General features: G+C 52.1%; 102 protein-coding genes, 3 tRNA genes and 2 pseudogenes (2 of these 107 running past the window's edge). 48 read left to right on the top strand and 59 right to left on the bottom strand.

The genetic code is table 11. The annotated features are described in order from the left end of the window. The 4 genes from ACTRXD_RS19430 to ACTRXD_RS19415 all read right to left on the bottom strand — a co-directional run. Positions 1-447: the 5' portion of a TPM domain-containing protein gene (locus ACTRXD_RS19430; RefSeq protein ID WP_442433428.1), read on the bottom strand. Its footprint begins 288 nt before the window's first position; 447 of the gene's 735 nt are visible here — the first part of the coding sequence; the start codon lies at positions 445-447; the stop codon falls past the left edge of the window. Further along, on the bottom strand, positions 444-1,208 hold the full coding sequence (locus tag ACTRXD_RS19425) for a hypothetical protein (protein ID WP_442433427.1): 765 nt from the start codon (positions 1,206-1,208) through the stop codon (positions 444-446). The genes ACTRXD_RS19430 and ACTRXD_RS19425 overlap by 4 nt, the downstream gene beginning before the upstream one ends. Positions 1,209-1,266: 58 nt before the next feature. Next, positions 1,267-2,541 (bottom strand): FAD-dependent oxidoreductase, encoded by a 1,275-nt coding sequence (locus ACTRXD_RS19420; RefSeq protein ID WP_442433426.1) that lies wholly within the window; start codon positions 2,539-2,541, stop codon positions 1,267-1,269. A 117-nt stretch (positions 2,542-2,658) separates the two neighbouring features. After that, a complete protein-coding gene (locus tag ACTRXD_RS19415; protein ID WP_442433425.1) occupies positions 2,659-3,036 on the bottom strand; it encodes a hypothetical protein in 378 nt (125 codons plus the stop codon). A gap of 304 nt (positions 3,037-3,340) precedes the next feature. On the opposite strand from ACTRXD_RS19415, the gene ACTRXD_RS19410 reads away from it, so the two are divergent. From ACTRXD_RS19410 to ACTRXD_RS19400, 3 genes are all read left to right on the top strand, one after another. After that, positions 3,341-3,994: a hypothetical protein gene (locus tag ACTRXD_RS19410; protein ID WP_442433424.1), complete on the top strand. Its 654-nt coding sequence runs from the start codon at positions 3,341-3,343 to the stop codon at positions 3,992-3,994. Between the two features lie 226 nt (positions 3,995-4,220). Continuing rightward, positions 4,221-5,222 (top strand): HD domain-containing phosphohydrolase, encoded by a 1,002-nt coding sequence (locus ACTRXD_RS19405; protein WP_442433423.1) that lies wholly within the window; start codon positions 4,221-4,223, stop codon positions 5,220-5,222. 56 nt (positions 5,223-5,278) lie between these two features. Further along, the gene (locus tag ACTRXD_RS19400) at positions 5,279-7,660 is read left to right on the top strand and encodes a PAS domain S-box protein (protein WP_442433422.1); all 2,382 of its coding nucleotides are present in this window, start codon (positions 5,279-5,281) and stop codon (positions 7,658-7,660) included. 12 nt (positions 7,661-7,672) lie between these two features. Here ACTRXD_RS19400 and mtnA read toward each other — a convergent pair whose 3' ends face one another. After that, positions 7,673-8,713: an S-methyl-5-thioribose-1-phosphate isomerase gene (gene mtnA, locus ACTRXD_RS19395; RefSeq protein WP_442433421.1), complete on the bottom strand. Its 1,041-nt coding sequence runs from the start codon at positions 8,711-8,713 to the stop codon at positions 7,673-7,675. Between the two features lie 109 nt (positions 8,714-8,822). Continuing rightward, on the bottom strand, positions 8,823-12,182 hold the full coding sequence (locus tag ACTRXD_RS19390) for a YhdP family protein (RefSeq protein WP_442433420.1): 3,360 nt from the start codon (positions 12,180-12,182) through the stop codon (positions 8,823-8,825). A 392-nt stretch (positions 12,183-12,574) separates the two neighbouring features. Between ACTRXD_RS19390 and ACTRXD_RS19385 the strand changes: the two genes are divergently transcribed. The 7 genes from ACTRXD_RS19385 to pepN all read left to right on the top strand — a co-directional run bounded on the left by ACTRXD_RS19385 (position 12,575) and on the right by pepN (position 21,663). Beyond that, positions 12,575-13,540, top strand: coding sequence for a hypothetical protein (locus tag ACTRXD_RS19385; RefSeq protein WP_442433419.1), 966 nt, complete (start codon positions 12,575-12,577; stop codon positions 13,538-13,540). 8 nt (positions 13,541-13,548) lie between these two features. After that, positions 13,549-13,971, top strand: a complete 423-nt coding sequence (locus ACTRXD_RS19380) for a secondary thiamine-phosphate synthase enzyme YjbQ (RefSeq protein ID WP_442433418.1) — start codon at positions 13,549-13,551, stop codon at positions 13,969-13,971. 157 nt (positions 13,972-14,128) lie between these two features. Continuing rightward, the gene (locus ACTRXD_RS19375; protein ID WP_442433443.1) at positions 14,129-15,178 is read left to right on the top strand and encodes a S1C family serine protease; all 1,050 of its coding nucleotides are present in this window, start codon (positions 14,129-14,131) and stop codon (positions 15,176-15,178) included. A gap of 820 nt (positions 15,179-15,998) precedes the next feature. After that, positions 15,999-16,277, top strand: a complete 279-nt coding sequence (locus tag ACTRXD_RS19370; protein ID WP_442433417.1) for a type II toxin-antitoxin system RelE/ParE family toxin — start codon at positions 15,999-16,001, stop codon at positions 16,275-16,277. Positions 16,278-16,289: 12 nt separating this feature from the next. Beyond that, complete coding sequence (locus ACTRXD_RS19365) at positions 16,290-16,610, top strand: HigA family addiction module antitoxin (protein WP_442433416.1); 321 nt, start codon at positions 16,290-16,292, stop codon at positions 16,608-16,610. Between the two features lie 606 nt (positions 16,611-17,216). Then, positions 17,217-17,444, top strand: a complete 228-nt coding sequence (locus tag ACTRXD_RS19360) for an addiction module protein (protein WP_442433415.1) — start codon at positions 17,217-17,219, stop codon at positions 17,442-17,444. A gap of 1,561 nt (positions 17,445-19,005) precedes the next feature. Next, complete coding sequence (gene pepN / locus ACTRXD_RS19355) at positions 19,006-21,663, top strand: aminopeptidase N (protein ID WP_442433414.1); 2,658 nt, start codon at positions 19,006-19,008, stop codon at positions 21,661-21,663. A 78-nt stretch (positions 21,664-21,741) separates the two neighbouring features. Here the strand turns inward: pepN and ACTRXD_RS19350 are convergent, their stop codons facing one another. Further along, positions 21,742-21,969 (bottom strand): hypothetical protein, encoded by a 228-nt coding sequence (locus tag ACTRXD_RS19350; protein WP_442433413.1) that lies wholly within the window; start codon positions 21,967-21,969, stop codon positions 21,742-21,744. Positions 21,970-22,415: 446 nt separating this feature from the next. On the opposite strand from ACTRXD_RS19350, the gene ACTRXD_RS19345 reads away from it, so the two are divergent. The 10 genes from ACTRXD_RS19345 (at position 22,416) to ACTRXD_RS19300 (ending at position 34,980) form a co-directional block, all read left to right on the top strand. Continuing rightward, positions 22,416-22,658, top strand: a complete 243-nt coding sequence (locus tag ACTRXD_RS19345) for a hypothetical protein (protein ID WP_442433412.1) — start codon at positions 22,416-22,418, stop codon at positions 22,656-22,658. Then, complete coding sequence (locus tag ACTRXD_RS19340) at positions 22,655-22,873, top strand: DUF2283 domain-containing protein (protein WP_442433411.1); 219 nt, start codon at positions 22,655-22,657, stop codon at positions 22,871-22,873. Before ACTRXD_RS19345 ends, ACTRXD_RS19340 begins: the two co-directional genes overlap by 4 nt. A 395-nt stretch (positions 22,874-23,268) precedes the next feature. Continuing rightward, positions 23,269-23,697 carry a type II toxin-antitoxin system MqsA family antitoxin gene (locus tag ACTRXD_RS19335; RefSeq protein ID WP_442433410.1) on the top strand — a complete coding sequence of 143 codons (429 nt, stop codon included), beginning with the start codon at positions 23,269-23,271 and terminating at the stop codon, positions 23,695-23,697. A 1,008-nt stretch (positions 23,698-24,705) separates the two neighbouring features. After that, on the top strand, positions 24,706-27,516 hold the full coding sequence (locus tag ACTRXD_RS19330; protein WP_442433409.1) for a type I restriction endonuclease subunit R: 2,811 nt from the start codon (positions 24,706-24,708) through the stop codon (positions 27,514-27,516). 33 nt (positions 27,517-27,549) lie between these two features. Then, positions 27,550-29,214 carry a type I restriction-modification system subunit M gene (locus tag ACTRXD_RS19325; protein WP_442433408.1) on the top strand — a complete coding sequence of 555 codons (1,665 nt, stop codon included), beginning with the start codon at positions 27,550-27,552 and terminating at the stop codon, positions 29,212-29,214. Then, on the top strand, positions 29,211-30,818 hold the full coding sequence (locus ACTRXD_RS19320) for a restriction endonuclease subunit S (RefSeq protein WP_442433407.1): 1,608 nt from the start codon (positions 29,211-29,213) through the stop codon (positions 30,816-30,818). The genes ACTRXD_RS19325 and ACTRXD_RS19320 overlap by 4 nt, the downstream gene beginning before the upstream one ends. Continuing rightward, positions 30,815-32,614 carry a restriction system-associated AAA family ATPase gene (locus ACTRXD_RS19315; protein WP_442433406.1) on the top strand — a complete coding sequence of 600 codons (1,800 nt, stop codon included), beginning with the start codon at positions 30,815-30,817 and terminating at the stop codon, positions 32,612-32,614. The genes ACTRXD_RS19320 and ACTRXD_RS19315 overlap by 4 nt, the downstream gene beginning before the upstream one ends. Further along, on the top strand, positions 32,614-33,702 hold the full coding sequence (locus ACTRXD_RS19310) for an HNH endonuclease (protein WP_442433405.1): 1,089 nt from the start codon (positions 32,614-32,616) through the stop codon (positions 33,700-33,702). The genes ACTRXD_RS19315 and ACTRXD_RS19310 overlap by 1 nt, the downstream gene beginning before the upstream one ends. Positions 33,703-33,823: 121 nt before the next feature. Beyond that, positions 33,824-34,711, top strand: a complete 888-nt coding sequence (locus ACTRXD_RS19305; protein ID WP_442433404.1) for a restriction endonuclease — start codon at positions 33,824-33,826, stop codon at positions 34,709-34,711. Positions 34,712-34,788: 77 nt separating this feature from the next. Beyond that, positions 34,789-34,980, top strand: a complete 192-nt coding sequence (locus ACTRXD_RS19300; RefSeq protein WP_442433403.1) for a hypothetical protein — start codon at positions 34,789-34,791, stop codon at positions 34,978-34,980. Positions 34,981-35,008: 28 nt separating this feature from the next. On the opposite strand, the gene ACTRXD_RS19295 is transcribed toward ACTRXD_RS19300, so the two are convergent. Together ACTRXD_RS19295 and ACTRXD_RS19290 are read right to left on the bottom strand one after the other, a co-directional pair. Continuing rightward, entirely contained in the window at positions 35,009-35,395 is a 387-nt protein-coding gene (locus tag ACTRXD_RS19295; RefSeq protein ID WP_442433402.1) for a hypothetical protein, read from the bottom strand. 75 nt (positions 35,396-35,470) lie between these two features. Next, positions 35,471-36,406, bottom strand: coding sequence for a PGN_0703 family putative restriction endonuclease (locus tag ACTRXD_RS19290; protein WP_442433401.1), 936 nt, complete (start codon positions 36,404-36,406; stop codon positions 35,471-35,473). A gap of 652 nt (positions 36,407-37,058) precedes the next feature. Here ACTRXD_RS19290 and ACTRXD_RS19285 point away from each other — a divergent pair. From ACTRXD_RS19285 to ACTRXD_RS19245, 9 genes and pseudogenes are all read left to right on the top strand, one after another. Further along, positions 37,059-37,532, top strand: a complete 474-nt coding sequence (locus ACTRXD_RS19285) for a nucleoside deaminase (protein WP_442433400.1) — start codon at positions 37,059-37,061, stop codon at positions 37,530-37,532. Next, entirely contained in the window at positions 37,533-37,817 is a 285-nt protein-coding gene (locus tag ACTRXD_RS19280) for a hypothetical protein (protein ID WP_442433399.1), read from the top strand. It abuts the gene before it with no gap. Positions 37,818-37,864: 47 nt separating this feature from the next. Next, a pseudogene (locus ACTRXD_RS19275) lies at positions 37,865-38,014 on the top strand (type II toxin-antitoxin system HicA family toxin); the annotation flags it as partial. A gap of 11 nt (positions 38,015-38,025) precedes the next feature. Then, complete coding sequence (locus ACTRXD_RS19270) at positions 38,026-38,274, top strand: type II toxin-antitoxin system HicB family antitoxin (RefSeq protein WP_442433398.1); 249 nt, start codon at positions 38,026-38,028, stop codon at positions 38,272-38,274. Positions 38,275-38,510: 236 nt separating this feature from the next. Next, positions 38,511-38,720, top strand: coding sequence for an AbrB/MazE/SpoVT family DNA-binding domain-containing protein (locus ACTRXD_RS19265; RefSeq protein ID WP_442433397.1), 210 nt, complete (start codon positions 38,511-38,513; stop codon positions 38,718-38,720). Then, positions 38,717-39,190, top strand: coding sequence for a hypothetical protein (locus ACTRXD_RS19260; protein ID WP_442433396.1), 474 nt, complete (start codon positions 38,717-38,719; stop codon positions 39,188-39,190). The genes ACTRXD_RS19265 and ACTRXD_RS19260 overlap by 4 nt, the downstream gene beginning before the upstream one ends. Positions 39,191-39,464: 274 nt before the next feature. Beyond that, positions 39,465-39,698: a YgiT-type zinc finger protein gene (locus tag ACTRXD_RS19255; RefSeq protein ID WP_442433395.1), complete on the top strand. Its 234-nt coding sequence runs from the start codon at positions 39,465-39,467 to the stop codon at positions 39,696-39,698. Between the two features lie 63 nt (positions 39,699-39,761). Next, complete coding sequence (locus ACTRXD_RS19250) at positions 39,762-39,992, top strand: DUF4926 domain-containing protein (RefSeq protein ID WP_442433394.1); 231 nt, start codon at positions 39,762-39,764, stop codon at positions 39,990-39,992. Between the two features lie 128 nt (positions 39,993-40,120). Further along, positions 40,121-40,333: a type II toxin-antitoxin system HicB family antitoxin gene (locus tag ACTRXD_RS19245; protein WP_442433393.1), complete on the top strand. Its 213-nt coding sequence runs from the start codon at positions 40,121-40,123 to the stop codon at positions 40,331-40,333. A 433-nt stretch (positions 40,334-40,766) separates the two neighbouring features. On the opposite strand, the gene ACTRXD_RS19240 is transcribed toward ACTRXD_RS19245, so the two are convergent. From ACTRXD_RS19240 to ACTRXD_RS19225, 4 genes are all read right to left on the bottom strand, one after another. Next, positions 40,767-42,038 carry a Fic family protein gene (locus ACTRXD_RS19240; RefSeq protein ID WP_442433392.1) on the bottom strand — a complete coding sequence of 424 codons (1,272 nt, stop codon included), beginning with the start codon at positions 42,036-42,038 and terminating at the stop codon, positions 40,767-40,769. A gap of 277 nt (positions 42,039-42,315) precedes the next feature. After that, positions 42,316-43,254 carry a PGN_0703 family putative restriction endonuclease gene (locus ACTRXD_RS19235; RefSeq protein WP_442433391.1) on the bottom strand — a complete coding sequence of 313 codons (939 nt, stop codon included), beginning with the start codon at positions 43,252-43,254 and terminating at the stop codon, positions 42,316-42,318. Positions 43,255-43,872: 618 nt separating this feature from the next. Then, positions 43,873-44,265, bottom strand: a complete 393-nt coding sequence (locus ACTRXD_RS19230) for a DUF5615 family PIN-like protein (RefSeq protein ID WP_442433390.1) — start codon at positions 44,263-44,265, stop codon at positions 43,873-43,875. Further along, a complete protein-coding gene (locus ACTRXD_RS19225) occupies positions 44,262-44,516 on the bottom strand; it encodes a DUF433 domain-containing protein (RefSeq protein ID WP_442433389.1) in 255 nt (84 codons plus the stop codon). The genes ACTRXD_RS19230 and ACTRXD_RS19225 overlap by 4 nt, the downstream gene beginning before the upstream one ends. An 887-nt stretch (positions 44,517-45,403) precedes the next feature. On the opposite strand from ACTRXD_RS19225, the gene ACTRXD_RS19220 reads away from it, so the two are divergent. Continuing rightward, a complete protein-coding gene (locus tag ACTRXD_RS19220) occupies positions 45,404-46,762 on the top strand; it encodes a hypothetical protein (protein ID WP_442433388.1) in 1,359 nt (452 codons plus the stop codon). Positions 46,763-46,932: 170 nt separating this feature from the next. Here the strand turns inward: ACTRXD_RS19220 and ACTRXD_RS19215 are convergent, their stop codons facing one another. Together ACTRXD_RS19215 and ACTRXD_RS19210 are read right to left on the bottom strand one after the other, a co-directional pair. Further along, entirely contained in the window at positions 46,933-47,454 is a 522-nt protein-coding gene (locus ACTRXD_RS19215) for a DUF3341 domain-containing protein (protein ID WP_442433387.1), read from the bottom strand. Positions 47,455-47,488: 34 nt separating this feature from the next. Further along, the gene (locus ACTRXD_RS19210; protein WP_442433386.1) at positions 47,489-47,905 is read right to left on the bottom strand and encodes a BON domain-containing protein; all 417 of its coding nucleotides are present in this window, start codon (positions 47,903-47,905) and stop codon (positions 47,489-47,491) included. A 628-nt stretch (positions 47,906-48,533) separates the two neighbouring features. Here ACTRXD_RS19210 and ACTRXD_RS19205 point away from each other — a divergent pair. The 4 genes from ACTRXD_RS19205 (at position 48,534) to ACTRXD_RS19190 (ending at position 54,877) form a co-directional block, all read left to right on the top strand. Continuing rightward, entirely contained in the window at positions 48,534-49,688 is a 1,155-nt protein-coding gene (locus ACTRXD_RS19205; RefSeq protein WP_442433385.1) for a Kelch repeat-containing protein, read from the top strand. Between the two features lie 139 nt (positions 49,689-49,827). After that, complete coding sequence (locus ACTRXD_RS19200; RefSeq protein ID WP_312641696.1) at positions 49,828-50,106, top strand: peptidylprolyl isomerase; 279 nt, start codon at positions 49,828-49,830, stop codon at positions 50,104-50,106. Between the two features lie 388 nt (positions 50,107-50,494). Continuing rightward, complete coding sequence (locus tag ACTRXD_RS19195; protein ID WP_442433384.1) at positions 50,495-50,974, top strand: hypothetical protein; 480 nt, start codon at positions 50,495-50,497, stop codon at positions 50,972-50,974. A 753-nt stretch (positions 50,975-51,727) separates the two neighbouring features. Beyond that, entirely contained in the window at positions 51,728-54,877 is a 3,150-nt protein-coding gene (locus ACTRXD_RS19190; RefSeq protein ID WP_442433383.1) for a hypothetical protein, read from the top strand. A gap of 79 nt (positions 54,878-54,956) precedes the next feature. Here the strand turns inward: ACTRXD_RS19190 and clpB are convergent, their stop codons facing one another. Together clpB and ACTRXD_RS19180 are read right to left on the bottom strand one after the other, a co-directional pair. Continuing rightward, on the bottom strand, positions 54,957-57,557 hold the full coding sequence (gene clpB, locus ACTRXD_RS19185; RefSeq protein ID WP_442433382.1) for an ATP-dependent chaperone ClpB: 2,601 nt from the start codon (positions 57,555-57,557) through the stop codon (positions 54,957-54,959). Positions 57,558-57,742: 185 nt separating this feature from the next. Beyond that, positions 57,743-59,377: a hypothetical protein gene (locus ACTRXD_RS19180; protein WP_442433381.1), complete on the bottom strand. Its 1,635-nt coding sequence runs from the start codon at positions 59,375-59,377 to the stop codon at positions 57,743-57,745. A 72-nt stretch (positions 59,378-59,449) separates the two neighbouring features. Here ACTRXD_RS19180 and ACTRXD_RS19175 point away from each other — a divergent pair, with 72 nt between their 5' ends. After that, positions 59,450-61,696 carry a hypothetical protein gene (locus tag ACTRXD_RS19175; protein ID WP_442433380.1) on the top strand — a complete coding sequence of 749 codons (2,247 nt, stop codon included), beginning with the start codon at positions 59,450-59,452 and terminating at the stop codon, positions 61,694-61,696. Between the two features lie 106 nt (positions 61,697-61,802). On the opposite strand, the gene glnA is transcribed toward ACTRXD_RS19175, so the two are convergent. The 5 genes from glnA to ACTRXD_RS19150 all read right to left on the bottom strand — a co-directional run bounded on the left by glnA (position 61,803) and on the right by ACTRXD_RS19150 (position 67,729). Continuing rightward, positions 61,803-63,212 (bottom strand): type I glutamate--ammonia ligase, encoded by a 1,410-nt coding sequence (gene glnA, locus ACTRXD_RS19170; RefSeq protein WP_442433379.1) that lies wholly within the window; start codon positions 63,210-63,212, stop codon positions 61,803-61,805. A 141-nt stretch (positions 63,213-63,353) separates the two neighbouring features. Further along, positions 63,354-64,640, bottom strand: a complete 1,287-nt coding sequence (locus ACTRXD_RS19165) for an ammonium transporter (RefSeq protein WP_442433442.1) — start codon at positions 64,638-64,640, stop codon at positions 63,354-63,356. 71 nt (positions 64,641-64,711) lie between these two features. Continuing rightward, positions 64,712-65,050 carry a P-II family nitrogen regulator gene (locus tag ACTRXD_RS19160; RefSeq protein WP_312747972.1) on the bottom strand — a complete coding sequence of 113 codons (339 nt, stop codon included), beginning with the start codon at positions 65,048-65,050 and terminating at the stop codon, positions 64,712-64,714. A gap of 115 nt (positions 65,051-65,165) precedes the next feature. Further along, a complete protein-coding gene (locus ACTRXD_RS19155; protein ID WP_442433378.1) occupies positions 65,166-66,479 on the bottom strand; it encodes an ammonium transporter in 1,314 nt (437 codons plus the stop codon). Between the two features lie 26 nt (positions 66,480-66,505). Continuing rightward, positions 66,506-67,729, bottom strand: a complete 1,224-nt coding sequence (locus ACTRXD_RS19150) for an outer membrane beta-barrel protein (protein ID WP_442433377.1) — start codon at positions 67,727-67,729, stop codon at positions 66,506-66,508. Between the two features lie 535 nt (positions 67,730-68,264). On the opposite strand from ACTRXD_RS19150, the gene ACTRXD_RS19145 reads away from it, so the two are divergent. Continuing rightward, a complete protein-coding gene (locus ACTRXD_RS19145) occupies positions 68,265-69,194 on the top strand; it encodes a mechanosensitive ion channel family protein (RefSeq protein ID WP_442433376.1) in 930 nt (309 codons plus the stop codon). Positions 69,195-69,204: 10 nt separating this feature from the next. Here ACTRXD_RS19145 and ACTRXD_RS19140 read toward each other — a convergent pair whose 3' ends face one another. From ACTRXD_RS19140 to ACTRXD_RS19125, 4 genes are all read right to left on the bottom strand, one after another. After that, positions 69,205-69,627 (bottom strand): DUF423 domain-containing protein, encoded by a 423-nt coding sequence (locus tag ACTRXD_RS19140; RefSeq protein WP_442433375.1) that lies wholly within the window; start codon positions 69,625-69,627, stop codon positions 69,205-69,207. Between the two features lie 14 nt (positions 69,628-69,641). Next, the gene (locus ACTRXD_RS19135; protein ID WP_312641722.1) at positions 69,642-69,863 is read right to left on the bottom strand and encodes a DUF2061 domain-containing protein; all 222 of its coding nucleotides are present in this window, start codon (positions 69,861-69,863) and stop codon (positions 69,642-69,644) included. A 50-nt stretch (positions 69,864-69,913) separates the two neighbouring features. After that, entirely contained in the window at positions 69,914-70,423 is a 510-nt protein-coding gene (locus ACTRXD_RS19130) for an RrF2 family transcriptional regulator (protein WP_442433374.1), read from the bottom strand. A 187-nt stretch (positions 70,424-70,610) separates the two neighbouring features. After that, the gene (locus tag ACTRXD_RS19125; protein WP_442433373.1) at positions 70,611-72,266 is read right to left on the bottom strand and encodes an alpha-amylase family protein; all 1,656 of its coding nucleotides are present in this window, start codon (positions 72,264-72,266) and stop codon (positions 70,611-70,613) included. A gap of 271 nt (positions 72,267-72,537) precedes the next feature. Here ACTRXD_RS19125 and ACTRXD_RS19120 point away from each other — a divergent pair, with 271 nt between their 5' ends. From ACTRXD_RS19120 to ACTRXD_RS19110, 3 genes are read left to right on the top strand one after another with little or no spacing between them, the layout of a single operon-like run. Beyond that, positions 72,538-73,971: a tetratricopeptide repeat protein gene (locus tag ACTRXD_RS19120; RefSeq protein WP_442433372.1), complete on the top strand. Its 1,434-nt coding sequence runs from the start codon at positions 72,538-72,540 to the stop codon at positions 73,969-73,971. Beyond that, positions 73,968-74,669, top strand: a complete 702-nt coding sequence (locus ACTRXD_RS19115) for a hypothetical protein (protein ID WP_442433371.1) — start codon at positions 73,968-73,970, stop codon at positions 74,667-74,669. Before ACTRXD_RS19120 ends, ACTRXD_RS19115 begins: the two co-directional genes overlap by 4 nt. Further along, on the top strand, positions 74,666-75,358 hold the full coding sequence (locus ACTRXD_RS19110) for a FecR family protein (RefSeq protein WP_442433370.1): 693 nt from the start codon (positions 74,666-74,668) through the stop codon (positions 75,356-75,358). The genes ACTRXD_RS19115 and ACTRXD_RS19110 overlap by 4 nt, the downstream gene beginning before the upstream one ends. An 81-nt stretch (positions 75,359-75,439) precedes the next feature. On the opposite strand, the gene ACTRXD_RS19105 is transcribed toward ACTRXD_RS19110, so the two are convergent. The 3 genes from ACTRXD_RS19105 to ACTRXD_RS19095 are packed head-to-tail and all read right to left on the bottom strand — an operon-like array spanning position 75,440 to position 76,367. Then, positions 75,440-75,706, bottom strand: a complete 267-nt coding sequence (locus ACTRXD_RS19105) for a hypothetical protein (RefSeq protein WP_442433369.1) — start codon at positions 75,704-75,706, stop codon at positions 75,440-75,442. 9 nt (positions 75,707-75,715) lie between these two features. Next, positions 75,716-76,108, bottom strand: a complete 393-nt coding sequence (locus ACTRXD_RS19100; RefSeq protein ID WP_442433368.1) for a hypothetical protein — start codon at positions 76,106-76,108, stop codon at positions 75,716-75,718. Between the two features lie 10 nt (positions 76,109-76,118). Then, positions 76,119-76,367, bottom strand: coding sequence for a hypothetical protein (locus tag ACTRXD_RS19095; RefSeq protein WP_442433441.1), 249 nt, complete (start codon positions 76,365-76,367; stop codon positions 76,119-76,121). Between the two features lie 521 nt (positions 76,368-76,888). On the opposite strand from ACTRXD_RS19095, the gene ACTRXD_RS19090 reads away from it, so the two are divergent. Beyond that, a complete protein-coding gene (locus ACTRXD_RS19090; RefSeq protein ID WP_442433367.1) occupies positions 76,889-77,152 on the top strand; it encodes a hypothetical protein in 264 nt (87 codons plus the stop codon). Positions 77,153-77,309: 157 nt separating this feature from the next. Here ACTRXD_RS19090 and ACTRXD_RS19085 read toward each other — a convergent pair. The 7 genes from ACTRXD_RS19085 to ACTRXD_RS19055 all read right to left on the bottom strand — a co-directional run bounded on the left by ACTRXD_RS19085 (position 77,310) and on the right by ACTRXD_RS19055 (position 85,001). After that, positions 77,310-77,385 (bottom strand) — tRNA-Ala (locus ACTRXD_RS19085). 171 nt (positions 77,386-77,556) lie between these two features. Next, positions 77,557-78,177 (bottom strand): phosphoribosylglycinamide formyltransferase, encoded by a 621-nt coding sequence (purN, locus tag ACTRXD_RS19080; RefSeq protein ID WP_442433366.1) that lies wholly within the window; start codon positions 78,175-78,177, stop codon positions 77,557-77,559. Positions 78,178-78,189: 12 nt separating this feature from the next. Further along, positions 78,190-79,227 carry a phosphoribosylformylglycinamidine cyclo-ligase gene (gene purM / locus ACTRXD_RS19075; protein WP_442433365.1) on the bottom strand — a complete coding sequence of 346 codons (1,038 nt, stop codon included), beginning with the start codon at positions 79,225-79,227 and terminating at the stop codon, positions 78,190-78,192. Between the two features lie 10 nt (positions 79,228-79,237). Next, the gene (gene rlmD, locus ACTRXD_RS19070; protein WP_442433364.1) at positions 79,238-80,653 is read right to left on the bottom strand and encodes a 23S rRNA (uracil(1939)-C(5))-methyltransferase RlmD; all 1,416 of its coding nucleotides are present in this window, start codon (positions 80,651-80,653) and stop codon (positions 79,238-79,240) included. Continuing rightward, positions 80,628-82,001, bottom strand: a complete 1,374-nt coding sequence (locus ACTRXD_RS19065) for a sigma-54-dependent transcriptional regulator (RefSeq protein ID WP_442433363.1) — start codon at positions 81,999-82,001, stop codon at positions 80,628-80,630. The genes rlmD and ACTRXD_RS19065 overlap by 26 nt, the downstream gene beginning before the upstream one ends. 102 nt (positions 82,002-82,103) lie before the next feature. Then, a complete protein-coding gene (locus tag ACTRXD_RS19060) occupies positions 82,104-84,422 on the bottom strand; it encodes an ATP-binding protein (RefSeq protein ID WP_442433362.1) in 2,319 nt (772 codons plus the stop codon). A 177-nt stretch (positions 84,423-84,599) separates the two neighbouring features. Then, entirely contained in the window at positions 84,600-85,001 is a 402-nt protein-coding gene (locus tag ACTRXD_RS19055) for a DUF1844 domain-containing protein (RefSeq protein WP_442433361.1), read from the bottom strand. Between the two features lie 127 nt (positions 85,002-85,128). On the opposite strand from ACTRXD_RS19055, the gene mazG reads away from it, so the two are divergent. Together mazG and ACTRXD_RS19045 are read left to right on the top strand one after the other, a co-directional pair. Then, positions 85,129-86,049 (top strand): nucleoside triphosphate pyrophosphohydrolase, encoded by a 921-nt coding sequence (gene mazG / locus ACTRXD_RS19050; RefSeq protein ID WP_442433360.1) that lies wholly within the window; start codon positions 85,129-85,131, stop codon positions 86,047-86,049. After that, on the top strand, positions 86,046-86,675 hold the full coding sequence (locus tag ACTRXD_RS19045; RefSeq protein WP_442433359.1) for a hypothetical protein: 630 nt from the start codon (positions 86,046-86,048) through the stop codon (positions 86,673-86,675). Before mazG ends, ACTRXD_RS19045 begins: the two co-directional genes overlap by 4 nt. 77 nt (positions 86,676-86,752) lie before the next feature. On the opposite strand, the gene ACTRXD_RS19040 is transcribed toward ACTRXD_RS19045, so the two are convergent. The 4 genes from ACTRXD_RS19040 to ald form a co-directional block, all read right to left on the bottom strand. Further along, positions 86,753-87,160, bottom strand: coding sequence for a hypothetical protein (locus ACTRXD_RS19040; protein WP_442433358.1), 408 nt, complete (start codon positions 87,158-87,160; stop codon positions 86,753-86,755). Between the two features lie 32 nt (positions 87,161-87,192). Then, complete coding sequence (locus ACTRXD_RS19035) at positions 87,193-87,816, bottom strand: rhodanese-like domain-containing protein (protein WP_442433357.1); 624 nt, start codon at positions 87,814-87,816, stop codon at positions 87,193-87,195. Between the two features lie 216 nt (positions 87,817-88,032). Then, positions 88,033-88,109: transfer RNA gene (locus ACTRXD_RS19030), tRNA-Pro, on the bottom strand. A gap of 19 nt (positions 88,110-88,128) precedes the next feature. Beyond that, positions 88,129-89,235 carry an alanine dehydrogenase gene (gene ald / locus ACTRXD_RS19025; RefSeq protein WP_442433356.1) on the bottom strand — a complete coding sequence of 369 codons (1,107 nt, stop codon included), beginning with the start codon at positions 89,233-89,235 and terminating at the stop codon, positions 88,129-88,131. A 203-nt stretch (positions 89,236-89,438) separates the two neighbouring features. Between ald and ACTRXD_RS19020 the strand changes: the two genes are divergently transcribed. The 3 genes from ACTRXD_RS19020 to ACTRXD_RS19010 all read left to right on the top strand — a co-directional run bounded on the left by ACTRXD_RS19020 (position 89,439) and on the right by ACTRXD_RS19010 (position 90,567). Next, complete coding sequence (locus ACTRXD_RS19020) at positions 89,439-89,783, top strand: (2Fe-2S) ferredoxin domain-containing protein (protein ID WP_442433355.1); 345 nt, start codon at positions 89,439-89,441, stop codon at positions 89,781-89,783. Between the two features lie 74 nt (positions 89,784-89,857). Beyond that, entirely contained in the window at positions 89,858-90,292 is a 435-nt protein-coding gene (locus ACTRXD_RS19015; RefSeq protein ID WP_442433354.1) for a hypothetical protein, read from the top strand. A gap of 47 nt (positions 90,293-90,339) precedes the next feature. Continuing rightward, entirely contained in the window at positions 90,340-90,567 is a 228-nt protein-coding gene (locus ACTRXD_RS19010; RefSeq protein WP_442433353.1) for a hypothetical protein, read from the top strand. Position 90,568: 1 nt separating this feature from the next. On the opposite strand, the gene ACTRXD_RS19005 is transcribed toward ACTRXD_RS19010, so the two are convergent. Both ACTRXD_RS19005 and ACTRXD_RS19000 read right to left on the bottom strand, forming a co-directional pair. After that, on the bottom strand, positions 90,569-91,612 hold the full coding sequence (locus tag ACTRXD_RS19005) for a phytoene/squalene synthase family protein (RefSeq protein WP_442433352.1): 1,044 nt from the start codon (positions 91,610-91,612) through the stop codon (positions 90,569-90,571). A 3-nt stretch (positions 91,613-91,615) separates the two neighbouring features. Continuing rightward, positions 91,616-92,002 carry a cupredoxin domain-containing protein gene (locus ACTRXD_RS19000; protein WP_442433351.1) on the bottom strand — a complete coding sequence of 129 codons (387 nt, stop codon included), beginning with the start codon at positions 92,000-92,002 and terminating at the stop codon, positions 91,616-91,618. Between the two features lie 274 nt (positions 92,003-92,276). On the opposite strand from ACTRXD_RS19000, the gene htpX reads away from it, so the two are divergent. Continuing rightward, positions 92,277-93,161: a protease HtpX gene (htpX, locus tag ACTRXD_RS18995; RefSeq protein WP_442433350.1), complete on the top strand. Its 885-nt coding sequence runs from the start codon at positions 92,277-92,279 to the stop codon at positions 93,159-93,161. A 141-nt stretch (positions 93,162-93,302) separates the two neighbouring features. Here htpX and ACTRXD_RS18990 read toward each other — a convergent pair whose 3' ends face one another. From ACTRXD_RS18990 to ACTRXD_RS18980, 3 genes and pseudogenes are all read right to left on the bottom strand, one after another. Then, positions 93,303-93,635 carry an STAS domain-containing protein gene (locus tag ACTRXD_RS18990; protein WP_442433349.1) on the bottom strand — a complete coding sequence of 111 codons (333 nt, stop codon included), beginning with the start codon at positions 93,633-93,635 and terminating at the stop codon, positions 93,303-93,305. A gap of 174 nt (positions 93,636-93,809) precedes the next feature. Then, positions 93,810-94,941 (bottom strand): annotated as a pseudogene (locus ACTRXD_RS18985) (IS3 family transposase). 540 nt (positions 94,942-95,481) lie between these two features. After that, positions 95,482-96,951 (bottom strand): hypothetical protein, encoded by a 1,470-nt coding sequence (locus tag ACTRXD_RS18980; RefSeq protein WP_442433348.1) that lies wholly within the window; start codon positions 96,949-96,951, stop codon positions 95,482-95,484. Between the two features lie 369 nt (positions 96,952-97,320). Here ACTRXD_RS18980 and ACTRXD_RS18975 point away from each other — a divergent pair, with 369 nt between their 5' ends. Together ACTRXD_RS18975 and ACTRXD_RS18970 are read left to right on the top strand one after the other, a co-directional pair. Continuing rightward, entirely contained in the window at positions 97,321-98,547 is a 1,227-nt protein-coding gene (locus ACTRXD_RS18975) for an ISL3 family transposase (RefSeq protein WP_442433347.1), read from the top strand. Positions 98,548-98,676: 129 nt separating this feature from the next. Then, a complete protein-coding gene (locus ACTRXD_RS18970) occupies positions 98,677-98,838 on the top strand; it encodes a hypothetical protein (RefSeq protein WP_442433346.1) in 162 nt (53 codons plus the stop codon). A gap of 52 nt (positions 98,839-98,890) precedes the next feature. Here ACTRXD_RS18970 and ACTRXD_RS18965 read toward each other — a convergent pair. The 14 genes from ACTRXD_RS18965 to ACTRXD_RS18900 all read right to left on the bottom strand — a co-directional run. Next, positions 98,891-98,965 (bottom strand) — tRNA-Gly (locus ACTRXD_RS18965). Positions 98,966-99,088: 123 nt separating this feature from the next. After that, positions 99,089-100,312 (bottom strand): tyrosine--tRNA ligase, encoded by a 1,224-nt coding sequence (gene tyrS, locus ACTRXD_RS18960; RefSeq protein WP_442433345.1) that lies wholly within the window; start codon positions 100,310-100,312, stop codon positions 99,089-99,091. A gap of 31 nt (positions 100,313-100,343) precedes the next feature. Next, positions 100,344-100,907, bottom strand: coding sequence for a ComEA family DNA-binding protein (locus ACTRXD_RS18955; protein ID WP_442433344.1), 564 nt, complete (start codon positions 100,905-100,907; stop codon positions 100,344-100,346). A 31-nt stretch (positions 100,908-100,938) separates the two neighbouring features. Beyond that, a complete protein-coding gene (gene lpdA / locus ACTRXD_RS18950; protein ID WP_442433343.1) occupies positions 100,939-102,339 on the bottom strand; it encodes a dihydrolipoyl dehydrogenase in 1,401 nt (466 codons plus the stop codon). Continuing rightward, the gene (gcvH, locus tag ACTRXD_RS18945; RefSeq protein ID WP_442433342.1) at positions 102,336-102,722 is read right to left on the bottom strand and encodes a glycine cleavage system protein GcvH; all 387 of its coding nucleotides are present in this window, start codon (positions 102,720-102,722) and stop codon (positions 102,336-102,338) included. Before gcvH ends, lpdA begins: the two co-directional genes overlap by 4 nt. Positions 102,723-102,836: 114 nt before the next feature. Beyond that, positions 102,837-104,393, bottom strand: a complete 1,557-nt coding sequence (locus ACTRXD_RS18940; RefSeq protein WP_442433341.1) for a tetratricopeptide repeat protein — start codon at positions 104,391-104,393, stop codon at positions 102,837-102,839. Between the two features lie 137 nt (positions 104,394-104,530). Next, on the bottom strand, positions 104,531-104,947 hold the full coding sequence (gene ndk, locus ACTRXD_RS18935) for a nucleoside-diphosphate kinase (protein WP_442433340.1): 417 nt from the start codon (positions 104,945-104,947) through the stop codon (positions 104,531-104,533). 99 nt (positions 104,948-105,046) lie between these two features. Next, on the bottom strand, positions 105,047-106,342 hold the full coding sequence (locus ACTRXD_RS18930) for an alpha-amylase family glycosyl hydrolase (RefSeq protein ID WP_442433339.1): 1,296 nt from the start codon (positions 106,340-106,342) through the stop codon (positions 105,047-105,049). 5 nt (positions 106,343-106,347) lie between these two features. After that, the gene (locus ACTRXD_RS18925) at positions 106,348-107,706 is read right to left on the bottom strand and encodes a 2-dehydropantoate 2-reductase (protein WP_442433338.1); all 1,359 of its coding nucleotides are present in this window, start codon (positions 107,704-107,706) and stop codon (positions 106,348-106,350) included. A 190-nt stretch (positions 107,707-107,896) separates the two neighbouring features. Next, positions 107,897-108,361, bottom strand: coding sequence for a tRNA (uridine(34)/cytosine(34)/5-carboxymethylaminomethyluridine(34)-2'-O)-methyltransferase TrmL (gene trmL, locus ACTRXD_RS18920; protein WP_442433337.1), 465 nt, complete (start codon positions 108,359-108,361; stop codon positions 107,897-107,899). 448 nt (positions 108,362-108,809) lie between these two features. Next, a complete protein-coding gene (locus ACTRXD_RS18915; protein ID WP_442433336.1) occupies positions 108,810-112,574 on the bottom strand; it encodes a hypothetical protein in 3,765 nt (1,254 codons plus the stop codon). Between the two features lie 47 nt (positions 112,575-112,621). Then, positions 112,622-114,337, bottom strand: coding sequence for a hypothetical protein (locus ACTRXD_RS18910; protein ID WP_442433335.1), 1,716 nt, complete (start codon positions 114,335-114,337; stop codon positions 112,622-112,624). Further along, positions 114,325-114,534, bottom strand: coding sequence for a hypothetical protein (locus tag ACTRXD_RS18905; protein WP_442433334.1), 210 nt, complete (start codon positions 114,532-114,534; stop codon positions 114,325-114,327). The genes ACTRXD_RS18910 and ACTRXD_RS18905 overlap by 13 nt, the downstream gene beginning before the upstream one ends. 47 nt (positions 114,535-114,581) lie before the next feature. Beyond that, a protein-coding gene (locus ACTRXD_RS18900; RefSeq protein ID WP_442433333.1) for a hypothetical protein crosses the window boundary here: on the bottom strand, positions 114,582-115,343 show its 3' end. It continues 1,029 nt past the right edge of the window; the window shows 762 of its 1,791 coding nt (coding positions 1,030-1,791); its start codon lies off the right edge, out of view; its stop codon occupies positions 114,582-114,584.

Below are 115,343 nucleotides of genomic sequence, written 5' to 3'. Positions count from 1 at the left end.
AGACCGGAACATCGGACGCAAATGCTTGAGAGAAATCTCATCCAACTGTTGGGGAGTCACGACCGACAAAAGGTTCTTCCCGACGACCACCACCGCTTGGCGTTCTTTGACAGCCACCAGTAACAGGATGCCACGCTCCTGTTGCGCCGTCCCGATCCGCCAGGATTCATAGAGGCGGGAGGCATACTCCTGGGCATGGGAAAGGGGCATGATACTCGGAAGAGTCACCACCAGCATTTCAACACCGGACGAGGATTCAAGATCTTTGCACACGGATCGAATTTGTTTGTGCCATTCCTCATCGAGCAGGTGGGCATAATCACTCACATACCCCAGCGGGGTTGGAAGGTTTTGTTCCTGTGGAGTCATCCCCATCGAGAGTGCAGAGAAAGCCAGCACAAACACCAGAATCAACGGACCGACAAACCATCCGGTAGACCTAGTCATACGCGGATTTCCTGACGAACGGCCTGAACCCGTTTGCACAAATCCTCCACAGTCTGAAGATACCGCTCATATACCTTGGACCATTCAAGGGAACCCGGACTATTCATGCCTCGTTTCATCTGCAGTATTTCGAGGAGGACCGTCGATTCAAACTGCAGGGCACGGGGAAGGGATTCAAGAATCTGGACGTCTTTCCCCTTTGAGGGTTGGCCTGTGATCCACAGAATACCTCGCACACAAGGGAGAACGGAGGTAATGGAAAGCATGAGCAAAGCCCGGATCGCCTCGGCTCGTCCTTCTCCTTCGACAAACCGTTGCCGCATCCGAAACACATTCGCCAGAAGTTCATGCTCACATTGCCATCCCAACTGCTGACGATCAACGTGCATTGCGCCGAACGGGTCTTTGCCTGCCAGGCGCACATGATGCTCTTGCATTTGAAAATATTCCAACGGGAACAGATCACGTGATTGGGACAAGTCCTCCTGAGTCATCATCAGCGGCGCAACGATTTGATGCTTGCCCCATTTGCGATGTAATTGTCCTGCACGCTGGAGCCCGCTCACCGATAATGCCCTGACCAGCACCAAAAAATTGAAATTGGATCGGCCTGCAATAAAATCTCCCCGGGCCGCGCTGCCATACAAAAGAAGCCCTTCTAAATCAGCACCCCAATCCTTCTGAAGCTGTGTTAAAAATTGTTCAAGTGTTTCCCGCAGGTCTTCGGGAAGTTCGAGTGACGGCAACATTGATATCGGCATAGGATACGAGCCAAATATTGGAAAAAGGATGAGTGACGAAGATGGACTCCAACGTTAATTACACAGACCGGACATGATCGGGAATCTGATGGGCCCGGGGATCCGGTAACAAGCCCGCTGCTTGAAACCGATCCATCCAACCAAAGGGTGAGGTGGTTCGCAGCCCGGCTGTGGCGGTCAACACTTGATATTGCAAACGCGGATTTTTATCCATCGTTGAGAAGACGCGGTCTCGCAACATTCCCAGAAGAGGATTTCCGGTATTCCAGAAAAAGACCTCTTCATCAGCCAGACGTTGCAGCATGGTGACCTGGGGACGCCGTTGCGTTTCAAATGCCTTAAGATTCGATGCCGACCAATTTCCCGTTCGATGACAATCATCAAGAACCTCCGCGAGGGTGACCGCATCCACCATCGCTTGCATCCGTCCCTGGGAGGCATGCGGATTCATCCCATGGGCGGCATCACCCATAACCACCGCCCCATCCTGAACCCAGGTTTTCGCCCGGACCCTTCCGGTTCCCATATAGGCCGTCTGATTCCAATCCTGGAAGGAGTCAAAGACCGGGGCAAGTTCCGGCGCGATCGTTTTCCATTTTTTCCGAAGGGCCGGTACCCCATCGGCCTTGACCTGATTCAGGGAATCCGACGAAACCATATAAAAGGCATAAACCTTTTGACCGGCAGCGGGGAAAATTCCCAGAATAGATTTTTTCCCCACATAATACTGCGCTTCCTCTAAGGATGTTGGTGATTCCAACATGGCCACAAGATAACTGTCGAGATACCGATGTAGCGCGGTGGGAATGCCAAGAGCTCCACGAACCTCCGAAAACGGTCCGTCTGCGCCAACCACCACCTGAGCCCCAATCGTAACCTGGCTGCCCCCAATGTCCGCCTTGACGCCCGTGATACCTTTGCCGTTCCGGAGCAGTGAACGAAAACTTGCCCCATACCGAAGTCCCTGTGGATTCTCCCGCTTCAGAGCGTCCAGAATGGTGTGATGCACGACATGGGGCCACATCACCAAAGCCCGGTTGAATGGCGGGGGCAACATCGCATAGTCAATGGTACAGAGTCGCGTTCCTCCACTTCGACGGAAATGAAAGAATCTGACCGGTTTATAGGCATGAACCGGCAACTGCCCTAATAAACCAAGCCGCTGAAGGATTTCCTGTCCATTGGGTTGAAGTATTTCTCCACGCAAGCCCTGTGGGGGCCCAGCAGCTTGCTCCAGAACGATATTGGCAATCCCTTTTCGGGCTAAGAGAAGTCCCAGGACCGCTCCCCCGCCACCGGCGCCTATGATCAGAACCTGTGTCTGTAGATCCATCGCTAAGACCCTACGAATAAACATTCGCCACCTACCGGGGCACCCGGACGAGCGAGAAACTGAAATTCACATATGCCGATCTCAGAAACCGGCCATCCACCGGGGGAAATGGAGAGATCAGGTTTCGGAGAAAATGGACTGAAAGTGATCGTCAGACTCTTCCCAGGCTGGCGGATAGGTACTCGACAACCATTGCCGAAGATACAATTTCTGCTCTGAGGACAACATGCTTTTGATTTGGTGGGTCCGTCCTTGAAGGGGCTGAAGAAATCCCACCCCTTTCTCGGGATCTAACGTGGCCGTTCGAACATACACCGTCGTATAGACCAGAGGCTTGGTCTCATCGCCATCCCCTTGGAGCCAGACGGAAATATATTTATCCATCTGTAAACCCGAACTATCCAGGGCCGGGTCTGTGTCATGAAACAACTCGTTTTCGGTCTGCTCCAGGGGCACCGCCCCTTCAGCTCGAAACAAAAAATTATGCTTCCACATGAAGAATTTCCTTTGGATTAACAGTCAAACCAGGTATGATAGTGTCAAGCGGTTTACAACAATGTCAAGATAGATTATGGCATCATCATCAGATGGCAGTGTGCCGGAATCATTCATGAAGGCTCATCACGGAAAATCAATACAAGACTAGATTAAATCCTCCGGTTTTATTATTCTTACGCTGTCTAAAATTAGGATGGATGTGTGGCCTCGACTAAAGTAGGGTATCGGCAACAACATCCCTCTCCCGTCACAGCACAGACGATCATCTGATATCCACTTTCTATACATGGAGGTTCCACGAGTGAAGACACAAGCCAACTGGTTTATCATGGTGTTCATTGTCAGCCTGGGAGTCGTCGGATGTCAGGGGTCAGGGCAGACGGTGAATTTTAATCCCCATGCCTTCCCGTCCACGATGAAGGCCACGACCAATTCTCACGAAGATCTGACCATTGTGGTTGAACCGTTTCAGGATAAACGAGCGCAGAAAACCCGTCTGGGTTCCCGCACACATTTTTGGGGAGGTGCGACGCATTTTAATGTCTGGAATGGAAACCTCGGCGAAGGCATGGCGGATCTTGCTCTGGAATACCTCCAACAGGAAAAATGGCAGGCCTCGCGGGCGACAACGTCTGAAGACCCCGCAGGAAGTGCTCCGGCCGATGTCACCCTGACAGGCGATATTTTGGTCATGGAGGCGAATGCGAAAACCGGCTTCGGCTTTACGGATATTGAGGTCAAAATACGTGTGGCCTTTGAAGCGAAAAATGCGGTGGATGGCAGCACCGTCCGGATGGTGCTCGGTGCGAATGGAACCGACAGCGTCGTCACATTCGATCCCAAGGATGTGGAGGTGCTCACCAATCATGTCGCCAAAGACTTGTTCAACCAATTATTTCTAGATCTGACAGTCAAAGATCGGGCGTTTCAATTGAAATCAGATAAATTATTATAAGATGACAGCTCTTTTGCCATTTCTCCCGTTGTGTCCTCTTCACATGCTGTGGAGAACGAACCCTAATTTTCCTCAGGAGGTGAATCGCTACTAAACATCAGGCAAGTCTCGACGGAGAAGGAACGGTCTCCGACTTCCTCCTCAGAAGCGAACGTTCAAGGTCTCATGGACTATTTATTTTTTTTACTGTCTTCATGGGTCGCTTCACTTGGAAAAGGAGTCGTTGATGGAAACTACTGGTACCGAACCCTCTGTCCCTCAAGCGAATATTTTAATTGTGGAGGACGAGGAAGGCCCGCGCGAGGCGTTAAAGGTCATTCTTTCCCCCTATTTCAATCTCTTTACGGTTGATCGGGCCGAAATCGCGCATCAAATCCTTAAAACCCACCCCATTGATCTCGTCACCCTCGATTTAAAACTCCCTGATCTGTCGGGAAACGACCTCCTTTCCCAGATTCGAAAAGACGGGAAGGATGTCGATGTCATCATCATCACCGGATATGGCACACTCCAATCGGCCATTGAAGCCATCCGCCACGGGGTGGCCGCCTATATCCTCAAACCGTTCAATGTGTCCGAGTTGCTCGGCACCATCAATAAAACGCTCGAACGCCGCCGCCGGTATTCCTCCCTGCAAGCGGCGCTTCAGGCATTTGGAAACCTTTGGGCGTCCGGGATCGATGTCGAATCCGCCCTGGCCAATATTAAAACCCTCCTGGCCGCCAAACATCCTGAGCTGGGTCAACATGGCAGCCGGGTCAATTTTTATGCGGCTCTGCTCATTGAACATCTCCAGTTAACCACGGAGGAGCAGACGGCCATTCAACTCGGGGCCTATCTTCATGACATCGGGAAAATCGGTCTTCATGATCAGCTCATTGCCGGGATGCATTCCCCGACCGAACAAGACCAGGAACTTCTCAAATGCCATCCCACCATCGGAGGGAAAATGGTGAAGGGTCTCCCATTTCACCCATGCGTCGAACAGATCATCCGCCATCACCATGAACACTACGATGGATCCGGGTATCCGGATGGATTGATCGGAGAACACATTCCCTTATCGGCACGCATTGTCGGCCTGGCCAATATTTTCGACCATTTTGTGACCGGCTATGGGTCCCAAATGGCTATGCCCGTACCGGAAGCCCGGGAAAAAATTCGTCAGGAAGCGGGGAAAAGTGTCGATCCGAATCTGGCCGATTTGTTCGCCAAAGTCGTCTGGTAGCGATATGCAAGGCTGAAGACACATGCGTCCATATGAGCCGGCACCCTTGAGACATTATGACTAAGAACCGTCAAAAGACTTCAAAAACAATCAGCCCTGTGCAGTCCGTCGAGAAATGGGAGCAGGCGTTTGATGCCCTGACGGATCATGTCATGATCCTTGACAGCTCAGGGACCATTGTCTGGACCAATCGAGCCATTCGCGACCAGGTCCAACCGCAAATCGGCCCATTAGTCGGACATCATTACCGCATACCCTACTATGGAACGACCATTCCCAAAAATCCTCCGCCGTGGGAAACGGTGTTGGCAGGGGCATTGTCTGCGGTGGTGGAAACACAGTTCCCGACGATGCCAGGGGATTTCCTCGTCTCCTGCTATCCCCTCTTCGACTCGCAAGGCATTCAATGGGGTGCCATTTCGGTGGTCAAAGATATTACCGAACGCAAGCGGATTGATGAAGCGTTGCGGAAAATTGCTCAAAGCGATCCGGCTCCAGGCAGCATGGCGTTTTTGCGGTTTTTGGTGAGAGATCTCTGCCAGGCCCTGAACGTGCCCTATGCCATCTTAGCGGAATTGGAATCCACGGCCCGGCCGCAGACCCACACGGTCGCCATTTGGTCCAATGGGACTTTCGGCGAAAATATGCCGTGGACGCCTCCTTCCGCGATTTTCGAGCAACTTTTGAAGGTCAAAGGATGCCATGGGGACAATTTGGACTCCCCCCTCTTTCCTCCGGACTCCCCGCTCGGTTCCTGGTCGATCATCAGTTATTTGGGAACGGCCCTCCGTGGCCGGACAGGACAAATTATCGGGATCCTGCTGGTCTTTAGCCCAATGGCCATCCGCAATATCCATGTGGCCCAATCCATCATTCAACTGTTTGCTGCCAGGGCGGCGGGTGAACTGCAACGGAAAAAAGCGGAAGATGCCTTGCGGGATAGTGAGCAGCGCTATCGGGCCATCGTTGAACATGCCTATGATTTGATCATCGAAACTACCGCGACGGGTGAATGCCAGTACGTCACCCCGAATTGTCAAAAAGTCCTGGGCTATGAGACAGCCGACATACTGGGGAAAAACTTCTTTGACTTTATCCATCCCGAAGAACGGGGACCGTTATCCGAGTCGTTTCATTCTCATCTCAAAACACTGCTGGAAATTGATATGGTCTGCCGGTTGCAAACCAAACAATCCGAATGGCGATGGTTTGAAAGTCACATTCACCCTTTCCGGACCAGCGTCGGGACGGTCGTAGGGGTGATTGTGACACGAGATATCACGGAATGGAAACGTCTGGAAGATGAACGACTACGGGCCACTAAACTTGAGTCGGTCGGCTTACTGGCCGGCGGTATTGCGCATGATTTCAATAATATTCTCACGTCGGTGTTTGCCAATATCGGCCTGGCCAAAATGGTGACCGCGAAACAGTCGCCACCTCAGGGCGAAAAAGTCATTGAACGGCTGGAGGCTGCGGAAAAAGCCTGTTTGCGGGCGCGGGATCTCACCAAGCAACTGCTGACCTTTGCAAAAGGCGGCGCCCCGGTCAAAAGCACGACCTCTGTGGCCTCAATTATTACCGACACGGTGCAATTCGCCTTACGAGGTTCGGCCGTCCGGTGCACCACGCACCTCCCCGACGACCTCTGGGCGATCGAAGTCGATGAAGGACAAATCAGTCAAGTGATTCAAAATCTCGTGATAAATAGCGACCAGGCCATGCCGGATGGCGGCACCATCAGTGTCGTCGCCAACAATTGTCTAGTAGCCCCTCAGAACGTGCTTCCCCTCAAACCCGGCAAATATGTCTGTGTGTCCGTCGCGGACCAGGGCATCGGCATCCCTGACGATCATCTTCAAAAAATCTTCGATCCCTACTTTACGACCAAACAAAAAGGGAGCGGCCTGGGCCTGGCCACGACCTATTCCATCATGAAACGGCATGGAGGGCATGTAGCCGTCACCTCTTCACCCGGCAAGGGCACCTGCTTCACCCTCTATCTCCCCGCCTCAACCTCCATGTCCGCCAAAAACGACGAAACACCCGAAAGCCTCGTGCAGGGCACTGGAAAAATTTTGGTCATGGATGATGAAGAAGACATCCAGGATGTCTTAGGGAAGATGCTCGAGCACCTGGGATTCGAGGTGGACTTTGCCGACGATGGATTGAAAGCCGTAGCGCTTTATACTCAAGCCATTCAGAATGGTCACCCGTATTTGGCCACCATCCTCGATCTCACCATACCCGGAGGAGTGGGAGGCAAGGAGACATTGCGCCTGATCAAGGACCATGATCCTGATGCGAAGGTCATCGTCTCCAGCGGGTATTCCAACGACCCGGTCATGGCCCATGCCAGCCAATTCGGATTCTCAGGCTTTATTGCCAAACCGTACAATCTTCTCGATCTGTCAAAAGTCTTAACTCAGATCATCTGACGGATCATTCGATCAGGAAGATGGCGAGGAAAAATGTTGGGCTAAGGCTTGTGGGGGGATGATACCCTGTTCAGTAATAATACCCGCAATCAGGTCGGCCGGGGTCACGTCAAACGCCGGATTCCAGACTTCCACGCCCTGAGGAGCAATCATCCGACCACTATGCAGGCAAGTCACTTCTGACGGGCTCCGCTCTTCAATAGGAATGCCGTTCCCATCCGCCGTCTCCATATCAATCGTCGATGAAGGTGCGGCCACATAAAACGGGATGCCATGGGCATGCGCTAAAACCGCCACAGCATACGTGCCGATTTTATTGGCCACATCGCCATTGGCGGCAATCCGGTCAGCCCCCACGACGCAACAGTGGATTCGGCCCTGGCGCATCAGGGCCCCGGCCGCATTATCCGTAATCACCGTCACGGGAATACCATCCTGCTGAAGTTCCCAGGCCGTCAGGCGTGCACCCTGAAGGACCGGGCGCGTCTCATCGGCAAAGACCCGAATCTGTTTGCCCTGCTCCCAGGCAGCCCGGACCACCCCTAATGCCGTCCCATAGCCTGCCGTCGCTAAGGCTCCGGCATTACAATGCGTGAGAATATGGTCTCCATCACGAATGATCGCGGCGCCAAACCTGCCAATGGCCCGGTTGACCCGAAGATCCTCTTCCAAAATCGCCAGGGCTTCTTCCTGTAATCGTTTCTGGATATCGTGAATCGATGACGCGGAGATATCCGTCAACACACGTGTCATCCGGTCAACGGCCCAGAATAAATTCACGGCGGTCGGACGCGTCGCGGCCAGCGTGCGGCACACCTTTTCCATATGGGCGGAAAATCCCTCAGAGTGAGTTTCCACAAATTGCCTGGCACCCAGGGCGATTCCCAAAGCCGCCGTCACCCCGATGGCGGGCGCACCGCGGACGCTTAAATTCCGAATGGCTTCAGCCACTTCCTCATATCCCGCACAATCAAGAAACCGCACATCTCCCGGGAGCGCACGTTGATCCAGAATCACGACATGATTATTTTTCCATTCAACTGTGGGGATCATCCTCATTTCCTTTCACACGAGATGTTAAAGCCGACTCAATTGGTCCACGGCCCTCCACCGCCTTCTCTGAATGATCATCCCGCCACACCCGTCGGCAACGACGAGAGAATTATAAGGGACCGGGCACGCCGGACCGTCCAGCATCCGGTGGAGCGGAACCCGCATCCTCCTGAGTGCCATTCAGCAAATCATAAGGCAGGGTCAACGTATTTTTTAATATATCAAACGCCAACTGTGCCAAACCGGTCAGCCCGGTTTTCACGGATTCCATGGGCAGATACTTGACCTCCGGATCCCCCAATGGTCCGTCAATCGAAAACAACGCCGTGGCGAGGCCTTTCCGATCTCCGGAAAAAATTCGTCCAAAGAGAGGGATATCTTTCAAGATATCGGAATAGGCCCCAAAAGGACTGACGGCGGAAATCCCTTCAAGCCTGTCCCGTTTCCAGTCATACATGCCTGCAGCAGAGACTTTCATAATGGGACTCTGGATCAACAGATCTTTCGAGGAAAATACCCCGTCCTCCACGGTGAGCTTGCTGCTCACGGTCGTAAACGGAAATCCGGTCTCTTCAAGATCAACTTTTCCCCGAAGAACCTGGGGGAGATTCAAGAGCGCGAGAATGCGTGGAAAGATCGTCCCTTTGCGGATATAGCCCTCTCCGAGAGAAATTTTGACACTCCCGTTGAGAGTGGGAATGATTCCCCGGTCATCCCGGCCATGGCCCTGGAGCATGCCACGTACCGACATGCTGCCGGTAATCAACCGACGTTCCTCGCCAAAAAGACTCAGGACATGCTCAAAAGGCAAATCCTTCGCCTGAAATGACGCACGCATGGCAGCTGGCCGGCCTTCCGGGAGATGGACAAAGAACCGTCCCCCGACAGTACCGTGTTCCGCCACCATCGATTGAACTTTATCCACCGAGACAAGTTTGTCATGAATCTTTAACACGGCCGATAATTTTTTTCCGGAAAGCGTCTTATAGCTCGGACGTTCGATATGCACCGAACCCTCCAGTGATCCATGCGCCGCTAACCACTCGATCCCATCCCGGATGGCCGAACGTCCCTCTTTAGGAATCAGCAAATCAATATCGAATTGCGGCGAGTCAAACATGACACTGGCAATCGGGGTGGTCTTCCAGTTTTTCATAAACCCGGTGATGACGGCTTCACTATTCTTCAGGCGAAACTCCATGCGTTTCAAATCAAGCTGATCCTCATCCACTTTCAATCGAATAAATAAATTCGAAATGGGATCGCTGACCCCGCGAAGCGCCACGACGCCTTCGGTCAACGCCACCCACCCTTTGGTATTCCATCGGGTCCAATCGGTTCCGCGTCCGCTGCCTTTCAATTGCACTTCGAGAATGCCGGACTGAACGAGATCTCCCAAGACACGAATCCCTTCCGGCAGCACGCCTAAATACACCGGACCGGAATCAACCCGCGCCTCCCAAGTGACCTCCGAGCGATACCGGATGGTCCCCTGTCCGCGAAGACGAAGCGGGAGCATGATCAGTTCCACGCGTTCAAAATGAACACGGTTTCCGGGGTGAAACTGTCCTTCAAACTCAAGGCGTCCATCCTGACCGGCCTGCTTCTGTAAAAGGGAGGGCACATCCATGAAGGCCCCTCGCCCATCAATCCATCCTTTCAGTTTGGGATGGCGGGTCGGCCCCGTGAGAGTAACCGAGGCATGAAGCGGACCAGTGATCTGCATCCCTGGTGATGCCGCCCGTTTTTGGGAAACGGGAAAGAGGTCCTCGCCGGCAAACCCGCCCTGAATGGTGAGCGGCTCAAAACGAGAAGCCCTCTTGTACGTGATGGTCCCATTCAACGCCAACGGATAGGCGCCCACGTATCCTTGTAGGCCTTCTAACACCGTACTCTCGCGCGAAAAGGTAATGGTACCGTGGCCCTGCGTAAAAGGCTGAGGCAGCCCGGGAATCTGTATCACCAATCCTTCAGGTTTAAACTCCCCGTACTGGAATTTCAACCCGGGCGATTCCAGCAGATTCCCTGCAAACCGGAGACGAAGCAGGCCACTGCCATCCGAGACCTTCCAGGCATTCAACAGTCCAAAGTCGGATGGCGCTCCCAACTGCGTCACCACCTGGCGAACCTTCTCCGCGGGCACAGGCCCTTGAAGGCCCACATCGCCCCACGGGCCTGACTCTTTTAACAGGAAGACGCCTTCCGTCACCTCAACGGGAATACCATCATAGATGCCCTGCACCCCGGACAATTGCATGCGATCCGGTTCCACAATCACCGTCCCCTGAATATGATCGGTGGTGGGCCAATCGGGAATACGAACGTACCCATTGGTTAACCGAAACGTGCCGGTGACCGACGTCTGCACATCCTCACGCGTGGACCCGGTCACACGAGCCTCGGCAATGTTCAACCCCCCTCCCCATTCGCCTTTCTCCCACACCGGAAGCAGATCATCCGGAATCCACGTCTTGGGCAGATACTGTCGAATCATGGCAAGGTCAACATTCGAGGAGCGCATGGAAAACCCCATCATCTGATGCCCGTCTTCCAACATTTCCGTATTGGCCGAACCATCCAGATCAATAAATGAACTGGATAAGTTGATATGAGAGAGAGAGAGTCGGGAGGTTTTCGCATTCTGAACCCAGGTCACCTGGGATTTGACGGACAGCGTGCCGGGCACGGCCATCAGCGATTGGCCATTGGGCAGATATTCTCCCAGTTGATTGATTTCCAGATGATCGGCCTTCACCTTGCCGGAAAATCTGATCTGCTCGAAACCAACCGGTTCGCTGGCAATGGACAGCACCGGCGGCGCCCAACGGGCTTCGAGTTCTCCCTGGATGCGAAACGGCGCCAGCTCCTGCGTCTGCCGGATTTTTCCGGACAACTCGAACGATGACGCCATAGAAGGCCCGTCATGAGTGGTGTCAGAGACGAAGGCCACATCTTCAATGACAAATCCCCGAACGGTTTCACGCGGCGACTCATCAATGACGATAATTTTACCGTCCGTCACCACAACCTTTCCCAGCACCAGAAATTTCGCCGCCGACGCAATGGGAGAGTCGGTGCTGGCATAGCTTAAAAAACGCCATTCTCCGTCGGCCTCACGTCGCAATTCAATCTCGGGAGACTCCACCAGGAATTCGCGAACCACAATTTTTTTCATGAGCAACTGCCCGATTCCCAGGTCCAAACTCATGGATTTCGCGCGAAACACCGCATGCGATTCAGGCTGTTCCTGAACCACAATGTCCAACACCAAAAAATGCGGAGAGGGAAATAAGGCAAAGGACGTCTGCCCCACGGTCACGTGCGAACCAAACGTCCGTTGAATTTGTTGCAGCGCCAGAGTCTTCAGATAATCCGGGTTCAAAAACAAGGGGAGCACAATCAGGGCAATGGTCAGGACCAGGGCTCCGAGTGCACCCCACCAGAACATCTGTTTGCCGGACCATCGCACTAGATTACCCTCTTCGGATTACCAGAAACCCCAAACCGTTGTGTGTGTGTGACGTCAGGGATAGGAGCCATGAAAACCTGTCTTGCATCATACCGAAATCCGAGTGAAATGTAAGAATGATTCCAATGCGCCAAGGACGAAGCCCATGGCGGGCGGTCCCTCATCAGCCACTCGTCCCATGTTGAGAGTGTTGAATAATAATTTCCAATGGCATATTGACGCATAGGCGGTTCCTATCAGCGACCTCGGGGCGGTTCAAAAAAGTTCGTCCAGCAAGGCCGCAGTCATTTTTGCGCGCAGAGCGTACTTCCAGTACGTGAGCACGGAAAAATGGCGAGAACGCCGCTGGCGGCTTTTTTCAACAGCCCCATGCGGAGAACCCCATCGGTTTCTTGACACCTCCCCAGGCCTGGGATATCCTGCCCCACTGTTCAACACTCCATAATCCTTACGCGTTTCGTTATGAGGATTGTATCATTCTAGCCGTCGTGTCCCGGCCACCATTGAAGTCCACCCACACCGTTCTCACCCGTACGCAAGTGGCCTCGCTACTGAAATGGTACGACCAGCCGCATCCCGCCAGGCCCGATCGCAGAATTCCCGGCTATGACAAGGCGCATGCGCAGCGCACGGCACGCCTGTGTGTGGCCGTCGCCGCAGCCCTAGGCCATCCACTCTCCCGCCTTCGTCAATTTGAAGCCGCCTGTCTGCTGCATGATATGGGACGGGCCGGACTTGATCCCATATTATTCGGCCGGATCTGGTCGTGGGCGAAGGAACACAAGATTCCGACCAGGCCACGGGAATGGCGGGCCCGCTACCCCCACACCCCCTATGGCCGTGAATCTGATGCCTTCATCGCACAATATGAAGCCGCCCTACAAGCTCGAGGTCTGCCGCTTACCCCTAGGGTCAAGGATCACATCGATATGCGATTGGGATTTGCCCGACGCCTCCGCACCTACCTCCGTCCGGTAAAAACCGCAATCGCCACCATAGACATCCCCTGGTCACCCTGGATGGAACGCATCATGTTGTACTATTACTATCCGGAAAAACTCGAACGCGCCGCCACCTGGACACATCAACTCGCGGAGATCCTCGTCGCCTGCGAACAACTGGAAGCCTATAGCAATCACCGGCGGGGCAAAGATTATTACGCACGCACAGAAGAAAGCTTTGCCGCGGCCTTCGCCTATCTCCGTCAACTCACCGATCAGCGGATCGTCAGTCACCAGGTTATGGATGTCATCTGCCGGCTCACCAGGGAAGGCCGTTTTACCACTATTTTACGGCAGGCCCGAGGGGGCACTCTATCAGCCGCCGATCAACAATTTTTACAAACCGTCTCGTGCTGAGGAGATTCATGGCCGTCATCACCCACTACCTCAACATTTCCATGACCGGCAATTCGACCATCGAAAACCTCACAAAGCCGATTCACCGCCTGCTCGCAGAGTCTGGCCTACAGGGTGGAATGTTGACGCTCTTTGTGCAACATACGACGGCCTCGGTCATGATCATCGAAGATGAGCCGGGAATTCGTGCCGATACCAAAACCTTTTGGGACCGCACGATACCCGCCGATCCGCAGTTAGAACATAATACGCGAAATGCCGGCGAAAATAACGGTCACTCCCATCTTCGCGGTCAGTTACAGGGACCTTCGCTGACGATTCCCTTTGTGAATGGCGCCTTAACCCTTGGCACCTGGCAACAACTCGTCTTAATTGATTTTGATACCAGACCGCGAACCCGAAACCTGGTTGTCCAGCTCATGGGAGAATAGACCCGGGAAAAAATTTCGTATGCTGCTGCACCCTACACCGCAGGCTATCCTTTCAGACGGGACAAACGTCCACGATCGACAACACCGCCGGTGTGCAAAATGGCAGAAGCATATACTTCTCGTCGCGTTCGTCACAGGGCTCCTGTCGAATAGCGCCATGGGAGAGGAATTCCTCCCGAAACAGGTGCGATCGGTTCCCGCCTCATTCTCGTATCTGCACCTCGTCGCCCAGAAACCGCTCGGTGCGGAAGAACTCAATACCATTGCCGTCTTTGAAAAAGCCGCGCAGGCGGTCGTCTACATCACCAATACGGCGGTGCGCCGGGATATCTGGTCGCTCAATACCTTCGAAGTGCCGCAAGGGTCGGGATCCGGATTCATCTGGAACCGCCAAGGACATATCGTCACCAATTACCACGTCATCTATGGCGCGGATTCCATACAAGTGGTGCTGGACGACCAATCCACCCGTGACGCACGCATCGTGGGCGTCGACCCTGATCATGATCTTGCCGTGCTCCAGATCACCGGAAAGACTGACACCCTCATGCCCTTGGAGATCGGCACCTCCCAGGACCTTCGCGTCGGTCAACGCGTGCTGGCCATCGGCAATCCCTTCGGCTTGGATCACACCCTCACCACCGGTGTCGTCAGTGCTCTGGGTCGTTCAATAAAATCGGTGAACGACCGCACGATTGAAAACGCCATCCAAACCGATGCGGCCATCAACCCCGGCAATTCCGGTGGACCGCTCCTCAACAGCGCAGGAGAACTCATTGGCGTCAACACCCAGATTGTCAGTCCCAGTGGAGCCTACGCGGGCATCGGCTTTGCGGTGCCGGTTGACATTGTCAAACGTGTCGTCCCCCAACTCATTCAATATGGAAAAGTCATTCGCCCCGGTCTGGGCATCTCGCTCATCCCGGATTCCATCGCCGCCCGCTGGGGGATCAATGGCCTGGTAATCGCCAAAGTCCTGCCGGGAAGTATGGCCGACAAGGCGGGCCTGAAAGGCTTAGAAGAAACCAAAACCGGCCGAATTCGCCTGGGTGATGTCATTACGACTATTGACGGAGAAGCCATACGCACCTATGACGACCTCGCCCGACTATTAGACCGGCACAATGTCGGAGATCGCATCAAACTCGGCATTCGCCGTAGCGGCAAAGAACAAACCCTCTCCCTCCAACTCCAAGCCGTCCAATAAGCCATCGACCAGAATCCTCCTCCGTCAACCTCGCAGGTCCCCATATCCCCTTCAGTGCAGCCAACCAAGCTGACGCACCAATCAACAGATGGCCCATTTACCCGACGCCTGCCGGCTGGCCAAGGGAGGGACGCTCTTCTTAGCCCTTGCGGCCCATGTTTGAGCCCGGCGAGTTGGGCCGCCCTAGCCTTAGGTCACCCCCTGACATTCGATATCGAAGATCCCTCTTCCTTCCCACATTCTCCCCGGCATTGTCATCCTGATCCATTCGACTTCGCTCAGGACAAGGGCCTGCGAAGGATCTGAGCCCAGCTCAACCCTGCACATCAAAACCCGATGGTTGAAAAAGGTCCCACCTTCGCACCACCTGCACGTCCGCCAAACGGGCGAACCAATCAACAAGCGGCCCACTGCCCCGACGCCTGCCGGCTGGCCCAAAGGAGAGACACTCTTCGCATCTCGCGGTCCGTGTCTGAGCCTTGCGAGTTGGGCCGCTCTTCAAAAAGTTCGCGTCCCTCCTCTCCAAGAAAGCCAGACGGGGCGGCAATGGTTTTGGCCACTTTTGCTGAAACAAAAGGGACTCGTCGCCCGGGGACGAAACCCCGGAAGCCCTGAAACAGGAAAAGACACATCAACCCAGCGCTCCGCTCCCGGGCCGACATCACACCAGACAGTCGTCATCCAACACCATCCTTGTTTTAAAGAAACAGAGCGCCACTCAGAAGAGGCACAGAGTTGGGACGCATTGACCGGTTCCGTTCTTCATGGTTAAATAACGGCACCATTTTTACTTTTTACGTATCCCATAAAATATGACGGAATGATTAAGAGCTTTAAGGACAAAACCACCGAAGAGTTCTATGGCGGAAAAGCGATAAAGCATTTTTCGGGTTTCAAAAGGATAGCTGAGAGGAAACTGACAATGCTGGATTGTGCCACCGAATTACGTGACCTGCTAGCGCCTCCCGCCAATCGCCTTGAAAAATTAAAAGGAGATCGGGCCGGGCAGCACAGCATTCGCATTAATGATCAGTGGCGGATTTGTTTTGTATGGAAGCCGGACGGACCCTACGAAGTCGAAATAACCGATTATCACTAAGGAGACGGCAACATGGTAAAAAACGACATGCGCCCCATTCATCCGGGAGAGGTATTACTGGAAGAGTTCTTACAACCTTCTAATCCCCCACTCAACGCCAACACCCTGGCCAAGGCACTTGGCGTACCAGCCAATCGGATTACCGCCATCCTCAAAGGACAGCGAGGCATCACCGGCGATACGGCGTTACGACTGGGGACATTTTTCAACACGTCAGCTGAATTCTGGATGAACTTGCAGAAAGCCTATGAGCTGCGCCTGGCCGAAAAGGCCCTGTCCAGCAAAATCAAAAAACACATCCAGAAAAGCCGGGAATCCCTCATTTCAATCTAAGAGACCCCTGGAATCAACTCGACCTTCCGTTCATTCCGTGGTCAGCAGAAAAGATAAACGCGATTCCCCCCTACACTCCACCTTCAAGTTAGCCAACCAAGCTAACGCGTAAATCATCAGGCGGCCCATTGCCCCGACGCCTGCCGGCTGGCCCCAGGGAGGGACGCTCTTATCCGTTGCGGGCATTGTCTGAGCCCGGCGAGTTGGGCCGCTCTTCAAAAAGTTCGCGTCCCTCCTCTCCAAGAAAGCCAGACGGGGCGTCAATGGTTTTGGCCACTTTTGCCGAAACAAAAGGGACTCGTCGCCCGGGGACGAAACCCCGGAAGCTCTGAAAAAAGAAGAGACGCACCAAGCCAGCGCTCCGCTCCCAGGGCAACCCACGAAATCCCCCCCCCCTCACATCCTCCTCAACATTCGCAACCAGGCAACACATTCATCTTGGTCTTTCCCTCCGAGCTCTCCGGTATACACGAAATCCATAATCGAAAATCAAGCTTCCCCAAACCCATCTATCCTTTCTCCCAAGGGTTAAGTAGGATAGGATTTTTCTAAAGCTATGACAGAATGAATTTTCGAAAAAGTACAAAGGAACCAAGGAGAAAGTGTATGCGACAACAATCCCAAGCCATACTGGAACAAGCACTCAAATTAACGGCACAGGAACGAGCCGCGGTGGCCCAGCAATTGATCCAAAGCCTGGATCCCGTCCTGGAAGCCGGGGTGGAAGAGGCATGGCAAGAGGAAATTCAACAACGCATAGCAGACTTGGATAATGGTGTGGCCACTACCATTCCCTGGGAAGAGGTTCAACGCCGGATGACCCATGGAAAATGATGGGAGCATTATTTTCCATTCCGAAGCCTTCGCTGAACTCGAACAAGCGCACACCTGGTATGAAGGCCAAGCACCCGGCATAGGAGGTGTATTTTTCCAAGAAGTCCAATACGCCGTCGCTCGAATACACGAAACCCCGGAAGCATAGCCTGCCTTTTCCCACGGAACAAAAAGATTCCTTCTTCACCGGTTTCCTTATGCGGTGGTCTATAGAGTAAAATCAGGGACGGTTCAAGTTTTTGCCGTCATGCATCTTAAACGAAAACCCGGGTATTGGACTCGACGCAAGTTTTAAAGTACCCCCTCTCCCTCCGGTTATACCCTCCCTTTAACACCCTCGACTTAATCAGCCCTGCCATCCGTCAATCATTCATCCGTCTCCCGCACTCCTCTCGTCCTTTCTCTTGCATGGAAATAACTCAAAAATTCTCCTCCTATGTTCCGACGCCTGCCGGCTGGCCCAAGGTTCGTACAGCAAGGTATCCCGTTCTGAGGCTATGCCGCCACAAGGCGGCAATACTTAGGTCACCCCGGACATTCGATATCGGTGACCTATCTTCCACTTCTTTCAAGAGACTCACCTGGCTTGGTGGCATGGCCGAGCAGTGCAACCGGTCCTGACCTTCGCTCTCCCGTCATCACTTCAATGCCCGCTCTTTCATAGGTCCGTGAAACTTTCGTCTTTTGCTTCCGACGCCTGCCGGCTGGCCCCCGGGAGGGGCGCTCTTCGCATCTAGCGGCCCTTCTCTGAGCCCCGCGAGTTGGGCCGCTCTTCTCCGATTAGCGTCTCTCCCCTCCCAGAAAGCCAGACGGGGCGTCAATGGTTTTGGTCCCTTTTGCCGAAACAAAAGGGACTCGTCGTCCGGGGACGAAACCCCGGAGGCCCAAACTTCCATCAAAAAACCTACTCACGCCCCCCTTCGCCTCATACCCCAAGCTCTTCCTTCCGTTTTCAACTATTGGAGTGGATGTGGGGTTATACTCCAGGGTGCGACGGCCCATTGTGCCTTGTATGGACTTGATCGAAGAAAAGGGACACGGTATCGTGATTGAGAAATCATCGGCCAAGTAGTCAAGCAAATGTTCGCATCTCTGAAAGCCACACATCCCACCATCCCATAGCTACACATTTCTGGCTGCGGCCCGGCTTAAATTTTTGGCGGGAGAACGTGTTCGACACGTCAATGCCCTGGCGGGCATGACCAACTGGACACAGGGAAGTGCCAATGCATGACGGGAGAGCCTATAAAAGGTTACAACATGAAGCGAAGTCTCACTGAGAAGTGGCTCCCCATATTCTAGAGATCGGAAGGCCGATGTCGATTTCAGCATGCAAACCGATTCCCTCAACACCCATCCCATGGCCACAAAATTTCCGGATGGGATGATGCCTCAGCCGGTTCGACGCAAGAGAGGCCCTTGGGGGTATAATCTAAAAGAGACCGGGAACAGGGGTGAATGGTCAATGAGGGTTTCTCATTCATCCCCTCCGTCTTTTCCCATGAATGTTATTGAAACGCGATCTTAATATTTTTGTTCACAATCCAATGGAGATGATGCCGTGTCTGAAGTAAATACCGTGACATACCTCAAAGATTATCAACAACCGGATTACTGGGTGACCCATGTGGACCTGACGGTGGATTTACGCGAGGGAGAGACGTTGGTCCGCGCCGTCTTACAGGTGAAAAAAAACGGGAATCATGCCAACCCGCTGGTGCTCGATGGCGAAGAACTCGAATTGCTGGAAGTCAAACAGAATAATCAGTCTGTCGCAAAGGGAGGCAATCCGGCAGAAGGCTACGTGGTTGATCGCACATCCCTCTCGCTCCAGCCCGCGCAGGATGCCTTTACGCTAGAAACGCTGGTCAGAATTCATCCTGAACAAAACACGGCACTGGAAGGCCTCTATAAATCAGGAGGCAACTGGTGCACGCAATGCGAGGCGGAAGGATTCCGGCGGATCACCTTCTTCCCTGACCGCCCGGACAATATGGCAACCTACAGCACCAGGATTATTGCCGATCAAATAGCCGCCCCGGTCCTGCTTTCTAACGGCAACCTCATCGATCAGGGGCAACTCGAAAATGGGCGTCATTATACGGTGTGGGAAGATCCCTTCCCCAAGCCCAGTTATTTGTTTGCCCTGGTCGCAGGGGATCTCGCCTGCCTGGATGATACCTACGTAACCGCAAGTGGTCGTCAGGTCATGTTGTGTATTTATGCGGCACCTAAAGACCTCGATAAACTCGGGCATGCCATGGCCTCGCTGAAACAAGCCATGAAATGGGACGAAGACGTATATGGTCGTGAATATGATCTCGACTTGTTCAATATTGTCGCCGTGGACGATTTCAATATGGGGGCCATGGAAAACAAATCCCTGAATATCTTCAACACGAAGTATGTGCTGGCGCATCCCGATACGGCCACCGATGCTGACTATGAAGGCGTGGAAGGGGTGGTGGCGCATGAATATTTTCACAACTGGACCGGCAACCGGGTGACCTGCCGGGACTGGTTTCAGTTATGTTTGAAAGAAGGGTTGACCGTCTTTCGAGATCAGGAATTTTCCGGTGACATGGGGTCACAAGCCGTCAATCGCATTGCCAATGTCAGAATCCTGCGTATGAGTCAATTCCCCGAGGATGCGGGGCCGATGGCGCACCCACCGAGACCGGATCAGTTTGTCACCATCAATAATTTTTACACCGCCACCGTCTACAACAAGGGAGCTGAACTCAACAGGATGTTGCATAGCGTCTTGGGGAAGGAAGATTTTCGCAAAGCGTCTGATATGTATTTTGAACGGTTCGACGGGCAAGCCGTCACCGTGGAAGACTGGGTGCGCTGCATGGAGGAGGCCTCCGGTCGGGACCTCACCCAGTTCATGCTGTGGTATACCCAAGCGGGAACGCCAAAGGTCACAGCCCGGTGGTCCCATGATCAGGCGACCAAAAACTTCACACTCACGCTCGAGCAGCAGGTCCCCACGATCACCAATCAGTCAAACGGGCAACCCAGACACATCCCGGTGAAATTCGGGTTGGTGGGTCCTGACGGGCAGGATGTGGTTCAGGGGGTCCTTGAGCTCACACAGGCGACGCACACCTTTACCTTTGAGAAGGTCCCACCGCATACGGTCCCTTCGCTGTTCCGGCATTTTTCGGCTCCGGTCAATCTGGAGGCTCCGTATACCGACGACCAATTGCGACATCTGATGGTCCATGACCGGGACGGATTCAATCAGTGGGAGGCAGGAAATCGATTCCTGACCACGAATCTCATGGCGCAGGTGGATCGCTATGAACACGGACAAGACATCCTCGTGGGCGACGATGTTCTGGATTCGTTTCGTCGGATTCTGCAACGCCCCGACATTGACCGGGAACTCAAGAGTCTCGCCTTAAGTCTGCCCGTCTACCAGGAAATCGCGCCGCAGCGAGAGGTCATTGATCCGCATGCCATCATCGCGGTTCGGAAGACCTTCTTAGAAACGCTCGGTCGTCAACTGCACGACGAGTTTCTCGAGATGTACAACACCAATTATCATCCCGGCAAGCCGTATGATCGTGCCGATGCCGGTCGCCGCAGTCTACAAAATATCGCGCTCGGGTATTTATCGCATTCAGGAGATGTGGAAGTGGCCAAGTTGGCCGTCAGGCAATATCGCCAGGCCAACAATATGACGGACCGCTATGCGGCCCTCAATATCATCATCAATATGGATGAGGCGCAACCCTATCGGGATGACGTGGCCCAACATTTTTACGATCAATTCAAACATGATGCGTTAGTCGTGGATAAATGGGTCGGAGCCTTTGCCAGATCCCAGGCGGATGATGTGTTACAGATCGTGAAATCCCTCACACAACATGACGCCTTCACACATCCCACCCCGAACAGAATGCGAGCGTTGTATGGGACCTTCTCGCAGGCCAACCCCAAAGGTTTTCATGCAGAAGACGGATCAGGGTATGCCTTTGTCGCAGACTTTCTCATGAAACTGGATGCCAAAAATCCCCAAGTAGCCTCAAGAATGATCGGGGCATTCGAAAAATTCAGGCAGCACCGAACCGATTTACAAACCCACATGGAGGCACAACTCCGTCGTATCGCCGCCATGGAACGGCTTTCACCAGATCTCAGTGAAAAGCTGGAGCGGTACTTGGGAAAGGAAACATATAGCCAGATCATGGCTGGGAAAGGGGATGCGTAAACACCATCTCCCTCATAAACAGAAAAGCCGGCTTAAGGACAGACAAGACTCTCTGTTAACTTTGGCTCTATTGGCAATTTAGATCCCACTCATCTTGTCATTTCCCATTCGAAGCCCATTCCCCTCCTCCATCATCCCCGGCATTGTCATCCTGATCCATTCGACTTTGCTCAGGACAAGGGCCTGCGAAGGATCTGAGCCCAGCTCAAACCCGCACATCGAAACTCGACGGCTGAAAAGGTCCCACATTCCCACCACCTGCAAGTCAGCCAAACGGGCGAACGCACCAATCAACAAGCAGCCCATTGACCCGACGCCTGCCGGCTGGCCCCGAGAGGGACGCTCTTGGCATTTAGCGGCCCTTGTCTGAGCCCGGCGAGTTGGGCCGCTCTTCAAAAAGTTCGCGTCCCTCCCCTCCAAAAAGGCCAGACGGGGGGTCAATGGTTTTGGCTACTTTTGCCGAAACAAAAGTGGCTCGTCGTTCGGGGACGAAATCCCGAAACCTCTGAAATAGAAAGAGATGCACCAAGCAAACGCTCCCTTTCCTGATAGACAGATCCCCTGCAAAAAACCCCCTCACATCACCCAAATCCCCCCTCATCAAATCACCCTTCTCCACCTTCTCTTAATAAAAATGGTTTTCCGGAATCCGGCTTTTCGCGCCTCATCAGCCCAGATCCACCCTCAACAACTTTTCCTAATTGAGCTCCTCAAGACTAGCCATTCATTGAAAAACCAAGTATGTTAGCAGCGTGGAGAGTTACACATTCACAGAATATTTTGAGAATGAAGTATTACGTAAACGCCCATATCTCAAAAAAGACTGGTGCATTCAAGTGGTAGAAAATCCATCCAAGAGCGAACCTCAAGAAGGAAATCGTTTTCGATTTTGGGGACCGATAGCTGAACTTGATGGTCGGATATTACGTGTCATCACACTTGCCGATAAAGTGACCATTCACAATGCCTTTCCTGATCGAGGATTCAGACCATGAAATTGAACTATTACCCAGACACCGATTCACTCTACATAGATCTGACCGAACATCCCAGCGTAGAAAGCCGGGAAGTCTCGGAGGGAATTGTCCTGGATTATGACGCTGCAGGCAATCTGGTAGGCATTGATATTGATAATGCGAGCTCCAAGGTGCATCTCAAGGAATTAACCTTAAATAAACTGCCCGCTTCCATTCATTCCGTAGCCGAATAACAGACCCTTGGGCTTACACAAATGGGGCAGGAATCTACTTTCCAGTACCTCGCCCTTCAAGCCATATCACCATCATGGCTGCGCTCTTCCCTTTTTCAAATAGAACTCTGAAAAATTCTCCTCCTATTTTCCGACGCCTGCCGTCTGGCCCCCAGGGAGGGACGCTCTTCGCATCTAGCGGACCTTGTTTGAGCCATGCGATTTGGTCTACCTACCCTCGGTCATCCCCGACATTCGTTATCGGGGATCCATCCTTCTCTACCATGAGGCTCCCCAGGCCTGGTGGCATGGCCGAGCAGTGCAACCGGCCCCGGAAAAAAAGGCGGGCACTGTTTGAGCCCAGCGAGTTTGCCCGCCACCGGGGCCGGTGAACCGCGGAGGGCACCCGAAGGGCCATGCCACGGCCAAAATGGTTTTGGGTCCTTTTGCCGAAACAAAAGTGGCTCGGCTGCCGGGACGAACCCCGGCAACCATCCTCCATTCTTCATCGAAAATCTCTCTGCTCCTCGAGAAACAAAAATATCGTTGACTTACATGCCTCAATGGAACATATTCATGCCCATGAAAACGACACGGAGGACTCGTTGACACGACAACACCGCCCATCTCAATGCCCGCTCTGTGGCGGCACAAAAAAACCCGGTACGACCACCTTTACAGCCGAGTTGGAGTTTGGCATTGTCGTCGTTCGAAGTGTGCCGGCTTTACTCTGTTCGATGTGTGGTGCCGACTGGATTCAAGATGATATTGCGGCCCGTTTGGAAATGATTGTCAACGAGGCCAAACAAAAGCGGCTGCAAGTCGAAGTCACCACCCTCGCATAATATCTGTTCGTGACCCGCCATCCGATTTGAATCTCTAATTCCTTATCAGAGACATCCACACGTTAGCCAAACGGGCGAACGCACCAATCAACAAGCGGCCCCTTGCCCCGACGCCTGCCGGCTGGCCCCAGGGAGAGACGCTCTACGCATTTAGCGGCCCTTGTCTGAGCCCGGCGAGTTGGGCCGCTCTTCTCCGGTTAGCGTCCCTCCCATCCAAAAAAGCCAGACGGGGCGTCAATGGTTTTGGCCACTTTTGCCGAAACAAAAAGCCTGTCCTGAGCCCGGCCGAAGGAGACCTCGTCGTTCGGGAACGAAACCCCGACATCTATTCACCGTTCCGTGTTTCCAGGGCTTCTTTCTCTTTCATACAAGTCCCTGAAGGCTCCACTCTTTAGTTCCGACGCCTGCCGGCTGGCCCTAGGGAGAGACGCTCTTTTCCCTTGCGGACCGTGTCTGAGCGCAGCGAGTTGGTCCGCTCTTTTCAGATTAGCGTCTCTCCCCTCCAATACGGCCAGACGGGGCGTCATTGGTTTTGGGTCCTTTTGCCGAAACAAAAAGCCTGTCCTGAGCCGGGTCGAAGGAGACCTCGCCCTACGGGGCCGAGACCCGGCAATCCCCCCCCTCGATTCTCCGAAAAATCTTGTGAGAAAAATTTTACTCTGAATTGAATCCAAAAAAGATCTCCCCATTTTTGTGAAACAAACCTAAAGCCTTCAACCCAAAAGTTTTTTCTGTACTTAAATGGATGTCTGAGGTACATTTCCGGATATCAATCTCGGTACAGCATGCCAAAAACTTTGGATACGACCTGAATTACCCCCAAGCAGGTTTATGCCCACGATAGAACGCCTCATTCCCACGCTCGAAAAGTACCTACTCACTTTTTCGAAGAGCTATTGTTAAATTAGGTGAATTTTTCCAAAAATTCTTCAATCGGTGAGTCTAATGTTTAGCCAATGTCCCTACAACACCAATTGTGCAAAGATAACTAACCTAAGAAGTTGAAGCATGGGAAAGTCGGAAGCCCAATGCCGAGCAGAAATCATTGATAGCCAGCTTGGAAAGTCCGGCTGGAATGTCAAAGATCCCTCCCAAGTGATTGAGGAGTTTGACATCTTGACATCTCCGGCAGAAAAGATCGCCGAGCCACGCACGCCTTATGAGGGCCACCAATTTAGCGATTACGTCCTATTGGCTAAAAACGGCAAGCCCCTTGCCGTGGTTGAGGCAAAAAGAACCAGCAAAGATGCGGCCGTCGGTCGAGAACAGGCCAAACAATATTGCTTCAATATTCAGAAACAAATCGGCGGCGAATTACCCTTTTGCTTTTATACCAATGGGCACGAAACCTACTTTTGGGATCTCGACAATTACCCACCTCGCAAAGTCGTGGGTTTCCCCACTCGCGATGACCTTGAACGATTCCAATATATTCGCCGCAACCGCAAACCCCTAACCCAAGAACTGATCAACGCGGCCATTGCAGGCCGCGATTATCAGATCCGCGCCATTCGTGCCGTATTGGAAGGGATTGAACAAAAAAAACGCGACTTTCTCCTTGTCATGGCCACTGGCTCCGGGAAAACCCGAACTTGTATTGCAATGGTTGACGCCCTCATGCGCGCATGCCACGTGGAAAAATCACTTTTTTTGGTCGACCGCATCGCACTCAGAGAACAGGCTTTGGCAGCTTTCAAAGAACATTTGCCCAATGAACCGCGCTGGCCAAACGTGGGAGAAAAACTCATTGCCAAGGATCGGCGAATCTACGTAGCCACGTATCCCACCATGCTGAATATCATCAGGGATGAGTCACAAAACCTCTCGCCCCACTTCTTCGATTTCATCGTCGTCGATGAGAGTCACCGCTCTATCTATAACACCTATGCCGAAATCCTTGCCTATTTCAAAACCACCACAATTGGGCTAACAGCCACACCAACCGACATCATTGACCACAATACCTTCAACCTCTTCCATTGCGAAGATGGCATCCCAACGTTTGCCTATACATACGAAGAAGCAGTCAACCATGTGCCGCCCTACCTCTGCACGTTTCAGGTGATGAAAATTCAAACCAAGTTCCAGATAGAAGGCATTTGCAAGCGAACTATCTCGCTCGAAGACCAGAAAAAACTGCTGCTGGAAGGAAAGGAAATCGAAGAGATCAACTTCGAAGGTTCCCAGCTGGAAAAACAGGTCATCAACAAGGGCACTAACGCGCTAATCGTGAAAGAGTTCATGGAGGAGTGCATCAAAGACCACAACGGGGTACTGCCGGGAAAAACCATCTTTTTTTGTTCAACCATGGCCCATGCCCGCCGCATCGAGGAGATTTTTGACAAACTTTTTCCGCAGTATAAAGGCGAATTGGCCAAAGTCCTGGTTTCGGACGATCCGCGCGTCTATGGCAAGGGGGGCCTGCTTGATCAATTTACCAACAAGGAAATGCCCCGTGTCGCCATCAGCGTGGATATGCTGGATACCGGTATCGACGTGCGCGAGATTGTGAATCTCGTCTTTGCCAAGCCGGTCTATTCTTACACGAAGTTCTGGCAGATGATTGGGCGTGGCACTCGTCTGCTGGAGACCAGCAAACCTAAGCCCTGGTGCACCGAAAAAGACGTGTTCCTCATTCTCGATTGCTGGGATAACTTTGAATACTTCAAACTGCGGCCCAAGGGGAAGGAACTCAAGCCCCAGCTGCCCCTGCCGGTACGGCTTGTCGGACTCCGGCTCGATAAAATTGAAAAAGCTATCGACCTTGGCCAGGCGCGGATTGCCGAACGCGAAATCGCCAAACTGCGCCGGCAAATCAGCCGGCTGCCGCACAGCTCCGTCATCATTAAAGAGGCTTCCGCCGCGTTGACCCAGCTCGAAGAGGAAAACTTCTGGATTACCCTGAACCACCAGCGCATGGAGTTTCTCCGTACCGAGGTCAAGCCGCTATTTCGTACGGTCTCTGAGGCGGACTTCAAGGGCATGCGCTTTGAGCGCGATTTACTGGAGTATTCCTTGGCCAAGCTCAGTGAAGAGCAGGAAAAGGCGGAAACCCTCAAAGAAGGCATCATCGAACAGATCAGCGAACTGCCCCTCTCGGTCAACTTCGTCAAAGCCGAAGAGGATATAATCCGTACCGCCCAGACAAGCCACTACTGGGTCAAAAGCGATGCCAACGAGTTGGAAGATGCCCTCGACGAACTGAACACCCGTCTCGGTCCATTGATGAAATTCCGCGAGCAGCCGACCGGCCTCGGTCCGGTACATCTCGACCTCACCGACGTACTGCACAACAAGGAGCGGGTTGCGTTCGGCCCGCAGCACGAGTCGGTCAGCATTAGTCGTTACCGCGAGATGGTAGAAGAAATGATCACCGAATTGACCGCCCACAATCCCATCTTGCAGAAAATAAAAAACGGGGAAGATGTCACCCCTGATGAAGCCAACGAACTGGTCGAACTGCTCCATGCTGAGCACCCGCACATTACCGAAGACCTCTTACGTCAGGCCTATAAAAACCGCAAGGCGCACTTCATCCAATTCATTCGCCACATCCTCGGCATTGCGATCTTAAAAAGCTTCCCTGAAACAGTCAGCGAGGCCTTTGACCAATTCATCCAGCAACACAGCAACCTGTCCAGCCGCCAACTGGAATTCCTATACCTGCTCAAGGGCTTCATCATCGAGCGAGAGAAGGTGGAAAAGAAAGACCTCATCAACGCGCCCTTCACGGTAATTCATCCGCAGGGCATACGAGGCGTCTTCAGCCCGGCAGAGATCAACGAAATCTTGCAGCTCACCGATGGCCTGGCGGCCTGACGGCGGGCAAGAAACACAGAAAGAATTCATCCTATGCTCCAAAACAACCCCGAACTCCGAAGCAAAATTGATCAGCTCTGGAACAAGTTCTGGTCCGGCGGCATCTCCAACCCGCTCACCGCCATCGAGCAGATCACCTATCTCCTGTTCATGAAACGGCTTGATGAGCTGGATCAGAAAAAGCAGGCCGATGCCGAGTGGACCGGCGAACCCTACACCTCAAAATTCACAGGTGTCTGGATTCCGCCGGAATACCGGGACCGGGATAAGCCTGAACAATATGCCATCGAAAAGGGCACACTGCGCTGGAGCGAGTTCAAGCGTATGCAGGCCGAGGAGATGCTCCCGCACGTCCAGACCAAGGTGTTCCCCTTCCTCAAGGACATCAACGGAGCCGAGTCTACGTTCACCCGACACATGAAGAACGCCGTCTTCATCATCCCCAAACCGATGCTGTTGGTGGAGGCGGTAAAGACCATCGACGAAATCTTCGAGATTATGGAGAGAGATTCGCAAGAGAAGGGGCAGGCCTTTCAAGACATCCAGGGCGATGTTTATGAGATGCTCCTCTCCGAGATCGCCACCGCTGGCAAAAACGGCCAGTTCCGCACCCCACGCCACATCATCAAGCTGATGGTGGAGCTGGTGCAGCCGCAACTCGGGCACCGGATCGGCGATCCGGCCTGCGGGTCCGGCGGCTTTTTGCTGGGGGCCTATCAATACATTGTCACCGATCTGGCGAAAAAGGCAGGTAAAAAAGATCTTCAACCTGATGAGGACGGATTTGTCCGTACCTCGGTGGCCGCCGGGCTCACCGAAAAGGCTCAGGCGATCCTGCAAAGCTCCCTCTTCGGCTACGACATCGACAGCACCATGGTACGCCTGGGACTGATGAACCTGATGATGCACGGCATCGATGCGCCCAACATCGATTACAAGGACACCCTTAGCAAAAGCTACAACGAGGAGGGCGAGTACGACATCGTCATGGCCAACCCGCCATTTACCGGAAGCATCGACAAAGGCGACATCAACGAAGATCTCACCCTCCCCACCACGAAAACCGAACTGTTGTTCGTCGAAAATCTCTACCGCTTGCTGAAAAAGGGGGGCACCGCCTGCGTCATCGTACCCCAAGGAGTGTTGTTCGGTTCCGGCTCTGCGTTCAAGACCTTGCGTCAAATGCTGGCGGAGCGCTGCGACCTCAAGGCCGTCATCACCATGCCCAGCGGTGTGTTCAAGCCATACGCAGGGGTCAGCACGGCCATACTGCTCTTCACCAAGGTCTGGGGGCCGAAGGACAAGATCACGCAACCGGCGACGGAAAACGTTTGGTTCTATGAGATGCAGGCTGACGGTTATTCGCTGGACGACAAGCGCACCAAACAGGAGGGCTATGGCGATTTGCAGGATATCGTCGCCAATTACCACGCCCGCAATCCTGAGACCGATATCGACCGAACGCAGAAGTGTTTTATGGTGCCGCTCGCCGAGATCGCGGACGAGAAAAACAATTACGACCTGTCGCTCTCCCGCTATAAATTGGATGTGTTTGAAGAGGTGGAGTATGAAGCGCCAGGAGTGATTCTGGAGCGGTTACTGAAGGAGGAAGTAGGCGAAGTGCAAGACGCCGATCTAGCTAGGGTGGAAAGCGGGATTGTGCGGGAACTACTGGAGTTGCGGGGAATGATTGGATGAGAAAAGAAAAGCTCTCCACACTTTGCGATGTAAAAAATGGCTACGCTTTTAAAAGCCGCGATTATGTTGATACCGGTTATCGCGTTATAAGAATTACCAATGTACAAAAAGGGGTTGTTGTCGACAACGACCCTAAATTCATTTCTAGGACGATTGCCGACAAATCTTCTAACCTTAAAATGAAACCCGGAGATATATTAATTTCACTTACTGGCAATGTTGGTCGTGTAGGCAGAATTCAGGAATACCATCTACCTGCGGTATTGAACCAACGTGTCGGCCTAATTCGTCCACGGTCAGATGAATTAGACGATCATTTTCTTTTTCAGTACTTGAATTCCGATAATTTTGAAAAAGAAGCCATCAATAATTCATTTGGCGTGGCCCAATTAAATCTAAGCTCGAAATGGGTTGAAAATCATAAAATTCCCCTCCCACCGCTTGACGACCAAAGGCGGATTGCCCATCTGCTTGGCATGGTGGAAGGGCTGATCGCCCGTCGCAAACAACACCTGCAACAACTCGACAACCTGCTCAAAAGCGTCTTTCTGGAGATGTTTGGCGACCCCGTCCGTAATGAGAAGGATTGGGATAAAAAAGCATTTCGTGACGTAACTTTAAAATTTTCTGACGGACCGTTTGGATCTAATTTGAAATCAAGCCATTACCAAAGCGAAGGCATCCGAGTCGTACGACTAAACAATATTGGAGTTTGGGAATTTAACGATTCAGACAAAGCATATGTCAGTCAGCGGCACTATGAAGATGTTCTAAAAAAATACACCTGTATTCCTGGAGATGTCTTAATTGGAACGATGGGCGACCCAAACATAAGAGCCTGTTTATTGCCAGAGAGCATACCTATAGCTATTAACAAAGCGGATTGTGTTTTGTGCCGTGTAAATCCAAATTATTTATCACCATATTATATTTTAGGTTTATTAAATAACCCTGGTGCCCTGAATTTGGTTTCGAATCTTCTGCATGGGCAAACCCGCACTAGGGTAAGCATGGGACAATTGGCAAAGCTGGAAATTGCCATTCCCCCAATCGAACTCCAAAAGCAATTCTCTGTCATTGTCGAAAGGGTCGAGAGCCTTAAGATCCGCTACCAACAAAGCCTGACCGATCTGGAAAGCCTTTATGGTGCATTGAGCCAGAAAGCGTTTAAGGGCGAGCTGGATTTGTCGCGAGTGCCGCTGCCGGTGGAAACCACGGTAGAAATTCCCTATGAGTCGCTCCAAACTATCGCAACAGAAACTGTTTTTGAACTTCCTAAGCCAATTGATCTGGCGGCCTTGAAAACTCCTGATGGGCGAAAAGCGCTGATGGATGAGTGGCTGAATGCCTGGTTAGAAAATTTGGAGGATGCCCCCTTTGCCTCCCAAGAATTTATGGAGGCCGCCCGACAACGGCAATGGGAACAGGCGGAAGACGACGTACCGGAATGGGGCCTTGCTGAATATGACTACATCAAGTCCTGGGTTTTCGAGCAAATTCAATTGAACAAACTTAAGCAGACCAGAAATACCATCTATGTAAATGGGAAGCCCAAGTTCGGCAATCAAGTCTTTTTACGAACTCGGAATCCTAAATTTTTATGAGGTTGGTATGCCTTAAAATTAGCGACCCCAAGGGTTTTCGTAGCCTGCAGGCAGGTTTCGAGTATTATTTCCGTAGCGAATGGGACCTGCAGGAGGAACAGGGTTTTGCTCCATTTGTTTGTGCCGGTCCCAATGGCAGCGGTAAGTCGAACCTGCTGGAGGCACTGGCGGCGATCTTCTACCACCTGGACTGCATCTATCTGGAAAATCTGCCGGACAGCTTCCGCTATGACGAAGACACTAATCCCTATGGCTTCCACAGCGAAAAAGCGACACCGGATGGCTTCGAGATCGAATACCTGATCCACCCGCCGCAATCGCTCAAGGTCAGAGGGCACGATGGACAAGCCCATGTCCGCATCGATAAACGACCATGTGAAGCGCCCAAGTGGTTTCTGCTCAATCCTGAAGAGCAGGAAGGCGAAATGGAATTGACCCCAGGCCAGACTCTGGCTCGGCAACTGCTGCCAAAGTACATCCTCGGTTACTCCTCCGGCGAGAACGAAATTCTGAGCCTACCGTTTTTTAAGATGCGCTTTATCCAGTTTGACGAATACTGGCAAGCCCTGAAACAACAGTTGCCCTATCCCGGCCGGCCGGAATCGCGCCTGGTGTATCTGGACAGCAGCTTCAGCCAAGCCATTCTGCTCTGTATCCTGTTGTTTCAGGATGATAACGCGCTTACATCGTTCCGCGAGGATGTGAAAATTAAAGAACTTAGAGAGTTCCGCATCATCATCCGGAAAAAAATTGAAATTACCACCGAACAAGTTTTTGGATTCAATAGTGGGGGGAGCCCCCCATTTGAGAACGTATCTGAAATTGTAAACTTCCATCCCGCCCTATCTATTTCAGGAGAGGGCGAAAACGGCAACCAGAAATTTTTATGCAATCTCACCAGTTTGCTGGAGGGGGATGAGAGGGCTTCACCCAGAATAGATGGAATCATTAATCGCCTGAAACGATGTGCCACCTGCTGGTACCTGGACGAGGATGAGGACACGCTCTATCTTGATTACCTCGTCAACGAGGCAACCCGAGAAGTCTTCCGTGAAAACTTCGACTTTGCGGTGAACCGCTCACCCATCGCCCTGTTCCAGGCATTTCAGGTGCTGTTGACGCTCAACCTGTTTTCTGCAAGTGAAGATCTCAAAAAAGATCTCTATCAATCCGACAGCCTTTATGTCAGCGAGACGGTGCCAATCCTGGCTTCAGATGAGCGCATCATGCGGTTCAAAAACTTTTGGGTGACTAAGACCGATGTAAACGAACCCGTCCTACTGAAAAGTTTCTCCGACGGCGAGCATCAATTGCTGCACACCCTGGGCCTCTGCTTGTTGTTTAAAAACAGCCAAAGCCTGTTTTTGCTGGATGAGCCGGAGACTCACTTCAACCCAGACTGGCGCGCCAACTTTGTCACCCGCCTACAGCAAAGTTTCAATGCCAGCGACGGGCACGAAATGTTGGTCACCACCCACACGCCTTTTCTGATCTCCGACAGCAGGCCGGAAAAGGTGCTGGTGTTCAACAAGGCCGATGGCGTGGTCACCGTGCGCCGCCCCGACTACAACACCCTAGGCGCGTCCATCAACAAAATCACCATGGCCACCTTTGACAAACGGGAAACCATTGGCCTTCGCGCTCAAACAATGCTTGATGATTTCAGATCTCGTTCGGAAGAGGACAACGCGAACAAAGAGCAGCTCATCGCCGATATCAACCATCAGCTCGGCGATTCGGTGGAAAAGGTACTGCTAATCAAGACCATCCTCGACAGCATGGATACACAAGGCTAATGCTATTTCCCTATAAATATGTTCCCCACCAGATGGAGAAGATGCAGGAATTCATCGACTTCATCTTTTATGAAGTGTGGTGTGAGGCTCCAGGAAATGGGCCATTCTGTCTTGACCTGTTTAACGCTAATGTGGACCTCAAAGAAGTCATGGAGACCTTTTACTATTCTGACGCCAAAGGAGCGTACTTTTTTTCTGGCCATGTCGAACGCATCTATGGCCACTTTGCGACATTGGCAACAGCGCAGGTTATGCAGTTCAAACAGTGGTATCAAGCAAATAATGACATCGAAAAGGTGTGCGGTAATGATCCTACTTTAAACATTGCTCGGTACGTCGATATCGCTCCAACTCATCAAGAATTAAGCGAACAGCTCTCTGTTTTCTTTAAAGGGCTCTATTCGCTGAATCTTGCAGCACTTAAAGCAAAAATTGGCGACCTCGACGACCATTATCAGAATTTCATGAAGGAAAATTTCATAGGAAAATGCCCTTTTTGTGGGATGGCCGATATGCAGGGGTTCTACCACTCGAAACGGGAAGCCTATGATCATTATTTGCCCAAATCCCTGTATCCCTTTAACTCGATGAATTGTAAAAATCTGGTCCCTGCATGTCATCACTGCAATAGCACCTATAAATCCAGCCAAGACCCAGCGTATGCACCCAAAGATCCAGCCCTTGCGGCCACCAGACGAAAAGTGTTTTACCCGTACACTACCCACGGCTATCACATAGATATACAAATTGAACTAAAGAAGACGGATGTGGAGTATTTGACGCCCAACGATATCGAAATTGAATTTGGCCCGGCGTCGCTGAGTGAGGAAATAGAAACCTGGAAAGACGTTTACGGCATTGAAGAACGGTATAAAGCCAAGTGCTGTTGCGAAAGTGATGGAAAGTATTGGCTTACCCAAGTCCTTGACGAATGGAAGGAAGAGGGCCGCGCACCCGCCGATTATCTGAAAACATTGACCCGACAGGCCGATACAAGCCCCTTTGCCGACAGCAACTTTCTAAAAAAAGCATTCCTTGAAGGCTGCGATCGTGCAGGCCTGTTTAACGTGAATAATGAGGGTGCTTGAAGAAGTAAACACCAGATAGGGTATTGTTATGTCATCACTCCAGAAATCATCGACGACCTCGAAGCCGCCCTCGAACAATTCCGACTCATTGCCAATGATTTAGGTATGGAGGAACGTGCTGATGGGTAAAGGTATTACTCGTGAAAGAACAGGTTATTTGCTTCAAGAACTTTTCAAAGTACTTGTGTCGAATCCTGATGGCATTCAGGCTAGAAATGCCATAGAAACACTCGTGGGGAAAATAGATCTTACAGAGCACGAAAAGGGTGAATATGAAAATGGTGGCCGACGCTTTGATAAAATTCTTCGGTTTGCAACTTTGGGCCCGATGAAAGCTGGATGGATGACCAAAAATAAAGGCATATGGTCTCTCACTGAAACTGGCGAGGAGGCATTAAAGAATTTCCCAAACCCTGCGCATTTTTATCAAGAAGCATCTCGTTTATATTATCAGTGGCGTCGGACTCAACCAGACCGGGATGTAGAAATAATCGACGATTCTGAACAAGAGCATGAAGCTACCATTACCTTCGAGGAGGCTGAAGAGCAGGCTTGGAAAGAAATTTCAGGGTATCTAGAGAATATTGACCCCTACCACTTGCAAGATTTAGTGGCCGCCTTATTGGAGGCTATGGGGTATTACGTGAGTTGGATTTCTCCCCCTGGAAAGGATGCCGGGCTTGATATAGTTGCCCACACTGATCCCTTGGGTACTAAGCCACCCAGAATTAAAGTTCAGGTTAAGCGAAGAAAAGATAATATTGGGGTGGAAGAGTTACGGTCGTTTCTGGCGTTGATCAATGAAGATGACGTGGGAATTTATGTCACAACGGGAAATTATTCAAAAGAAGCGAGTGTTTTAGCACGGCAACAAGAAAGACGCCGAATCACCTTAATCGATCAAATACGACTGGTCGAATTGTGGATTGAGTATTATGCAAAGTTACCTGATGAAAAGAAAAAATCCCTACCCCTGAAACCCATCTATTTTCTTGCTCCAAATGATTAATCTTCGGTTGGGCTTGTAATCGGGTTCAGCCTATCCAACGTGCAACCAGGCCCCTCGAAGACGGGATGGTCTCCAACATGTGGGAGATCGCCGAGGCGTTAAAGCTTGGGTATAGGTTCGGGCGTCGTGCTTTTGCGCGTGTGTGGCTGGGCACAGATCCTTCGCTGCTGCTCAGGGTGACAATGCGGGATGCCGGAGGATTTGATGTCGGCCGGCTACCTCCCTGGAGGAAGGAAGGAGGAAAGGAAGATGGATTCTCCATTCCTTAACGAACCCACTCGCCAGATTCATTTTCCTTTAGCTCATCTCTTCTATCACGACAACTTCCATTCCGGTGAAACTCTCTAACAACGGTCGCATAATGGCGTCATCCTTTGCGCAAAGCGCGACAGACCGGATTGAAGCAGGTTCGTATTGTTTAATGAGCTCAGCAGAAAACAATGTCTGACCCATCAGATACATTCCCAGTCGATTCGCCTTGGCTTGCACCACAATGACGTCCTGCCCCTTTAGGATGACATCCCGCCAGCTTGCTTTTATTTTTGGTCCTTTTGGCAAAATGACGGCGTCTAATCGTCGCGGACCGTTTCCATTCGCTTGCCGGACTGCAGGGAACTCTTCAATTAAGGTGCCGCCGACCTTTTCCCAATACTTCATAATCATCGGAGTTTCCCGCTTGCTCATGAGTTTCTACCTTTTCTAGGACGTCATTGATTTAGAGGTTCTCCCTCTCCAAACAGCATTTCCCATAAAAAGTCGTTATAAAATATTAAATGCCCGGGCACAGCCCAGGCTTTTATTTTTCAGATACCAGGTTAAATTGGCGAAGGCATCCTGCCCTTTTATGGTCAATTGGAAGAGGTCTTCCCACGTCATATGAGAAAAATGTTTCTTATACTTGGGCTTTAATAGGGAGCGCATATTTCGCATAACGGGATGGCTCTCCGGCCTTCCTCTTTTCACATTCATGACATGTTGGTTCCGGAGGTTCACCACATGCCACTCTGCATCACCTTCCAGTTTGGCCATAGAAGCCGCAAAGATAATATTTCGAAATAATTGTTCATAGAACAGGGGTGGCAGGTTTTCAAGGGCGATAATTTGACTGGCGTCGATGATCGTATTGTTGGTGCAATACCTTTGGATAAGCTTTTCTTTTTTCTTTGGTTTATCCCCCTCGCTCTCTTCTGTATCCCCGGCCAACGAGTTTTTACTCCCAAATTTCGCCTCGATACAAATGACCGCCTTCTGAGGGACGATCAACATAATATCCGGCTCCGTCCCGAATCGTTTCACGTCTCCCTCTAAATGACGGCGAACTTCTTCCAAAGGGGTATATTTGCTAAAGGTCCGATCCTTCAGGTCGATCTTTCCTCCCCACAAATAGAGCTCCACTTCTTCCTCAACTTTTCTCCGCAAAAAATGACTGACGAGCCTCTGCAAAGCTTCCCCATTGGCGAGCAACTCCGTAAACACATTGTAGGTAAGGGCGTCTTCGCTATTTTCATAACATAACCGCCCGGACTCCAATTTATTGCCGTTTTTAAGAAAATTTTCAATGTAATAGTCACTGTGGAATAATAAATTTCTCTTGGTAGCCATAATGAGGGCTTTTCGATCCTGCCCGTTGTGATAGACAAACCCATTGCTATGAACTCGAATGCCGTGTTCAGGACAAAAAGGCAGATACCGCATGGTTCCCTTATATTTTAGAAACGGAGCTTTATGGCGGCTCATATCCGTGGAACAGTTTCTCACGGGACACTGCCTGTTCCATAATCGAGTCACCTGTAGATCATTACGAAGGAAGGACATGGTGCAAGTCGATTGGGCCATTGTTTCGTCTCCTATTGACCAAGTTTTTGGAATTGTCTGCAGTTCCATACAACGTATTTAAAGCCAATCACTGGGGAGGGCCTTCGATCCAGAAGAGGAGTCTCTCCTTCTCATTCATCGGTTCAACACTCCATAAAACTGAATAAAAAGGGCTCATCTAAAGCCTCAAAAACCCCCTCCATACTCTCTCACCATCGACTCCAAGCTCATTACTCGCCCAACTTATCGAATTCTCAAAAAAATTGGGAGAGCGGATGAAGATGGATGCCCGATAACGAATTTCCGGGATGACGGAGAGGGGATAGATTGAGGGACAAGAAAAGATGATTTTCCTTTAAAAGATGTCGGGCAAGACAGGGAAGGATGAATTTCTGTCAGCGACCTGCAAGAATACCTGTAGTGGAAGGAAAGGGATTAACTCTTTTTTGGGATAGTTGATTCCCAGATAGAGAAAAAAGTGGAAGATGCCTTGCAGAAAATGCAGAATGAACCAGTGGTCCTTCCTTAAAGCATGCGAAACACTCAACAGCACATGAGTCCCGATGATTATATGCGCCTGGCCATTGCCATGGCGAAGAAGGTCCCCCGGTATCCATTCGGAGCCGTCATCGTTCGACGGACAACCGGAGAGGTTCTCGCGAAAGGGTACAATCGGTCATCTCGTAATCCCACGCTCCACGGCGAAATCGATGTCATCAATCGTTGTGCGGCCAAGCATGCACCGGTGGATTGGACCGCACTTGATTTATACACGACCGCTGAACCCTGCCCCATGTGTCAGAGTGCGATTGAGTGGACCGGCATTGCTACCGTGTACTTTGGGACGTCGATTCCGTTTCTTCAACAACTCGGTTTTCGGCAAATCGATATTCGAGCCGAGGAGGTGGCGCGGCGGACGCCATTTCGGAATACGAAAGTGATTGGGGGGATTCTGGAAGAAGAGTGTAATGCGTTGTTTGAGGAGGCGCAGAGCAATGATATTTAGATGCCGGGGTTTCGTCCCGGCGGCCGAGCCACTTTTGTTTCGGCAAAAGTAGCCAAAACCATTTTGGCCGTGGCATGGCCCTTCGGGTGTCCTCCGCGGTTCACCGACACCGGCGGCGGGCAAACTCGCCTGGCTCAAACAATGCCCGCCTTTTCTCCGGTGCCGGTTGCACTGCTCGGCCATGCCACCAGGCCAGGGGAGCCTAAAGAAAAGTATTGCATCAACTCGCGCTTCTCAAGCAGGGCCAGCCATTTGGTCCGGATGATCGCCTCTAGGGCTGACTAGAAGGCGTCGGACTTCAGAAGACGAACCGTTCAGGACTTCAGAATTTTTCTTGTTACTTGTTAAAAGAGAAAGGCTCCATTCGATATTATCAGAAACGTGGTCATGACAAACTCATTCGCGTCGATTATCATGGTAAAAAAGAGGTCCCATCGGGAACATGTCATGCCATTTTGAAGGCTGCCCGGATCAAACAATAAAGGAACAGGCTATGATTGATTTACCCTATTCTCTTATCATTGAAGCAACCGACGATCCCACATTTTTCGGATTTTATTCTCCGGATCTCGAAGGCTTCTCGGGCACAGGGCATTCCATTGAAGATTGCCTGTATCACGCTCGTTGGGGAATGGATGAGCATATCACCCTCTTACAAACTGAACACTTACCTGTCCCCCCAAACAATCCGCAACCCACCGTCCTCATCAAAAACGCCCAACCCGCGGGCAGTGTATCCTGAAGTCAGTCTCTTAGGCCTCTTTCGCCTGCCCCACGCATTTACGTCACATTCAACCGATTGGCAGAGCTTCAGTTTCATAAAAGATCCATTCAAATGGCGTTGGGTTAACTCTCGTTATCTGGATGAAAGTTTTTTCACATTGAGACGCAGACAAGTCTTTGCGTAAGCCCCCCCGCTCAACTACCCAGCCGAATGTCGATAGCATGGCAGCTCATGCATTGGTAAGGAGGTTTGATATGGCCACGACCACGATTTCACCGAAATTTCAAATTGTGATTCCCAAGGACGTGCGCGAGAAACTTCGCCTCCGCCCTCAGCAGCGTTTGCAGGTCGTAGAAAAGGGGGGCGTCATTACCCTGATACCGGAGGTGCCGTATCAAAACCTGAAGGGAGCACTGAAGGGCATGACCAAGACCGACATTCGCGAAAAACGGGGACGGGCGTGACCTTTATCAAATCGGAATACCACCAGGCAGTCACCACGCGTGTTGGGGGAATAGCGCTCCGGGATTTCTTCCTCATCACGCCTTCTCGTTGCATACTGTTTGATGCCGGGGTTTCGACCCCGGACGACGAGGTCCTTTTGTTTCGGCAAAAGGACCCAAAACCATTGACGCCCCGTCTGGCTTTATTGAAGAGGAGGGACTCGAACTTTTTGAAGAGCGGCCCAACTCGCAAGGCTCAAACAAGGGCCGCCAGATGCGAAGAGCGTCCCTTCTGGGAGCCAGCCGGCAGGCGTCGGGTCAATGGGCCGCTGATTGGCACGCCGCTGCACTTGGCCGACATGAAGGTGGATTCGTTGGTCCTCTGGCTGGGCATAGATTCTTCGCCTGCGGCTCAGAATGACAATCTGGTGGGAAGGGTGACGGCTCTGTGTTACACAAGTTGGGTGCCCCGTGACGACCAGCGGGGATGACGAGTGGAAGGGAGATTGTTCTTGCCTCGAACCATCGCTTCTTAAATAGTTTTTTTCTCTGTATTCGTACGCTATGATGGGCGTACGTCCTCCCCTCCCCCCTTTACCGGTGCGGATTTGATTCAATGAAGGATTTCTGTTCCATCTCGATGCCGTGCTGATTCATGGAGGCGATGGATTTCCTTTCCACCAAAGAGGATTTTCTAGCGGTGATTACCGCCTATCTCCCCCAACCCGATCAGTGGTCGCCCGACTATCGAAGGAGGCGTTAGTTATGGAATGTGTCCATTGCAAAGGCCGGATGGTCCGAGGGACCGCCCCATTCAGTTTGGATCGAAATGGTTATCATGTGTCCTGGGATGCTGTTCCTGCGTGGGTCTGCTCCCAATGCGGCGAGCCCTACTTCGAATCACGTGAAGTTGAACTGATTCAGAAGGCTCTGTCTGGCCTCGACCGTGAAAGCTCGGCGTTGGCTGCGTCCGGCTCCTCTCCATCACCGTCGAAGTGAAAGACCATTGCGCGTGAAACCTCGGTTGGTGACGGCCCATCCACGCGAACAGGAGTCTTGACCATGATTAAAGAACATGACCGTGTAGTTTTAGTTGTTGACGTTCCCTCTGAAGGCCTTGTGGCCGGAGATGTCGGGACGATCGTTCATGTCTATCAGGACAAGCAGGCCTATGAGGTGGAATTTGCTACCCTGGAAGGAAAAACCGCTGCAGTCGTGACATTGGAGGTTCTTCAGGTTCGTCCGGTTGGCAAACGCGAGATCACTCACGCTCGTGAGTTGGCTTCTCGATAACTCAAATCCCCATGCTGCGTCACCCATCTGCCTCTCGGAACGTTGTGTTTCGCTTCTCTCTCTTTTTACAGCCGAACAGTCGCAAGATGGATTTCACAGAAGCCGGCTGGAAAAAGTAGGAGGACCGTATGCGATATGCCTTTGTGATTGAAAAATCGCCCGCAAACTTTGCGGCGTATGTGCCTGATTTACCTGGGTGTGTGGCAACCGGGACAACCCTGGATGAAACGGAAACACTTATACGAGAAGCGATTGCATTCCATCTCGAAGGACTACAGGCCGATGGACAACCCCTCCCACCTCCGAGTTGCCAGGTCGAATACGTGGAGGTTTCAGTCTAACTCCGCTTCCCACTGTGTCTCTTCCATACCGGGGTTTCGACCCCGGACGACGAGCCACTTTTGTTTCGGCAAAAGTGGCCAAAACCATTGACGCCCCGTCTGGCTTTATTGAGGAGGAGGGACGCGAACTCTTTGAAGAGCGGCCCAACTCGCCTGGCTCAAACAAGGTCCGCTAGCGGATAAGAGCGTCCCTCCGGGAGCCAGCCGGCAGGCGTCGGATCAATGTGCCGCTGATTGGCACGCCGCCGCACTTGGCCGACCTGAAGGTGATGGGAAGGATGCGAAGATAGATGCTCAATGACGAATGTCTGGAGGGCCGGAGGGGCGTCGCGTTTGGATGTTTGGAGTTGGGAGGGGCACAGATCCTTCGCTTGGCCTCTGCCCTGAGCGTCGCCGATACACTTCCCGTGTTTCCCTTTTTTATTCTTCTTCCTTATTGGCCGAGATTGATCTCATATCGTGTGCTGCGGCCGCCACCTACCAGAGTGAGTGCGCCTTGTTCCACCAGGCTCTGTAAATCCCGTGTGGCTGTCGCTTTGGAGGTGTGGGCGATGGCCATATATTTTTTGGCATTCATCCCGCCTGCGAACCCGCTTGGTCCTTCTTCCAGGATCCGCTGCACCACCTGCATCTGTCGTGAATTGAGTTGATCTTTGAGGCGATCGAAAAATTTCGTTTTTCGCAAGGTGAATTCAATCTGCTCTTCTGCCTGATGTTGCGCAGCCAGTGCCATGTTTACAAACCAGCTGATCCAGGGTGTGATGTGGTTGGATTGTTGGGCATTCTGCAAGGCTTCATAATAGTGTGCGCGGTTCGCCTCAATGGCACGAGAGAGGCTGAGCAGAGCCGGCCGCCCGAGACCTTGCGATAACGCTTTTTCCGACAGGGCGCGCCCGATGCGGCCGTTTCCGTCCTCAAATGGGTGGATGGATTCAAAATATATATGGGCGATGGCGGAGCGGATCAGGGGTTTTTTGATGTCCTTGGTGCCCTGTGGGCCGGTTTCATTAAACCAGGTGATGAACCGTGACATTTCTTGGGAAACCCGGGTTGAGGGCGGGGCTTCAAAATGAATGCGGGGTTTGCCGATCGGGCCGGATACCACCTGCATGGGTTCCGTATGGCTTCGCCATTTCCCGACGGTGATGCCACGACTCCCCTGCATGATCATGCGGTGCCAGGAACACAGGGTGTCTTTGGTCAGAGCCCCGGCATACCTGTTGCGTACATCCGTCATAAGCGCGGCGGCACCTTGCGCCCGTTGATCCCGCACCTGTTCGCCGGGCTGTCCCAGTCCCAGATTTTTCCGAATGGAGGAGAGGACATCCTGACGACTCAAATATTCGCCTTCAATTTCTGAGGTCTTGAGCGCTTCCACGACCATCATCTCGATGATGGCTTCCGTCTGCGTTTCTTCCGGTAATCCGCTCAATAGGCCGCTGGCTCTTCCTGTTTTTTCGGCAAATGCCAGTAAGGCGTCCTCAACGATGGTGAGATCGTATTGGAAGTCCGGCCAGTCCGGTTGTTGCCAGTTATAGGTCATGAGCCGATTGTACCATATATTCGGCTCAATAAAGTTGAATAAAGTGAGCTGAATAGGTCTTTTATTCGGCTCAGCCCGTGCCGGGACATTTTTCAGTGCATGCCGGGGTTTCGACCCCGGACGACGAGCCACTTTTGTTTCGGCAAAAGGGACCAAAACCATTGACGCCCCGTCTGGCCTTCTGGAAGAGGAGGGACGCGAACTCTTTGAAGAGCGGCCCAACTCGCCGGGCTCAGACAAGGGCCGCTAGATGCGAAGAGCGCCCCTCCTGGGAGCCAGCCGGCAGGCGTCGAAAAAAAAGATGCTGTGTAGGATGACAACGTGGAGAGAAAGGTTTGCCAACAATATGCCGAGATGTTGGAGCGAGAAAAGGGAGAGACTCGATTGCGTGTGTTCGGAATGACGCTTCAAGATTGCTGATCAGGCGGAGGCGGGCTGTTTATCTTCTATTTTGTGAGACCGTCTGTCGGGTGGTGCGGCTCCTGCCCTGTGGTTTCCTCCGGTGTTTGTTGCCACGTAGTATTTTGTTGTTGACCCATTCCTGTAACGCTATCCATACGGTATCCTCCCCGCTGCCGACTCGGCTTGCCTCTTGCGCACATGTGAGAATTTCCTGATACGACCGCACGAGGAACTGGACCTGATCCTGTCTGACCGTCCGGGTGAATACGCTCCATTCCGGGGCCTTGACCTTTTGGGCCATGGGCAGATCGGCGCTGTCCGCATAGACGATGACCACCGCCGGTTGCTTATTTTTCTGCCGCGCCAGTTTATAGGCCACGACGAGAGTGCGCATCCATTGGTAGGCCGGTCCGGCGAATGGACAGGGGTGGTAATCGGTTTGGGCATCAAGGTGAAAGACTTTCGGAATGATGTCCCAATACTGAATGTCTTTTTCGCTTAAGGCGCAACGACTGGTCAGATCGATGACTCGCTTAGCTTGCTGCGCATAGTTTCCGTTGCACGGAGCGGAGCCATTGCGCCGCACCGTTTGCGAGCACACCCCTCCATCCTGCTCCGTAAATTTACATTCAAACATGATCACGGAATGGGGATTTTCCGCATAGACATCCACTTGGGTCGGACAAGGTTCATTGAGCAATGATGGGCGCGCACGCCATTCCAAGGTGATCTCCCAGGGACCGCCGGTCGGCACCCCCAGATTGGTTGCCAGAGCATCGAGAATCGCCTCGCAATCAGCGGAGGTTTTGATGGTGCCGAAGACATCGATCGCGAGCGCTTGGGATGAATGCGTGACATGGGTATCGATGGCTCCTCCCCGGCCTGTGTGCCACGGAAAGGTGTCCCAGGGATCACAGGCTTGATGCGCAGGGGGAAAGATATTGCGTTCGAGGCGTGTTCTGGTGGCGTGGTCCATAGGTGTTGGCTCTCAGTCTAAGCGTGGGAATTGAGTATGTGGTGTTTGTTGTCTTTATCGGTGCATGGGGGACGAAGCTGAATGATGTGGGGAGAATTGGAGTTGGGGGGGAGAGGTTAGGAGAAGAGGAATGACATGGACTGACTGCGGAAAAATGGATGCCTATTCAACCTTGGCTGAGGTGATAGGACAGTTTTTATAATTGCCGGGGTTCGGCCCGGCAGCCGAGCCACTTTGGTTTCGGTCAAAGTGGCCAAACCCATTGACGCCCCGTCTGGTCTCATTGAAGAGGAGGGACGCTAATCCGGAGAAGAGCGGCCAACTCGCAAGGCCTGTCCTGAGGTTTCTCGAAGGGCTCAAACAAGGTCCGCCAACTGATAAAGAGCGTCCCTCCTTAGGACCAGCCGGCAGGCGTCGGATTAACGGTGTGACTGGTGTTTAGCGCGATGTCCCAGTGAGCCGACCTGCAGGTGGCTTGGATGACAAAGAAAAGCAACAAAACAAAACGGTGAAGGATAACAGAGGGACTTGTGATGCTCGTCCCCCAGGAAATGACGCGCAAGGGAGCGATTGCTCATTAACAACTTTCGTCCACAGCTTCTAGGCTATCTGGTATTTTTAAGGGGTTTTTTCTTCCGGATCTTCACTGAATTCACCAAGACGAACCTGGCGAAAATGCCCGGGACTCGCGACCGTGAAAAAGCCTTGTAGCTTCGGCTGAGATGAAAAGAAGATCTGCAAAAACGACATCTGCTCAATAGGGGATTGTCCGCCCAGACGAAACAAGACAATGCCGGGAGCAGACTGTTGCCGACAACGAAACACCAGTTCGCCAAAATCACGATCGAAAGTCAGCAACACACGAGATTGAGTTACGGCTTCGCGCAACACCTCCTCATCAGAAGCCGCTATCAGTGACTCCGCTACATACAGGACATCATGGCCGTGCGTTCGAAGTAATTGGACGATTAAGGCAGGAAAATTTTCGTCGGCAAGATACCGTTCACTCATGCGGACGTTCCGGTCGGCGGCAGCAAATAGAACCGTTCCTCCCGGAAGATTTCCGCAGCATACGCCAGCACAGCACGAATGCGATCCTCAGTCAGGTTGGGGTAATTGTCACATAACGCAGTTTGGTCCCATCCTGCCGCCAGCAAATCAAGCACGAACTCTACAGACAGACGAGTTCCCTTGAGAGCTGGTTTTCCACCCAAAATTGCTGGATCGGACACGATGTAGTCTCGCCAATTAATGGCGGGCATGATGCTTCTCCTTAACCTAATCTTTCGGCAATAGGATGCGTGAGATTAAAAGTATAGCCAAGACCCTATGAGAAGTCACCAATCCAATTCCTTCCACCCCAGGCTCCCGCCTTTAATTGTAGCCATGAATCCGGGTTGCAAGATTGAAGGTGAAGAGAGAGTGTGTTATTTCCGGGGTTTCGGCCCCGGCGTCGAATGTCTGATCAACAATGTCAGCATGGTGGGAAATTTTTTGGATGTCGGGGTTCGGCCCGGCAGCCGAGGTCCTTTTGTTTCGGCAAAAGGACCCAAAACCATTGACGCCCCGTCTGGCCTCAGTGAAGAGGAGGGTCGCTAACTTTTTGAAGAGCGGCCCAACTCGCAAGGCCTGTCCTGAGGTTTCTCGAAGGGCTCACACAAGGGCCGCCGGATGCGAGGAGCGGCCCTCCTGGGAGCCAGCCGGCAGGCGTCGAACGATAACGAACCTTTCAGGGAATTCTATGAAAAAGGGTTTTCCGCGAACCCACAAACCAATAGCACCTCTTCCTATCCCACACAGTGGCAAGGGCAGCGTCAAAAGATCTTTCCCTGTTTTCATGATTTATTCCTGGATGAGCATGAATCAGTATGCGCAATCAACAGTATTCAGAGGCTCAGATCAGTCTCTGCGGTATTGCACTCATGTAATTCTGCTGGCATACTCCAGGTCTTCCGTTGCCATTCACTCATCTCAATCAGGAGGTTGTACACACGACAGATCATTCGAAAAACAAAAAAAGGATACGAATACCTCATCACCATTGACCTAACCTTTGTCACCCTCTGTTGACTCAAATTGAAGAGTCGACAAAAAATTTCAAAAGTCTGTGCTCATGTCAACCTCAAAGGAATTTCAGGAGGGAATTTCTATGCCGATCCCACGAAAGACGATTAAGATCGACCTGACTCGGGCTACGCCTACGGAACTCACCCCGGATGTACTTCAAAAACAACTGAACAACATCGGTCTCACGTGCAAGTATACCGATAAAAAAATGCTGTCGAAATTCATTTCCGAGGTTGAAGCCACCATTCCGGACGGACTTATCCAAACCTACCAAATTCTCAAACCCGCTGAAAAAGGGGAAAACCGTCTCAAAGGGCTGGTGGGTGAATGGGCCGAATCATCGGTCGGAAACTGGGAACCGGACAGCACAGCGTTAGGCTATGCGGCCGACTTGGAATATTTAATTTATCCCCAACACTTCGATTGGCTTCGCGCCAACCGACCCAGCTTTACCGGAACCGCCGATCATGAGAAATTTGTAAAACGCTACGACTCCGTGGATTCGATCAAGGATGCTTTTACCAGTCTGGCGCTAACCGCTTCATCAGCACTCATCAAGGGGCTGAACAAAGACTCCATTAAATCGGTATTTTCCAACGCAATCAGTCCCCTGAACGATGCCAGTGCGAAGGATTACAACAAGAAAGACAGTCGCGTCGTGTTTCTTGTCGAGAACTATGATCCGGTCAAAAAGGAGGCGGATGCCATCGGGGTGCTTGCCGTGGATTGGCACTTGATTATCAAGGACTTCAAGGAAAAAAAAGAGGCCATGAAGCACGATACCACGTTGACGGTTGATGCACGGGCCGTTCTTTACAGCGACCTCAATGTCATGAATGCAGATCTCGCGGCCGCGAAGGCACATTTCAAGGGTTATGCCTTTGGAGGCAAAGGCGGTCTACTTGACGGCATTCCCGTGAAAGATACCACGGTGGAAATTTATGACCAACGCCCCCCGGCCGATGCCGACACGTTCCGTAAAAGCCTGCCGTTGCTGGCCGATTCACAAAAAGCGCAGGTTCTGGTTCTCTTTTCTCCGGATTTGCAAAATATTGGAAGCATAGACAATACCCACTCCAAGGCCACGTCATCCTACGCGAAAAGCGTCACGACCGGTTTTATCTTTTCCAGCACCCAGAAGATCGACATCGGTGCAACATTTGAGGCGGGTGTTGTGCTGGTAAAGGGAAAATTCACCGTGGGATTTTCTATCTCGTTTACCGAACAATATTCCACGGCCACAACCGAGACGATCAATTTTTCGGTCCCGCCCGGCGAGAAGGCCTTTACCTATCAAGGCACCTTGCGAAGCCAGATCCTTGAATACGATCCTGCCACGGATCTGTATCATTTCAAGGCGGAGTCGCGCTTTCTGACCCCGATCATGGCGACAACTGAGGAGCCCATCGCCAGCGGAGCCAAAGCCCAGATCGTGCGCTAGCAGGGTATTGAAAAAGTCCGCCAGCGGCCTTTTTCAATACTCCCGGCAGATAAACCTGGCATACACGTTAGGCGCACAGGCCCACCTTTTGAGGTGGGCCTGTGACCGCAAGGAAAGCGTGGATCGTCTATTGCGTTTGGGATTGGCCTCGTTTCTGTTCTTCACCTCATTTAGGAATTGACCGGGGCCTCATCCGAGGTGGCAATATCTTCGGCACCCTCATTTTTGAAGATTGTTCTGGCGCGGTCCGTCGTATCGGTATTTTCTGAATGTACCGAAATCAGGATTTTGCCTTCTTTAATCTTTCCTTCATAGAGCTTGGCTTCATACTCCGGGATGCCCATGCCGACCAGTCCGCCGGTCAGGCCTCCCACCGTCGCTCCAACGGCCGCACCGCCCAGCGCGGCCATAATCGGGCCGGCAGCCACAAACGGACCAATGCCGGGGAGCGCCAATGCCCCAATGCCCACCAGCCACCCAAGGGCTCCACCCAACACCCCACCCGCTCCGGCTCCGGTGACGGCTCCCTCCGGAGCTTTCGTGTGCTTTTCATGCGCTAAAGCTTTGGCCCCATGGGTGTCCGGAAAGAGCACCGAGATATCGTTACTGGAGAAGCCCGCTATCTTGAGATTGTCGACGATTTGCTCGGCTTGCAAAAAAGTTGTCGCAATACAAAAAACAGCTTTAGCCATCTGATGCTCCTTTTCCGGGGGATAACGAGGGTAGTTATTCTTTTACAACTTCTAGCAGGTTGATGACATTGTTCAGGCCGACAACTAACGTGGCCATATTCAAAATCCGCCTTCGCTCATCATGCGTCTCCACCGGTCCCCGTAACGTGGCTTTTCCATTCAAGGTCACGATCTTAATATTGTGGGCGTTCATGGATAAGGTCTTATCGGCCATTATTGACTGCCGAATACGCCGGGTCAGCTCCACATCCTCATCGCTCCCCTTGGACTGGTCGAAGGGAGTCAGCGTGGTGCCCTCACTGTCCCGAAGGTTTTGTTGGGAATTTTCAACTTCGGCGGACGCGATTTCGAAAGCGGCCGGGAGTGTTTGCCCGGAAACGGAGGGGATCTCCAAAAATTCTGCTAGAGCCAGACAGCCCAGCACTATCAGACAACCTGTTACGTACTTCACAATCATCCCGTCATGAGGTGCTGAGAGTGGACATCAAAGGTCGGTCAACCGGGACCAATCACGTTGATGGACATATTCCTCTTTCCCACTCCCACAGAGGGCCTAGATTACCCGACCTCTTCCAAAATGTCACCTGGTAGCGGCAGGAAAATACCCGGTCGTAGAAGCACGAAAGATGATCCATGGTGGAAGACAATCCCGACAATGAATGCTCTTTCAGGATGGAAAGTTTCAGGAGTCCATATGCCCTCGGAAATTAGTATTTTTCTGCCATCCCTATATCGTTGCGGTCGCCTATATGGGTCTGTTGAAAAAAGCCGCCAGCGGCGTTCTCGCCATTTTCCCGTGCTCACGTACTCAGCGTACGCTTCGCGCGTAAAAACGGCTGGGGCCTTTCCTTCGAGGGGCCTCAGGACAGGACTGGACGGACCATTCGGGAAGACTCAGGGCATGCTTTTTTGAACCGACCCGGAGCCTTTGATGAGGAATCTAATCCTGGGCAAATTTGCCCTTGAACATCCTTATTATTCAACACTCCCTATATCTGTGTTTCTATCCACTGTGACCTGTAGAGCGGAATGGTTTCTAGCGCGGTTGGCCATTCATCGCGACGTCCTTGTAGGAGTCGATGAGTCCGGCTTTTTTGGGCGGCTCACTGTGGTCATCACGCACATTGAAGATTTTCCATTCCTCGATTGTTATACTTCCAGCCATGCGACACCAGATCATCCCGGCAATCCTCAGCCATGTGCCTTTGGTCAGCCCTATCCTGGTCCTTCTGCCGTTCTTCATTGCGCTCTGCCTCATCGTGCCGCCGGTATCTGCTCAATCGATACAGACGGAGGCGGATCAGGGGGTATGGCAGACGGCCAAGCCTGCGCCCACGATGCGGACTGAGGTGGCCGCCGCGACCTTGGACGGCAAAATTTACGTCGTGGGCGGGTTTGAGCAACCCGCCTTCGGCAATATCCTTAATCTCGGAATTACGCCATCCCTCCAGGAATATGACCCGGCCACCGACCGATGGACATCCAAAGCGCCAATGCCGGTGGGCCTGCACCATGTGGGTCTCGGAGTGGCAGACGGCAAACTGTTTGTCATTGGGGGCTACCGGCAATCGGGACTCAGCATCTGGCATCCCGTTGCCACGGTGTATACCTACAATCCAGCCACGGACATCTGGGCCGAGCGCGCACCGATGCCGACCCCTCGCGGGGCCTTGTCGGTGGCACAGTACGACGGGAAGCTCTATGCCATCGGCGGCTACGACCGGAAGGCCAATAGCGCGGCCGTCGAGGCCTTCGATCCGGAGCGCAATGCCTGGACGGTCCGAGCGCCGCTGCCGACCCCTCGCGATCACCTTGCGGCCGCAACCGTGTCGGGGAACATTTACGCAATCGGAGGACGCCTGAACGGCGACTATCGACAGAATCTCGCTGTCACGGAAGTCTACGACCCCGTCACCGACCGCTGGTCGCGGGTTGCAGATCTTCCGACTGCCCGCAGTGGTATCACCGCGTCCAGTGTGGGCAATCGAATATATGTGTTCGGCGGCGAACAGGAAGAAGGAACATTTCGTGAAAACGAGGCCTATGATCCGGCGCGTGATGCCTGGCAGACCATGGCCCCCATGCCGACGGGACGCCACGGCCTCGGGTCAGCGGTCGTGAATGACCGCATGTACGTCATCAGTGGCGGGCCGACTCCGGGAGGCTCTTTTAGTGATGTGAACGAGGTGTTTACTCCGCCGGAATCCGTCACCTCTACGCTCCCCAGGCCATGAGGCGCGTCCCAAACTGCCGGGGGCTGGCCGTCATGAAATTCGAGATGACATTTTTTCCCAGCGCATCATATAATTTGCCCATAAAAAGCGAAGTGCCTCTGTTTAACGGATTGTGAAGAAGGGTTTGAAAGGAGAACGTATGGAGTGGAGAGCCAGTCATATTCTCGTGAAGGAAAAGGGATTGGCCGAGGACCTGAGGAAACGTCTGAAAACCGGAGCCAAGTTTGCCGATCTGGCGAAGGAGTTTTCAACCTGTCCCAGCGGTTCCAAAAGTGGTGATCTGGGGTGGTTTGGTCCCGGCAAAATGGTGAAAGCCTTTGAAGATGCGGTCAAACGCCTGGGACATGGCAGTCTGAGTCCGGTCGTCAAAACCCAATTCGGGTACCACATCATCAAAAAAACCGGCCAGAAGGAATAACCTTCCTGACTGAGACCTTTTCTGCGATCCTCAACGATTGGTTCGCACAGATGTCCTGGAAGTTTTTCTGCCGTGCATGTTCGAGGATCATACGGAAATTATGGCTCGAGCCCTTCGACGTTACTCTCAGACAAGCTCTAGAAGGCTCCGTGCCTTTGCTTGTCATCGTGAGAAAAACGAAGGATCTGAGCCCAACCCAACCAGGCCATGGCTCAGCCGGATGCTTCGCGCGCCTGCCCTGAGCGGAGTCGAAGAGGCTCAGCATGACAATTCCGTTGAGGGTGTCTCCCTTCTGAATTTCTTACCATCCTCAAACGTGTATGGACCTCATCAGGATTCATTAATTCAGAATGACGTCCGCTGTGGGGGTTAGAACCCGCTAATTTGTATGATCCCATTTTCGAGGATCATCACAGCAAGGAGGCGAGATGAAGCAGAGGCTTTGTGCAACGAGGCGTGCTATATCGGCACACTGCGCAGGAGTTTAAATGGTCGCCATGCCGCAGAAAGCACATCGAACAAAACCATCCGGCCGCCGTGCACGGGGAAAAATGTTCACGACAAACAGACGATTAAATTCGACAAGGCCGATCATGTTATCCAGTCCATTCAGGTCTGTACCACCGACAAGAAAAAGAAAGACGACAAGATTAAGGGGGCGGAGATCTGGGCCGTGCGTGTGGGCCCGGATGGAACTCTCTTTGACGCCAACCTCAGTGACAAGTTCAGGCGTCCAAACTGTGAACGCCGGCGCGAGAAGGTATCCTGCCCGAGCAACCAAATTGCCATTGGCATCGAGGCCTCCTGGGGCGATGGCGATTTTGACGGCCTGCGGCTTCGTTGTAAAGCCGTCGGACCGAAGGAGTGAGCAGCGGGGATGCGTCGGTCAAGTGTGCCCCCTGCCTTGGTCGATAACGGTTTGACGTGTCTGCGAATCTGTTCGACGATGACATCCCAAACACACACTTCTTCAATGTGTACATACCGGATAGGTTCCCCCGGAGAATTGTGGAATGATCACCAACGTTCTTCCTATGAAAATGACGAGAATCCATTCCTTCAACGAATGACAGGACCACGTGTCTGATTGCGAGTGTGGAATAATAAAGATTTTCAAGGGCAAATGTGCCCAGGATTAGATGACTCATCAAAGGCTCCGGGTCGGTTCAAAAAAGTCGGCCCAGCAAGGCCGCAGCCATTTTTACGCGCGGAGCGTACGCTGAGTACGTGAGCACGGAAAAATGGCGAGAACGCCGCTGGCGGCTTTTTTCAACAGACCCTGATTGGATACAGAGTCGTATCTGATTGGATACGCAATCGACCACTCAACACCTATACCGTTTTCCATCGGCGTTCCTTTTGTTTTATTCTTTTTCTATCATTCCGCGGGTTTATCATTCTTTCTCTCAGTGGCGAGAGAGTCATTCGCTGCGCTCGCATGAATCTTGAGTTTCCTGTAGGTGAGGAACAGCAGAGGAACAGCACCGTATCCGGCAGTATGGATCAATGAACACCTTGAATTGTTTACCCGAATATATTTCCTCCCCGATCAGCAATGAGATGAATAAGAAAAGCCTCATCCGGCAGTTATCTGGTTCCAGGGAACATTTGCGAGTGACACATGGCCTCTGACAAAAGCGACGATTTTAAAATTCCTGTGACGGGGTTATTAATTCTGCTCACCGTGCTGGGTGGAATTTTGTTTTACCAACAACCCTTTAAAAGTGATCGGCCCGTTCATGAACAACAAAGCCAGGCGCTGATCGTTGGTGACAAGCGAGTACAAAGCCGTCTGTGGCAGGACCCTTTCGCATCGGTGAAGGCCCATAAACAGGCCGAACCCAAAGCCAATCAGGCTCAGACTGTGGCTCAGTCACCTCAGGGGTCTCTCAATGCTTCAGGGACCAGGGACCACCATAATTTACGCATGCAGTTACAGGAGATCACGAGGGCTATAGGGGAACACACCCCCGCATTCAAAGCCCTGATTGTCGTCACAGAAGGCACTCCCTTTGCTTCCGGAACCGAATACCGGTTACGCCATCGCTATGCGGTGGTGTCCGCTCTTGGAGAGGCGGGGTATATCCCCGAGGAAGGGGAATTTTTCAGATATTTTTCGTGGAACCGCACAAAGCTTCAGGGAAAAGACACCTGCTGGGATGAAAGTTGCCCCGGCCTTGATGTGCCTCTCGAATGGTTTAAACCGGACAACACCGGAAAAGACCACGTGCTGGTCTTCTGGGTCAAGGATCAAGACCTTGAGAAAAATCCATTGGCGTCCCTGGAAGACCTCGTGGCCTTTGTGAACGATTCGGTACCCGACTCTCCACAGGAACGAAGTCGTCTCGATTCCGTTGATGCCACGATGTCGTTTACGGCGTTAGGCCCGTTTCATTCCGGAACCTTACGCGCCATGATCAGTGAAGTTCTGGGAAGACATCGAATGGCCTCTTCCTCAAATACATCCACAGAGGATTCAACAGCTATTCAGTATCTTTCCTATTCGGCCACTGCCTCTGAGGCGGTCCTGTTTGAAGGCCTGAATATTGATAAGGAACAGTGTTCCAGCGAAGCTGCGTGCTGGAAGTATATGAAGTCCCTGGGTTTTGATGTGCATCGTGTCATCGGTACGGACGAAGAACTGGCCAGGGAACTGGCAGAGGAATTACAGAAACGAAACGTAGATTTTACCGACGAACCGGATCACATTGCCTTGATCGGGGAATGGGATACGCTCTACGGGCGGAAACTGCCACTGACCTTTCTTGAAGTGACTCATCGTACTCGGGATCTTGATCTGGTTACCAAGATCAGGAATTTGGGGGACGTCGACTGGCCTGATTGGGCCCATCGCTTTAGCTACCTTCGTGGCATTGACGGTGAGCTTCCTCAGAGTACGAATGCCTCCGGAGGAAAATCCGAGGGTGACGGAACCCTTTCCCAGAACCTTTTTAAAATTAATAAGGGACTTGAACGACCGGAAGGTCCCGCCCAATTGGATTATTTGAGACGGTTAGCCTTGCAAATACAAGCTGAGGATCGCAGGATTCGAGAAGAGTGTCTGGACCGTGTGGGAGAAGGATCATGGCCAACCTGTCCCGGCTTTAAGGCCATAGGTATTTTGGCTGGAGATGTCTACGATAAACTGGTTCTTCTCCAGGCCTTGCGCATGGAATTTCCCGGAGTCCTTTTCTTTACCACCGATCTTGATGCCCGCCTCTTACATCCGAACCAATACCAATGGACTCGAAATCTTCTCATTGCCTCCCATTTCGGCCTTCGTCTTGATGACAAGGTGCAAGGGTCGATTCCCCCGTTTCGAGATGCCTATCAAACCTCGTTGTTCTTGTCCACGTTGCTGGCCATTGACCCTGAAACCGTGTGTCACACGGCTTCCGGATTGTTTGTTCAAGGGGTATGCGACAACTCACCAGACCAACCCTCCCTTCATCGAGTGCCAAGAGTTTTCGAGGTCGGACTCACGGGTGCGTACGACCTGAGTGACGGCACCCGCTCCATCCATGTTTCACGGCCGGACCTTGAACATGGAGAGCCGGCGCCTCCCATAGGTTTACGGACATTCTTTCTGCTGGGATGTATTCTTTTGAGTAGTTGGCTGATTTATGCGGCCATGAGCCGGAAAGCGGTGTTTCTTGCCGGAGCGGCGGCCAAGTCTCCCATGTTCTGGGCCTTCTTGTTTGCGGTCGTCGGTAGCTATTCCTGGCTGTATGTGTCCATCACCAACCAACTCGAGCATGGAGAACCGTTTGTCTGGCTGGAAGGTATCAGTGTCTGGCCAACGGAAATACTCCGGTTGGGGGCGTTCTTTTTGAGTTTGTGCTTTCTTTGCCGGGGATACAGAATCCTGCAGGCCAAATTCCGTCAACTTGAAGCAGAATTCGACCTCTCTCCAGGAGAATGTTCCGGATGCTTCGAATGGAAAAAGTGGATGGAATTTGGTCCTGATTTTTCAAGGGGCAGCGCACCCCCCAAACATACGATGCGTGAAACATGGCGCATCTATACGTCATTAATGGGTCTACGGTGCGCAGGGTCCCGTGTTGTCGTCCAGACGGTTGTCTACTTGATTCTTTTTGCCTTCCCGATCTTTTTGCTCATCGGATTTCCCACCACCCCCTGCCGGGGTGAGACGTGCTTCAATTGGGATAAGGCGATTCTTATTCTGAGCGTGGTCACCATGTGGCTCCTGGTGTTTTTTGTGGTGTATGTCACACGGCTTTGTGCCAGGATGGTGAAGTGGGTGTTACAACCAGGCGTTGAATGGCCACCACGGAATAGGGCACGCGAACCCTGGTTCCATAGTTCAATGAAGGATGCGCTGGACAACATTCAACACGGTCTGTGGTTTTGTGGTCAGCTCACAGAAGTGGTTGGGACCCTCATCTATTATCCCTTTATCATTGTCTTGGTCATGATTGTGTCACGTACCTCATTTTTTGATGACTGGGATCTGCCGATCAGTCTTCTTATCGTGATAGGAAGCAACATCGGACTGGCCATTTTTTCAGCCTTCCATTTCCGGCAAACGGCTGAAAACGCCCGGGGACGCGTTCTCAATGACCTGACGTCCATGTTGAGCACGAGTTCAAGCTCTACACGAAAAGCTCAAATACAAAAGGCCATCAGCGATGTGCAGAACTTTAGGAAAGGGGCGTTTTGCCCGTTTGCCGAACAACCCATTTTGAAGGCCTTTGCTATTCCTTCCGGTGGCTATTTCCTCATGCTGTTCATTGAATATCTTGGCAGGTGATTGGACGGGAATCCGTCGAGGAGGGCAATCCAACGGGGAGCACCACGATCATTCTCCCCGTTGGATTGATGGAGTGGCGTTAGGCCTCTACATTTTCCCGGGCGGTGAGGACGAATTTGCCGTCCACCAGATCGCCCACAATGCGTTGGCCATCCACCGCTTTGCCCTGGATGATCAACCGGGAGAGCGGTGTTTCGATTTCCTGTTGAAGCAGGCGTTTCAAAGGACGAGCGCCATAGACCTGATCATAGCCTCGCGCAGCCAGATCGGCGACGGCCGCCGGGGAGAGCTCCAGGGACATCCGCCGGTCCGCCAATCTGACCCTGAGCCGTTCCAATTGAATTTCGACGATTTGCGCCAGTTCCTCCCGTTTTAAGGGATGGAAGACCACAATTTCATCGACTCGGTTTAAGAATTCCGGACGGAAATGCTGTTGGATTTCTTTGAGCACTAAGGCGCGAATGGCTTCATAATCCATATTCCGTTGCTGGGCTTCCAAAATATCCTGACTGCCCAGATTCGAGGTCATGATGAGCACGGTATTTTTGAAGTCCACCGTTCGGCCCTGTGAGTCGGTCAACCGCCCGTCATCTAAGACTTGAAGGAGAACGTTAAAAACATCATGATGCGCCTTTTCGATTTCATCGAAGAGGATGACCGAGAAGGGTCTGCGCCTCACCGCTTCGGTTAACTGTCCGCCTTCTTCATAGCCCACATACCCTGGAGGGGCGCCGATCAATCGGGCCACGGTATGCTTTTCCATGTACTCCGACATATCGATACGCACCATGTTGGCTTCGTTATCGAAGAGAGTATGCGCCAGGGCCCGTGCCAACTCGGTTTTTCCGACACCGGTCGGTCCCAGGAAGAGGAACGACCCGATGGGGCGATTGGGATCTTTAATGCCGGACCGGGCACGCAACACGGCTTCGGCCACTGCTTTGACGGCTTCATCCTGACCGATCACGCGTTTGTGTAACCATTCATCGAGGTGCAGCAGTTTTTCCACTTCGCCCTGGAGTAACCGGCTCACGGGAATGCCTGTCCACCGGCTGACGACCTCGGCAATGTCATCCTCATCGACCTCTTCTTTGAGCAGACGGCTGGTGCCTTGCTGGTTGGCCAGCCGTTCTTCCTCCTCTTTCATGGATTTTTCCAGTTTGGGCAAGGTGCCATAGCGCAATTCCGCCACGCGATTCAGGTCATACTGCCGCTCGGCCTGTTCGATTTGCTGTTTGACGCCTTCGATCTCCTGCCGGATCGTTTGTAATTTGCCGACCGACGATTTCTCCGCATCCCATTGGGTTTTCAAGTCATTCAACCCTGCCTGTTTGGCTTTCAACTCTTCCTCAATATGGGTTAACCGGGTGCGGCTGGCGGCATCGGTTTCTTTCTTTAAGGCTTCCCGTTCGATTTCCAACTGCAGGACTTTTCGGGAGATCTCATCCATTTCGGCGGGCATGCTGTCGATTTCGGTTCGCAATCGCGCGCTGGCTTCGTCGATGAGGTCAATCGCTTTATCGGGCAGAAACCGGTCACCGATATAGCGATTGGACAGACGTGAGGCTGCCACTAATGCCGAGTCTTTGATACGCACGCCATGATGGACTTCATACCGCTCCTTTAATCCACGCAGAATGGAAATGGTATCTTCCACCGACGGCTGATCGACCACCACCGGTTGGAACCGCCGCTCCAAGGCCGCATCTTTTTCAATATGTTTCCGGTATTCATCCAGCGTGGTGGCACCGATCAGATGGAGTTCCCCTCTGGCCAACATCGGCTTCAGCAGGTTGGCGGCATCCATGGATCCCTCCGCTGCTCCGGCCCCCACGACCGTGTGCAATTCATCGATAAACAGGAGGATCTGTCCCTGGGAGGATTGAATTTCTTTTAAGACAGCTTTTAATCGCTCTTCAAATTCCCCGCGAAATTTGGCACCCGCCACCAGGGCACCCATATCAAGCACGATCAAGCGTTTATTTTTCAGTCCCTCCGGCACATCCCCTTTGATGATTCGTTGTGCCAGACCTTCGACAATGGCCGTTTTTCCTACACCCGGTTCTCCGATCAGGACCGGGTTGTTCTTGGTGCGGCGGGACAGGATCTGCACCACACGACGAATTTCTTCGTCACGGCCGATCACCGGATCCAATTTTCCCTGGCTGGCCAAACGGGTCAAATCCCGACCATATTTTTCTAATGCCTGATACGTGCCCTCGGGATCCTGGCTGGTCACGCGTTGATTGCCCCGCACTTCCTGAAGGCCGGCGAGGACCTTATCCCGCTTGAGTCCCATGGAAGTAAACACGCCCCCTTCGGCCACCATAGCCAGGATGACATGCTCGACACTCAAGAATTCGTCCCGAAGTTCCTTCATTTCCGCTTCCGCCTGATTGAGCACCTTTGCCAGACGCGGAGAGAGATGCACCTGACCCGGAGGCGCCCCACTCCCCTGAACCTGGGGCACCTTCTGCAATGCTTGTTCTGCGGAATTTTTGACCGCGGTCGGAGAGACTCCCGTATGCTCTAAAATCGGGTGAGCCAATCCCCCGGATTGCTCCAGCAACGCCAGCAGGAGATGTTCTACATCAATCCCTTGATGGCTTCGTCGCATCGCGATCCCTGAGGCAGCCTGCAAGGCTTCCTGTAATTTGATCGTCATTCGGTTAAGGTCCATTGGCTTCCCCCTCAATCAAAATGTATACGTCCGGAATTTGTCTCGCACTATAAAGATAATAATCCCCAGCGGGAATTCAACCCCTTAGAGCGATTCACACTCGACATTCGTCTCCTTCCCTGTCACGCGACTGTCAAACGGAAGGCGAAAAAAAAGTATATATTGAGAAAAAAAGCGTCGAACAGCTAGGATGACGACGAACACAGGATGCGTTCGTATAACTGATGCACGGTGGTAGTATGCCGGCGATAGTCGTTCAGGAACGTTTCCGTGGCCTGCCCCACGGTTCCCCGTTTGAGGTAACCCATTCTGACGGCACATTTGGCCATCTCGCCCGTCTTACTCGGGAGCAGATGCGTTTGAAATTCATGGACCATTTGAAGTTTGTGCTCGAGGTTTCTCAAAAACACATACGACTTTTTTAGAAGGCGCGCTTCCTGTGCCGTCAGTTTCTCAATGTGTCTCAACTTCACCAACGCTTTAAGTGTTTGCCGGTCACGGATTGTAGGATACGCCTGTCCCCAACGCAGTTGAAGGGCTTGCACAATAAATTCGATTTCCCGAATCCCTCCAATGCCCAGTTTGACATGCCGGTCGACTTCCCCTCGTCGAATCATCTTGGCCAGAATTTGCGACCGGAGTGAATGAATAGCCGGAAAGACCTGACCTTCGTCTTCTTCATTCCCATACACAAAGTTTGTCAGCCCCTTGATTAAGGCCTGCCCTACACGGAGATTCCCGGCAATGGGCTTGGCTTTGAGAAAGGCCAGACGTTCCCAGGTTCGGCCTCGGCCCGCATAATAATGAAGCGCGTCTTCAAGGGACGAGGCCAACGGCCCGACCATTCCTTCCGGACGGAGACGGAGATCGACTCGAAACAAAGCCCCTTCCGCGGTGGCCGCCGTTAAGACCGCCGTGAGTTCCCGGGCCAGGGTTTCACAATACAGGGCCCGAGCAATACTGGTTTGTCCCTTCCCCGCTTTGGTCTTTCCTTCGGGGGCATGGTACACATAAATCAGATCGACATCCGAGCTATAATTAAGCTCCCATCCTCCGAGTTTTCCCATGGCCAGCACGGAGAAACCGTCTATCTTTTTCCCGGTCGATGTCCCCTCTCCAAAATCGCCAAACCGCTGCGTTAACTCCCGGTTCACCAGTTCATAAACGGCCTGAATCACAGCCGAGGCCAGATCCGATAACACCGTATAGGTTTCGACCGGCGTAGCGATGCCCAAGAGATCGCGAATCCCGATCCGGAGCATTTCGCGCCGCTTCAGCCGTCGTAACGCTTCACATTTTGCCTCAAAACTCGTCACCGTACTGAGGGCAGCCTGCACGTGGGTCTCAAGAGCGGCCCGCGTCATCCGCCGTCGCAGAACCCCGTCATCTTCAATCCAATACACGAGTAACGGATCACGGATAAAGGTTTGCGCCATGGCCGGACTATTCCCGAACGCCGCTCCCAACACTTCAACCACATGCGGGACCATCGCTAAATATTGAAACAGTTGGAGCCGTTGGATACCGGAATCGACATACCGTTCCCATTCATTAATGGCCTGATCCGGGTCGGCCGTTCGCCTCACGCTGCTTAAAACCGCGTGCAGAATGGTTGCCAGGGCTTTTCGGGTGACCGGTTCCCCGGCCATGGCCTGCAGATTCTGGTCGGCCCGTTTCCAATCCTGAAGGCTGTAGGCCTCAAGAATGTGGGCCACGTCCTGGGAGGGAAGTCCTGAAGCCAGCAGTAAGGGCGTCGGATCGGGAAGGGCAGAAGCAGGAGGATCACCCTCAGAAGCTGCGTGTGGTATGAAAGCGCTCATCGTCAAAGGGAAAATTATACGGGAGCGCGGCAGACCTTACAATGCAACAATTTTTCAGTATACTCGGGCACCATGAACGAAGTTAAGCGGATCCAGTCGTATCAAACTCAATGTCCTGATCTTCGTCCGGCCTTGATCAGAGATTTTGTCCGGCAGATGGACCCTGATTATTTTGACAGCTTTCCTCCCGCCGCTATCCTGGACCATTTAGCTCTGGCAAACCAGCTCACGTTTGAACGACCCTGTGCTATCTCGATCAGGACTCTCCCCACCCGGCAATATCAACTGACCCTGGTAGGGTACGACTATTTTTCAGAATTTGCCGTGTTCTGTGGCGTCCTATCGTCCTTTGGGTTGGACATTCGCGAGGCCACGATTTTCACCTCGCTGGAGACCACACCTTCCACTTCCCTTTCCACGAAATCCACTCCGGGACACATGCCGATGGGTGGTTCTCCACAAGGGACTCGAGGGTTGACCCGAAAAATTGTGGTGGATGTCTTTCACGTGCAGGCGCTTGAAGACTTGAAATTTGAAGAACCCGAACAACGTGAGCTTCAAGAGATGGTGACGGCCCTCCTCATCCTTCTTCAAAAGAATCAGATCCGGCAAGCCCGTCGCCAGGTCAATCGACGACTTATTGAAAATTTAGAGAACATGAGGCAGAAACCAACGGAGATGGTCCATCCGGTGCACATCAGCTTTTCCAACCCGCGTGGCAGTCATGAAACCATCCTGGATATCAGCTCAACCGATACGCCGGCGTTTTTATACACCTTTGCCAATGCCCTGGCCATGCGCGGCATCTATATTGTGAAAGCCAAGATTGAAGTCGCGAAGCATCGCGTCCGCAACCGTCTCTACGTCCGCGGGCGACAGGGCGAAAAAATTCAGGGGAAAGCCGAACAACAGGAACTGCGAACGGCGGCCACCTTACTGAAAGAATTCACCCATTACCTGAGATGGGCACCGGACCCCGGGAAAGCGCTCGACCATTTTGATCAATTCCTGGATCAATGGTTAGAGCAGGCCAATACCCCATCGCATCTCACCAAACTGAGCCAGGCTTCCACTCTGGAACGACTGGCGCAACTCTTTGGCAGCAGTGATTACCTGTGGGAGGACCTACTCCGCCGGCAGCATAACAATTTGTTGCCCATGATGAATCAATACCAAAAAGGTCCATTGATCCGGTCAAAAGCTATACTCAGCAAGGCGATCGAGCCATTATTGCTCAAAGCCAAAACTCCCGCCGACAAAAAGCAACGCTTGAATCAATGGAAAGATGAAGAACTGTTTCGCATCGACATGCGTCATCTCCTGGAGAATAGTCCGCTCCCGCAGTTTTCCCAAGCCCTGACCAATCTCGCCGACGTCATTCTCAATCAGGCCCTTTTGCATTCTCAACAGGCGATCAATCCAAAAGCCTCCCTCACCGCTCCGCCGTCGATGGCGATCTTTGGATTAGGGAAACTCGGCGGCGGCGAATTAGGGTATGCCTCCGATATCGAGATTCTGTTCGTCTATCACATGCCGGGCAAACCACCGCGCGGTCAGACCACGCGGGTATCCTCGGATTATTTTGAACGCTGGGCGCAGGAATTCCTCCAATGGATTGAAGCCAAGCAGGAAGGCATTTTCCACCTGGATACCCGGCTTCGGCCGCATGGAGAGAAGGGGCTCCTCGCCAATTCGCTCGAGGAAATTCAGCGGTATTATACTTCAGAGGGCGGAGCCGCCCCCTTTGAACGACAAGCCCTTATCAAGCTCCGGTTTCTTGCCGGCAATCGTGCGGTCGGAAAAGCGGTTGAGCAGCATCGTGACCAATTTGTTTATGCCCCCGACCCATGGGATTTGCAGACCGCCCTCCACCTTCGTGAACGTCAGACCAAGGAATTAGTCCGGCCGGGAACCACGCATGTGAAATACGGAGCGGGTGGCCTCCTTGATGTGGAGTATACCGTGCAATATCTTCAACTCATGCACGGCCACGACCATCCCTCCATTCGTACGCCCAATACGCTCGAGGCCATCGATCACCTGAGCGGGGAAGGCCTGTTCAGTCTTGAGGAGGGGGCCCAACTCAAAGACCACTATCTGTATTTCCGACAACTCATTGATGGACTCAGAATTGTCCGTGGCCATGCCCAGGACCTTGTCCTGCCCCCATCCGGTTCTGATGAAATGGTGTTTCTCGCTCGCCGGCTCGGAATGCACACCACCAACTGGCTTCAGGGGGCCGACGATCTGGAGCATGCCATCCACTCCAGGATGAGAAAAATTCACGAACAATTTCTTCGACGGTTTCCCAAACGCTAACGCCCGGGCATCAGAAGGCATGACGTCATCCCTTCATTGAATACCCGGGCGTTAGGAAACCCACTGACCTTTCCCGCAGACAGGCAGAACGGTTCACGTTCAATGCTTACACATCATAGTACATAAAGTATTCATACGGGTGTGGCCTGACTCGAATGGCATCGATTTCATTGGACCGTTTATAGGCGATCCAGGCTTCAAGCAGGTCCTCGGAAAACACTCCGCCTTTTAAGAGAAATTCATGATCATCCTCAAGCGCCTTTAAGGCCTGTTCCAGACTCGAAGGCAATGAAGGAATATTCCCTAACTCCTCGGGTTCTAAATCATAAAGATTTTTATCCATGGCTTCCCCTGGATGGATTTTATTTTGAATCCCGTCCAATCCGGCCATCAGCATTGCACTGAAGGCTAAATACATGTTGCAGGAAGGATCAGGGAATCGAACCTCAATGCGCTTGGCCTTGGGACTCGGAGAATACATGGGAATCCGGATGCCCGCCGATCGGTTCCGGCTGGAATAGGCCAACAACACCGGTGCTTCAAAGCCCGGGGTCAGGCGTTTGTACGAATTCGTAATCGGATTGGTGAGCGCGGCCAGGGCCGGACCATGTTTGAGTATCCCGCCGATATAATATAAGCACATCTGTGAGACACCCGCATATTCCTTCCCGGCAAACAGGGGCTTTCCGTCTTTCCAAATGCTCTGATGCGTATGCATTCCGGTGCCATTATCCCCATAGAGCGGCTTGGGCATGAAGGTCACGGTTTTGTTATGCCGCCGCGCGACATTGCGCACAATATATTTGTACATCATCATCTGATCGGCCATCTTGACCAGAGTATCGAATCGAAGGTCGATTTCGGCCTGGCCCGATGTGGCCACTTCATGATGATGCTTTTCCACCCTGATTCCGGCTTTTTCCATTTCCCGGCACATCTCTGACCGGATATCCTGTTGCGAGTCGACGGGGGCCACGGGGAAATAGCCCTCCTTGTGGCGCGGGCGGGACCCGAGGTTGACTCCGTCTTTTCCGGAATTCCAGATACCCTCTTCTGAATCAACAAAGTAGTAACCGGAGTGACTGTTTTGATCAAACGACACATGGTCAAAAATAAAAAATTCGGCTTCAGGGCCCCAGTAGGAAATATCTCCGATTTTCGTGCTTTTGAGATATTGTTCCGCTCGAAGCGCCACTCCACGCGGATCCCGCTCGTAGATGGTCCGGGTAATCGGATCCTGCACGTCGGCAATCAGGCTTAACGTCGGAATTTCCATAAATGGATCCATGCAGGCGGTATTCGGGTCAGGCACCACCAACATGTCGCTGTTTTGGATCATGCGCCAGCCACGAATAGACGATCCATCAAATCCGGAACCTTCTTTAAAGAGGTCCAACGTCAACTCTGATGTCGGGATCGAAAAATGCTGCCAGGTCCCCATAAGGTCGACAAACTTGACGTCGACCATTTCCACCTTGTTCTTCTTCGCAAAATCCAACACTTCTTTCGCGGTCATTCAATACCTCCTTCGCCGGCACAACTGTTTATAAAAGTAAAAAACCCCCTCATCGCCTCAACTGTTACCACGCACGCATCCGGCGTGGATCGGAGGCCAACTCCGGTTCCACCCCATCATGCTCAATCACGAACCTCCATGTTAGGAATAGGCCCGTTCGTTGTGTTGACTGAGATCCAACCCCATTTCCTCGTCCTGGGCGGAGACTCTCAGCCCCACTGTCACATCCACGATTTTAAGAATGAGATAGGTCCCGATGACAGAAAACGCCAAGGTTACCAAAGCCAATACAACTTGTATACCAAACTGTCCCGGGTTTCCAAAAAAGAAACCCTGAGCCCCGATGGAGGCAAATAATCCTGTCGCTAATATGCCCATAAACCCGCCCACGCCATGAATGCCCACGACATCAAGTGAATCATCATAGCCGAGCCGCATTTTCCATACGACCGCGATATAACAAACGGTGCCGGCAACCAGACCAATCAGAAGGGCGGCCATCGGCCCGATAAATCCTGCAGCCGGCGTCACCGTGGCCAAACCCGCGACCACTCCACTGGCGACCCCTAACACAGTTGGTTTTCCTCTATGGGCCCATTCAGCCACCATCCAACTGAGTCCCCCGGCCGAGGCGGCCGTATGAGTGGCAAGAAACGCCGCCGCGGCCACGCCATTGGCTCCTAGCGCACTCCCTGCGTTAAAGCCGAACCACCCGAACCAGAGGAGGCCCGCACCAAGGACGGTCATCGGCAAATCATGTGGAGGCATCGGCTCTGCACCAAATCCCTTGCGCTTCCCAAGCATCACGGCACAGACCAAGGCTCCGAATCCGGAAGAGATATGGACGACCGCACCTCCGGCAAAATCCAAAGCGCCAAGCTTGGCCAACCACCCGCCACCCCATACCCAATGGGCCAACGGGGCATAGATCAGAAGGGACCATAAGACGGCAAACATGAGTAAAGCTTTAAATTTCATCCGCTCGGCCACACTGCCGGTAATCAGAGCGACGGTGATGGCGGCAAACATGAGCTGGAAGAACATAAAGACTTGATGGGGCACAGTCGACGCATACAGCGGACTCGGATCCAATCCCACACCATTCAGACCCACCCATGCCAGGCTACCAATGAACCCTCCAACATCAGGACCAAAGGCTAAACTGTATCCGCACAGCACCCAAACCAGGCTAATGACACACAGAATTACCATCGTATGCATGATGGTTCCGAGCACATTTTTTTTGCGAACCAGTCCGCCGTAGAATAAGGCCAGACCGGGAAGCGTCATACACAACACCAGCGCCGAAGACATTAAGAGCCAGGCCGTATCGCCCGTATCAATTTTCGGCAAACCCTCTTCACCTGCCCAAACAGCAAAGGGTCGAGTTAAACTCAGGCCAAGCACCAGTCCGGTCAATCTTCCCATCGTTGAGCGTGGAATCAACAGATTCATTTCCCCTCCTCGAGTAAACACGTGATGTGGTCGGGTGCCAATGGTCAGACCGCTCCTTCGCCCGATTCTCCCGTACGAATACGGATGACGCTATGTAACTCGGAAACAAAAATCTTTCCATCCCCAATACTGCCGGTTTTGGCTGCACGCATAATGGCTTCCAGAGCCTCTCCCACCCGGTCATCGGCCAAGGCAATTTCCAGTTTAATTTTTGGAACGAATTCAATCTGATATTCAGTGCCACGATAGGTCTCTTTATGACCTTTTTGACGACCAAATCCCTTCACTTCGGTGACAGTCATGCCCTGAATACCCAACTCGATCAACGCATCTTTCACTTCATCTAACTTAAAGGGTTTAATAATGGCTTGAATCAGCTTCATAGGAACCATCCTTCCATTGGATTAAGACACGCTGAATATCGCTTTCCGTCGTCGCGGGCAACGGACTCTCCCGCCCCCTCTTGCTCTCGAAACCAACACATCTCCTGTGTATGAATTACCCATAGGCCCGTTCCCGGTGTTGGGTCAGATCACAGCCGAGCACCTCATCTTCTCGAGTGACACGTAACCCGATCGTGCCCTCAACGAGTTTGAGGATGAGATAGGTGCCGACAAATGAGAACGCCCATGTTGCGCCCACTCCAATGACTTGGATGACGACCTGCGAGGGGTTTCCGAAAAAGAGCCCGGTGCCTCCACCCATGCTCGCAAACAATCCGGTGGCCACTGCCCCCCAGGTTCCTCCGATCCCATGGATGCCAAGCACGTCCAAGGCATCATCATAGCCCAGTCTATGCTTTAAAAATACTCCGAGATAACACACCACGCCTCCTCCAAAACCAATCAGAAGCGCCCCGATGGGCCCCACATACCCGGCGGCTGGCGTGATGGACACCAGACCTGCCACGGCACCGCTGGCCGCGCCCAACACGGTCGCTCTTCCTCGATAGAGTCCCTCCACGCCGACCCAGGCTAACGCTCCGGCGGCGGTCGCTACATGAGTGGCCACAAAGGCACTTGCCGCAATCCCATTGGCCGCCAAAGCACTTCCTGCGTTAAAGCCAAACCACCCGACCCACAACAAACTGGCCCCGATGACCGTGAACGGCAGGTTATGGGGGCTCATATTGTCGGTACCATATCCGTGGCGTTTTCCTAAGACAAGCGCGCAGGCTAACGCAGCCACACCCGAACTGATATGAACCACGGTCCCACCGGCAAAATCCAAGTCCCCTAATTCTGCGAGCCAGCCACCTCCCCACACCCAATGAGCCAGAGGCGCATAAATGAACGTGACCCACAACACGGCAAACAAGGCAAAGGCACTAAATTTCATTCGCTCGGCAATGGCTCCACTAATGAGCGCCACGGTAATCGCCGCAAACATAAGCTGAAACACCATGAAGGCCAAATGGGGAATCGTGGAACCTTGAAGCGGTTCGGGTCCCACCCCTATCAATCCCAACCAGTCGAGTCTGCCTATGACGCCTCCCACGTCCGGCGCAAATGCGAGGCTATACCCCCAAAACACCCACACCACGCTGACGAGACAGACGGCAATAAAACTATGCATCATTGTGCTTAACACGTTTTTACTCCGGACCATCCCGCCATAAAACAACGCCAATCCGGGGATGATCATGGCCAACACCAGGGCCGAGGACATCAACACCCAAGCCGTGTCGCCGGCACTGAGTTCCGACGCTCCTCCATCTTGAGCCCACACGGATGAGCCCAACCCGTTCAAGACCAAAACAGACATGACTGCCGAAAATATGGATCTACTGGCTTTGTGAATATAGACCTTCATCGTCTTTTGCTCCTTGGACCTCTTCTTTAAAAGAGGAAAATGGCTTCAACCGCCAGTGTCTGTTGGTTATTAGTCAGAGTATTTCTTCCATCTAGAAAGACATTTTGATTTGATTTGTCATAGCGAAATTCCAATCGGGTGATCAGTGACGGAGTCGGCTTATATTGAAGGGTCACCGTGTTCTCCCAAAGGGTTTGTGCGATTGGAGCTGACACGGCACAGACATTCGCATTTCCACCGGATCCGGCCGTCCCCAAACAACTCTGATCGCCTCCGGCGTCCTCCCAAATTTCTCCCCGAAAACGCAGACCCCATTGTTCATTGAAATCATAAATCGCATACCCCGCGACACCATCCCAACGGGCATTGCGACCCGAGCTGATGGCACTCCCATTTTCCTGATTGGCATAATACCCTTCCACCACAAAACCCAATTGATCCGTAGCCTGGTAGGTCGCATACCCACCGATAAGAACCCGTGTGCCAGAACCCGATCGCGTATTAGAACTTTCCTTTCCAACAATGCCATACACATTCAATCCAATCGCTTCAGTGGGGCGATAAGACACTAACCCTTCCACAGATTTCGACTTATTATTATCTTCCGTCAAGCCGGTATAAGAATTGAGCACACTCATTAACACTGAAACCTGTTCGTTGACGGCATACGCCAGACGAAGGCCGGTGATCGTAAAGGGCTGACCCAAACCAAACAACCAGGATCGGGAAAAATTGTTATTGTAGGGACTCTCAATGACTTCATAGCCCACTAAGCTATTCATTCGTCCAATTCGAATATCCAATCCGTTTCCGATCGGGGCGACATACTGGACATACATTTCCTGGAAATCGATATCATCCCCGGTTCGCCCACCCGTAAATTGCGCATCCTCACCAACATCTAATTTCAGTCGAAAGCCGGCACGCTCGACGACATTGCTGGCGTTGGTCGCTTCCTTTTCAAAGACCAATTGAGCCATATTGGGTCTGAAAGAGTTGGCATCCCCGTCAAAGATCCGTAAATCATTGGCATTAGCCCCGGAATTTTTGGGAAAGTTGAAATTTTGAGTATAGGAGGCCTCCACATACCCATAGAGTTTGAAATCCTCCTTGGTTAACACCGCCGCCTCACTCACGCTCGTTCCGCCAGCCACCACAAGCAGCGCAAGACCAAGGCCCAATAGCCCTCCTCGCCGACAAGCCTTCTGTGAGTGGTGAAAGGTGATTCCAGGTATTAGGTCTCCAATCATGTAGCCCTCCGTGTTTTTGAGGTCGCACTCGCCCTACCACGACCAGGATTTTCCGACGCCACCTTCCCCCGATAATGATCAGCCACGCTCCATTGACGAGACTCTATTGGGTTTCCCAAGGACAACGAACGGGAATGGGGTCAAAAGGCAAAAAAAAATCCCCAACCAATTTCTTTGGCTGAGGACTTCATTGTCCGCGTTCTATTGTATGGGAGGCCGACCATGGGACTTCGTTGTCCTTGGCGACCTATTTTGGATTTTTTACCACCCAAGATACCATGTGTCAAGGGAAAGACATGAAAATAAACCCTAGGTTGGTGAAAAAACAGCGCCTCACAAAAATCCTTCAGCTGATTTCTTTCTCACATACTTCAGCCGGGATATGAGAAACATGCCAATCCTCTCCCTTCCGTGCTTGCCAATACTCCAATCCCTTGAAAGAATAAGTCTTCTACTCTGACTCAGCCTTAATTGGCCTGAGTTGATCCAAGCCTTCAAGGAACCGGCTATTCTCTTTCTCTTCAAGGAGGTCATAATGGAATCTTTTGGTTTTGAAAAGCTTACTCCCTTTCTCACAGCCAAGTCGCTGGTCATGATGGAAGCCACCTTGCGGCTTCTTCTTATCGGAGTCGTCGCATACATCGGAATCCGCGCCGTTCGCTTCGGCCTCCACAAACTTGAAATCATTTTACTCACTGTGAGGGAAAACGATGAAAAGAATCGTTTAGCCGCTGAAAAACGGGTTAAAACTCTCATCGGCTTGCTTCTGACCATTGGCCTCACTTTGGTCTGGGTCGTTGCCGTGGTGATGGGATTGGATCAGATAGGGTTGGATATTACACCCATTATCGCCAGTGCGGGCATCGTGGGACTGGCTGTCGGCTTTGGCGCACAAAATCTGGTCCGGGATGTCATTAACGGATTTTTTATGATCTTAGAAAACCAGGTGCGGGTTGGAGATGTGGCCGTGGTGAATGGAACCGGTGGTTTAGTCGAAGCCATCAGCTTCCGGACCATTACCCTACGCGACCTGTCAGGAACGGTTCATATTTTTCCGAATGGCACCGTCACGACCCTCGCCAACATGAGCAAAGACTGGTCATACTATGTCATGAACATAGGTGTAGCTTATAAAGAGGATACCGATCGGGTATCTTCCGTCATGAAGGAGGTAGGCAGGGATTTACAAGCGGACCCGGAGGTTGGACCAAACATTCTCGAACCCATTGAAATATTGGGAGTAGACGACTTCGGCGAATCGGAGGTTGTCATTAAAGCCAGATTGAAAACGCTACCCATCAAGCAATGGATGGTAGGGAGAGAATATCGTCGACGCCTGAAAAAAGCTTTTGACCAACAGGGCATTGAAATTCCCTTTCCCCATCGTACGCTGTATATGGGAGAGGCCAGCCCGCCATTTATCGTCAAAAACATGTTGCATGAGGCTGAAAGGTCAACGTCTTAATCATGAGGTTTTAAGGACTCGACTCCTTACTCTCTGGTGAAGAGAATGGAGCCTTTTGGTGGGGAAAGGCTTTCCAGTAGCCTCGCGCCAACAGGCCCCACCCCACAAGAAAACACAGCCCTCCAAAAGGCGTGATCATCCCCAATCCACGTGCACCCGATAGGGACATGACATACAGGCTTCCTGAAAACAACACGATGCCCAGGGAAAAGGCCCAACCGGCCCATCTGAACTGGCGAAGGGGAACATAAACCAGACTCAATCCCGCACTGAGCATGCCCAGGGCATGGATCAAATGATACCGCACACCGGTTTCAAAGACCGTCAACATCTGTTCAGAAAGAAATGGCTTGAGTCCATGTGCGCCAAAGGCGCCAATCGCAACACCAAGGAAAGCCATCAGCGCCCCACTCATCAATATTGACCGTGCCATATTTTTTTATCCTTTTATGGTGAACTGGTTGTCGGATAGATCCGTCCCCATTGTATCTTTTGCCAGACTCGCTCATGAAGCCAATATAAAAATATTTTCGTGACCAATTCCGTTAACCCCACCGAAGCGGCAAGAAGGAGTTCTCCAGAAAAAATAAACACCAAAAGGGTGGTATCCAACGTCCCAACTGCCCGCCAACTCACACCCTTCACCACACTACGCCAATGAGTTTCCATAGGTTCCTCTTATCGTTGACCATGCCGCATGAGAACAGCAAAAAGATTGACTAAGATGATTTTTCCGACGACTTTTTTTTCTTCTGCGTTGCACCTGGTACCGGTTGTATTTTCATATTGACGACTTCCCCTCCCTGCCGGGGGAATACAAAATCTTCAAGAGTGTAATGATCAAGAACGGATGCAATGGCGTTCCGCACATCCAGCATGATGCGCTGAATCGGACACGCCGTCGTTGCCGCATGAGGACAGTCCTGGCATTTTTGATACGCCGTCTGACTCACACAGGCGATCGGTGCGAGTGGGCCATCCAGAAGCCGAATAATCTGCCCCAAGGTGACTTCACGGGGCGACTTGATTAAATACACCCCGCCATGGGCGCCCCGACGACTCCCAATCAGTCCCGCGTTTTTTAAGGACAACAAAATCATTTCCAGAAAGCCCAATGGAATATTCTGCCGCTCCGCCAGGGATTTTCTTTGCACGAGTCCCTGCCCGAACTCCTGAGTCAGCTCCATCATGGCCCGCAAGGCGTATTCGCTTTTTTTAGAAAATCGCATAATACTACATAAAGTTAACTAATATTATGCACAATTAACATAAATTGGGTTAGGTTTCTAGACCACACTCAGCGATTTTATGATGGAAAAGGGGGAAGCGGGCAGAAATATTATCGATGGCCTCCATGACATCCGCACTAGTCTACAGTTAGGAAAAGGATCTCTATCTCATCGCGATGCATGAAGTTCAGCTCCGCTTCCGGTGGATCGCATAATTCAAATCCCCTACTCTGAACCAGCGGTACCCGTACGATTCAAGTGCCATTTTATGGATGCCGGAAGGAGGACTGTGACTTTCTTCCTCTGCCAGAAGATTGACTAACCGATCTCCGCCTTCCACTCCAGGTCGAATCCGGACTTCCTGCTGTTTTTTATCGAAATTATGCAGCACCACCAGGGAATTGCCCCGCCAATCATATCGCATGCCGAGCACTTTCTTGGAACCTGTTTGAAGTATGTTCCACGTGCCCCAGCCGATTTCCGGACATTCTTTGCGTAAACGAATTATCCGTGCCATCCAATTTAGCAAAGAGCCGGGATCCCGTCGTTGCGCTTCAACATTAATCTGTTTGTAACTATACATACCGGATTCAATGACAGGAAGAATCGGGTGATCCGCTGTGGAGAACCCAGCCTGGGCCTCATCAGACCATTGCATAGGCGTGCGCACAGCCGCACGTTCTTTTAAGGCCAAATCATCGCCCATGCCAATCTCATCTCCGTATCGGATCACGGGCGTGCCAGGCAGAGAGAAGAGCAGGCTATGAGCAAGCTCGATCTGCCGTCGGTCCCCCAACATGGGCGCTAAACGTCGCCGGATACCCCGATCGTACAGTTGCATGCGTTTTTCGGGTCCGAATCTCGCATACACTTTCGCTCTCTGCTCAGTAGTCAGCCGGCCTAAATCGAGTTCGTCATGATTACGGAGAAACTGGCCCCATTGTGCGGTGGGCGGAAGATCCTGCGTGGCTTTCAGTGCATTAATAAGAGGAGCAATATCCGATGTCGCCAAAGCATAAAACAGATACTGGTTCACATAAAAATTGAACATCATGTGGATGCCATCAGCATTCTTCCCGAAATATCGCTGATTTTGCTTGGGCAGGACATTAGCCTCACCCAAGAGGATGGCGTCACCACAGCGCCACTGCAGAAAATTCCGCATCTCACTGAGGTATTCGTACCGCATCACCGGTTTCTTTTTTCCGGGCGCCAGTGTTTCAATGATGAACGGTACCGCGTCGACACGAAATCCCGACACGCCTAATTCCAACCAATATCCCATATTCCCCCTGATCTCCGTACGGACTTCTGGATTTCCCATATTCAAATCTGGTTGAAAATTATAAAAACGATGAAAGTAGTATTCCTGGACCATCTTTTCATAGGTCCAAGTTCCTTTTTGGACACCGGGGAACACCAAGCCTTGATTCCAGTCAGACGGACGCTTTTTCGACCAGACATACCAGTCGAAATAGGAGGAATTTTTATTCTGACAAGCATCCTGAAACCAGCGATGTTGTTTCGAGGTGTGATTCACCACAAGGTCCATGATGACCTTGATTCCCCGTTTTTGCACCTGATGCATGAACTCCACAAAGTCGCCGCTCGACCCATGACGAGGATCGACACCATAATAATCCGAGATGTCATACCCATTGTCACGGTTTGGTGAAGGTTGAAACGGGGAGAGCCAAATCGTCCCGATTCCTAAGGCATGCAAATAGTCCAGTCTTCTCGTCAGGCCCTCAAAGTCCCCTACCCCATCCCCGTCGGTGTCCATAAAGGTTTCGAGGTCGAGACTATAGATCACATTATTTTTATACCAAAGATCTTCAATCAAATAGAAAGTGACCTTCTAATGGCTGTTCACTTCGCAAACATTACTTATGTGGAGTGTGAACATGATAGGTTCATGAACATTTTTAGATATCATCCCGCCCATATCACGAAACCCGCCCCATTCCACCCCACAACCAATACCCGACACCAAACGGTTCAGGATTCCTTTTCGTTTGACAATTAATTTGATCAGCTGTACTTTCGCGGAAATCCCTATGTATCTGTCCTCGCAGTGGTGAACGCCCCAGGATTTTTTTGACACGGAGGATGATATGAAACACATCCTGCTTTCCCTGGTAGCCTTACTTTTCATGTACAACATGGTGTGGTCGGCCCGTAATCCGATTCCACACCAGTGGACAAAAATGGCGATGGATGATGTCGATCCATCGCCCTATCAATGGGATGGGCCATGTGGGGTCGTGTCGGAAATTCGTGAGGCAGGCTTCCTGCTTTGCTCCGCGCCTTTAAGGGTTCCAATTCCTGGAAGCGATATTTCTGAAATCGTTTATGTGGACGTACAATTTATAGGTACCCCTGCGACACAGGGGAGAACCTGCTATGACGGTAAATGGAATACATCGTTCTCATCGAACCTCGGAACAAAGCCGAATGGGCGCCCTTTGCAATATGGAGGCATCGGAAGCCGGACTGCGAGTATTTTAGTGAATTTTGGAAACATCGAGGGAGTCAATCATGAGGTGCTGCGCCGCATAGCCCGCGATGTCATGCGCAAGTTTGAGTTGTATGCCCTACCATGCGAACCAAACGGTCAGGCTGGAGAGACAAAACCTACCGAGGCTCCTGGCCCTGACGAAACAAAGGATGCCGAGACGCTAATCCCCGACGTGGCCATGCCCCAAGGCGATGACCTTGGCGTGATGGGGCAAAGCGATCCCTGCCAAGGCTCGCACGCTGCCTATTCCGATGTGACGGGGGAGTGTCGGAGCGCGAGCGACAGCAGAATCGGAGATGGTACGCCGACCCCTTCGGCCGAAAATCTCTATCGATTAGGGGTCGATTATTGGACGGGCAATGGTGTGCCGAAAGACCCTGTCCGCTCTCGCGAGCTTTTACACCAAGCCGCGGAGAAAGGCAACGCCTTGGCCCAGACCTGGTATGGTCGCGCCTTGATTGATGGAGTTGGCGGCGAGAAGGATGCGCCCCAGGGATTCCGGTGGCTGGCTCGCGGTGCGGAACAAGGTGTGGCGGAAAGTGAACACAGCCTTGGGATGGCCTACTTCAACGGGTGGGGGACGGAGATAGACATGCATAAGGGCTGCGAGTGGCAACGTAAAGCGGCTGCCCAGGGGCATGCCTGGGGGGTGTATATGGCCGGTGGCTGTGACTTCGATGGTGAGGACGTTCCCAAAAATCCCGCCAAGGGAGTGGCCATGTTTAAACGAGTGCTCGAAATGGATGATACCGCTGCGGCGGCGGCCGCGAACAATAGGTTGGGCTGGGCTTACGAGAAAGGGGTTGGAGTAGAGAGAGACCTGCGGCTGGCCGCAGAGTATTACCGCCGGTCAGCCGAGAAGGGAAATAGGCATGGTCAGTTTAATTATGCCTCTGTCCTGGAGCATGGGATTGGCGTCGAGCGCAATGAGGCCCAAAGCTTGCGTTGGTACCGCCTGGCGGAACAAAACGGCAATCAAGATGCTACAGCCAGGGTCCGGAAACTCTCGAAGCATCTGGAGAACAGGTGATCGCCATGAATGGGGGCGATCCCGGGCGAACAATATCACGGAACCAGATTTTGGCTTATGGTACCAGCACCGTAGTGAGCCTATGGCTGGTAGGGCTTCTGTTCCCAACACCGGTCGGCGGGTTAGGCTCAGCTCCCGGCGATATTGCCGCAAAAATTATACACCTTTCAGGTGAGGTCGAAATATTCGTGGTGCAACGCTCAGAGTCCGGGCGCTCGTTGGGCCGAAAATGGATTCCTGCCAAAGCCGGTGACGCATTGCATCTGAAGGATCACATTCGTACCAGGCAAGGTCGAGCTCGGATCGAGTTTACTGACGGGGATGAAGCCAAGGGCTTTGATCCAACCACCACCCACATTCTGGAGAATACTGAGGCGAGGTTATGGGATTTCAGCATCAATTACGAAAATCGGTCCCATTCCTTCCTGGTAATCGATTTACTTCGAGGTGCCATTCGAAATTTTCTTCAGGGATGGGGTGAGAATTCCGGCTTCAGTGTCCGCGCAGGAGTTGCCGTTTGCTCGCTACGTGGAATCGGTGAGTTCGAAATTCACTATGATCCATCTCAGGAGATGGTCAAGGTGACGGCACACAAAGGTCAAGTGGTACTAACTGGACCAGGAGGCTCTAGACTTATGAAAGCCGGAGAAGGTGTGCTCATGATCGGCGGCGCCTTTCCGGAGAATCCCCCAACATGACTACACGCCACAAGTTGCAAGCCATACGGAAAATTTCACTGATATTACTTACGGCGATCATGCTGTGTGCGTCCCTTGTTATCCCACCGAAATTTGCCAGGGCGTTGGGCAATGCTCCTGGCGATATTGCCGCCTATCTCGTGGGCCTGCGCGGTAAGGTCGACGTTTTCGTGAAAAAAATTGAAATCGATGAAGATGGGAAACGGAAGGAAACGGGTGTTCGTCAATGGATACCTGCCCGGAAAGGCTATGCCCTGCATTTGGATGCTCGGGTTCGGACCGGTCGGGGAAGGGTGGCACTCGAGTTCACCGACAGAGATGAGGCATACGATTTAGGACCGTCGGTCTTCAATTTGGGGGATAACACCGAGGTCGAAATCAGCGATTTCCACGTAAACTGGGACAGATTTGAACGGGACGGGTGTCTGGATCTGATCCGCGGTAAAATAGAAGGGTTCATCAAGGGGTGGGGAGGCCAATCGGGATTTTGTGTCCGTTGCGGTGTTGCAGTGATTGGAGTCCGAGGCACCGAATTCACTGTGGACTACGATCCGTCCTTAGAAATCGTGACGGTACAGGTGACTGAGGGCGAAGTGGTACTGACCGGTCCTGGCGGCTCCAGACTCATCAAGACGGGAGAGAACGCAACTATGATTGGCGGCGCATTTCCGGCAAAGCCTCCAACATAAGCTCGTCCTCCTACCTGACACTGGTGCTAAAACACTGACAATATTTTAGATAGGCAAATATGACGTCCTTCTCGGATAGGTTTAAATACCCGGCGTCAAAATACCGTATCCGCGACTTATTGCCGGCTCGACCGCCAACCATTGAAAGAATCGCTTGAGGTTCGCTAAGGTGGCATGCAGTGTCGCTTTACGGACCAACAAGGAGCGTCTCTTATCAACTGTTGGAGGCCCACGATTGATCCACTCGCGAACGGTGTTCCGGTGAACGACAGGTGGGTTGGCGATTTCTTCAACGGTATAGCTGCGGTGAATGTTGACGAGCCGGTGATTCGGGTGGATTATTGGCATCGCTCGCCTTCACCGCAAGGTCATGTGGTAGGCGAAGCATGGAGGTAGCATCACGCCCCAATCTTCCGGCTTGCCTAAACCGCTCTGCAAGCCAAACTTAGATCTTTGCTTCTTTCCAGCCGACTGCCCTACCCCCGAGGAAAACAGGTTCAGGGAAATTACCCTCCGAAACACGGTTATATAAGAAACCGTGTTTGAGGGTGCGGAAGATTCCAGGCCATCCGTCCCAGCCACCAGAATCGGCTCACGATAGCGGTCGGAACGAAACCGAAAGAAGCAGACGAATCCCCCGATGTCTCCCATAACTTCAGGACGAGAGGTGGAGCGAACCATGGGGCCGATTCGTTTGACAAACCCATCGCCTCGTTGAATATCAACTCCCGCTTCTCGATAGGTGGCCATGAGTGTATCCTTACTCTCCGTCGTTCGGTTCAATTGCTGAAAGCGTCAATTCAACTAATGTTTCAAGATGTGCCGTCTGAGGAAACATATCCAATGGTTGCATCCGCTGAACGGTAGGGCCTTTTTCACACAACGAGTTGATATCCCGGGCCAATGACGGAGCGTTGCAAGAAAGATAGAACAATTTCGGGACTTGCAAGGTTTTCAAGCGGTCTATAATTTTTGGATTGAGCCCCGCACGTGGAGGATCCAGAAGAATAACATCGTATGCGGTATGCGCCGGATTTGACAGTCATGAGATAGAATTCGACTGAACTGATCCGCACACGGCACCCTGTAATCGCATTCCTAGCGACTCACGGGCATCGTGGATGGTAAACGGATTCCTCTCCCCTCATTCACAATACCATTCTACAATTTTGGGAAATTATCAAGATCCTTGACAGAAATTCGAAATGAGTAGAATCTAACTATTTCCGCGTTGCAATATTACTATCAAATGATAATTTCAACCGGAAATAGTATCAGAAAAACGGATTTCCTTTTTAAGGAGCGGAGAGGGATCTTCATGGACAGTGACCAGCAAACACCGATGAAAGTGTTCTATTCATATGCCCATGAGGATGAATCCTCAAAAGACGAACTGGTAACACACCTAGCAATTCTCAAACGAGGCGGATTAGTTTCTTCCTGGCACGATCGAGAGCCATCATAGAATGGACCATATTTCACAACGATCTTTCTGCTGAGAACTCAACTCAGTAAAAGAGAGAGGGCTTCATGAACAAAGCCTATTTTATTGTCGGAGTTACTTGTCTTTTTGTGGGATGTATTGGGGGCCATTGGGTTAAAGAAGGGGCATCTCCCGATACCGTCCAACAAGACTACCGCGAATGCCAAACGATGGGAATAGTTCAAGAACCACAACCGGCGACACTGGGCGATAAAATTGGCGCCAATCCCGACATGAGCGGCCAGGCTATTGAACAATGCATGCGAGGAAAAGGCTATCGGTGGGTTACCGAAAAGACGACTAGCCCATAGGAAAGGGAAACAACCTAGGCCTCCCTCTTCTACGTTTTTATCTTATTGGCAAATTGTCCGGATGGTACTAATTTGATCGCAGAAAGGGCCGACAATTAGCCTATAAGTGAAGACCTGAAGGCTTTTTTCAAGCGTTAATACCTGAAGAGTATGTAAATGGTGGAGGGCACGGGAGTTGAACCCGCGACCCCTACGTTGCGAACGTAGTGCTCTCCCAACTGAGCTAGCCCCCCACACTTGGGATTCGTACGATGTGAAGCGTTGGAAAAAAGAAGTCCTTATGAATTGAAAAATATCACAGGATTATAACTGACTGTTCGTCGAGTTGCCATCGCTGACACATTTTTTTGCCTGCCCGCAGTCCCCTTACTCGCCCATGAATCGTTGAAGTCCGACAATTCGTTCTAGGAAAGAATATGTACCTTGCGCCCTTCCAGATGTACCCGTTTTTGTGCCATTAATTGAAGAGCCTGCGGATAGCATTCGTGCTCTTTTTCCAAAATACGAGCGGATAAGGATTCAACCGTATCCCCCTCAAGAATAGGCACCGCGTCTTGCACAATGATAGGTCCTTCATCGACCCCTTCCGTCACCAGATGCACTGTGCAACCGCTGACTTTTACGCCCCACTCCAAGGCTTGACGTTGGGCATCGAGTCCTGGAAACGCCGGTAGAAGCGAGGGATGGATATTCAAGATCTTCGATGGATACATTCGAATTAAGGCGGGGGTCACAATCCGCATATATCCCGCCAGGGCCACATATTCCACCCCATGTTGCTGGAGAAGGGCACCCATTGCCAGATCATAGGCTTCACGCGGGTTGGCTTCCCGGGCAAAAGGTTTTGGATCCAGATAGACCGTGGGAAGCCCGCGTTCCTTTGCGCGCTCTAAGCCCGCGGCATTGGCCTTGTTGCTGGCTACGACCTTGAGAGTCGCATCCAACGAGCCACGATCAATGGCATCCAGAATGGCCACCAGATTTGATCCGCGGCCTGAGATTAAGACCCCAAGGGCAAGCGACACAGTTTCAACCTTCTAATGCGAATAGGAAAGCTTTGGCTCAGAAGACGGGCGATCTCGAACCTCTCCAATGACACAGCCCTTCATCCCTTGTTCCTGAATAATGTTCAATATCCGGCTGGTTTCTTCAGAGGGCCCCACCACGACCAGACCAATTCCCATGTTAAACACGCGAAACATTTCGTCTTGATCAATGGCTCCTGCTTCTTGAAGAACGGTGAACAACGAGAGTGGCGCCCACGTGCTTCGATCGATGACCGCCTGGCAGGACTCCGGAATGACTCGTGGCACATTCCCGGTAATTCCACCACCGGTGATATGCGCCAGGCCGTGTACTCGGCTCTGGGACAACAACGCTTTGACCAGTTGCACATAAATAAGCGTCGGGATAAGTAACGCCTCCCCGACTGTGCCCAGCAAACCGGGTACCCGGGTCTCAGGAGACCACTCCTTCAGCTCAAGAGCGACTTTTCGCGCCAGGGAGTATCCATTACTATGAAGTCCACTCGACCCGACTCCAATCAACACATCCCCGTGTTTAATTTTTTCCGGGCCCAACATCTCCGACCGTTCCACCACTCCTACCGCAAAACCGGCCAGATCGTATTCGCCCTGCGGGTAACATGAGGGCATTTCTGCGGTTTCTCCACCAATCAACGCACATCCGGCTTGTCGGCATCCCTCGGCAATTCCCTGAATAATCGCTTCTCCGACTTCCACTTCAAGATGACCCGTCGCGAGATAATCCAGAAAAAAGAGCGGCTCCGCCCCGCTGACAATAATATCGTTGACACACATCGCCACCAAATCAATCCCGATCGAATCATGTCGATTCATTAAGGTGGCCATCTTGACCTTGGTCCCAACGCCATCCGTCCCGGACACCAGAATCGGCTCACGATAACGGTCGGAAGGAAATCGAAAGAGGCCGCCGAACCCTCCAATGTCTCCCATGACTTCAGGTCGGAAGGTGGAGCGAACGATGGGGCCGATTCGTTTGACAAAATCATCGCCTTGTTGAATATCAACTCCCGCTTCTCGATAGGTGGCCATGAGCGTATCCTTAATCTCCGTCGTTTGATTCAAATGCTGAAAGCGTCAATTCGACTAATGTTTCAAGGTGTGCCGTCTGAGGAAACATATCAAATGGTTGCATGCGCTGAACGGTATAGCCCTTTTCACATAACGATTTGATATCCCGGGCCAATGACGGGGCGTCGCAAGAAAGATAGAACAGTTTGGGGACTTGCAAGACACCCAATCGGTCTACAATTTTTGGATTGAGCCCCGCACGCGGAGGGTCAAGGAGGATAACATCATAGGCGCCGGATTTGACAGTCATGAGATAGGATTCGACTGAACTGATTCGCACACGACACCCTGTAATCTCATTGATGCGTAGCGACTCACGGGCATCGTGGATGGCAAACGGATTCCCTTCCACACAGGTCACTTGAGCACCCTGGCTCGCAAGGCTGAGACCCAGGGGGCCGGTTCCGGCATACAACTCCAAAATCCGTTGCTTTTTCAGATTTCCCAGCCATTCCTCAACCATCTTCCCCAACAATTGAAAGACGTCCCAGTTGGCCTGCATGAATGACCGAAACCCCATTTTCAAGCGCAACCCTCTAAAGGCTTCCCATACATGATCCGCTCCCCTCACAATCGGCTCATGCCGCACGCGACGCCTCGAATCATGTTCCGGCGTATCCGCGCGCTCATAAATCAAACCCTTGATGTTGGCGATCCCGGAACAGGCATGCATCAGACGTTCGACGTGTTCTTTGGTCACGGCTCGACCGCGGAATACCAACAGACCGCCCTCCTCCAGTTGGGACCATCGGATTTCCACACTCTCTAAATTCATCCCCTCAATGACCAGGGAGCGAAGGCTGGACCGGACCGAGTCCAACACCGATTGCACCATGTCGTCCACCAAAAAACACGTGTCAACCGGCAGCAGTTGTTGAGTTCCTGATTCGAAAAAACCCAGAAATAATCCGTCAGGTCCCTCTCCGATTCCCATTCGGAGGACTTGCCGATAGCCATAGGGCCTTGGGGACGGGATCACCGGAGAAATCAGCACATCGGAAATTTTTCCAATCCGACGGAGGGTATCTTCCAGAATCAATCGTTTTTGAGAAAGTTGTGCTTCGTATTGGATATGCTGAAGCTGGCATCCTCCACATCGCCCGACGACCGGGCAGAGGGGAACAACCCGGATCTCAGCCGGATCCTGGACCTGGAGGATTTTCCCTTGGCTCACGCCTTTGCGCCGACTGAGCATCTCCACCTGAAGGGCTTCACCGGGAATGCCACCGGCACACAACACCACCTGACCATCCACTCGTCCGAGACCGAATCCGCCGGCCACCAATTTTTCAATGTGGAGGGGATGGGAAGATCCGGGAGACAACGTTTCAGTAGAAGTGGGAGAAGGAGTCCTGCGAGGCTTAATGTTCGGGCCGGAGTTCAACATGAAGTAACTTAATCTTTCTGTGTAAATGACTCCGCTCGATTTTCAATTCATCAGCGGTTTTGGAAACATTCCAATTATTTTCCCTGAGTTTAAGAGAAATGACTTCACGCTCAAAGGCATTCCGGGCTTCCCGGAGCGAATCATAATTGGTGCCCACGGCAAGGGAAGGCACCCCGCTTGGCGCCCGCCCTTGAAGGAACATCTCAACATCTGCCGCCTCAATGATTGTCTTCGGCACCATGATTAATAAGCGTTCAATCAAATTCCGGAGTTCACGAATATTGCCCGGCCAATCATGCCGCTGCAACGCCTCCATGCCTTGCGGACTAAACTCTTTAGGTTTCATGCCCTGTTCTTCAGAATGCAGTCGCAAAAAATGCTGCGCGAGCTCAGGGATATCGTCTCGACGCTCCTTGAGTGTCGGAACCACAATCGGCAACACATTTAACCGGTAATACAGATCTTCACGGAACGTCCCTTTCCCAATCTCTTCTCCCAAATCTTTATTGGATGCGGCAATGACCCGGACCTGAACATTGATGAGTTTTGTTCCCCCAACCCGTGTAAATTGTTGCTCTTGAAGGGCACGCAACACTTTGGCTTGTGTGGCCAGACTCATGTCCCCGATTTCATCCAAAAACAGAGTTCCTCCGTCCGCCAGCTCGAACTTGCCACGTTTCATGGAGCTGGCGCCACTGAAGGCCCCTTTTTCATGACCGAATAACTCACTCTCGATTAACGTTTCCGGAATCGCCGCACAATTGATTTCCACAAAGGAGCGATTATGCCGGGGGCTTTGCAAATGGATCGCGCGAGCCACCAGTTCTTTCCCTGTCCCATTTGCCCCTGAAATCAACACGCGACTATTGGCTGGAGCCGCCATCGCGATCAGTTCGCGAAGCCGCTCCATAGGAGGAGAAGAGCCCACCAATTCAAATCGTCGCTCCACCTGAATTCTGAGATTCAGGTTTTCCTCTTCCAGCTTGCGTTGGTGCAACGCATTGCGCACTAGTATGGTGACTTTTTCCAAGTCTAGGGGCTTTTCCAAATAATCATAGGCACCCAATTTTGTGGATTTTACGGCGGTTTCAATGGACCCATGCCCCGACATCATCACGACCAGGATGTTGGGAAACTGAGTGCGCAATCGTTTCAATGTCTCCAGCCCATCCATCTCCGGCATCCAGATATCCAAAATGACTAAATCCGGCACTTCACTTCGGACCAGTTTGAGCGCCTCAAGGCCGCTCTTGGCCACCAGCACTTGATAGCCTTCATCCTCAAGAATGCTACTTAAGGTATTAAGAATGGCTGGTTCGTCATCAATCAGGCAAATGGTCTCGGCCACAATACTCCCTCCATCAGGTATGGAATGAATGGTCACTCACGTATGTCACGCGAGACAACCCTTCCGGAGAAAAGACAGTCCAGCCACTGACGCTCCCCTCCCCTACAACGGCAATTCGAATGTGAATAACGCACCTTTTGGATGATGATTCTCCGCATGAATGGTCCCATTGTGATCGGAGATTATACGATGCACAATGGCTAATCCCAACCCTGTTCCCGTTCGCTTTTTTGAAAAATAGGGCACGAACAACATTTTGTGATCATCGGGCTGAATACCCACCCCTTCATCCGCCACCCTGACCACGGCCCGATGCCGCCGCCAATCGCACTCCGTCGTCACCCAGAGACGGCCGTGATCGTTCATGGCCTGGATCGCGTTATCAAACAAATTAACCAACACCCTGTGCATATGCTCCGGATCACAATTCAATGCCGGAAGGTCTTCATCAAATTCGACAATAAATTCAATGCCACGATGCGCCCCCGTATAGAGGGAGATCACTTTCTCGATAATGTCATGCAGGGATGCTTTCCGCATCTGGGGAAGCGGCATTCTGGCATATTTCGAAAACTCATCGACCATCCCTTTTAACCGGGTGACTTCGCTAATAATGACCCCGGTGGCTTGATCGAATATTTCATCAAATCCTGTCGACTTTTCGGCGTATTTTTTTCGCAACCGCTGGGCCGACAATTGAATCGGGGTTAAGGGATTCTTAATTTCATGAGCAATGCGTTGCGCCACTTCCTGCCAGGCCGCCGTTTTTTGCGCCTTAATGAATTCCGTCCGATCTTCAAACACAAACACAAAGCCCAGGTCCAAACCGGCATCGTTCTGCATTCTGGAAATATTGAGGCCTACGGTCAAGAGCCGGCCATTGGGTGTTTCCATCTGGCCATCCATGGACACACTTTCCGTCTGTTCCTGGAGCATCTGGTCATAGGCTTTCTGAAACAATTGCAGATTGAAGGACTTGAACGCGTCATGAACCGGTCGTCCGCGCAAGTCGTCACCCTTCACTCCAATAATCCGTTCAGCGGAGGGGTTAAAGGTGGAAATCAGACCGGCCATATCGATCGATAACACTCCGGCCGCAATGGTTTCCACCACCGCTTCGGTGTAGGCCCGACGTTGATCGATCTCCACATTGGATCGTACGAGCGACATATTCACTTCTTCCAAACTGGATTTACTGGTGCGCAGATCGGCCGTCATGCGATTGAACGACTGGACCAAAGTTCCGATTTCATCCGTGGCCTTGACGTCGATATTCACATCTAAATTACCTTTGGCTACCGCTTCGGTTCCTTCAGCCAGTCGTTGTATGGGGACCGTAATGCCTCGGGCCACATAAAACCCGAACCAGGTGGCGCCAAATAAAATCAGCACCGTTACCACGGCCACAAACAAATAGGCTCCACCCTTGATCGGATTTTTCATGGAGATGATCTGCCGGTATTCCTCAAATTGTTTGGCAATCCCATCCATTTTCATCACCAGGACTTCCGGCACATAGGACGACACCACCACCACGCCAAACACTCGGTCAGTTTGACCATTTCCCCTGATCGGCGCCGCTGCCCGGATCAGTTTCCCCACCGGAGCTTCCTGGGCCGAAGACATAGGCTGACCCGTATCCAAGACATGGAGCACCAATTGCCCTACAGGAAGGCTCAACACCGCATCAGACAACTTGGGATCCATCATGCGGGCCAAGGTTTCCATTTTTGGCGAAAAGACCTCCACGCCCGCTAAATGATATTCCTGTTGCATGCGGGCCATAATGGCTTTCAATAATTCCCGATGTTCCGGCTTTAATATATCTTCTCGAAAAATTTCCTTGCTAATGGCGCGCGCCGTATCCGCTGTTAATGATTCGCGTTCCTCTTGATAGAGATGGGCGACTTCTTCCGAGTCCCGTAGGACCTGCATAATCTGATCATTAAACCACACGTCGATGACTTCACTGATGACCCCGCTGGCCACCAAGGCCAGCAGCACAGTGGGAATCAGAGCAAAGCCGATAAAGGCCGCGACCAACTTTGACCGGAACCCCTTCCCCAACAGCTTATGACGCTTTTCGAAAAAGGCCCGAATTAAATTTCGAGACAACAGAAGGGTGAGCGCCACCAATCCGACGCTATCCAGGTACACCAGAAAAAGCACCAGGGCATAGCTGGGGCTTGGAAGTATCGAATCCGGTTGCAGGGGTCCTGATAAGCCATACCGGGCGTAATAGAGGGTAAGGGCCAGGCAGGGCAACAACAAAACCAATACAATCCAGACAGGCCTATAATGATGCCGTTTCTGCTTCGAGGCGGAACTGTGGGAGGGAACACCCGGCTCGCTCGACGTGGACGGCAACCCCGTTCGAGGAAATTTCCGGGATTCAGTGAGCGGTTCTGAGAGAAGGTTCACGGCGTGTCAGTGGGAGAATATCATCCAAGGGCCAGTCAACTATGATCATTATTGATCAAGAACAGGAACAGCGCAAGGCGCGACCACATCCCCACTATCGATTCGTCTGTCTGCCTATGGGCGAAATGAGAAGCACTCGCCTGGAAGTTTGCGGGAAGGAAGAGGATTCGCCAGGAATCAGGGAGAAACCGTACTGCCCTTCCCTGACGTGACGCTGACATATTTCATCCGCAGGGTATAGAGCATATCTCCTAAGACGGACGCTTCTTCAGACGTAAGATTTCCTTTGGTCTTCTCTTCCAGCAAAGATAAGATATCAACAATTTCCTTGGCCTGGGGAAGATTCATGGGCGGTGCGGGCTGTTGGGGATCCAAAGACTCTCCCATCAGCATGAGAGATGAGGTTCCAAGGGAAAAAACAAACGATGAAAATGACAAGGGAGGATGAGGCGCATGAGATGATTCTGCCGAAGAATGGGGTTGCGCCATAGAGGACTCTGGCGGTGGTGGAGTAAAGGCTTCTGGCTCCGATCGCCCTCGTTTATCCCGAATCACAAACCCTGGTTCTTCTTCGCTCATCGGATACCTCCTATAGTGAGAAAACAGTAGCACTAACCGGTGGTCTCTATCAAGAATCCAGGACTTACACTGAGGGAAAAAACGGGTATAATGCCCTCGCACCTAACTCAAAATTTTTGGCAGTCTCATGACTCAACCATCTCCGGAAAATTCCTCCTCCGCTTCTCCGACAACATGTTTGTCGGAATTACTGGCGATCATGTCCAGATTGCGTGGACCCGACGGCTGCCCTTGGGACCGTGAACAAACGAGTCAGTCCCTCAAACCCCATCTTCTTGAGGAAACGTATGAGGTGCTGGAAGCCATAGATGCCGGTCAGCCTTCCGCCCTCAAGGAGGAATTGGGCGATCTCTTGCTTCAGATTATGTTTCACACACAAATCGCCTCAGAACAGAATCAATTTTCATTCAATGACGTGGCCAACGGGTTAGCCGATAAACTGATTCGACGCCACCCCCATGTTTTTCAACAGACCACCGATGCTTCACCTGTCACAACAGCCCACGATGTAAGCCGGCAATGGGATCGACTCAAACAACAAGAACAAGCCACTCAACCGGGACATCAGTCACTTTTACAAGGGATTCCCAAAATCGCTCCAGCTCTCCAGCGTGCCTTTCAAGTCCAAAAACGGGCCTCTCGCGCAGGATTTGATTGGAAGACCATTGAGCCGGCCTTGGAGAAATTCAAAGAAGAATTGAATGAATTATATGCTGCCGCTGCGCAAAGTAATCCGTCGCCCTCGGAAGGGACTCCTCGACCAGAAAACCCGATGGTTCAAAGCACCATTGAAGAAGAGTTGGGGGATGTGTTCTTTGCCTTAGTCAATGTCTCGCGGTTCCTTCGAGTCAATCCTGAAGAGGCGTTACGACGTGCCACCAATAAATTTATCTCCAGGTTTCATTTCGTTGAATCACAAGCTGCGTTGGAAGGGAAGGATCTTCGCGACTATACGCTTCCGCAACTCGATAAATGGTGGGATGCGGCCAAACATCTGGAACGGCAACCACCACAGATTTCCGAAAGCATCGAAGGAGCCACAACGTGAGCCAGGAAGAAGAACCAACAGAGGGTCGACGGGTAGGCATCCACCCACTTATCGTGGTGTTTGGCGTCATTTTTGGTTTATGGCTGTTCATCACCCTCATCATTCCTAAATCCAAAAATTTACCCAATCAGGGACCGGGAACCACGCCCAAGACCCCCGTGGGCCTCCACGACATCGTATCGACTGATCTCATTCCGACATATGAGGCGACCGGAACCGTCGCGGATATGAAAGCCATCACCATTCTGGTTCCTCCGGCCACCACAGATAGTCAGGTGGTGGCGCTGTTGCAATATTTCCAAAAAGCCCGCCTGGAGAATACGCTGGACACCCTTCTGCCACCCACCACACCGGGAGACAAACTCGGGGAATTCGCCATTGCCGACATCTATATTTTTTCAGAAGCCCAATACGGCGTGACCGAATCAGCCAAGGCCTTAGGCCGGGGGGCTCATGCCCCTGGGGAATTTTATCCCAGCTCCATTCCATACGAAGTGGCGATGGAAAATGTCCGCGGCCACTATGCTATTGACCTGTACAATAAAAACTCGCCGGAGCATGCGTCCCTGGGATTTGGTGAGGAGGAGACGGGGGTGTATTCAAAACGCTATCAACGCGTCTTCTAATACATTTGAGATGTGCGAGGGGGAGAAGAGTCTCATACCTCCTGCTGAGATTGACTCCAAAAAAAATTCTGTGGCGTTCAGAGTCCCGTCTGATCGTGGATAGATTTCCGCAGGACAGCCTGTTCAGCCTTCATCCACTGATCCAACTCAGCAAACAGGGAAATGGAGTCGCCTGTAAAAGGCCCAATCATCACATCCAGACGCTCAGCCAGCAATCCATCCGCGTCGGCAATCTCAAGTTTTTTATCTGCAATGGCTCGCGAAAGGATTTGATTAATTCGAAGCTGTTGCCCAACCGATCCGCCCACGACTCCTAGAATCGAGTTTTTCAAATAGTCCAACTCCAGTTCAATCGAGACCTTCACTCTTACTCCCTGTGCGGTTGCCCAATCAGGTCGCTGAACGGAATAATCATAGGAAAAGGCCGGCTCGCGCGGTTCCCGATAAGGACCCATCACATTCAAAACAATTAAATCTGACTGCATAATTCCATTCCTTAAACGATGAATACGTGGATCTATTCTACAGAAGGTGAAGACACCCGTGATTTAGACAATATTTGAATGAGGGCTCCACTCGAATCCCCTTCCAGGGGGCCCGTCCACCCTTGTAATCCATTTTTCAGAAGATAAATATTAGGATAATTATGTCGACTCAGAAAATCGCAGGCAAGACGACTCCGATCACCACCCGCGCAATACACCAGGATTTTATCAGATTCAATCGGAAGTTCCGCCTGATACCGTATTTCTAAATCCTCAACAGGAATTAAAGTTGCTCCCGGAATTCGCTGTTTGGCAAATTCAGCTCTGGTGCGGACATCCAACACGAAAACATTCGATGAGGAGGAAGATGGCGCCACCAATTGTGCTGCATCCGTGCCGGAAATCTCGTGATACAGCAGGCCATTTCTAATCAACGTATCGGAGACACGCTGACCTCGAGCCAGGAGTGCCGTCTGGATGCGTAAAGGCTCTACGACTGATTCGATTTTTCCAGAAAGTGCGCCCACCTTCCGCTCAAGATTATATTGCTCACGTTTCAGGCGTATAAGCTCCTGATGGAGTCGCCGAATAGACCAGAGCGCCACACTCGCGAGACACAAACCGAGGCCGCCGAAAATTATTCCTAGGCTATCCATCTGACCAATTCGTCTCTATTTCTCAGAGACGGCCCCTCTCCATTCCCGATTCAAACATCGGTCATTGCGTGGTCTTGCCGCCCTAAAGGGATTTGTGCCTTACAGGACGAATGTCTCCCAAATATTTTTGGCGTGAGACACTCTCGCTGTTGATAGAATATGTAAAAAAACAGAAAACCACTGTAGGAGAAAAACATTCAGTGGAATATTGATAACTGGTCGGGGCGAGAGGATTTGAACCTCCGACCCCCGCGTCCCGAACGCGGTGCGCTACCGGTCTGCGCTACGCCCCGATCATTACGAGTCTACTGATCAAGAAGGAAAAGGCTCATACGATAATCCATGAGCATCGGCAACGGCTTGGCATGTCACACGACTACTGAACACGTTCAATCCATTTCGTAAGCCAGGATGGTTGCGCAACGAACCTTCCAACCCTTCTTCGACCAGCTGGACTATAAAAGGTAGCGTGGCGTTGGTCAAGGCTAAAGTCGATGTATATGGAACAATTCCAGGAATATTTGCGACGGCATAATGCAGGACTCCATCAACAACATAGACCGGATCGCTATGCGTGGTCGGGCTGGTCGTCTCCGCACACCCACCCTGATCAACCGAAACATCGACCACCACTGATCCCGGTTTCATGTCCGAAATCATGGATCTCGTGATCACCCGAGGCGTTCGTGCCGCAGGTAGATACACGGCTCCAATCACAAGATCTGCGCGCGCAAGAAAGTGGTGAATCATGGACTGGGTGGAAGCCACGGTGACGAGGCGACCGGGATAGTGATCATCCAACATGCGTAACTGCCAGAGATCCAGACTTAACACCGTGACATTGGCTCCCATCCCCACCGCAATCTTTACGGCAGAGGTCCCCACGACCCCCGAGCCCAATACCACGACCTCCCCTGGTGGAACTCCAGGCACCCCACCTAACAAGACCCCGGAACCTCCACGTTGTTTTTCCAAATAATGTGCCCCAATTTGTACCGACATTCGTCCGGCAATTTCACTCATGGGACGCAAAAGAGGAAATTGTCCCTTTGCATCCTCAGTCGTTTCGTAGGCGATGGCTGCGCACCCGATTCTCAGCAAAGCCTCTGTCAAGGCTTTGGAGGCCGCCAGGTGCAGGTAAGTAAAGACCACATGATCTTTCCTCAGAAAAATCCACTCTTCAGATTGCGGTTCCTTGACCTTCACAATGAGTTGAGCCTCTCCATACGTCGCTTCCATCGTTTGGGCCAGAACTGCACCTGCTTGCCGATAGAGGTCATCACTGAACCCACTCCCCTCTCCGGCTCCCTGTTGAATGACGACCCGATGCCCGCGACCACACAATTCCTTCACGCCATGGGGAGTCAGTGCCACACGAAATTCATGATCCTTAATTTCTTTTGGGATCCCAATCACCATATTCTTAACCCCTTTCACCTCTCTGTGGCCCTGAGGTCGGCCCACATCCTATTCACCAACTATCTACGTTTTGTCCAATAAATACGAGGACTTTCCAAGCGACCCGTTCCCGTGACCTGGACAGGTTCCTGAATCCTCAGGTAAGATCGGCTCTTTATTTTCCCTTTGCTTTTTTCGGTTATTATCATGGGAATTTAACGAGTATGAGTAAATTCACACATCATATTTTCGTGTGCATCAATGAACGGCCCAAGGGAGATCCACGGGGATGTTGCGCTGCCTTGGGATCCGTCGGATTACATGCTTTTTTTAAAAAAGAAGTCGAGCGGTTAGGGTTAAAAGGCATTGTCCGTGCAAACAAAGCCGGATGTCTGGACCAATGTGAGTACGGACCTAGCGTCGTCATCTATCCCGAAGGCATTTGGTATTGGGTTGGCCAGGAAGCTGATGTCACCGAAATCATGGAGCGACATATCGGTAAAGGGGAAATTGTGGAACGGCTCCTGATGCCAGGGAAAAATGGTTCGTTACCCACAGTCAATTCCTAATGCCTTGTCCTTTTACACTCGGACCACTGGTCCCCTAAATCTGTCGCCACTACCTGGCGCATGGCCTTCATCTTATGGGCAATGAAGACAAATGGAAAGCCAACTTACGAAAAGTGGCCTTTTTAAAGTCCTTTCCCGGCTGGCTCTCCTCCTGGGACCAGGGGATAGGAGCCTCCATTGAACGAGTCCTCCCGATTCCCGGACATGCCCCCCATACCGTCCTCCTCCTATCTGAAGGCCGATTTGTTGTTACCCCGCCCGTTCATGACGAACCGCAAATGGTGACAGCCGGGCTCGTGGCCGCTCGTCCACATCTTGAATCCATTCATGCCGCCGCATTCACGGAATACGATCATCTGACACGCCTGGATCAGGAATTGGGACGCATGGCCAGGTTAGAAAATATTCTGAATGCCATTGATAACAACCTTGATCGAATTCCTGAACTCAAATCGCGCATTCAGGATTTAGTCAAACAATGGGACAGGGAGAATCATCATTCACAATGAATATGCTTGAAATGTTTTCCGGAGCCCTTTTTGAAGGAGTGAGCCCTATGATGGTGAGAAGAGACCACTTGGTCCGACATCCGGACCGTTGCACCCATAATGCGATCTGCATTCCAATTTGTCCGACAGGAGCCTGGCTTTCGACTCCTCCCTACAAATTCGATTCGTCACGGTGCATGGAATCGTGCCGCCTCTGTCTGGATGCCTGCCCATCTCAGGCCATTTACGGAGTCTTCCGCAAAGGCGAAAAACTTCTCATACCGAAGCAAGAGTAAATTAAATAATCCGCTTCCTCCAATATCCCCAATAGGCCGTACCCACAGTACCACAGCCACCGGTGAGTCCGGTTGACGCCACGATTTGATAGACATCCCTCCGTGCAATTTTGATTGGTGAGTGCGGACTTAGCACAAGCGGGGACACCGACAACTGTTGTAAGGTACGGATCCCGATCAAAATCGGCCACATGCAGGCCAACCGAAGGCGAATCTCCAGGCGGGGTATGGCCATTGTATAGCGCCATCCTTGATCTAAATGATCTCGCGCCTCCTGTATTAATTTTCTGAAGAGGGGGCGAAATGCGGGTGCAGAGCTCTCATCGAGCAGTTGCCGGGGAGTAAGAGATACTTGATCCAGCAACACTGTCGGGATATAACACCGCCCATTTCTCAAATCCAGTGGCAAATCCCTTAGAATATTGACCATTTGCAACCCCTTCCCATAGCGAATGCCAAGAGGAATCATGCAGGCCTGATCCCACCCTCGAAATCCCGGAAGGTGGCTGCATACCATCTTCGTCCAAAACTCTCCCACACATCCCGCAACCGCATAGGTATAATATTCAAATTCATGAATCGCCTGTAAGGCGCGTACTGGCTGCCCTTCCGATTTTTGGGGAAACTGATGGAGGTCAAATTCCATCCCTCCAATCAGCACCGACAGAACCTGCGCAATCTGAGACCGGTCGGTTGGGCTAAATTGTTGGTAAATTCGGAAACACCCCTCCAATTCTTCCAACAAGCGGCGCTCATCAGGATTACTTTGTTTCGTGAGGACTTGCACCTGGATTTTTTTGATTTGTGCCAAATCGGCGGCACTTCCCCATAGCTGCCCTTTTAACAGACGTAAACATTCCAGGCGGACCCCATCCTCTAGTTTTCCCGTATCGGCGATCGTATCCGCAGCTCTGGCCAACAAATAGGCCAGACCAATTTGTGAACGAACCGCGCGGGGCAGGATTGCCAGGGTTAAATAAAAAGAGCGGGAAACCCGCTTGAGCACCTCCCCGAGGAGGTGTTGATCCGGTGGAGAAAGGCGCATAAGCTAGCGAACGATGAGACGGCCTTCCATCCCTTGCTCACGATGCGTGGGAAAGAACAGAAGCTGTTTATCGCAATAAAAAGGGTAGATGCCGGGCTCGGTCAATGTGAGGGTGACAGCTTTCGTATCGCCGCTGGAAATATCCACGTCCACCAGACGCATGCCGCCGGGGTCATCCAGCAAAAAATTATGAGGAACCAAAAAGGACTGATTACTCAGAGTCAGGGTCAGGGGTTTACCGGCTTTCACCACCACTTCCGATGGCGTAAAGGCATAACTTTCCATACTGATCATGACCTGTTGCCCGAAAGGTTCCTCCACTGGAGGCAGGGAAGACTCCGACAATTGGGCGTATAGACGGTCGGAAAGACTCCCATAGCCCGTCACCACGACAAGACTCAATATCAATCGTGTATAATGTTTTACAGAAAAAATGTCTAGAATAAATGATCTCCTCATCGGTAAAGATATCATAACGGTTTTCCAGGCGAGGGTCACGCTTTTGCCTCTCTTGACTCTCATGGAAAAGGTGTTATCTTCCAACAAGTTGAAACCTAAAGTCGGTTTTGAGGACACTGGTAAAGGGATCATTTAATCATTCATGAAGTCGAACAAATTAGCGTGTTTCCACAAGCGGATGTGGAACAATTAAGGGAGATTGTCTATGAAAAAACTTAAAGGAATTGGTTTATTACTGATTGCCAATATCCTCATCTTTATTACCCTCTCAATTTCGTTCACCGTGTTATCTGAGATGATTCTCCCGGCCTTCGGAATCGATCTCCGTGGATCAATCGCTCAAATGGATCTGTTATGGGCATTTGTCATTGGATTTGGTGGTGCATTTATCAGTTTGGCCTTTTCCAAACAAATGGCCAGGGCCTTTATAGACTGCACGCAAATCACAGAACCGCGAAACCAGGCGGAAAGGCTCGTGTTTGACACCGTCCAAAAAATATCTGAAAAGTTAAACATTTCCATGCCGGAAGTATGGATTTATGAATCGCCAGACCCTAATGCGTTTGCCACGGGGCCCACAAGAAACAACTCGATGGTGGCCGTATCAACCGGCCTGCTCAACAACCTTAATGAAGGTGAAGTGCGAGCCGTCCTGGCTCATGAAATGGGCCATGTCTACAACGGCGATATGTTTACCACAACCGTGTTGGCAGGCCTGATGAATACCTTTGTCTACTTTATTAGCCGCTTTATCTATCGGCAGGTAGCGGAACGTAATGAGGCGCTAGGATTTGGAGTGTATATCGTGTTGCAAATCGTTCTCTCCGTCCTGGCGATGATTCCCATTAGCTGGTGGTCCCGCCGTCGGGAATTTGCAGCCGACCGGTTCGCAGCCAACACTGTAGGCAAAGAACATATGATCTCTGCTCTGGAGGGCATTGATCGTTGGGTACAACGCACCCAATTTGAATATAGCTCCCAAGATGCGCTGGCTACGATGAAGATATCCGGAAAATCGCACAGTTTCATGCAGGTATTTGCGACCCACCCGCCAATCGAAGCGAGAGTGACTGCACTACGGCAACTCTAATTCGTAAATTATGCGCAATGCGAAAAAGGGACTTGGCCATGCCAAGTCCCTTTTTTTTTGGTCTTTCTGTCAATCCGGATTGTTTCAAAACCCTTGGGGCTAAAATGAGCGATTGTTTCCCACGGCAGGAAAGAACGCGAATTAATTCAGCGTTCTGACATCAGATTCATGTGAAAGGGCTACTGGAAACTCTTTCATCCCATGCCGGCAAAGAACAGGAAGGAGGGAGGCCGGAGGTTGAATCAGTGCAACAGGAATACATAATTGCTGAAGGTGATAGAGTCCATAGCCACAAAATGTCAGCCCCATCGGGCCCATGGATTCCACCTCAGAAAAATCAACGACGACTTTTCGATAGTCCAGACCTATCGCTCGCGCTGCCGCCTTTTCAAACACCTCCCCGAGAGAATGATCCGGCAAACCCAATATTCGAATAACGACGGCATCCGGTAAAATCTGAAGTCCACATTGCATTAGGAAATCCTCCTCAAGCCTGCATGATACTTGTTGACGCACCTACTCTCGTTGCGCCACCTATCCATACAGGAATGAGTGAACCCCTTGAGCTTCCCCCCTACAATTCCCAATTTGAACTAGAATTGGTCCCCGTTTTTTGGACAGCTCGATAAGTGAAATTTCTGCGTGCCATTATGCGACCTGCTCCACGATTGCATCTTTAAAATACACGGCATCCGGTGTCTGTCGGTTCAACGTTTGATGCCGGCGTTGGGCATTATAGAACTGGAAGTAATGGGTTAACCCCATGCGGAGAACTGCCGGCGTTTCATAGGCCCGCAGGTAGATATCCTCATACTTCGCACTGCGCCATAAGCGTTCCACAAAGACATTGTCAACCCAACGGCCTTTCCCATCCATGCTGATCTTGACGTCATGCCTCCGCAGCACGGCCGTGAACGCCTCACTGGTGTATTGAGCCCCTTGGTCAGTGTTAAAGATCTCCGGAACTCCATAGCGAGCCAAGGCCTCCTCCAGGGCAGCGCTACAGGGTTCGGCATCCAGCGTATTCGACACCCGCCAAGCGAGCACCCGGCGGGAATACCAATCCATGATGACGGTCAGATACATGAATCCCTTGGCCATCGGCACATAGCAGATGTCACTCGCCCACACCTGATTGGGCCGATCAATGGTGAGGCCGGTGAGGAGATAGGGGTAGTTTTATGCCCGGCCCCCGGTTGACTCGTGCGCGGCTTCGGATACACAGCCCGGAGACCCATCTGACGCATCAGCCGTTGCACGCGCTTGCGATTGAACACATACCCGCGCTGCCGGAGTTCCTCGCTCATGCGCCGACTGCCATAAAACGGCCATTTCAGATAGAGTTCGTCGATCTGTCGCATCAGTTCAAGGTCGGCCTTCGCTACATCCCGGTGACGAGCATAGACACTCGAACGCGGCACAGCGAGGAGTTGACACTGACGAATCACGGAGAGCCCTGCCTTAACGGTGATCCTCGCCTTGCGCTCGTTCATCGGCCATGTCCGAGCGCGTTGGCTAAAAAATCCTTCTCCATCGTCAGCTGGCCAATCTTGGCATGCAGCTTTTGTTGTATCCGGTCATGGTCAGCGGTATCGGCGACATCCGCCCCAAAGACTGCTTCTGCCTTGGTGACCAATTTCTGTTTCCAGTCTTGGATCTGATTCGGATGCACGTCAAACTGCTCGGCTAACTCCGCCAGGGTGCGATCTCCTCGCAGGGCGGCCACGGCCACTTTGGCCTTAAACGCGGGCGAGTGATTTCGTCGGGTCCGTTTTGCCATCTTCTGCTCCTTTCGTTGAAGGGAATATATCGCAGAAGATTCCACTTAGCATCTAAGAATTTCTGTCCAATGAATGGGGTCCACCTCTACTAGCGTCGCCATTTTGAACCCTGGCGCTTGTTTGGCAACACCAAGCCACTGGCTTTTGGCCTGATCAGAAAGCTCTACTTTTCGCCTGTCCATATTTTGGGGAAGCTTACACACGGGCGTGGCTCCCTAAAATAATCAGGCAGATAAAACCTATTTTAAACGTTCAAAACAAAAATTTATTTGTTTTCCCCATGATGAGGGCCCTTAGAATTTTCATTTAAATAGAAACTCTACTCACTCAAGCTTTGGAAATCCCTTTCTCCATTGGTAGGCAAAACATTTATCAACACTACAAGAATGACTGATTAACGGAAATGGGGGAAGGAGTGGGGGTCCCAAAAGAAAAAGACCGGATGTGCCCCAACCTTGTTTCTTAAAAAAGGTAACAAAAAATTAAATTCCGGGGACCGTATTTCTGCGCTGGGTGAAGGAAGCACTTCAGAACCCTAATTATTGATAAGCTGGAAGTTCGGGAATTTTTCTTTCCGGCCAATATCTAGCCATTAGATCCTCAAATACCTTTGTTAATTTCCAATTGGGCAATTGTGATTCATCTTCTCCTAGGACCCATTTTAGCCCTCCGGCCTCTAAATATGGTCTCTCATAGGAAACAGGAAACATTACCGATGACTCCAAAGTAGCCAAATTGTCTCCTTTACGTGGATACGTTAAGGCGAAATGTGCCGAAACTTTGTTACGCCATAGGTATATGTCTGGATGAACTTTCTTAATATAGTTTGTACAATGCTCATTTATTTTAGTCCGAATCGTTGCGTCTTGGGAAACATCCTTATATTTCAATTTATTGATTTGAAGGGCATCAATAAGACCAATCAGCCGAATAAAGTTCACAAGGTCCGTGGCATACCAATTGAACATACTATGGAGAATCGGATCAATTTCATGATTCGACAACACCATAACCATCGGAGGATTAATACCTCGTTTTTTATATTTTTCGATAATTTTAATTTCCTTATTTCGTACAAATTTGGCCAGAGAATGCAATCCGGTAGACAAATACATTAAGGCATGAGGATTGGGGATTGGAGAGAACTTGGGGTCGTAACCTATACTATTAATGTGATCTAGGACGATTTCCCTCTGAGTCATTTTATTTTCCTTTCCCCAGACATCCCCTCTTTTAAAACTAAAATTATGGTTAACAACTATTGGATTGAAAAAATTGGGCAAAGATTGCCATGGATGGTAGCGACACTGAGGAGTTTCATGGTCTGGGTCCATAAATATGCTCATACAATTTCGACCTACGAGCGGAGTGATATCGGCGGTACGGCAAATCAATCGGACCACGACGTTTATTAAGTCTAAAATTTTAGGCCCACGCTTTCTCGGCCAGGAACTGCGTAGCATGACAAGGCGAAATAACAGTTCCTTCTCTTCCTCGGGTATACTTTGATGACATCCCCCTGCAATCCCTATATAAAAACTTTCCGAACAAATTTTTTGGGTTGTATTAAAAAATGGTTGTGCGACAGGGAATTCCTCAGACTCTTCCACGGAATCATAATTTGACACCATTGTAAGAAAAGTGAATCCTACATTCGGTTTTCCAACCATCACAAAAGAATGACGAAGAGTCTCACCTTCGATGCCCATGGATTGGATTTGACGAAACCACGCAGTCGCTCTTTCGCGAAGAAGTTCTGCAATCTCTCCACTGAATAGGCTTCTTGAGTCCATATCCTTGAACTGATCCGCTATCCATGTGTCCATCCCTATTTTATGGATAGAACCGATTCCATAGTATGAAATGAGGAGCTGAGCATCTTTGCAAGTAAGAAAAATCGCCTTATTCCCATGGGCATCATAATTCGTACAATCTGGAATATTAATGAACCGTCGATCCGAAACATGAAAAATGAACTGGGGTGAAGCAAACGAAATATGCAAGGTCACTTCTTTATTATCCTTATGAAATCTCTGATTATGGCATCATAAATTTTGACCTCAATAATTGCAATTTAACGTTTCAGGAAAACTTTTAGAAGAAAATTATTGGTTGAGATTTTGATAATCCTCAATAGAAAGATAAAAAAGAAGAGAGCTTAGGATCACACTGTGGGTTCCGTAGATTCTCCCCGGAGGGGTGTGGCGTATGGTCTATCCCAGTCAGAACTCGGCAACCCATTTGGACCAACGGAACTTCTGTTTTAGAATTTTGGGTCTTCTCCCAAACGAGTGGGTAGAAGTCAGAGCATAGATGCCAAGAACGGCAGTCAGGACAAGGAGATCCGGTGTTTGAAGCGAGGGAAAATTCTGTCATGATTGCCGGATGGCAACGAGCAAGAGCCTGCTGGACACATACCGATTCCCTGGGTTTTGTCCGAGGGCCACGATCAAGGGAATATTCGGCGATCCGCAGGCCCGGATTATTCGGCTGGTGCGGCGTCAAAAAAAACGGGGTGCGGATGTTGTGGGATCCCCCATCGGAGTTTCTACGATCGCAAGGTCCGGCACATTCGGGATCTGTCCTGTGGGGAGCTGCGCATTTACCTGGCGGTGGAGGTCCGGCGGGTCCTGTGTCGGCAGTGTGGCAAGGTGAAGCAGGAGAAGGTGCCGTGGCTGGCCGACAACCCGTTTTACACGAAGCGGTTGGCTTGGTACGTGGGGCGACGCTGCCGCGAAACCGCCGTCAAGGACGTGGCGAGGGAACTCAAGCTGGACTGGAAGACGGTGAAGGGCCTGGAGAAGGAGTATATGCGGGAACAGCTCCGGCGTACCGGCACGCCGAGCCCCAAGGCCATCGGCATTGACGAGCTCTCGATCAAAAAGGGGCATACCTACCCGAACGTGGTCAGCGATCTCGTGCGGCGACGGCCGATCTGGTTCGGGGGTATGGATCGCTCCGAGCAAAGTCTGGATCTGTTCTATGAGTGGTTAGAGGCAAAGAAAGCTGTGGGGCTGAAGCTGGTGGTCATGGACATGTGGCGGGCTTTTGAGAAATCAACCATGGAGCACGCCACTCAGGCGGCCATCCTGTATGACAAGTTTCATGTGATGAGACACTTGGGCCAGGCGCTCGAGACGATACGCAAACAGGAATACAAACGGCTGGCCGAGCAGGACCGGTCGTTTATCAAGGGGCAGAAGTATACACTGCTGTCCAGAAAGACGAACTTGACCCTTGAGGGACGGCGGGCGCTTAAAAAACTCCTCGGCGCGAACAAGCGGCTCAACACCGCGTATCTGTTAAAGGAATCCTTTGGCCAGTTATGGGAGGATCAGACCGAAGGCTGGGCCCGGCGGTTTTTCGAGAACTGGAAGGCTTCGTTGAAGTGGCAGCGCCTCAAGCCCTACGAGGACTTTGCGGAAATGATCGAGCGGCACTGGGACGGGATTGCCGCATATTGCCAGGCCGAGAGCAAGGTCTCGCTTGGTTTCGTGGAGGGGCTCAACAATAAGATTCGGGTTATTCAGAGAAGGGCGTATGGGTTACGCGATGAGGAGTATCTCCGCCTGAAAGTCCTGACCTGTATGCTCAAGCACATCTGAAAAACAGTCTATAATCACCCACTCACTTTGGAGAAGAGCCAGAATTTTTATTCCAGCGGTTAAACGGGCAAGATTAGAGGAAGGGACCGCTGACACACTCTCAAACACTCCCATGCGTCCAGATTAGCCATGAGTGGACAATCTGACCGCACGATTGCCTCCCGCTCCGGCATAGCTGAACCGGACTGGTGCAGCGGTATTCTCATTTATCCCCTGACCACTTACGAAAAGCAGTTGAAGGGCTTTCGACTTTTGGGAATGCAAGGGAAATTCCAACTGGCACAGAAATAGCCAACATGGAGAGTAGAGCGGAGAATGAAACCGTCTAAGTAGTTTATTGATTTGGAGCGGGCGAGGGGATTTGAACCCCCGACAACTTGCTTGGGAAGCAAGGACTCTACCACTGAGCTACGCCCGCTCACAAGATCAGGATTCGCATTCTAGGTATGGCCTGACGCTTAGTCAAGGTACAAAAAAATTGAGTGTGGCTGTATCGGCTCTGCCGTCGAATCCAGTCACTCCCGAATAAATCCGGATGTATCTATTCCCTGAATTCAATGATCGCGAATTTTCGCTTGCCAATTTTCATCGGATACGATCGGCCAGGCTCGAAGGTCATCATCCCGTTGGGGTCCGCAAGCTTTTCTCCGTCCACCTGGACACCTCCCTGGGAAACGAGCCGCCTGGCCTCAGATTTACTGGGCACTAAACCCGTCCGCATCAGGAGGTCAACGACAGACATGGAATAATCTGGCGAGTGGTTAAAATCCGTGGGAGTCAGTTTCACGCGAGCATCCGGCTCATCGGGAAAATCCCGCTTTTGAAATCGCTGTTGAAAATCAGCCTTGGCCTCTTCCACGGCATCCCTTCCGTGATATTGTCGAACAATCTGCTCGGCCAAAGCCATTTTGGCTTCCATCGGATGTTGACGCTTGACCTCATCCAAATTGCGGACCGTCAACAGTTCGTAATAGCGCAGCATCAGGACATCGCTAATAGACATCAGCTTCCCGAACATGTCTGCTGGACGATCTTCCAAGGCGATATAATTACCAAAGCTCTTACTCATTTTCCGGACTCCATCCGTGCCTTCTAACAACGGCATGGTGAGCACCACCTGCGGTTTTTGGCCGTAATCCCGCTGCAAGTCACGCCCGACGAGGAGGTTGAATTTCTGATCGGTTCCACCCAACTCCACATCGGCTTCCAACACCACCGAGTCGTACCCTTGCACCAAAGGATAAAGAAATTCATGCACACTAATATGCTTTTGCTCTCGGTATCGTTTTGAGAAATCGTCCCGCTCCAACATGCGCGCCACGCTATAATGTGAACACAACTCGACCATTTTTTCGACCCGCATGCCACTCATCCAATGACTATTAAATTCGATTCGGGTTTTCTGTGGGTCCAGGGTTTTGAAAATCTGTTGTTCATAGGTTTTCGCATTGGCCAGCACTTGTTCTTTGGTCAAAGCCACCCGGGTTTCCGACACCCCGGTCGGATCACCGATCATGCCGGTAAAATCCCCAATGAGAAAAATAACTTGATGGCCCAACTCCTGAAAGTGCTTGAGTTTTTGGATTAACACGGTATGGCCCAAATGCAGGTCCGGCGCCGTAGGATCAAACCCGGCTTTAATCCTGAGAGGACGCTGTTCTTTTAGCGACTCCGCTAATTTGGCTGTTAATTCGTCGAGCTGAATGACCTCCACGGTTCCCCGAAGAATAAGGTCCAACTGCCGGTTGATTTCTGAAGGTGTCATCTTGTAAGCCACGCTATGTGAAAGTGAAAAATTAACTCCCGATCCCTATCGCCATGGTTGAGGCCCGGACACCAACCAGGGGGCGCAGTTGCTCCAACCGTTTTTTTCCAATACCCGGCACCAGAGCCAAATCTTCAATGCGTCGAAATGCTCCATGAGACGTTCGATGTGCCACAATTCGTCCTGCCAGGATTGGCCCAATACCAGGAAGATGCTCTAACTCAGCTAAGGTGCCGTCATTCAAGTCCACGGTAAACGCCGCGACTTCCCTGAATTGCCCCTCTTCTCCCTCAACTCCCACCTGAAGAGGCTGGAAGACATTTCTCCCCGAAAGTGGTGCCCCGCTCACAACCTCGTCAGGATCACCCGCGGAACCGGAAGGAAGGGTATGTGATGGCTGAACACCTAAATTTTTGGGTGGAGCCACTGGAGAAAGAGACGGTTGCGGCCAACCAACCCAATAAACGAAAAACACCCCCATTCCCAACAAGGCCATTTTTAATAGGAGCGAGCTTCCCCAGGAAATTTTGCCTGAATGCCTATCAGATATTTGGAGCGAGCTGACGAGCGACCTTGGCGGTTCAATGTCTTTCATGTTGAATCAATGAATTCGCTTCATATGATTATCAGCGCTTTCGCGCCTGGTGAATGGCCATGCCCTCCACATCCTCGGCTGCCTCCATCAACCCTTCCGAAAAAGTCGGATGCGCATGGATCATGTTGGCGAGATCCTCAACAGTCAACCCACCCTGCATTGCCATGGCGGCTTCATGAATAAGGTCCGCCGCATGAGCACCGATAATATGGACGCCAAGAATTTTCTTGGTCTGTTCATCCGAAATCACTTTGAAATGTCCAAACGGTTCACCAACGGCCTGTGCTTTTCCGAGACCGGCATATTTAAATCGCCCAACCGCGACCGCCAACCCGTGTTCCCGGGCCTGGGCCTCAGTCAGTCCGACACGCCCGATTTCCGGCAAGGTAAAAATCCCTGCAGGAATGACATCATAGTTAATGGCCTGCGGCCGGCCCATCGCGTTTGAGACGGCCACTTTTCCTTGAGCCGAGGCCACATGCGCCAACATGAATTTTCCCGTCACATCTCCAATCGCGTAAATACCGGGGACGGAGGTTTCCATTTTTTCATTGACCAGAATCTCCCCCTTGGTTCCCACCTGTACACCAACCTGTTCCAGCCCTAACCGGCCGGAATTCAGGCGACGCCCGACCGAAACCAGCAGGTGGCCTGTCACCAGTTCTTCTCCCGAAGCCAGCGTTGCTCGCACTCCCTCATCAACAGCCGCCCAATTGGTAATCTGCGTATTGAGATAGAGTTGAATCTTGCGTTTTTTCAACTCACGCGTCATGGTGGAGATCGTATCTTCATCCTCAAGTGGCAGCACGGACGGCATCATTTCGACAATACTCACTTCCGATCCCAACCCGCTCAGTAAGCAGGCAAACTCACATCCTTCTACTCCACCGCCGACAATCATGATGCTCCCGGGAATCTCCGTGAGATCCAGAGCCTCTTTACTGGTCAACACACGTTGACCATCAATGGGAAACTGGGGCAGTTGAGGCCAGGAGGACCCTGTGGCAAGAATAATGGCATCGGCATCAATGGTAGAAGAGGACCCGTCAAGATGGGTGACCCGCACTTGCCGGTCATTAGCCAATTCGCCTCGCCCCGGCACGTGGGTAATTTTCCACTGCTTCAACAAGGTGCCGATTCCCTTTACAAGCCCACGAACCACCTCCTCCTTACGTGCGACCATGCGAGCGAGGTCATAGCTCACAGGTCCCTCAATCTTGAGACCAAACGGCTGGGCATGTCGAACCCGTTCGCCAAGATCAATAAAGCCCAACAGGGTTTTACTGGGAATGCAACCCCAATTCAGGCACACCCCTCCAAGCACCTGTTCCTCCAGGATCGTCACCTTGGCCCCTAATTGCGCGGCGCGAATAGCCGCCACATACCCACCAGGACCTGATCCGATAATGACAATGTGGGGCGAGGTGGTCATGATTCTTGTGAGGCTAAAAATGCCGTGTATTGCTCCGGTGTCATCAATCCATCCACCTCACCTGGATTGGCCAATTCCAGCACCGCGATCCACCCCTTGCCATAGGGATCCTGATTGAGTAGTTCGGGATGATCCTGAAGTTCCGTATTCACTTGAAGAATTTTTCCGGTGACCGGCGTGTAAATCGTCGAAGTGGCTTTGGTCGACTCCACTTCTCCCAATTGATCTTCGGCTTGCAGCAAGGTTCCTACTTTCGGAACATCCACAAAGACCACATCTCCCAGGGCATCCTGAGCAAATTGACTAATGCCTAAGGTCGCCTTTTTCCCTTCAATGCGAATCCATTCGTGTTCCTTGTGAAATCGTAAATCCTGTGGCTCCATTCCTACCCCCTTTTGTTCAAAACGATGATGGCGGTCATAGTTGTCTGATGTCTCCCATACGCCTCATGAAGTGAGTGTCCCCATCTCAATGTGACAGGGACTCTACGGGAGCACTCAAGAAAATGCGCGAAGATCGTGCACGACACCGATTCCCGAAGGAAACTCACCGAGCAGTGAGGTACTGCTCCCGGCTCTTCCCGGCACAATGCGCTTTCCTCTCTCTGCCGGCATACTCACCCAAACCCGCCGCGGATCGTCAAGTACGGGTAGCAAGCGGGTTAATACCGCCTTCGTCGAAATTCGCCGCAGCTTCTCAATCGCCGACACTTGATCGGACGAGGAGTGACGGTCAATTTCCGGCCGCACAAAGAAAAATGAAAACGGGCGCCGGATGGCTTCCATTGCGTCCTGGGCATAGTCCACCAGAGCCCGAACCGGATCGGTCAATCCATGTGGATGGAGCTCCAGACCACATTGAACCGTCAAGTGGCGTTTGCGAAGATGGCCAATCAACTGCTCAAGAACGGTCAATCGCTCACGAGCTTTCCACCCCGCCCAGCGCCAAAACACGGAATCTTCCATAGGAGCGCCTGAAGGCCGGGTTGATCGACTCGCCAATTTCGATGCTTTGAGGGGATCAAACCCAGACTGAAAGGTACGTACGGGATCAAAACTCACACCAAAGGCGGTTTGAAAACGGGTCAATCCCGACGGCGACATCCCGTCATATACCCCCATGGGATAATCGTCGAGAAACACAAGACCATCCACGTTTTCCTCGGAAAGATGCGTGAGAAATTGATCGAGAAACCGTTGATACTCCGGGTGAAAAATATCAAAAAAGCGGGAATCCTGAACCTGACGTGTGGTCGTATTATACCTGCCATCCCGCCATTCCGGCAGAGGGGAATCATGCCAATTGCCAATACAACGGAGATTCACTCCCACATACACCAACAGATGCAACTGATGACTTCGTTCCACATATGAGCGCAGGAGCGTCTGGAGATCAAGCAGATGGCGAGACGCCCTCGACGTCCGCTGTTGATCGGTGTGGAATCCGGCTCCCTCACAACCCAAATCAATCAATAGGGTGGTGATGCCATCGGCCTTCATCTTTTTAATTCCCTCGTCAAACCCTCCACTGGCCGGCAATTGTTCAAGGGTTAACCGGATGGCCTGAGTGTCGAGAGGAGGCATCGTGAATTGTTCAAGTAACCGTTGAAGTTCATTGAACTGCAATTGAGCGCCGGCTTGATAAGGATTGGCGCTTCCCGCAACGGTGAGTATACGGTACTGATCCCTGGCGGCTTCCCATTCCCCAACCTGACGATAGGCTTGAGCCAGCAACCATCGGCTTTCTGCTTCAATGGGCTCTTGAGGGAGAAGCGCCAGCAAACGCGTCAGTCCCCTAATAGCCTGCGGATAGGCTTTTCTCTCGAAATCATCCTTCGACCGTTGAAAGAGTTCTGCGTGAATTTGTTGAATATCCGGAGGTACGTCAGGTAGGGATGACTCAATGCCTTCATCGCGATCCTCCGGCACGGACTCGACGGCAGGGGGAGGAATGGCACCACTCAACGGTGGTCCCTGGGGAGGACGTGTCCGCCCGCATCCGGCCAAGAGCCCCAGGCACAACAGCAAACTACACATTTTCAACCATGTTGTCATATGGCAATACGTGCGTAGAGGGAAATTAATCCTCAACCTATACACTAGATTTATGAGGAGAAACATGCCCGCCGTTTTCGGCGGGCAGCGTACCGGAGTCAGTGGATTTTAGAAATACAGCTCAGTATGGTCTTCCACTAGCCCAGATTGGATTCTGCGAAAAAGTACCGAATCTCAATTTGAGCATTCTCCGTAGAATCGGACCCATGCACAGCATTGGCCTCAATAGAAGCCCCATGTGCAGCTCGAATGGTACCCGGATCGGCTTTTTTGGGGTCGGTCGCTCCCATCAAATCACGGTGTGTTTTGACTGCGTCCTTCCCTTCCAGGACCACAACCACCACCGGCCCCGAACTCATATAGGTCGTCAAGTCATTAAAGAAGGGGCGTTCTCGATGCACAGCATAAAACCCTTCCGCCACCCCTTTGGATAACCGCATCATTTTCATCGCAACCGGAAACAACCCGGCCTCTTCATAGCGGCGGATAATATCACCAATCGCATGTTTGGCCACCGCATCAGGCTTAATAATCGCTAACGTCCGCTCTGACATACTTCTCGTCCTTTCCCAAAAATCCCATAATTAAACTCTGTAAATAAGAAGGGAGCATTTTACGGCTCCTCCTATTCAGTTGCAATCTCAAGGCCACACTTAAAAGGCTGTAATCACAATGACTTCGGCTGGCTGAAACACGACCCGCTCAGGGATGGAATGGGAACCAGGATGCTGATCCAGCGAACTGACACGCCACATTCCGGGAGAAGACGGTAGAGGGCCCAACTCACCAATGGCCACCTCAACCGGCTCATGAGCATTGGTATTGAGGCAGAGGAGTGCCCAACTGTGCGGATTTTCCAACGACCGCCGCTCCAAAACGCACAGATTGGGGTTGGTCATCGACCGTTGAACTAGATCCCCCTCCCCTTGCCAGAGCGGCACCTCCAATTTCCAGTGATTCACCGCACGGATAAAACTCTGCAAATCCCATCGGGGGGATTCCCAATCATCGGGAGTGGTCTCCACCACATGCAACGACCGCTGAAATCCAAACTCATACCCCATCGGGATCATGAGGCCGGTTGAGAACAAGGCGGCAAAGGCATAGCGTTGGCGTTGAACCGCCTCACTCCCTCCAGACTCAGCAGCCAGACGCGGGGTATCATGCGATTCAGGAAACCCAATAGACGGCATAGCCTGAAATTCCCGATGCTGGTTCAAACACCAGGCATCTTTGAAATTCCACCATTTGGAGCTGTTACAAAAAAAATGAAATCCCGCTTCTCCCAGTGCGCGCGTCTGCTCCAGGGTACAACCAAGATTCTCCGCCCAAAATACGGCCTGCGGATTCACGCGTTGCGCCCGGTGAATAAGAAAGCGCCACAACTCACCGGGAACTTTATAGGCCGCGTCACACCGAAATCCCTGAAACCCCAATTCAAGATACCGGTCAACCAATTGCCCCCAAAACTCCCAGAGATGCTCCCGGTCCGGAGAATGCCGATTATCAATTTCGGCTAAATCGCCCCACACCGTTTTCTTGCCGGGGTCATCCGGATCAACCGCATACGGATGTTCAATTTTTCCCTGACCATCCCGCATATACCAGTCGGGGTGCTGTGACACTAAGGAGGAATCGATGGCCGTGTGGTTCAAGACCAGATCCACCATTGGCGCCAGGCCACTTTGGGCAATGTGTTGAAGCGTAGGACGTAACACATCAAGGCGCTGGTCCTGAGTCCCTTCCGGTAGAAATGCCGGATTCAGGAGATTATATTCTTTGATCGCGTATAAACTTCCCGAGAATCCCGGGAGATGAATGGGATTCACAAAGAGCCAATTAAACCCCATGCCTGCAGCCCGTTCCGCGTGCGAGATCCAGCGATCACAAGGACCGGCCAGGCGAGGGAACAAATTGTAGATGAGAGGAACCTGGTGCGAAGTCTGCATAACATTTATTCTTTCTCTGGACAGACTTGAGGTGGACGGCTATCCGAAATCAGACCCTTTGAAAAGATGATTTTGCCAACCTGTTTCACATTGGCGCACAAATCACCCAATCCTGGGGTGACCAACCGAAACGGCCCGCCTCGTTCGGAAGGAAACGGCGCGCCATTCTGTTCATACACCAGAATGCCGAATTCTGCAGCTTGCTTGATTGTCAGACAGGCTGAGAATTTTCCGTCCTGCGATTCGAAGGTCACATGGTCGGCTCCCACATTAAGTGTTACAACATCAAGTATTGCTTGAAATTTTATGCCGCGCACCTTCATCCCCGGCATCAAGGTGGGCAATTCAGACACCTGATGCGTTGCAGGAAGTTGTGCCAGCGTCGTTCGCGTAAAGTGGAGAGTCTGCAAAATGGCCCCGTCTAGCTGTATCGCTGCCTCGGTAGAAGGCCTGGATGCGGTCATGGCCTTAATGAACGCCGTCAACATGTCGTTCATCGGAGTGGGCACCCCAAACGCCTTGCCTTGGTCGCTAATAAAACCATTCAGCTCATCAATCTCAGTGGGTCGTCCGGCCGACCAATCATCATACATCGACGTATGAATATCCCGAAGTTCTTGAGCCCACTTGACGACCTTCTCCGGCATATCCTCATCCAACGGCACACGGTGCACCGCCATGGCCACGGCCGAGACTTCCCGCACGATGGTCGCGATGACCGGTTGAAACTCCGGATGATCCAACGCTTTTGCCACCCGATCATTCAGCAACACCGTCAACGGGTTAAACACACAATTCCAACACATTTTCTCCCACTTGGCCCGCCGGATATCAGGATTAATGAAACAGGGAATCCCTGCCCCTTTCAATAAGGCCAGGATGGCTTGAAGTCTGGGAGTTTCCATCCCCAACGGTTCGCCAAGAGTCAGCATGCCTTTTTTATAATGGTCGATCACCCCCGGGTCGGCGATCCTGCTATAGATAAATGCCACTCCGCCCACAATCCGCTCCCGGCCAAATCGGACCATCAGGGTATCCTCAATCGTCACCCCGTTTTGCAAGGTCAGAATAATGGTATCCGGTTTCAGCACCGGCTCAATCTGGTTCATTGCCTCATCCAGATCATAGGCTTTGATCCCCAGCACAATCAGGTCCGGTGAGGGCAGCTCCTCGGGATCTGAAGCTACGGGGGGATGCACGGTAAAGCTCTCACCAATCGCGCTCCGGATGGTCAGCCCGTTTTTAGCCACGGCCTCCCTGGTACGCGGTCGCAGGAGGAACGACACATTCGGATGGTGACGAGCCAAGTGCGCCCCAAAATATCCCCCAACTGACCCCGCCCCCACAAACAAAATCTCCTTCATCCGACCACCTTTTCTTTATTGATAAAACTTCGTGTGATTTTTTAGATAGCTGTCATCCTGAGCCACGCGAAGGATCCGTGCCCAGGACGGACAATCCCCAAGATGGTTCATCTCAGAATGCCGCATAACAGCCAAATTGGATTGGACCTACTCTATCAGAATTGCCCCCGCTCGCCTACGGACATTTGTCTTACTTGGCACCATGAAACTGCAACTGCCGCCAGGCCTCATAGACGACGACGGCAACAGCATTGCTCAAGTTTAAACTACGAGAATCGGGCCGCATGGGGATGCGCAAACGATGCGTGGAAGGAAGCGCTTCTAAAATATGAGCAGGCAAACCCCGCGTCTCGGGACCAAAGTACAAGGCATCGCCAGGCTGAAAAGCCACGTCGTGATAGAGTCGCTGTCCTTTTGTGGTGAACGCAAAAATACGCGAGGGCTTTTGAGCATCCAGATAATCCTGCAGGGTGGGATAATCCTTCATCCGGGCCAATTCATGATAATCCAACCCGGCCCGACGGGCCCGCTTGTCATCCAATTCAAATCCTAACGGATGAATCAGATGCAAACCGAATCCGGTGTTGGCACATAACCGAATAATATTCCCGGTGTTCGGCGGAATCTCTGGCTCATAGAGGACAACATCCAACATCGGAGGGATTAAAAAACCGGATAAGAAACTTCCATTAATATTTTCCTCAAAGACAGACTGTCAGTCGAACAGGCTTCACCTATCAATATTGCCATCCTTGAAGAAAGCCGTTGTACGATGGGAAGAGACTATGAAAACCCGGCTGCAGCCTAGACCCTTCGCTTATCCATTTCCAGAACGCATGGCTTGCGTTGAGTGTGAGCCTTCCCTGGAAACAGCCATTCATATCTCAAGAAGATGGCGAATTTTTCGCACACCTCGTAGCACGGCATCTGCCATTCACAGCGGCGCTCACTGGCTACAGTGTCAATTCGATTGGTAACACATCTCCAGTCACGTCGGTAAGCCGCCATATGATTTTAAGGCCGGATAAAGAGGGCGAAGAACCTTTCCCCATCTCGATGGAGCCAGGAACCTCCACGGGCAATCAGTCCTGAATCCCGGTCGGCTAGCTGGAATGCTGGTATTTATACACCGTGCCGCCAATTTGCGTGACGCTCGATCCGATCCCAAATAGGACATCAATGCCGAGTAACCAGGGCACCGGAACCCAAGCGGGCGATTCCGCATCGAAGTACATCAGAAACTTGAAAACACTGGGTATCGGCCGTATCCATTCATTCGCCGGCACCCAGGCACTATAGTTCGTGTCCTTGAGCTGATAGACCGCGGCGACAGTGCCTACGGCCTCGAGGCCCAGCCCCATTGTGGTTTTCAAGGCCGGCCCAAAGGTCTTGAGGTATTTGGCATTAGCCTCAAAGGCAGATACTCCTGTAAAAATGGTATCCACCAGGATGACCGACCCCCGCGTGGCCCACAACCACATGGTCCATTGATCAGCCTTGCTCCACTCATTCTTCGGTTTTTGGAGAATGCCAACCGGGACACTGACGCCGAAGGTCTCCCAACGCGGAATGAGGCTCATCATGGACACAAATTTGTTGAGAGGGTTGGGTTCGTTGGTACCGCTTTGTTGAGTTTGCCAGGCCAGGGTATCCCCAAGAACCGTAAACGCCCCGCTCAACGTCAAGAAATATCCTGAGCAGATATTGAGATTCGCCAACAGCAACGAGGGCAATTGCGAACCTGCCACCTGCGCTCCTTCCGTTGGCGCACCCTGAGAGGGTATCGTGGGCCACGGGAGACCGGCATTCTTGATCGTGGTCACGTCGCTGCTGGAGAACGGAGCCTGAGCGGGTTGGTTGGGTTGCACTAATTTGCTGCCGATGAGCTTGTATAGGATGGTGGCCGGCACCGCAAAGATGAGACAAAGCAGATCGAGTAAGGTGAACGCGTCCCCCTTCGTGATCACGTTCTTCCACAGCCACGTGATGATCGGAATGTCGATGCTTGCCGTGATCATTGCCGTAAACGCCTCGATCGCCGAGGAGGCCAAGGAGAGGATCGCATTAATGACGTATTCAATCCCGTCCATAATAAAAAGAACGAGATCTTCCGCTGCCGTCAGCAAATCAAGAATAATCAGATCAAAGAAGCTACTGGGATCGGTGATTTTTCCGGTGACGAAATCCTGCAATTTGCCACTGGTGGCATTGAACGTCTGAGTATTCTGATCGGAGGTATTTCCGCTATAGATGTACTGTTTGACCGCATCCGTGATGACTGTCGTCGGGTCGGTATTTCCTGGCGTTCCCCCAAAGCCTTGCAGTGCCATCGCGGTTGCACCGTTGCCACTGAACGAGGGTTTCGACCGGCTGTACACGTATTGGCATTTGGAAGCATGCTGTTTCTGCGTGTTTTGGGTGGTCGTTCCAGCCAAGGTATTCTGACTCCCCGACGTGCTGTTGACAAAATCGTTGTAGGACTGTCCCTGGACCGATTCAAAGTTTGATTCGAGATTTTGGAAGACAGTCTTCACTTCCGCCTGCAACGTTGCGAATTCACTGTCGACGAGTGTTTGGGCGTACTCGATGGAGTTATTCATGTTGATCAACGTCTGGGTGACGCATTCTTTGATCACATTATGCGTATTAAGAATATCGTCCCAATCAAAGAGCATTTTCAACCAGGCGATGACTTCCTGAAGGACCTTGTAGATCTCGTCCGCGAGCTGCCGGATTTTCGAGAAGATCGTTTCGAGCGCCGCGCCCGCTTGCTTGATGGTCGAGATGACAAACGGCTCCAAATCATTGAAGACGATATTCAACACATCGTCGGTAACCGTGGCGGCAAAATAGGTCAGCTGATCGAACTCGTGCTTGAAGAAATGCGCCACATCCCCGAAAACGCTGCCGAAAGAGCCCAGCTGGCCCGTGGTGCGCCGATTGTTCAACAGATCACGCGCCTCCTCCTCGGTGAGCACGCGGAACCGCGGACCCTCCGGATGGGTGAAGTCGATCTCCCAATGCGGCGTCTTAATCTGGCTCAGGTCGATGGTCCCCTGCCCGGTGGAGTCTGCCGGATTTTGGTTCATCCAATTCCCCGCGGAATTGATGGCCTGCGCAGCGGTGTTGGCAGGGCCGGTTTGCTGGTAACCGCCCCCCGTCAACCCTTGGTTGATCAGGTCCGTGCCGGTCACCGTTTGCAGTTGGGGGGTCACCGAGTCCGGCAGCGGCGCCAGGGGCGTCCCGTCCAGGGCTTCAATGTACTGGACCACATCGCCCCGGCACCACCGCGACCCGGTGATGGTGTTGCCGGTATCCACGGCGGTGAAGGTGATGACCGGCGGCGTCAGGCCCACCGCTTCATAAAGGACCGTGGCCTGCCCCGCGCCGTCCAGCTCCACCGTGAGCGGCGTGGTGGGGCTGATGTGATAGGCATAACTGTTCCAGACCACGGTGACTGCCTGATCGGCCGTGACCGTAACCGTGCCGGCCGCGACAGGATTGTTGCCGGCATCAAACCCCGCCAGCTCCATGGAATACGTGGCCGTTTGAGTCGGCGTCGTATTGGCCGGCGCCGGCGGCGCGGAGACCTTGCGGGTTGACCAGACCTGCGTGCCTGGGGAATCGCCAGGGCCCTGGGGCCCGCCGGGCAGATTCTGATCCATGTGAAAGACCGCAGGGGCGCTCGCGCCTGACTGTGGATCCGTCGCGAGTCCGGCCGAGAACAACTCCGGCCCCGCCCGCATGTATGCCGGACAATTAAGCGTAAGCAGCGTACCGCCCAACTGCACCCAACTGCCGAAGGTGAGCGAGCCACTGCCCGTCTGCTGGAGATACCACAGATAATCGCTGCCCGGTTCAATGGCAAAGATGGTCACGGTCTGGCTGCTGTCGACGCCCACCCCCACCGCCGTCGCGCTCTTCGGTTGACTCGCAAGCCCGGTCAACTGCGTAATCGACGGCTGCGCGGCATAGAAATTCTCCACCAGCCAGAGCGTGTTGGTGGCATCGAGCAGCAGCACATGCCCGCTACCCAGCTCGCCGGGGACCGCATAGAGATTGTCGGCGGTCAGCGGGCCTTTCCCGGGATTAAACGTGGAGGATTGCTCGCTCCAGGTAAACGTGGCCGTCTGTTGATTGTTTTGTTGCGACCAGGTCACGGTCGCGTCCTCATGGGAGATGTTGCTGCCGTCGACCCAGAGGACCGTGACCGTCCCGCTTCCGCCCGTCCCTTCGGTGAGGCGAAAGGCCGCAGTATCCGGGTCTGAAATTTCAGGCGTGAACTGGGAAGGATAGCGCTCGGCGATCGGCATCCATTGTGGAGCGCCGGTTTGCGGGTTGGTGGAGTAGGTCAGGACGAAGAAGGAGTGGGGGGTGACGTTGCCCGTGACCCCGTACAAATAGGCATGGCCGGCGGCGTCCACATACTGATCCGTCTGAAAGGTGTACCCGATCCAGTTCTTTGCCGTGGCGGACAATGAGGCAGGCTCCCAGGTGCCGGGAGTAGACGACTGCATCCACACCGCGCTGCTGCCGCCCTTCGGCAAGGGGTAGTAGCAGAGGGCGTTGAGGGTGCCCTGGTGGTAGAACCCCAGGAGGCGATGGCAGGGACCGGTATTGGCCGGAGCCTTGACCCCGAGCTTCACGGTCACCCAACCCGATTGGGACGTGGGGTCCGGATAGAAGTGGACCGGCTCCCCGGCCCCGTCGAGCGTCAACAGTTCGCTCGTGGGATCGTGACTGGCCGGATTTTGCACCACCGCAAACAGATTCCGCGTGAGCGCATTGGAGACCGGCGCTTCCTGGGTCAACAAATAATCGTCGATGAGATTCACGCCGATGGTGATGTTCGTGATCGCTGCCGTCATGTCCGCTCCTTTTGATCGCTAAAGAGATTATTGTGAGTTGGGATTTTCTATTGCTTTCCCTGCACCTGTTCGTGGCAGACCGGATTCGCATCATTGGGCCCTATACAGGGCTGGCAGTTCGCCGTCGTCAGGTAGGGCACATTGAAATTCGCCGGATCGGTCGACCCGCCATAGTCGTAGGTCCCGGCCGTACCGAAATGGGGTGAGTTGCTCCCTTTGGCGAGAGCAACATGCTGGACATCGTCCAGCTTGACCGATCCTTTCAGGCCATGCGTATGTGGAATCCTGGTGCCGGGAGACGTGAGTGGAGTGCCGCTGCCGAAGCCTTCGTTCGGGGTTCCCCCATCAGGCAGGCCGACGAGAAAGCGGCCCGTGCCTGTCGCACTCGATTTCCAGGGATACGGACAATTCTGGCTTGCATAAAACGTTACAATGTCGGACGGAACCGGGGGTGGATTGGGTGTGGAGAAGTTGGGCTCCCGCTCACAGAGCAGGAGTTGTGTATAGGGAATATTGTTGAAGGCCGTATCGGTCGACCCGCTGAAACTGTGCGCACCGGAAGCGGTCAATGCACTGCAGCTCCCCAACACTTTCTCAAATTGATACGAGTCCAGGTTGATACTTGAGGTGAGAGCATGGCTATGCGAGCGCTGCTCACCATTCCCATAGGGATTCCCAACCAGGGTTCCGACGGTTCCGTCCGGGGGCGCTTCGAACGGCATGACGAAATAGCCGTCAACCGTGGATGTGGGAGTGTTCTCCGTGAATTGAGTGTTTCCCAGCGGACCCTTGACGGGAGAATCGGTTTTTCCTGCATGGACGAGCCAGAGATTGCCGACTGCTTGATTCGAGAAGAAGTTGTAGTCAGTGTTACCCGTTCCCGGCATGCCGACGTTCAGTCCGTTTTCTTCAGAGAACTGAACGGTGGCGTACACTTCCTTGCTGGCAAGGGCATAGTTGAAATTGAAATCAGAACGGGATTTTTGTGTATTCCAAGAGAAAGTGGCGATTTTTTGATTATTTTGAAACACGACCATGTTCCAAACATCCAACTCGTTCGTTTTGCCTCCCGCGATCTTCGACGGGTCGGAGCCACGTCCCCTCAGAACACCATCCTTGTCACTATCCGTCCCGTCAAAGGTAATCACCACCTTGTAGTTCTGAGGTCCGTTCCACGTTACCTGATACCCTTGAGGATACCCGACGGCCGGCTGCCAGTTGGCCGGACAGGACTGGAGACTAAAGAAAGCCAACGCCGAGGTTCCATAGCCGTCGGTCGGAGGCGGAGATTGACCGCTGGCCTTTTTCTCGCAGGCCAGCATTTGGAACAGCGGAAGGTCGGAGGACCCTCCATTCAGTGTCGTCCCCATCACAGTGTACTTATGGGAACCGTCGCTCTTATGCTGGCAATTGCACGTGCTCCCCCCGCAGTCCCCATTATTGAGATCTTTTTTGGCAAGGTCGAGCGGAACCGTAAAGGCATGCTGGTGCACAGGGGCTTGGAGGTTCGTCAGGGGAGTGCCGACCGTTTTCGCCAGATCATAGGTCGTGAGGTCAGTTGCGCCGAGCAGGAGCCGACCCTGTGCGTAGGGCGCAGGCTCCCATCCAGTCGGACATTGGCTTTGCGGAAAGAACGCGACCATACCGGCCGGGGACGTGTCGGTGGCTTGCGCGATTGCCGACGGAGGTGACAGTGCGCTGACCGTGCTCAAAATACACGAAACGAACATGAGCCCCATAGGCGAAAACATCAAGGTCTGCATGACATACTCTCCAAGTGGACCGGCTCCCAGCCCCCGTTGAGTGGCCATAGTTCGCTGGTGGGCTCGTGACTGGCCGGATTTTGCACCACCGCAAACAGATTCCGCGTGAGCGCATGGAGGACCGGTGCTTCCTGGGTCAACAAGTAATCGTCGATGAGATTCACGCCGATGGTGATGTTCGTGATCGCTGCCGTCATGTCCCCTCCTTAAGTTCCCAAAAAAGACTTGTGAAAGTTGGGAATTTCTATTGTTTTCCCTGCACCTGTTCATGGCAGACCGGATTCGCATCATTGGGTCCTATACAGGGCTGGCAGTTTGCCGTCGTGAGGTAGGGCAAGTCGAAGTCGCCCGGGTTGGTGGTACCGCCGTAAGTATAGGTACCGGTCGTGCCGAATTTGCCTGAGTTGGACCCTTTAGCGAGGGCAACTTGCTGTTTGTCGCTCAGCGTAACCGATCCTTTCAAGCCATGGGTATGCGTAACCCTGGTCCCGGGAGACGTGAGCGGTGTGCCACTGCCGAAAGCCTCGTTGGGGGTGCCCTCATCAGGGAGACCGACCAGAAAGCGGCCGGTCCCTGTCGCGCTCGACTTCCAGGGATAGGGACAATTCTGACTTGCATAAAACGTCACGATGTCGGATGGGACGGAGGGCGGGTTCGCGCTTGAAAAGTTTGGTTCCCGCTCGCACAGAAGAAGCTGTGCATAGGGAACATTGTCAAAATCCGCCTCGGTTGTCCCGGTGAAACTGTGCGATCCGTCGCTGGTCAGGTTGCTGCAACCGCCTAGAAACTTCTCGTATTCATACGAGCCCAGACTAATGCTGGAGGTCAGCGGGTGGCTATGTGTTCGCTGCTCGCCGTTCCCATAGGGATTGCCAACCAGGGTTCCGACGGTTCCCTCCGGGGGCGCTTCGAAGGGCATGACGAAATAGCCGTCCACGGTGGACGAAGGGGTGCTCTCCGTGAATTGAGTGTTTCCCAGCGGACCCTTGACGGGAGAATCGGTTTT

The sequence above is a fragment of the Nitrospira sp. T9 genome (genome assembly GCF_052156535.1).
Taxonomy (GTDB): Bacteria; Nitrospirota; Nitrospiria; order Nitrospirales; family UBA8639; genus Nitrospira_E.
This window is presented reverse-complemented; position numbering and strand designations above follow the sequence as displayed.

What these genes read in the sequence shown, in the direction of transcription:
- ACTRXD_RS19380 (WP_442433418.1), top strand. Translation starts at nt 13,549, where the DNA reads ATGGCCGTCATCACCCACTACCTCAACATTTCCATGACCGGCAATTCG.
- ACTRXD_RS18925 (WP_442433338.1), bottom strand. Translation starts at nt 107,706, where the DNA reads ATGAAGGAGATTTTGTTTGTGGGGGCGGGGTCAGTTGGGGGATATTTT.
- ACTRXD_RS18990 (WP_442433349.1), bottom strand. Translation starts at nt 93,635, where the DNA reads ATGCAATGTGGACTTCAGATTTTACCGGATGCCGTCGTTATTCGAATA.
- ACTRXD_RS19040 (WP_442433358.1), bottom strand. Translation starts at nt 87,160, where the DNA reads ATGCAGTCAGATTTAATTGTTTTGAATGTGATGGGTCCTTATCGGGAA.
- ald (WP_442433356.1), bottom strand. Translation starts at nt 89,235, where the DNA reads ATGGTGATTGGGATCCCAAAAGAAATTAAGGATCATGAATTTCGTGTG.
- ACTRXD_RS19145 (WP_442433376.1), top strand. Translation starts at nt 68,265, where the DNA reads ATGGAATCTTTTGGTTTTGAAAAGCTTACTCCCTTTCTCACAGCCAAG.
- ACTRXD_RS19320 (WP_442433407.1), top strand. Translation starts at nt 29,211, where the DNA reads ATGAGAAAAGAAAAGCTCTCCACACTTTGCGATGTAAAAAATGGCTAC.
- ACTRXD_RS19285 (WP_442433400.1), top strand. Translation starts at nt 37,059, where the DNA reads ATGCGAAACACTCAACAGCACATGAGTCCCGATGATTATATGCGCCTG.
- ACTRXD_RS19015 (WP_442433354.1), top strand. Translation starts at nt 89,858, where the DNA reads ATGGGCAATGAAGACAAATGGAAAGCCAACTTACGAAAAGTGGCCTTT.
- ACTRXD_RS19090 (WP_442433367.1), top strand. Translation starts at nt 76,889, where the DNA reads ATGAACAAAGCCTATTTTATTGTCGGAGTTACTTGTCTTTTTGTGGGA.
- mazG (WP_442433360.1), top strand. Translation starts at nt 85,129, where the DNA reads ATGACTCAACCATCTCCGGAAAATTCCTCCTCCGCTTCTCCGACAACA.
- purM (WP_442433365.1), bottom strand. Translation starts at nt 79,227, where the DNA reads ATGGCCACCTATCGAGAAGCGGGAGTTGATATTCAACAAGGCGATGAT.
- ACTRXD_RS19190 (WP_442433383.1), top strand. Translation starts at nt 51,728, where the DNA reads ATGGCCTCTGACAAAAGCGACGATTTTAAAATTCCTGTGACGGGGTTA.
- ACTRXD_RS19200 (WP_312641696.1), top strand. Translation starts at nt 49,828, where the DNA reads ATGGAGTGGAGAGCCAGTCATATTCTCGTGAAGGAAAAGGGATTGGCC.
- ACTRXD_RS19120 (WP_442433372.1), top strand. Translation starts at nt 72,538, where the DNA reads ATGAAACACATCCTGCTTTCCCTGGTAGCCTTACTTTTCATGTACAAC.
- ACTRXD_RS19110 (WP_442433370.1), top strand. Translation starts at nt 74,666, where the DNA reads ATGACTACACGCCACAAGTTGCAAGCCATACGGAAAATTTCACTGATA.
- ACTRXD_RS19305 (WP_442433404.1), top strand. Translation starts at nt 33,824, where the DNA reads ATGGGTAAAGGTATTACTCGTGAAAGAACAGGTTATTTGCTTCAAGAA.
- ACTRXD_RS19135 (WP_312641722.1), bottom strand. Translation starts at nt 69,863, where the DNA reads ATGGAAACTCATTGGCGTAGTGTGGTGAAGGGTGTGAGTTGGCGGGCA.
- ACTRXD_RS19255 (WP_442433395.1), top strand. Translation starts at nt 39,465, where the DNA reads ATGGAATGTGTCCATTGCAAAGGCCGGATGGTCCGAGGGACCGCCCCA.
- ACTRXD_RS19195 (WP_442433384.1), top strand. Translation starts at nt 50,495, where the DNA reads ATGATCCCATTTTCGAGGATCATCACAGCAAGGAGGCGAGATGAAGCA.
- ACTRXD_RS19160 (WP_312747972.1), bottom strand. Translation starts at nt 65,050, where the DNA reads ATGAAGCTGATTCAAGCCATTATTAAACCCTTTAAGTTAGATGAAGTG.
- ACTRXD_RS19265 (WP_442433397.1), top strand. Translation starts at nt 38,511, where the DNA reads ATGGCCACGACCACGATTTCACCGAAATTTCAAATTGTGATTCCCAAG.
- ACTRXD_RS19370 (WP_442433417.1), top strand. Translation starts at nt 15,999, where the DNA reads ATGATTAAGAGCTTTAAGGACAAAACCACCGAAGAGTTCTATGGCGGA.
- ACTRXD_RS18910 (WP_442433335.1), bottom strand. Translation starts at nt 114,337, where the DNA reads ATGCAGACCTTGATGTTTTCGCCTATGGGGCTCATGTTCGTTTCGTGT.
- ndk (WP_442433340.1), bottom strand. Translation starts at nt 104,947, where the DNA reads ATGTCAGAGCGGACGTTAGCGATTATTAAGCCTGATGCGGTGGCCAAA.
- ACTRXD_RS19375 (WP_442433443.1), top strand. Translation starts at nt 14,129, where the DNA reads ATGGGAGAGGAATTCCTCCCGAAACAGGTGCGATCGGTTCCCGCCTCA.
- ACTRXD_RS19165 (WP_442433442.1), bottom strand. Translation starts at nt 64,640, where the DNA reads ATGGGAAGATTGACCGGACTGGTGCTTGGCCTGAGTTTAACTCGACCC.
- ACTRXD_RS19155 (WP_442433378.1), bottom strand. Translation starts at nt 66,479, where the DNA reads ATGAAGGTCTATATTCACAAAGCCAGTAGATCCATATTTTCGGCAGTC.
- ACTRXD_RS19250 (WP_442433394.1), top strand. Translation starts at nt 39,762, where the DNA reads ATGATTAAAGAACATGACCGTGTAGTTTTAGTTGTTGACGTTCCCTCT.
- ACTRXD_RS19220 (WP_442433388.1), top strand. Translation starts at nt 45,404, where the DNA reads ATGCCGATCCCACGAAAGACGATTAAGATCGACCTGACTCGGGCTACG.
- ACTRXD_RS19005 (WP_442433352.1), bottom strand. Translation starts at nt 91,612, where the DNA reads ATGCGCCTTTCTCCACCGGATCAACACCTCCTCGGGGAGGTGCTCAAG.
- ACTRXD_RS19010 (WP_442433353.1), top strand. Translation starts at nt 90,340, where the DNA reads ATGATGGTGAGAAGAGACCACTTGGTCCGACATCCGGACCGTTGCACC.
- tyrS (WP_442433345.1), bottom strand. Translation starts at nt 100,312, where the DNA reads ATGACACCTTCAGAAATCAACCGGCAGTTGGACCTTATTCTTCGGGGA.
- ACTRXD_RS19365 (WP_442433416.1), top strand. Translation starts at nt 16,290, where the DNA reads ATGGTAAAAAACGACATGCGCCCCATTCATCCGGGAGAGGTATTACTG.
- ACTRXD_RS19400 (WP_442433422.1), top strand. Translation starts at nt 5,279, where the DNA reads ATGACTAAGAACCGTCAAAAGACTTCAAAAACAATCAGCCCTGTGCAG.
- ACTRXD_RS19425 (WP_442433427.1), bottom strand. Translation starts at nt 1,208, where the DNA reads ATGCCGATATCAATGTTGCCGTCACTCGAACTTCCCGAAGACCTGCGG.
- ACTRXD_RS19335 (WP_442433410.1), top strand. Translation starts at nt 23,269, where the DNA reads ATGCCACGGCCAAAATGGTTTTGGGTCCTTTTGCCGAAACAAAAGTGG.
- clpB (WP_442433382.1), bottom strand. Translation starts at nt 57,557, where the DNA reads ATGGACCTTAACCGAATGACGATCAAATTACAGGAAGCCTTGCAGGCT.
- ACTRXD_RS19215 (WP_442433387.1), bottom strand. Translation starts at nt 47,454, where the DNA reads ATGGCTAAAGCTGTTTTTTGTATTGCGACAACTTTTTTGCAAGCCGAG.
- ACTRXD_RS19330 (WP_442433409.1), top strand. Translation starts at nt 24,706, where the DNA reads ATGGGAAAGTCGGAAGCCCAATGCCGAGCAGAAATCATTGATAGCCAG.
- rlmD (WP_442433364.1), bottom strand. Translation starts at nt 80,653, where the DNA reads ATGTTGAACTCCGGCCCGAACATTAAGCCTCGCAGGACTCCTTCTCCC.
- ACTRXD_RS18940 (WP_442433341.1), bottom strand. Translation starts at nt 104,393, where the DNA reads ATGACAACATGGTTGAAAATGTGTAGTTTGCTGTTGTGCCTGGGGCTC.
- ACTRXD_RS19280 (WP_442433399.1), top strand. Translation starts at nt 37,533, where the DNA reads ATGCCGGGGTTTCGTCCCGGCGGCCGAGCCACTTTTGTTTCGGCAAAA.
- htpX (WP_442433350.1), top strand. Translation starts at nt 92,277, where the DNA reads ATGAAAAAACTTAAAGGAATTGGTTTATTACTGATTGCCAATATCCTC.
- mtnA (WP_442433421.1), bottom strand. Translation starts at nt 8,713, where the DNA reads ATGATCCCCACAGTTGAATGGAAAAATAATCATGTCGTGATTCTGGAT.
- ACTRXD_RS19130 (WP_442433374.1), bottom strand. Translation starts at nt 70,423, where the DNA reads ATGCGATTTTCTAAAAAAAGCGAATACGCCTTGCGGGCCATGATGGAG.
- ACTRXD_RS19055 (WP_442433361.1), bottom strand. Translation starts at nt 85,001, where the DNA reads ATGAGCGAAGAAGAACCAGGGTTTGTGATTCGGGATAAACGAGGGCGA.
- gcvH (WP_442433342.1), bottom strand. Translation starts at nt 102,722, where the DNA reads ATGGAGCCACAGGATTTACGATTTCACAAGGAACACGAATGGATTCGC.
- ACTRXD_RS19140 (WP_442433375.1), bottom strand. Translation starts at nt 69,627, where the DNA reads ATGGCACGGTCAATATTGATGAGTGGGGCGCTGATGGCTTTCCTTGGT.
- ACTRXD_RS18905 (WP_442433334.1), bottom strand. Translation starts at nt 114,534, where the DNA reads ATGACGGCAGCGATCACGAACATCACCATCGGCGTGAATCTCATCGAC.
- ACTRXD_RS19420 (WP_442433426.1), bottom strand. Translation starts at nt 2,541, where the DNA reads ATGGATCTACAGACACAGGTTCTGATCATAGGCGCCGGTGGCGGGGGA.
- glnA (WP_442433379.1), bottom strand. Translation starts at nt 63,212, where the DNA reads ATGACCGCGAAAGAAGTGTTGGATTTTGCGAAGAAGAACAAGGTGGAA.
- ACTRXD_RS19235 (WP_442433391.1), bottom strand. Translation starts at nt 43,254, where the DNA reads ATGGACCACGCCACCAGAACACGCCTCGAACGCAATATCTTTCCCCCT.
- ACTRXD_RS19035 (WP_442433357.1), bottom strand. Translation starts at nt 87,816, where the DNA reads ATGGATAGCCTAGGAATAATTTTCGGCGGCCTCGGTTTGTGTCTCGCG.
- ACTRXD_RS19310 (WP_442433405.1), top strand. Translation starts at nt 32,614, where the DNA reads ATGCTATTTCCCTATAAATATGTTCCCCACCAGATGGAGAAGATGCAG.
- ACTRXD_RS18915 (WP_442433336.1), bottom strand. Translation starts at nt 112,574, where the DNA reads ATGACGGCAGCGATCACGAACATCACCATCGGCGTGAATCTCATCGAC.
- ACTRXD_RS19230 (WP_442433390.1), bottom strand. Translation starts at nt 44,265, where the DNA reads ATGAGTGAACGGTATCTTGCCGACGAAAATTTTCCTGCCTTAATCGTC.
- lpdA (WP_442433343.1), bottom strand. Translation starts at nt 102,339, where the DNA reads ATGACCACCTCGCCCCACATTGTCATTATCGGATCAGGTCCTGGTGGG.
- ACTRXD_RS19300 (WP_442433403.1), top strand. Translation starts at nt 34,789, where the DNA reads ATGTGGGAGATCGCCGAGGCGTTAAAGCTTGGGTATAGGTTCGGGCGT.
- ACTRXD_RS19180 (WP_442433381.1), bottom strand. Translation starts at nt 59,377, where the DNA reads ATGAGCGCTTTCATACCACACGCAGCTTCTGAGGGTGATCCTCCTGCT.
- ACTRXD_RS19175 (WP_442433380.1), top strand. Translation starts at nt 59,450, where the DNA reads ATGAACGAAGTTAAGCGGATCCAGTCGTATCAAACTCAATGTCCTGAT.
- ACTRXD_RS19340 (WP_442433411.1), top strand. Translation starts at nt 22,655, where the DNA reads ATGAAATTGAACTATTACCCAGACACCGATTCACTCTACATAGATCTG.
- ACTRXD_RS19290 (WP_442433401.1), bottom strand. Translation starts at nt 36,406, where the DNA reads ATGCGGTATCTGCCTTTTTGTCCTGAACACGGCATTCGAGTTCATAGC.
- ACTRXD_RS19405 (WP_442433423.1), top strand. Translation starts at nt 4,221, where the DNA reads ATGGAAACTACTGGTACCGAACCCTCTGTCCCTCAAGCGAATATTTTA.
- ACTRXD_RS19225 (WP_442433389.1), bottom strand. Translation starts at nt 44,516, where the DNA reads ATGCCCGCCATTAATTGGCGAGACTACATCGTGTCCGATCCAGCAATT.
- ACTRXD_RS19315 (WP_442433406.1), top strand. Translation starts at nt 30,815, where the DNA reads ATGAGGTTGGTATGCCTTAAAATTAGCGACCCCAAGGGTTTTCGTAGC.
- ACTRXD_RS19100 (WP_442433368.1), bottom strand. Translation starts at nt 76,108, where the DNA reads ATGGCCACCTATCGAGAAGCGGGAGTTGATATTCAACGAGGCGATGGG.
- ACTRXD_RS18955 (WP_442433344.1), bottom strand. Translation starts at nt 100,907, where the DNA reads ATGAAAGACATTGAACCGCCAAGGTCGCTCGTCAGCTCGCTCCAAATA.
- ACTRXD_RS19205 (WP_442433385.1), top strand. Translation starts at nt 48,534, where the DNA reads ATGAGTCCGGCTTTTTTGGGCGGCTCACTGTGGTCATCACGCACATTG.
- ACTRXD_RS19415 (WP_442433425.1), bottom strand. Translation starts at nt 3,036, where the DNA reads ATGTGGAAGCATAATTTTTTGTTTCGAGCTGAAGGGGCGGTGCCCCTG.
- ACTRXD_RS19105 (WP_442433369.1), bottom strand. Translation starts at nt 75,706, where the DNA reads ATGCCAATAATCCACCCGAATCACCGGCTCGTCAACATTCACCGCAGC.
- ACTRXD_RS19325 (WP_442433408.1), top strand. Translation starts at nt 27,550, where the DNA reads ATGCTCCAAAACAACCCCGAACTCCGAAGCAAAATTGATCAGCTCTGG.
- trmL (WP_442433337.1), bottom strand. Translation starts at nt 108,361, where the DNA reads ATGTTGGATGTTGTCCTCTATGAGCCAGAGATTCCGCCGAACACCGGG.
- ACTRXD_RS18930 (WP_442433339.1), bottom strand. Translation starts at nt 106,342, where the DNA reads ATGCAGACTTCGCACCAGGTTCCTCTCATCTACAATTTGTTCCCTCGC.
- ACTRXD_RS19245 (WP_442433393.1), top strand. Translation starts at nt 40,121, where the DNA reads ATGCGATATGCCTTTGTGATTGAAAAATCGCCCGCAAACTTTGCGGCG.
- ACTRXD_RS19360 (WP_442433415.1), top strand. Translation starts at nt 17,217, where the DNA reads ATGCGACAACAATCCCAAGCCATACTGGAACAAGCACTCAAATTAACG.
- ACTRXD_RS18970 (WP_442433346.1), top strand. Translation starts at nt 98,677, where the DNA reads ATGAGTGGACAATCTGACCGCACGATTGCCTCCCGCTCCGGCATAGCT.
- ACTRXD_RS19295 (WP_442433402.1), bottom strand. Translation starts at nt 35,395, where the DNA reads ATGAGCAAGCGGGAAACTCCGATGATTATGAAGTATTGGGAAAAGGTC.
- ACTRXD_RS19350 (WP_442433413.1), bottom strand. Translation starts at nt 21,969, where the DNA reads ATGGGCTGCTTGTTGATTGGTGCGTTCGCCCGTTTGGCTGACTTGCAG.
- ACTRXD_RS19150 (WP_442433377.1), bottom strand. Translation starts at nt 67,729, where the DNA reads ATGATTGGAGACCTAATACCTGGAATCACCTTTCACCACTCACAGAAG.
- ACTRXD_RS19270 (WP_442433398.1), top strand. Translation starts at nt 38,026, where the DNA reads ATGATTGATTTACCCTATTCTCTTATCATTGAAGCAACCGACGATCCC.
- ACTRXD_RS19240 (WP_442433392.1), bottom strand. Translation starts at nt 42,038, where the DNA reads ATGGTTTTGGTCCCTTTTGCCGAAACAAAAGTGGCTCGTCGTCCGGGG.
- ACTRXD_RS19020 (WP_442433355.1), top strand. Translation starts at nt 89,439, where the DNA reads ATGAGTAAATTCACACATCATATTTTCGTGTGCATCAATGAACGGCCC.